Annotated in this window: 60 protein-coding genes; 45 read left to right on the top strand and 15 right to left on the bottom strand. The window is 71.3% G+C overall.

The window, feature by feature from the left end; genetic code table 11:
* Window positions 1-102: 102 nt before the first annotated feature.
* Window positions 103-1,632, bottom strand: a complete 1,530-nt coding sequence (locus AB0F70_RS22620) for a DivIVA domain-containing protein (protein ID WP_357453654.1) — start codon at window positions 1,630-1,632, stop codon at window positions 103-105.
* A 361-nt stretch (window positions 1,633-1,993) separates the two neighbouring features.
* Here AB0F70_RS22620 and AB0F70_RS22615 point away from each other — a divergent pair, with 361 nt between their 5' ends.
* From AB0F70_RS22615 to AB0F70_RS22600, 4 genes are all read left to right on the top strand, one after another.
* The gene (locus tag AB0F70_RS22615; RefSeq protein ID WP_357453651.1) at window positions 1,994-3,415 is read left to right on the top strand and encodes a hypothetical protein; all 1,422 of its coding nucleotides are present in this window, start codon (window positions 1,994-1,996) and stop codon (window positions 3,413-3,415) included.
* Window positions 3,412-4,419: a hypothetical protein gene (locus AB0F70_RS22610; RefSeq protein ID WP_357453648.1), complete on the top strand. Its 1,008-nt coding sequence runs from the start codon at window positions 3,412-3,414 to the stop codon at window positions 4,417-4,419. The genes AB0F70_RS22615 and AB0F70_RS22610 overlap by 4 nt, the downstream gene beginning before the upstream one ends.
* A 137-nt stretch (window positions 4,420-4,556) precedes the next feature.
* Window positions 4,557-5,525, top strand: coding sequence for a hypothetical protein (locus AB0F70_RS22605; RefSeq protein WP_357453646.1), 969 nt, complete (start codon window positions 4,557-4,559; stop codon window positions 5,523-5,525).
* An 88-nt stretch (window positions 5,526-5,613) separates the two neighbouring features.
* The gene (locus AB0F70_RS22600; protein ID WP_357453643.1) at window positions 5,614-6,576 is read left to right on the top strand and encodes a tetratricopeptide repeat protein; all 963 of its coding nucleotides are present in this window, start codon (window positions 5,614-5,616) and stop codon (window positions 6,574-6,576) included.
* Between the two features lie 100 nt (window positions 6,577-6,676).
* Here the strand turns inward: AB0F70_RS22600 and glgB are convergent, their stop codons facing one another.
* The 4 genes from glgB to AB0F70_RS22580 form a co-directional block, all read right to left on the bottom strand.
* Complete coding sequence (glgB, locus tag AB0F70_RS22595; protein WP_357453640.1) at window positions 6,677-9,004, bottom strand: 1,4-alpha-glucan branching protein GlgB; 2,328 nt, start codon at window positions 9,002-9,004, stop codon at window positions 6,677-6,679.
* A 56-nt stretch (window positions 9,005-9,060) separates the two neighbouring features.
* Window positions 9,061-10,485, bottom strand: coding sequence for an aminoglycoside phosphotransferase (locus AB0F70_RS22590; RefSeq protein ID WP_357453637.1), 1,425 nt, complete (start codon window positions 10,483-10,485; stop codon window positions 9,061-9,063).
* On the bottom strand, window positions 10,482-12,236 hold the full coding sequence (treS, locus tag AB0F70_RS22585; protein WP_357453669.1) for a maltose alpha-D-glucosyltransferase: 1,755 nt from the start codon (window positions 12,234-12,236) through the stop codon (window positions 10,482-10,484). The genes AB0F70_RS22590 and treS overlap by 4 nt, the downstream gene beginning before the upstream one ends.
* Window positions 12,237-12,337: 101 nt before the next feature.
* Window positions 12,338-14,443: an alpha-1,4-glucan--maltose-1-phosphate maltosyltransferase gene (locus AB0F70_RS22580; RefSeq protein ID WP_357453635.1), complete on the bottom strand. Its 2,106-nt coding sequence runs from the start codon at window positions 14,441-14,443 to the stop codon at window positions 12,338-12,340.
* Window positions 14,444-14,624: 181 nt separating this feature from the next.
* Between AB0F70_RS22580 and glgP the strand changes: the two genes are divergently transcribed.
* The gene (gene glgP / locus AB0F70_RS22575; protein WP_357453632.1) at window positions 14,625-17,207 is read left to right on the top strand and encodes an alpha-glucan family phosphorylase; all 2,583 of its coding nucleotides are present in this window, start codon (window positions 14,625-14,627) and stop codon (window positions 17,205-17,207) included.
* A gap of 80 nt (window positions 17,208-17,287) precedes the next feature.
* Window positions 17,288-17,485, top strand: a complete 198-nt coding sequence (locus tag AB0F70_RS22570; RefSeq protein WP_357453629.1) for a ferredoxin — start codon at window positions 17,288-17,290, stop codon at window positions 17,483-17,485.
* Here AB0F70_RS22570 and AB0F70_RS22565 read toward each other — a convergent pair.
* Window positions 17,460-17,762: a DUF6725 family protein gene (locus AB0F70_RS22565; RefSeq protein WP_357453625.1), complete on the bottom strand. Its 303-nt coding sequence runs from the start codon at window positions 17,760-17,762 to the stop codon at window positions 17,460-17,462. The two genes, AB0F70_RS22570 and AB0F70_RS22565, sit on opposite strands and share 26 nt — an antisense overlap.
* 139 nt (window positions 17,763-17,901) lie before the next feature.
* Between AB0F70_RS22565 and fdxA the strand changes: the two genes are divergently transcribed.
* The 13 genes from fdxA to AB0F70_RS22500 all read left to right on the top strand — a co-directional run bounded on the left by fdxA (window position 17,902) and on the right by AB0F70_RS22500 (window position 37,832).
* Window positions 17,902-18,219: a ferredoxin gene (gene fdxA, locus AB0F70_RS22560; RefSeq protein ID WP_357453622.1), complete on the top strand. Its 318-nt coding sequence runs from the start codon at window positions 17,902-17,904 to the stop codon at window positions 18,217-18,219.
* An 8-nt stretch (window positions 18,220-18,227) separates the two neighbouring features.
* Complete coding sequence (dapC, locus tag AB0F70_RS22555; RefSeq protein ID WP_357453619.1) at window positions 18,228-19,346, top strand: succinyldiaminopimelate transaminase; 1,119 nt, start codon at window positions 18,228-18,230, stop codon at window positions 19,344-19,346.
* Between the two features lie 124 nt (window positions 19,347-19,470).
* Entirely contained in the window at window positions 19,471-20,778 is a 1,308-nt protein-coding gene (locus AB0F70_RS22550; RefSeq protein WP_357453616.1) for a citrate synthase, read from the top strand.
* A 165-nt stretch (window positions 20,779-20,943) separates the two neighbouring features.
* Complete coding sequence (locus AB0F70_RS22545) at window positions 20,944-24,213, top strand: FtsX-like permease family protein (protein ID WP_357453613.1); 3,270 nt, start codon at window positions 20,944-20,946, stop codon at window positions 24,211-24,213.
* A complete protein-coding gene (locus AB0F70_RS22540) occupies window positions 24,213-27,017 on the top strand; it encodes an FtsX-like permease family protein (protein WP_357453610.1) in 2,805 nt (934 codons plus the stop codon). Before AB0F70_RS22545 ends, AB0F70_RS22540 begins: the two co-directional genes overlap by 1 nt.
* Before the next feature lie 55 nt (window positions 27,018-27,072).
* Window positions 27,073-28,044 (top strand): ABC transporter ATP-binding protein, encoded by a 972-nt coding sequence (locus AB0F70_RS22535; protein ID WP_357453607.1) that lies wholly within the window; start codon window positions 27,073-27,075, stop codon window positions 28,042-28,044.
* The gene (locus tag AB0F70_RS22530; protein WP_357453604.1) at window positions 28,041-28,745 is read left to right on the top strand and encodes an ABC transporter ATP-binding protein; all 705 of its coding nucleotides are present in this window, start codon (window positions 28,041-28,043) and stop codon (window positions 28,743-28,745) included. The genes AB0F70_RS22535 and AB0F70_RS22530 overlap by 4 nt, the downstream gene beginning before the upstream one ends.
* Before the next feature lie 247 nt (window positions 28,746-28,992).
* Window positions 28,993-30,687: an ABC transporter substrate-binding protein gene (locus AB0F70_RS22525; protein ID WP_357453601.1), complete on the top strand. Its 1,695-nt coding sequence runs from the start codon at window positions 28,993-28,995 to the stop codon at window positions 30,685-30,687.
* A gap of 152 nt (window positions 30,688-30,839) precedes the next feature.
* Window positions 30,840-31,766 (top strand): ABC transporter permease, encoded by a 927-nt coding sequence (locus AB0F70_RS22520; protein WP_357453598.1) that lies wholly within the window; start codon window positions 30,840-30,842, stop codon window positions 31,764-31,766.
* Window positions 31,759-32,715 (top strand): ABC transporter permease, encoded by a 957-nt coding sequence (locus AB0F70_RS22515; RefSeq protein ID WP_357453595.1) that lies wholly within the window; start codon window positions 31,759-31,761, stop codon window positions 32,713-32,715. Before AB0F70_RS22520 ends, AB0F70_RS22515 begins: the two co-directional genes overlap by 8 nt.
* The gene (locus AB0F70_RS22510; protein WP_357453592.1) at window positions 32,712-34,457 is read left to right on the top strand and encodes an ABC transporter ATP-binding protein; all 1,746 of its coding nucleotides are present in this window, start codon (window positions 32,712-32,714) and stop codon (window positions 34,455-34,457) included. Before AB0F70_RS22515 ends, AB0F70_RS22510 begins: the two co-directional genes overlap by 4 nt.
* A gap of 236 nt (window positions 34,458-34,693) precedes the next feature.
* A complete protein-coding gene (gene typA / locus AB0F70_RS22505) occupies window positions 34,694-36,631 on the top strand; it encodes a translational GTPase TypA (protein ID WP_357453666.1) in 1,938 nt (645 codons plus the stop codon).
* 34 nt (window positions 36,632-36,665) lie between these two features.
* The gene (locus tag AB0F70_RS22500) at window positions 36,666-37,832 is read left to right on the top strand and encodes a PIG-L family deacetylase (RefSeq protein WP_357453589.1); all 1,167 of its coding nucleotides are present in this window, start codon (window positions 36,666-36,668) and stop codon (window positions 37,830-37,832) included.
* Between the two features lie 11 nt (window positions 37,833-37,843).
* Here AB0F70_RS22500 and AB0F70_RS22495 read toward each other — a convergent pair whose 3' ends face one another.
* Window positions 37,844-38,413: a hypothetical protein gene (locus tag AB0F70_RS22495; protein WP_357453586.1), complete on the bottom strand. Its 570-nt coding sequence runs from the start codon at window positions 38,411-38,413 to the stop codon at window positions 37,844-37,846.
* Window positions 38,414-38,471: 58 nt separating this feature from the next.
* Between AB0F70_RS22495 and AB0F70_RS22490 the strand changes: the two genes are divergently transcribed.
* The 5 genes from AB0F70_RS22490 (at window position 38,472) to AB0F70_RS22470 (ending at window position 45,795) form a co-directional block, all read left to right on the top strand.
* Entirely contained in the window at window positions 38,472-38,870 is a 399-nt protein-coding gene (locus AB0F70_RS22490; protein WP_357453583.1) for a hypothetical protein, read from the top strand.
* A gap of 449 nt (window positions 38,871-39,319) precedes the next feature.
* Window positions 39,320-42,832 carry a VanW family protein gene (locus tag AB0F70_RS22485; RefSeq protein ID WP_357453580.1) on the top strand — a complete coding sequence of 1,171 codons (3,513 nt, stop codon included), beginning with the start codon at window positions 39,320-39,322 and terminating at the stop codon, window positions 42,830-42,832.
* A 67-nt stretch (window positions 42,833-42,899) separates the two neighbouring features.
* Window positions 42,900-43,739 carry a hypothetical protein gene (locus tag AB0F70_RS22480; protein ID WP_357453576.1) on the top strand — a complete coding sequence of 280 codons (840 nt, stop codon included), beginning with the start codon at window positions 42,900-42,902 and terminating at the stop codon, window positions 43,737-43,739.
* Window positions 43,730-44,737: a prephenate dehydratase domain-containing protein gene (locus AB0F70_RS22475; RefSeq protein WP_357453573.1), complete on the top strand. Its 1,008-nt coding sequence runs from the start codon at window positions 43,730-43,732 to the stop codon at window positions 44,735-44,737. The genes AB0F70_RS22480 and AB0F70_RS22475 overlap by 10 nt, the downstream gene beginning before the upstream one ends.
* Window positions 44,734-45,795, top strand: a complete 1,062-nt coding sequence (locus AB0F70_RS22470; protein ID WP_357453570.1) for a prephenate dehydrogenase/arogenate dehydrogenase family protein — start codon at window positions 44,734-44,736, stop codon at window positions 45,793-45,795. The genes AB0F70_RS22475 and AB0F70_RS22470 overlap by 4 nt, the downstream gene beginning before the upstream one ends.
* A 78-nt stretch (window positions 45,796-45,873) precedes the next feature.
* On the opposite strand, the gene AB0F70_RS22465 is transcribed toward AB0F70_RS22470, so the two are convergent.
* The 4 genes from AB0F70_RS22465 to AB0F70_RS22450 all read right to left on the bottom strand — a co-directional run bounded on the left by AB0F70_RS22465 (window position 45,874) and on the right by AB0F70_RS22450 (window position 50,689).
* On the bottom strand, window positions 45,874-47,589 hold the full coding sequence (locus AB0F70_RS22465; RefSeq protein WP_357453568.1) for an FAD-binding dehydrogenase: 1,716 nt from the start codon (window positions 47,587-47,589) through the stop codon (window positions 45,874-45,876).
* Window positions 47,590-47,599: 10 nt separating this feature from the next.
* Window positions 47,600-49,912: a glycogen debranching protein GlgX gene (glgX, locus tag AB0F70_RS22460; RefSeq protein WP_357453565.1), complete on the bottom strand. Its 2,313-nt coding sequence runs from the start codon at window positions 49,910-49,912 to the stop codon at window positions 47,600-47,602.
* A 246-nt stretch (window positions 49,913-50,158) separates the two neighbouring features.
* On the bottom strand, window positions 50,159-50,563 hold the full coding sequence (locus tag AB0F70_RS22455) for an Abi family protein (RefSeq protein WP_357453663.1): 405 nt from the start codon (window positions 50,561-50,563) through the stop codon (window positions 50,159-50,161).
* A gap of 3 nt (window positions 50,564-50,566) precedes the next feature.
* Complete coding sequence (locus tag AB0F70_RS22450) at window positions 50,567-50,689, bottom strand: hypothetical protein (protein ID WP_357453562.1); 123 nt, start codon at window positions 50,687-50,689, stop codon at window positions 50,567-50,569.
* A 142-nt stretch (window positions 50,690-50,831) separates the two neighbouring features.
* Between AB0F70_RS22450 and AB0F70_RS22445 the strand changes: the two genes are divergently transcribed.
* The 5 genes from AB0F70_RS22445 (at window position 50,832) to AB0F70_RS22425 (ending at window position 58,001) form a co-directional block, all read left to right on the top strand.
* Window positions 50,832-51,926 carry a HesA/MoeB/ThiF family protein gene (locus AB0F70_RS22445; protein ID WP_357453559.1) on the top strand — a complete coding sequence of 365 codons (1,095 nt, stop codon included), beginning with the start codon at window positions 50,832-50,834 and terminating at the stop codon, window positions 51,924-51,926.
* A 127-nt stretch (window positions 51,927-52,053) separates the two neighbouring features.
* Window positions 52,054-54,219, top strand: coding sequence for a PhoX family phosphatase (locus AB0F70_RS22440; protein WP_357453556.1), 2,166 nt, complete (start codon window positions 52,054-52,056; stop codon window positions 54,217-54,219).
* Between the two features lie 157 nt (window positions 54,220-54,376).
* Entirely contained in the window at window positions 54,377-55,660 is a 1,284-nt protein-coding gene (locus AB0F70_RS22435; protein ID WP_357453553.1) for a cysteine desulfurase family protein, read from the top strand.
* On the top strand, window positions 55,660-56,922 hold the full coding sequence (gene mnmA / locus AB0F70_RS22430; RefSeq protein WP_357453550.1) for a tRNA 2-thiouridine(34) synthase MnmA: 1,263 nt from the start codon (window positions 55,660-55,662) through the stop codon (window positions 56,920-56,922). The genes AB0F70_RS22435 and mnmA overlap by 1 nt, the downstream gene beginning before the upstream one ends.
* 41 nt (window positions 56,923-56,963) lie before the next feature.
* Entirely contained in the window at window positions 56,964-58,001 is a 1,038-nt protein-coding gene (locus AB0F70_RS22425) for a hypothetical protein (protein WP_357453547.1), read from the top strand.
* A gap of 110 nt (window positions 58,002-58,111) precedes the next feature.
* On the opposite strand, the gene AB0F70_RS22420 is transcribed toward AB0F70_RS22425, so the two are convergent.
* Window positions 58,112-60,277, bottom strand: coding sequence for a prolyl oligopeptidase family serine peptidase (locus AB0F70_RS22420; RefSeq protein ID WP_357453544.1), 2,166 nt, complete (start codon window positions 60,275-60,277; stop codon window positions 58,112-58,114).
* Between the two features lie 322 nt (window positions 60,278-60,599).
* On the opposite strand from AB0F70_RS22420, the gene AB0F70_RS22415 reads away from it, so the two are divergent.
* From AB0F70_RS22415 to AB0F70_RS22395, 5 genes are all read left to right on the top strand, one after another.
* A complete protein-coding gene (locus tag AB0F70_RS22415; RefSeq protein ID WP_357453541.1) occupies window positions 60,600-62,273 on the top strand; it encodes an ATP-binding protein in 1,674 nt (557 codons plus the stop codon).
* A 17-nt stretch (window positions 62,274-62,290) separates the two neighbouring features.
* Entirely contained in the window at window positions 62,291-62,683 is a 393-nt protein-coding gene (locus AB0F70_RS22410) for a roadblock/LC7 domain-containing protein (RefSeq protein WP_116677953.1), read from the top strand.
* A 110-nt stretch (window positions 62,684-62,793) separates the two neighbouring features.
* Entirely contained in the window at window positions 62,794-63,147 is a 354-nt protein-coding gene (locus AB0F70_RS22405) for a DUF742 domain-containing protein (RefSeq protein ID WP_275005546.1), read from the top strand.
* Window positions 63,128-63,739, top strand: coding sequence for an ATP/GTP-binding protein (locus tag AB0F70_RS22400; protein WP_357453537.1), 612 nt, complete (start codon window positions 63,128-63,130; stop codon window positions 63,737-63,739). Before AB0F70_RS22405 ends, AB0F70_RS22400 begins: the two co-directional genes overlap by 20 nt.
* Window positions 63,736-64,998 (top strand): cytochrome P450, encoded by a 1,263-nt coding sequence (locus tag AB0F70_RS22395; RefSeq protein WP_357453535.1) that lies wholly within the window; start codon window positions 63,736-63,738, stop codon window positions 64,996-64,998. The genes AB0F70_RS22400 and AB0F70_RS22395 overlap by 4 nt, the downstream gene beginning before the upstream one ends.
* Window positions 64,999-65,061: 63 nt before the next feature.
* On the opposite strand, the gene AB0F70_RS22390 is transcribed toward AB0F70_RS22395, so the two are convergent.
* The gene (locus AB0F70_RS22390) at window positions 65,062-66,567 is read right to left on the bottom strand and encodes an NAD(P)/FAD-dependent oxidoreductase (protein WP_357453532.1); all 1,506 of its coding nucleotides are present in this window, start codon (window positions 66,565-66,567) and stop codon (window positions 65,062-65,064) included.
* 156 nt (window positions 66,568-66,723) lie between these two features.
* Here AB0F70_RS22390 and ligA point away from each other — a divergent pair, with 156 nt between their 5' ends.
* Complete coding sequence (gene ligA, locus AB0F70_RS22385; protein WP_357453530.1) at window positions 66,724-69,135, top strand: NAD-dependent DNA ligase LigA; 2,412 nt, start codon at window positions 66,724-66,726, stop codon at window positions 69,133-69,135.
* 129 nt (window positions 69,136-69,264) lie between these two features.
* A complete protein-coding gene (locus AB0F70_RS22380; protein WP_357453528.1) occupies window positions 69,265-72,312 on the top strand; it encodes a family 16 glycoside hydrolase in 3,048 nt (1,015 codons plus the stop codon).
* Window positions 72,313-72,404: 92 nt separating this feature from the next.
* Here the strand turns inward: AB0F70_RS22380 and AB0F70_RS22375 are convergent, their stop codons facing one another.
* Window positions 72,405-73,526, bottom strand: a complete 1,122-nt coding sequence (locus AB0F70_RS22375; protein WP_357453525.1) for an ROK family protein — start codon at window positions 73,524-73,526, stop codon at window positions 72,405-72,407.
* A 207-nt stretch (window positions 73,527-73,733) separates the two neighbouring features.
* Here AB0F70_RS22375 and AB0F70_RS22370 point away from each other — a divergent pair, with 207 nt between their 5' ends.
* The 9 genes from AB0F70_RS22370 (at window position 73,734) to AB0F70_RS22330 (ending at window position 89,880) form a co-directional block, all read left to right on the top strand.
* Window positions 73,734-75,206 carry a sugar ABC transporter ATP-binding protein gene (locus tag AB0F70_RS22370; RefSeq protein ID WP_357453660.1) on the top strand — a complete coding sequence of 491 codons (1,473 nt, stop codon included), beginning with the start codon at window positions 73,734-73,736 and terminating at the stop codon, window positions 75,204-75,206.
* Window positions 75,207-75,223: 17 nt separating this feature from the next.
* Window positions 75,224-76,183, top strand: coding sequence for an ABC transporter permease (locus AB0F70_RS22365; RefSeq protein ID WP_357453657.1), 960 nt, complete (start codon window positions 75,224-75,226; stop codon window positions 76,181-76,183).
* Between the two features lie 98 nt (window positions 76,184-76,281).
* The gene (locus AB0F70_RS22360; protein WP_357453522.1) at window positions 76,282-77,337 is read left to right on the top strand and encodes a substrate-binding domain-containing protein; all 1,056 of its coding nucleotides are present in this window, start codon (window positions 76,282-76,284) and stop codon (window positions 77,335-77,337) included.
* 75 nt (window positions 77,338-77,412) lie between these two features.
* Window positions 77,413-78,591 (top strand): Gfo/Idh/MocA family oxidoreductase, encoded by a 1,179-nt coding sequence (locus tag AB0F70_RS22355; RefSeq protein ID WP_357453519.1) that lies wholly within the window; start codon window positions 77,413-77,415, stop codon window positions 78,589-78,591.
* Window positions 78,592-78,727: 136 nt separating this feature from the next.
* Window positions 78,728-84,322 (top strand): ThuA domain-containing protein, encoded by a 5,595-nt coding sequence (locus AB0F70_RS22350; RefSeq protein ID WP_357453516.1) that lies wholly within the window; start codon window positions 78,728-78,730, stop codon window positions 84,320-84,322.
* A gap of 110 nt (window positions 84,323-84,432) precedes the next feature.
* The gene (locus AB0F70_RS22345) at window positions 84,433-85,038 is read left to right on the top strand and encodes a hypothetical protein (RefSeq protein WP_357453513.1); all 606 of its coding nucleotides are present in this window, start codon (window positions 84,433-84,435) and stop codon (window positions 85,036-85,038) included.
* 56 nt (window positions 85,039-85,094) lie between these two features.
* Complete coding sequence (locus tag AB0F70_RS22340) at window positions 85,095-86,096, top strand: sugar phosphate isomerase/epimerase family protein (protein ID WP_357453510.1); 1,002 nt, start codon at window positions 85,095-85,097, stop codon at window positions 86,094-86,096.
* A gap of 149 nt (window positions 86,097-86,245) precedes the next feature.
* Complete coding sequence (locus AB0F70_RS22335; RefSeq protein WP_357453507.1) at window positions 86,246-88,861, top strand: PQQ-dependent sugar dehydrogenase; 2,616 nt, start codon at window positions 86,246-86,248, stop codon at window positions 88,859-88,861.
* Complete coding sequence (locus tag AB0F70_RS22330) at window positions 88,861-89,880, top strand: sugar phosphate isomerase/epimerase (protein ID WP_357453504.1); 1,020 nt, start codon at window positions 88,861-88,863, stop codon at window positions 89,878-89,880. The genes AB0F70_RS22335 and AB0F70_RS22330 overlap by 1 nt, the downstream gene beginning before the upstream one ends.
* 101 nt (window positions 89,881-89,981) lie before the next feature.
* On the opposite strand, the gene AB0F70_RS22325 is transcribed toward AB0F70_RS22330, so the two are convergent.
* A complete protein-coding gene (locus AB0F70_RS22325; RefSeq protein ID WP_357453502.1) occupies window positions 89,982-90,611 on the bottom strand; it encodes a GNAT family N-acetyltransferase in 630 nt (209 codons plus the stop codon).
* Window positions 90,612-91,211: the final 600 nt, after the last annotated feature.

Raw genomic sequence — 91,211 nt, 5'->3', positions numbered from 1 at the left:
ACCTCCACCCCGTGTTCCGCTATGTTGAGCGCCTGTCCGGGTCTCCCTGGTGTTGCCAGGGACCCGGACAGGCGCTCTACTTCGCGGAACTAGCCCAGCAGGTTACTTCGAGGCGCCGGCCTTCTCGCCGACCGGCTCCTCGGCGTCCTCGCTCTCGGCGGGCTGGCCGGCCTTCGTGCTCGCCTTGGTGCCCTTGACCGACGGGATGACCACGGTCGCCGTGCCGACGGGCACGGGCGTCGGGTTGCTCGGCGGGATCGACGCGGGCATCGAGCCCGTGTCGGTGGACTCGGGGACGTCGGGCTCGGCCTCGGTGCCGTCGCCGACGACGGCGAAGCGGGCCTGCTGCGCCGGGGTCGCCCCGGACATGCCCTTCGGCTTCGACGGCAGGGCGGGCTTGGCCGGAGCGGCCTCGGTCGGCGTACCGAGCATGCCCCGCAGCTCGTCCAGGTACGAGTTGATCGAGTCGTGCTGACGGGTCAGGTCCTCGAGCTGGTGCTGCGCGGCCGACCTGCTCGACTCCGCCTCGGCGCGAGCGTCGTCGATCGTCTGCTCGGCGAACTCCCTGGCCTCGGCCACGATGCGGTCCGCGGACTTGCGGGCATCTGCCACGAGGTCCTTGACGTAGACGTCGGACTCCGAGCGGATCTTCTCCGACTGCTCGAGAGCCACTGCCACGCGCTTCTCGGCCTCTGCTGCGTGCTCCTCTGCGGTGCTGACCAGCTTGGCCATCTCGGACTTCGCCGTCTCGTGCCGCTCGGCGAGCTCCTTCTCGACGCTCTCCTTGCGGTTGGCGATGTCGAGCTCGGCCTGGGCGAGTGCCGCACGGGCCTGCTCGCGCAGCTCCTCCATCTCGGTGGTGACGGCGTTGGCCGCCTCGGCCGCCTGGCGGCGTGCCTCCGAGAGGATCTGCTCGGACTCGGCCCGGGCGCTGGACAGCATCGCGGAGGAGTCGCGCTCGGCGGACTCACGCTGCTCGCTCGTCTGGGCGGCGACCTCGGAGCGGAGCTTGGCGGCGTCCGCCTCGGTCTTGACACGCAGCTCGGTGGTCTCGCGCTCGACGGTCGAGCGCAGGGTGCCGAGCTCGCGCTCGAGGCTGGCCCGGCGCTCGCTCTCCTCGGCGTTGATGGCGCTGGCGATCTGCGCGGACTCGCGCTCGGCGGAACCCACGAGCTCCTCGGCGCGGCGCTGCGCGGCCAGCAGGTGGCCCTCGGCCTCCGCCGCCATGGTGGTGCGGATCTCCTCGGCCTCGCGGCGGGCGCTGGCAAGCATCTCGGCGACCTCGGACTCGGCGCGCGAGCGCACCTGCCCTGCGGACAGCTTCGCCCGCGCCATGATGTCCGCGGCCTGCTGGTTGGCCTGGTTGATGATGTCGGTCGACTGGTCCTCGGCCGAACGCAGCAGCAGCTCGATGCGGGAGCCGAGGCCGGCGTACGAAGGCTTCTCGGTCTCGCGCAGATTGCGCTTGGCGTCGGTGAGGTCCTGCGTGAGCTGCATGGCGCGGCCGTCAGAGGCTTCGACCTGGCGCCGTGCCTCTTCGAGGGCGTGATTCAACCGGTCCAGATGCGCATGCACCTGATCGCGGTCGTATCCGCGCATTGCAGTCGGAAAGAGCGAGCGCTCGTCGGACACGGTGCAGACCTCCAGTGTCGGAACTTGGTGAGGCGCGGGTCAGGCTCCCCCCTGGGACGCGGCTTATACCGGCCGTCCGGCGCCCAGGATACGTGCCTTGTGCGGATGTGGATACTCCCGCTAGCGGATGCAATGTACGTATTGCATGGAATACTCTCGCTGGCCCGCGCGACCTGGCCTGCGCGATCCAGCCCGCGCGACGCCGGTGGCGGTTCAGGCGCGCTCAGTGAAGGAAGGGTGAGAATCCCGACCGAACCGCACAAGCACGCCCGTCATTGGACAGGGCTCCTCGTTCGGTCCCTATGCTGGAACATCCACCTGATCGACGGGCCGCGCGCCCAAAATTCGAAGGGAATCGGTGGTGCAACGCTTTCTGGCAATCCTCCTGATCCTTGCCGGACTCGGCGGGGTCGGTTACGGGGTTGCGACGGCAACCGTCCTGCGCGAGTCCGACACAGTTGTCGCGACGGCGACCCCCAGCGGCGACGGAACCATGGTCGTGACCGAGCCCGGTGTACTCGGCCTGGTCGACGACCAGGTGACCGTGCGGGCCACTGTCCCGGAGGGGCAGAAGGTCACGCTCGCGCTCGGGTCCGACGTCGACGTGCTCGGCTGGGTCGGCCAGGATCCCTACGACTCGGTGACCGGCCTGTCCTCCTGGGAGACGCTGAGCGTCGTCCCGGGTGCCGGTGCGGCCCCCGAGGGTGAAGCGGCAGAGGGCGAAGCGGCGGAGGAACCGGCCGGGAAGCCGGGCACCGGTCCTGATCCCGCTGGATCCGACATGTGGATCTCCGAGGTGACCGGCGAGACCACCGTCCAGATGCGCTGGACCGAGCAGCCCGGCCGCACTGTCCTGCTGGCCGCGGGCGTCGGCGAGGGCGCGGCTGCGCCCACGCTGGAGTTCACCTGGCCTCGTCCCGTGAACACCCCGTTCCTGTGGCCCGGCGTGCTGGGCGGTGGCTTCCTCCTGATCCTCGGTGTCTTCCTGGCCATCGGCGCACGTCGTAAGAACCGCGGCTCCGGCAAGGGGCGCTCGTCGTCCGCCGGCCGTACCCGGAAGACGGATTCCGACCTGTCGCGCCGGGACACGGTCTTCGAGGTGGACGGCGACCGGTCGAGCCCGGCCGCGCACGAGCCGCCCGCAGGTTTCCCGCCCGCGCTGGGCGACCCCGCCGACGGCGGTACGGCGGTCTACCCGCCGGCCGGCCGGGAGCTGCCGGGCCGCGACAGGCCGGGCCGCGACAGGCCCGAGCGCGGCAGGCCCGAGCACGAACCCGTGCGGCCGCCGGAACGTGGTCTGCCCGAACCCGAACAGGACCACACCCGCACCTGGGGTGCGCCGGCCCCGTTCGGCGGAGCGGCTCCCATCACTCCGCCCCCGGTTCCTGAGCAGGTTCCCGAACCGGTCTCCCCTGCGGCGTCCGTCCGCGGCATCCGGCGGCGCCGGGGCCAGGCACCCGGAGCCGCACCCGTGCCTACCGGGCAGCCGTCGGCAGAGCGGACGCCGTTCGGCGGCGTCGCACCCGAACAGGCACCGGCGTCGCCCCAGGCGCCGGCTGCCGCACGGGCCGAGCCGGCCGCGCCCGCGGCGTCGGGCAAGCCACTGACCCGACGCGAGATGCGCTTGCGCGAGCAGGCGCAGCTCAGGGCCGCGACGGGCGCCATGCCCACCGTGCCCGCGTCCGAACCCGAACCAGAGCCCGAGCCGGAGACACCGAGCAGCCGGGCTGCCGCGTGGCGCCAGACCTGGGGCGTCACCGGGAACGACGGAGGTAACTCATGAGACGCTCCACGACCCGCATCACGGCCGTGGTAGCAACCGTGCTCGCCACGGGTCTGCTCACCGGTTGTGCCGAGGAGCTGCCGACCCCGACGCCGGAAGCGCCTGTCGCCGAGGCGGTCGTCACGGAGTCCCAGGAGCGCAAGATCCTGGACGACGTGGCGAGCGTCGTCGGCAAGGTGACCAAGTCCAGCGAGGCGAAGTCGCTCGGTTCGCGCCTGACCGGGCCCGCGCTCGACATCCGCGAGACGCAGCTCAAGGTCGCCGCCGCCCGCCGCGACACCGAGCCGCTGACCGACCTGAGCATGACGATGCAGCAGGTCATCCTGCCGTCGGACCAGGAGTGGCCGCGCAGCAGCTTCGCCATCACGGTGCAGCCGAAGGACCTCACGACGCCCGTGCTGATGGCCTTCGACCAGGCCACCGCGCGCGACCAGTACAAGCTGTGGGGCTGGGTGCGCCTGCTTCCGGGCGTGACCATGCCACGGTTCGCGGAGCCACTGCTGGGCAGCCCGGCCGTCCTGCCGGACGACAAGAGCCTCAAGGTGACACCGGCCGACGCGATCAAGCAGTACGCGTCGGTGCTCACCGTCGACAAGAGCTCGAAGTACGCCGACACCTTCACCGACGACGACCTGCGCCAGTTCTTCCGGGACTACGGCAAGCTCCAGGTCGACGCGATCAACAAGGAGGACTGCGGCGGCGCCTTCAAGGTGGAGTACGAGCCCACGAAGGATCCGGTGAAGGCGGTCCGCACGGCAGACGGCGGTGCACTCGTGATGGCCGCGATGATCAGCCAGGAGACGATCACCGCCAAGGAGGAGGGCTGCGAGATCGGCCCGCCGACCGAGACGACCCAGGCGCTCTGGGGCAACACCACGGTGACCAACGTGGTCGAGGTCAACTACCAGGACATCGTGGCGATGTACGTGCCGCCCAAGGAGTCGGACGACCAGGTCAGCCTCGTCGGCTACGAGCACGTGCCGAGCTCGGTCGGTAACGGCTGATCAAGCCGGCGAACCGGTCAGCAGCCGCCGCTAGGGTGGCCTCCGTGAACCTACGGAGGCCACCCTTGCCGCTTTTCGAAGCTCTTTCCACGGCCTGTCGGCAGATCGTCCGACGGCGGGTCACCACACGCCTGGCCGTGACCGGCGTCGTAGCGGTGCTGGTCGCGGGCTGCACGGCAGAGCCGCCAGTCCCCGAGGCCGACGCACCGGTGGTCGCGGCGGTGGTCAGCGAGGCGCAGGAGCTGAAGATCCTGGACCGGGTCTCGACCGTCGTCGCGCAGGCGGACCAGGCCGAGGAGGCCAGCTCGCTGGCCGCGCGCCTGTCCGGGCCGGCGCTCGCCATGCGCGAGGCCGAGCTGAAGCTCGCCGCGGCCCGTGGCGACGGCGAGCAGCTGACCGACCTGTCGCTGGAGATGCAGCAGGTGGTACTGCCGTCCGAGCAGGGGTGGCCGCGCAGCAGCTACGGCATCGGTTTCGCGCCGAAGGACAAGGGCACGCCGGTCCTCGCGGCCTTCGAGCAGGCATCCGCACGGGAGCAGTACAAGCTCTGGGGCTACGTTCAGCTCCTGCCGGATGTCACCATGCCGCCCTTCGCGGAGGCTGCCCTGGGCAGCCCGGCGGTCACGGTGGACGACACGACGCTCAAGGTGGCACCCGAGGCCGCCGTCGAGCAGTACGCGTCGGTGCTGACGGACGACGAGCGCTCGCGGTACGCCGAGAGCTTCACCGACGACTACGTCCGCCGGCTGATCCGCTCGTACGGCGAGCTCCAGGTCGGCGCCATCGAGGCGAAGGACGGCCGGGGCGTCTTCGAGATCGAGTACGCGCCCACGAACGACCCGGTCAAGGCGGTCCGTACGGTCGACGGCGGCGCACTGGCCCTCGGGGCGCTGACCAGCCAGGAGACGGTCCGGGCCGAGGAGAACTGGAAGCTCGGCCCGCCCACGCCGTCGGCCAGGGCACTGTGGGGCTCCGCCGAACAGACCAACGTGGTGCGGATCGCCTACCGGGACGTCGTGGCCCTGTACGTGCCGCCCAAGGACTCGGACGCCCCGATCAGCGCGGTCGGCCACCACCGGGTGCCCTACGCCGTCTCGAACGACTGACCGCGGGGCGGCCGGGGTGACCGTCGGCCGATTCTCGCTGAGAGCGGAGTCGGCGGGTGAGCGCCCGCACGGTCATTAAGATTGCCCCATGAGCAGTCCGTCCCCTCAGCCCGGGCCCGCCCGGAGCGCACAGCCCGAGTTCGCGGTGCGCGGCGCCGTCGACCTGTCCGCCCTCAACCGACCCCAGGCTCCGCCGCCCGGCGAACCCGGCGGCGCCCCCGAAGCCGGTGGCTTCGTCGTGGACGTCAGCGAGGCGAACTTCGAGCAGCTGGTTCGTGACTCGTCCACCTATCCGGTGGTGATGCTGATCTGGATCCCGACCGACCAGGCGAACGCCGAGCTCGGCGTCACGCTGGGCCGCCTCGCCGACGAGTACGGCGGGCGGTTCCTCCTCGGCCGCGTCGACGCGCAGGCCTACCCGCAGGTCGCCGCCGCGTTCCAGGTGCAGGGTGTGCCAACGGTGGTAGCGGTGCTACAGGGCCAGCCCCTGCCGCTGTTCCAGGGCGCGGCGGAGGAGCAGCAGATCCGCGGTGTGCTGGACCAGGTACTGGCGGCCGCCGAGCAGAACGGCGTCAAGGGCCGCGTCCCGGGCGCCGCGCCCGTGGCGGACGAGGTCGAGGCCGAGGAGCTGCCACCGCTGTCGCCGCTCCACCAGGAGGCGTACGACGCGATCGAGCGCGACGACCTGGACGCCGCCGTGGCCGCCTACGAGAAGGCCCTGCGGCAGGACCCCAAGGACTCGGACGCGACGGCCGGCCTCGCGCAGGTGCGCCTCATGCAGCGCACGCGGGACGCCGACCTCGCCGCGGCGCGCAAGGCCGCGGCGGACGCGCCGTCCGACGTCGACGCCGCGCTCGCCGTCGCCGACCTGGACATGCTGGGCGGCAAGGTGGACGACGCGTTCGCGCGGCTGCTCGACCTGCTGCCCGGCGCGGACGCCGACGACAAGGAGAAGCTCCGCGTACGGCTGCTGGAGCTGTTCGAGCTCGCCGGCACGGGGGACCCGCGGGTGAGCAAGGCGCGCAAGCGCCTGGCGATCAGCCTCTACTGACCTCCGGCCCGGAGCACTCCTTCGAGGCCTAAGTTTCTTCGCTCTCAGGCGGCTGAGGAGCGAGAAACTTAGGCCTCGAAGGGGATGCGGGCCGGGGGAGTCAGCGGGCCGCCGGGGTCTCCGGGACGAGGACAAGGGCGCCCAGCGGGGGCACCCGGACCACTGCCGACCATGCGCGGCCGTGGTGGGGCACCGGTTCGGCCTGGACGCGGCCCATGTTCCCCACACCTGAACCGCCGTAGACGGTCGCGTCGGTGTTCAGCGCCTCGCGCCACGCGGAGGCGGCGGTCGGCTCGACGGAGGTGGTGCGGGTCCCGACAGTCTCGACCAGCGAGGATTCGACTGACGGCGAGGCAGAGTCGGCAGACCGCGACGAAGCCTCGGCCAGCGGCAGCGTCGGCAGCGGCAGCCGGTAACCCTCGTGGGGCACGCCCGCGAAGTTCACGACCACCACCACGGGGTCGCCCGAGCGCGACCGGCGCACGTAGGCCAGCACGTTGTGGTCGGCGTCGTCACCCTCGATCCACTCGAACCCGGTGTGGTCGAAGTCCAGCTCCCACAGCGCGGGCGTCGCGCGGTAGAGCGCGTTCAGGTCCCGGACCAGGTGCTGCACGCCCGCGTGCCCGGCATCGCCGAGCAGGTGCCACGGCAGCCCGTCCGACTCGGACCACTCGGACTCCTGCGCGAACTCGCACCCCATGAACAGCAGCTGCTTGCCCGGATGGGTCCACTGGTAGGCGAGGAAGGACCGTACGCCAGCGAGCTGCTGCCACCGGTCGCCCGGCATCTTCCCCAGCAGCGACCCCTTGCCGTGCACCACCTCGTCGTGGCTGATCGGGAGCACGAACTGCTCGGTGAACGCGTACACCAGCGAGAACGTGAGCTCGCCGTGGTGGTAACGCCGGTTGTACGGGTCCTCGGCCAGGTAGCGGAGGGTGTCGTTCATCCAGCCCATGTTCCACTTCAGGCCGAAGCCCAGCCCTCCGCTCGAGGTCGGGCCGGTGACCTGGGGGAACGCCGTCGACTCCTCGGCGATCATCATGACGCCGGGCGTGCGCCGGTAGGCCGTCGCATTGGTCTCCTGCAGGAACGCGATGGCCTCCAGGTTCTCCCGCCCGCCGTGCACGTTGGGGGCCCACTCGCCCTCCTTGCGGGAGTAGTCGAGGTAGAGCATGGAGGCGACGGCGTCCACGCGCAGCGCGTCGACGTGGAACTCCTCGAACCAGTAGGTCGCGTTCGCCACCAGGAAGTTGCGCACCTCCCGCCGGCCGAAGTCGAAGATCAGCGTGCCCCAGTCCTGCTGCTCGCCGCGCCGGGGGTCGGGGTGCTCGTACAGGGGCGCGCCGTCGAAGCGGGCGAGGGCGAACTCGTCGCGCGGGAAGTGCGCGGGCACCCAGTCGAGGATGATGCCGATCCCCGCCTGGTGGAGCCGGTCCACGAGGTGGCGGAAGTCGTCGGGCGAGCCGAACCGAGAGGTCGGCGCGTAGTAGCTGGTGACCTGGTAGCCCCACGAGCCCCCGTACGGGTGCTCCGCGACGGGCAGCAGCTCGACGTGCGTGAACCCCTGCTCGCTGACGTAGGCGGTCAGCTGCTCCGCGAGCTCGCGGTAGCCGAGGCCGGGCCGCCACGAGCCCAGGTGCACCTCGTACACGCTCAGCGGCGCGGAGTGCGGATCGGTCGCGGTCCGCGCGGCGATCCACGCGTCGTCGTGCCACTCGTGGCTCGAGGCGGTCACGACGCTCGCCGTCGCGGGCGGCAGCTCCGTCGCCTTGGCGAGCGGGTCCGCCTTGGCGCGCCAGACGCCGTCGGCCCCGAGGATCTCGTACTTGTAGCGCAGGCCCGGGCCGACGTCGGGCACGAAGAGCTCCCAGACGCCTGTGGAACCGAGCGACCGCATGGGGTGGGTGCCGCCCCAGCCGTTGTGGTCGCCCACGAGCCGTACGCCGCGGGCGTTCGGCGCCCACACGGCGAAGGCGACCCCGGCGATGTCGCCCGTCGCGCTCGGGTAGCGGTGCGGGTTGGCGCCGAGCACCTGCCAGAGCTGCTCGTGCCGGCCCTCGCCGATCAGGTGCAGGTCCACCTCGCCGAGGGTGGGCAGGAACCGGTACGGGTCGTCGGACGTCCAGGTGTCCGTGCCCGACCGGGTGCGGATGCGGTAGTCGGGAGCGTTTCTGATCCCGTCCGCGCCCTCCGTCGTGGGCACGACGGCGGCCCACACCCCCGCACCCTGGTGGGTCGCGGCCACCTCCGTGTCGCCGTCCGGGCCGGAGGTGGTCACGACCACCTCGTCGGCAAGCGGCCGTAGGGCGCGTACCACCGCCCGGGGCCCATCGAGAAGATGGGGGCCGAGCACGGTGTGCGGATCGTGGTGGGTTCCGGACGCGATAGCGGTCAGGACCTCGAGGTCGACGTCGGGCAGATCTGCCATGGGTTCACCTTTCCATGAGGAGGAGGTGACGTGCGACACGTCTGGGCTGGTAGGGGTCACGAAGCGAGGACGCGTTCCACAGCGGTCAGCGGGATGTGCATCCACGCGGGCCGGTGCCGGAACTCGTAGACCACCTCGTACAGCGCCTTGTCCAGGACGAGCGCGCGCAGCAGCAGCTCGGTTGTGGCGACGGAGAGCTCGCCGCCCGACGTCGCGGGCACCGCTCCCGCGTGCGCTTCGCGGTACCCCTCGAGAAAGCTGATCTGGGCGTGCCCGGCCCAGTGCGGGTCGGTCGCCTGTCCGACGGCGGCCGCGTAGTCGAGCGAGCGGAGCAGCCCGGCGACGTCGCGCAGCGGCAGGTCGGGCGCCACGCGTTCGGACACGGGGCGCTGCGGCTCGCCCTCGAAGTCGAGCACCTTCCAGCCGTCCGGCGAGTAGAGCGCCTGGCCGAGGTGCAGGTCCCCGTGGATGGACTGCAGGGGCACGAGCCCGCCGGTGCGCTCGACGACGGCGGACAGCTGCTCGCTCACGGCGTCGAACAACGCGGAGACACCGGCGCGGTGCGGGGCCAGGTCCGGTACGTCGGCGAACGCCTCGGCGGCGCGCCGTCGCAGCACACCCATGAAGCTCGCGGGCTCGAGGCCGGGGCCCGGGCCGAGCGCCTCGAGCAGCACGGCGTGCAGGTGCGCGACGACGGCCCCGAGCTCGGCCGCACGCTCCCCGAAGTCCTCGTCGCGCGCCGCGTACGCGCAGGCGAGCTCGAACCCGTCGGTGGCGTCGGTGACCAGCTCGGAGAGCACGGCGAGGTGGGCGAGCGGCGACGCGTCGAGATCGTCAGGCACCGGCAGGACGACCGCGCCGAGGAACCCGGGCACTCCGTCCCAGCCGGCCCGGGTCAGGGCCTCCGGGATCACGACGTCGGGGTGCGGGCCCAGCGCGACGGTCCGCAGGATCTTGAGCATGCCGCCATGGCCACCGTGCGCGGACAGGGCGGGAAGCATCACCGACGTGTTCGACTGCTCGCCGGAGATCCGTCGCGCGCCGGCCAGCTCGGCGCAGTCCTCCGGCTCGCACGCCCCCGGCAGGGCCGCGGTGAGGTAGGCGTGCCAGGCGGCGGGGTGGACCCCGCCGTCGTGCACCGTCGCGGTGCCCGACGCCGTCGTCACCGTGCCGATCAGGCCCGCCGCCTCGGTCTCGACGGTGTCGGCCTCCGGCTCCGCGGTGGGGGTCAGCACCAGCGGGACCTGGATCACCAGCGAATCGGAGCCCGCGGCGAGGCCGGGGCCGGCCAGCCGCAGGAGGGCGACGACGACGTCGGCGACCCCCGGGAAGGTGACGGTGAGCCAGGGCTCGTGCGTCACCCCCTCGGCGGGCACCGGGTACCAGCGCTGCTGGGGCAGCCACGTGTCGAGCAGCCGCAGCACCTCAGGGGGGAGGTGCGCGGCCCCGGGGGAGACGTGGACCAGTCGCGCGGGGCTCACACCTCTCGCGCCTTCCCGGCCGTGGCGTCGGTCCCCGTCCTTGTCGGCGGGGCCAGCACCAGCCAGTAGAAGTCGCGCGCCCCCCACGTCATGGTCAGGATCCCGTCGTCGCCGACGCTCGGGAACCCGGCCCCGCCGAACACGTCGGTGAGCGTCCAGCCGGCGTATCCGGGCAGCTTGATGGTGGACGAGCGCGCCGTCGCGGACAGGTTGGCGGCCACCAGGATGGTCTCCTCGGCGGAGGACCTGGTGAACGCGATGACCGACTCGTCGTTGCAGTCGAGCGCCGTGAAGTCGCCGGTCCCGAACGTCGGGTGCAGCCGCCGGAACGCCAGCATGTTGTGCATCCAGTGCAGCAGCGACGTCGGCTGCGCGAGCTGCGCCTCGACGTTCGTGTGCTGGTAGTGGTGCACGAGCGACTGGACGAGCGGCAGGTAGAGCTTGCCCGGGTCTGCGGTGGAGAAGCCCGCGTTGCGGTCCGGTGTCCACTGCATGGGGGTGCGCACCGCGTCGCGGTCGGGCAGCCAGATGTTGTCGCCCATGCCGATCTCGTCGCCGTAGTACAGGCACGGGGTGCCGGGCATCGACAGCAGCAGCGCGTTCGCCAGCTCGATCTCCTTGCGGGCGTTGTCCAGCAGCGGCGCGAGCCGCCGCCGGATCCCCACGTTGGCCCGCATCCGCGGGTCGGGGGCGTACCAGCCGTACATGCTCGCGCGCTCCTCCGTGGACACCATCTCCAGGGTGAGCTCGTCATGGTTGCGCAGGAACGTGCTCCACTGGCCGGACGCCGGGATGGCCGGCGTGTCCGCGAGGATCTCCAGCAGCTGACGGGCCCGCTGGTCGCGGATCGCGTAGAAGATGCGGGGCATCACGGGGAAGTGGAAGCACATGTGGCACTCGGGCTCGTCGTCCGTGCCGAAGTACTCGACCACGTCCGACGGCCACTGGTTGGCCTCGGCCAGCAGGATGCGGCCAGGGAACTCCGTGTCCACCATGCGCCGCACCGTGCGCAGGAAGCCGTGCGTCTCGGGCAGGTTCTCGCAGTTGGTGCCCTCCGACTCGAACAGGTACGGCACGGCGTCCAGCCGGAAACCGTCCACGCCGAGCTGCAGCCAGAACCGCGCGACGTCGAGCATCGCCTCGACCACGCGCGGGTTCTCGAAGTTCAGGTCGGGCTGGTGGCTGAAGAACCGGTGCCAGAAGTACTGCCGCCGCACCGGGTCGAACGTCCAGTTCGACGTCTCGGTGTCCACGAAGATGATCCGCGCGCCCTCGTAGCGCGTGGGGTCGTCGCTCCACACGTAGAAGTCGCCGTACGGGCCCTCCGGGTCGGCGCGCGAGGCCTGGAACCACGGGTGTGCGTCGCTGGTGTGGTTCATGACCAGGTCGATCACCACCCGGATGCCCCGCTCGTGCGCGGCGGCCACCAGGTCGCTGAAGTCCGAGATGGTGCCGAACTGCGGCGAGACCGCCGTGAAGTCCGCGACGTCGTACCCGCCGTCGCGCAGCGGCGACGGGAAGAACGGCGGCAGCCACAGGCAGTCGATGCCCAGCCACTCCAGGTAGTCGAGCCGCTCCACGAGGCCGCGCAGGTCGCCCGCGCCGTTGTCACCCGAGTCGGAGAACGACCGGATCATCACCTCGTAGAAGACTGCCTTCTTGTACCACTCGGGGTCGTGTGCCAGGCCCTTGCGCCGGGCGTCGAGCCGCGGCTGCCGCCGCGGCGGCAGCGCCTGGACGGGCACGGGCATCAACGGCGGGTTCGGCATGCTGGGCCGTTCGGGCTGTGTGCCCTCGGTCTGGGGATAGTCCTCCGGCGGCCCGACGGCGGGGCCACCTGGTCCGTACGTCGTCATGCCGGACCCACCTGGAGGACGTGTGCCACGCGGACCTGCGGGTCGAGCCGGACCCAGGGATGGGCTCCCCAGCCGTAGGTCTCGCCGGACAACAGGTCGTGTGCCACGAAGAACGGGGCGGTGTCGTCGCCCTCGGGCGCACTGAGGCCGAGGGCGGAAAGGTTCAGGTCCACTACAGACTCCTGTGCGTTCCGGGGGTCCAGGTTCAGCACGACCACGACCACGTCGTCGTGCCGCGGGGCACGCCGATCGTTGCCCCCTGCACTCATGGTGCGGCCCTGCGGCTTCGCTGTCGCGCGCGGGAGACGATCGGCCGGGATCCGGCGCGAGAACGCGACGACGTTGCTGTTCGTCGTGGGGTGGATAGTCAGGTTTCGGAGCTGCTGGAGCGCGGGGTGCGCCCGGCGAATCTCGTTGAGCCTGCCCAGCAGCAGCGCGATCCCGTACTCGTCGGCGCGCTCCCAGTCCCTGGGCCGGTACTCGTACTTCTCGTTGTCTATCTGCTCCTCGGCGCCGGGCCGCGGGGTGTTCTCCACGAGCTCGTAGCCCGAGTAGACGCCCCACGTGGGCGAGCCCGTCGCGGCCAGCACCGCACGCACGGCGAAGGCCGCGACGCCGCCCTCGCTCAGGTAGGGCGGCAGGATGTCGTGGGTGGTGGGCCAGAAGGACGGGCGCAGCACCGAGCCCTGCGGCCCGCTGACCTCGGCCAGGTACTCCTCGACCTCCTCCTTCGTGTTGCGCCAGGTGAAGTAGGAGTACGACTGGTGGAAGCCGACCCGCGCCAGCGTCTGCATCATCGCGGGCTTGGTGAACGCCTCCGACAGGAAGATGACCTCGGGGTTCGTCGCGTGCACCTCCGCGAGGAGCCACTCCCAGAAGTTGACCGGCTTGGTGTGCGGGTTGTCGATCCGGAACAGGGTGACGCCCCGGTCGATCCACGTGCGGAACACGTCCAGCATCGCCGCGTACAGACCCTCGGGATCGGTGTCGAAGCTGAGCGGGTAGATGTCCTGGTACTTCTTGGGCGGGTTCTCCGCGTAGGCGATGGAGCCGTCGGCGCGGATGACGAACCACTCGGGGTGCTCGGTGATCCAGGGGTGCTCGGGCGACGCGTTGAGGGCGATGTCGAGCGCCACCTCCATGCCCTGGTCGCGGGCCGCCGAGACGAAGGCCTTGAAGTCCCTCTCCGTACCCAGGTCCGGGTGGATGGCGTCGTGCCCGCCGTCCGCCGACCCGATCGCGTACGGGCTGCCGGGGTCGCCCGGCAGGGCCTCCAGCGAGTTGTTGCGGCCCTTGCGGAACGTGGTGCCGATGGGAGAGACGGGCGTCAGGTAGACGACGTCGAACCCCATCGCCGCGATCGCGGGCAGCCGCTTGGCGGCGGTCCTGAAGGTGCCCGACACCCACGTGCCGTCCTTCTTCTGGTACGCCCCCTCCGACCGGGGGAACATCTCGTACCAGGCCCCGGCCAGCGCCAGCTGCCGGGACACCCGCAGCGGGTAGGTGTCCGACGCCGAGACCAGCTCACGCAGGGGCGCGCGCCGCAGGGTCTCGATGACCTCGGGCGACGTCGCCACGGCGAACCGGGCCTCCGCCGGACGGGAGGCGTCACCCAGCGCACGCCGCGCCGCGGTCAGGGCCCGCGCGGCACGGGTGGTGCGGCCCCGGGCGACCAGTGCGTCGTCCGGCACCAGGCGGCAGATCTTGTCGAACAGCCGCACGCCCTCCGCGAGCATCAGCTCGGTGTCGATTCCGGCTGCGATCTTGATCCCCGCGTCGTGCACCCAGGTCGCGTACGGGTCCGACCATCCCTCCACCCGGAACGACCAGTCGCCCTCGGCGTCGGGCTGCAGGAAACCGCGGAAGCGGTCCAGGCCGGGAGAGACGTCGACCATCGGGGCCCACGAGTGGTCGGACCCGTCCGGGGCGACGAGCACCGCGGTCGCGGCGACGGCGTCGTGGCCCTCACGGAAGACCGTCGCCTCGATCGGGACCACCTCCCCGACCACGGCTTTCGCCGGCCACCGTCCGGCCTCGACGACGGGGGAGACCTCGAGGACGGGGATTCGGCCGATCCGGCCGGGAGTCGTGTACGGGCTCACCGGAACACGCTATCGACCGATACGGGGGACTCGCCTTCCGGGCGCGCCGGGTTTCGAAACTGTCCTCAGGAGGTTCACGGCGATGCCGTGATAACGACACCGTGACGACGCCGTGCGGACCGGATTCCATATCCCACCAGGCGAGGTGTGCTCACTCGGACATGTGCGTAGTCTTCGTCCAGTGAGAGCGATCCGCAGATTCACCGTCCGCACGGTCCTCCCCGAGCAGCTCGCTGCGCTCGACGAGCTGGCCCAGAACCTTCGCTGGTCCTGGCACGCGCCGACACGCGAGCTTTTCGCGAGCATCGACCCGGAGCTCTGGTCCGACGTCCGGGGCGATCCCGTGGCGCTGCTCGCCGCGCTCGGCTCCGAACGCCTGGCGGCGCTCGCCGCCGACGATGCGTTCACCGGCCGGGTGCGCGCGGCGTCGGACGACCTCCACCGCTACCTGCGGGACCCGCAGTGGTACCAGGGGCAGACGACGACGTCGGGCGGCGAGCTGCCGCGCGCCATCGCCTACTTCTCGCCGGAGTTCGGCATCACCTCGGTGCTGCCGCAGTACTCGGGCGGCCTCGGCATCCTGGCGGGCGACCACCTGAAGAGCGCCTCCGACATGGGCGTGCCCATCGTGGGTGTTGGCCTGCTGTACGGGGCCGGCTACTTCCGGCAGTCGCTGACCCGTGACGCGTGGCAGGTGGAGACGTACCCGCTGCTCGACCCGGACGGCCTGCCGCTCGCTGTCCTCCGGGAGGAGGACGGTACGCCCGCGCTCATCTCGCTCGACCTGCCCGGCGGCCGCAAGCTGCACGCGCACGTCTGGGTCGCCGCCGTCGGCCGGGTGCCGCTGCTGCTGCTCGACTCGAACGTGCCCGAGAACGACGACGCGTCCCGCAAGGTCACCGACCGCCTCTACGGCGGCGGCGGCGAGCACCGTCTGCAGCAGGAGCTGCTGCTCGGCGTGGGCGGCGTGCGCGCGCTGCGTGCCTGGTCGCGCCTGACCGGAGCGCCGGATCCGGAGGTCTACCACACCAACGAGGGCCACGCCGGCTTCCTCGGCGTGGAGCGCATCCGCGAGCTCGTCGGATCCGGTCTCAGCGTCGGCGAGGCGCACGAGGCAGTACGTGCCGCGACGGTGTTCACCACGCACACGCCCGTCCCCGCCGGTATCGACCGGTTCCCGAAGGACCTGGTCAGCACCTACTTCGGCGGCGACAACGCGATGGACGGCGTGCCGCTGGACAGCGTGCTGGCGCTCGGCTCCGAGGACTACGACGGCGGCGACCCGACGGTGTTCAACATGGCCGTGATGGGCCTGCGGCTCGGCGGCCGGGCGAACGGCGTCTCGCTGCTGCACGGCCAGGTCTCGCGGGAGATGTTCGAGGGGCTGTGGCCAGGGTTCGACGCGCGGGAGGTGCCGATCAGGTCGGTCACCAACGGCGTGCACTCGCCCACCTGGGTCGCGCCGCGGCTCGCCGCCGTTGAGGCGGAGCGGATGGGGCTGGACCAGCTCACGGCGCCCGAGGCGTCGTCGGGCTGGCTCGACCCGAGCAGGGTGTCCGACGCCGAGCTGTGGGCCCTGCGCGGGGAGATGCGCGGGGAGCTCGTGGCCGAGGCCCGGCGTCGGGTGCGCAAGTCCTGGCGCGAGCGTGGGGCGTCTCCCGCCGAGCTCGGCTGGGTCGACGACATCCTGTCGCCCGACGTTCTCACCATCGGCTTCGCCCGCCGCGTGCCCACCTACAAGCGGCTCACGCTCATGCTGCGCGACCAGGACCGGCTCAAGGCGCTCCTGCTGCACCCCGAGCGGCCCGTGCAGCTCGTGGTGGCCGGCAAGTCGCACCCTGCCGACGACTCGGGCAAGCGGCTGATCCAGCAGCTCGTCCGGTTCGCCGACGACCCAGAGGTGCGGCACCGGATCGTGTTCCTGCCGAACTACGACATCGGCATGGCGCAGTCGCTGTACCCGGGCTGCGACGTCTGGCTGAACAACCCGCTGCGGCCGCTGGAGGCCTCAGGGACCTCCGGCATGAAGAGCGCGCTCAACGGCGGGCTGAACCTCTCGATCGAGGACGGCTGGTGGGCCGAGTGGTACGACGGCGAGAACGGCTGGGGCATCCCGACGGCCGACGGCGTCGAGGACGCCGACCGCCGGGACGACCTGGAGGCCGCCGCGCTGTACGACCTGGTGGAGTCCCAGGTGGCGCCCGCGTTCTACGACCGGACCGACGGCGTGCCTGGCCGCTGGCTCGAGATGGTGCGGCACACGCTGGCCACGCTCGGCCCGAAGGTGCAGGCCACGCGCATGGTCTCCGAGTACGTGCACGGCCTGTACGCCCCGGCCGCCGAGGCCGGCCGGGTGCTCGCGGGCGACAGCTTCGCCGCCGCGAAGGACCTGGCGGGCTGGAAGGCCCACGTGCGGAGCTCGTGGTCGCAGGTGCGCGTGGACCACGTCGAGTCGGCGGGCATCGGCGAGGCGGTGCAGGTGGGCGACCGGCTCACCGTGCGCGCCTACGTCTCGCTCGGCCCGCTCTCGCCCGGGGACGTGGACGTCCAGGTGGTGCACGGCCGGGTCACGGAGGCCGACGTCATCGAGGAGTTCGCTGCCGAGCCGCTCGCGCTCACCGAGTCCTACGAGGCCGGCCGGCACGCGTTCGGCGGCGAGGTCGACCTGGACACGTCCGGCCCGTTCGGGTACACGGTGCGGATAGTGCCCAAGCACTCGCACCTGGCAAGCGTCGCCGAGCTCGGCCTGGTAGCAAACGCCTGATCCGGCTGGTTCGCCTGGTCCGAGCCGCACGCCGCGGCTCGGATTAGGCGAACTGCCCCTCCGGTAGGGAGCATGGACCCATGAAGATCAATGTGGACCGCGACGCCTGCTGCGGCGCCGGCCAGTGTGTACTGCTCGCCCCCGAGGTGTTCGCGCAGGACGACGACGACCGGGTAATCCTGCTCGACGAGCGCCCTGCCCCGGAGCTCGACTTCGCCGTGCAGGAAGCAGTGAGCATGTGCCCGACCGGCGTCATCTGGGTGGACCAGAACGCCTGACCGGCCTCGGCGGGATCGGCTTGGCGGTCTCGATGTCGGCGGCCGCGACGGAGACCTCTTCCGGCTCCCCGCGGCCGGGCACCGGATCGGTGCGGAGGCGCAGCCCGGCGTCGGTCACCTCGACGACGAAGCCGATGAGATCGGTCCAGCGGTGCGCCGTCCCGCCGTCGGACACCACGGGGCCCGCGGGCGTGAGCCGGCGCCGCACGACCACCCGCGTGCCGGGTCGGAGCGCGCGCCAGCCGCCCGTCGGAGCCGGTGGTGTAGCGAATGTCACTCAGGTTCCCTTTCCGCTGCGTGAGACCGGTGGGGATCTGAGGGTCTCCCGGGAGATACTAGGATCGCGCCGGCGGGCTCGTCCCGCGGTCCGCATCGTGCATGATCCTTAAGTCCGGAAGTGGAAGGACACCCTCGAAGTGACCTACGTGATCGCTCAGCCATGCGTCGACGTCAAGGACCGGGCATGCATCGAGGAGTGTCCCGTGGACTGCATCTACGAGGGCAGCCGCTCCCTGTACATCCACCCCGACGAGTGCGTGGACTGTGGCGCCTGCGAGCCGGTCTGCCCGGTGGAGGCCATCTACTACGAGGACGACGTCCCCGATGAGTGGAAGGACTACTACCGCGCGAACGTCGAGTTCTTCGACGACCTCGGCTCGCCCGGTGGTGCCGCGAAGATGGGCGTCATCAACAAGGACGACCCGATGATCGCGGCCCTCCCGCCCCAGGCCTGACGGCCGACATGGGTCTGCACGACCTCTCCGACCTGCCGTACCCCTGGGACTCGATCGCCGGCATCACGGCGACCGCCAAGGCCCACCCGGGCGGTCTGGTCGACCTCTCCATGGGCACGCCCGTTGACCCGACGCCCGAGGTCGTGCGGCACGCGCTCGAGGCGGCGTCCAACGCGCCGGGCTACCCGATGACGGCGGGCACGCCCGCGCTGCGCCAGGCCGTCACCGACTGGTTCGCCAGACGCCGGGGTGTGCCCGGCCTCGACCCCGCCGCCGTCGTGCCGACCATCGGTTCCAAGGAGCTCGTGGGCCTGCTGCCCTCGCTGCTCCACCTCGGACCGGGCGACGTCGTCGTGCACCCGGCAGTCGCCTATCCGACGTACGTGGCGGGCATCCGGGCGGCGGGCGCCACACCGCTGGCGACCGACGACGTCGCCGACTGGGCCGGCCGGGACGACGTGCGCATGGTGTGGGTCAACTCGCCCGGGAACCCGACGGGCCGCGTGCTGGACGTCGACGCCCTGCGTGCCGTGGTGGAGGCGGCGCGCGCCATCGGCGCAGTCGTCGTCTCCGACGAGTGCTACGCCGAGCTGGCGTGGGAGGCTCCGTGGGTCGACGAGGGGGTGCCGTCGATCCTCGACCCGCGCGTGTGTGATGGTTCCCACGACGGGCTCCTCGCGGCGTACTCGCTGTCCAAACAGTCCAGCATCGCGGGCTACCGGGCGGCGTTCCTCGCGGGCGACGCCGCGCTGATCGCCGACCTCACGCAGACCCGCAAGCATCTCGGCCTCATCGTGCCCGCTCCGGTGCAGGCGGCGATGACGGCAGCGCTGTCCGACGACGAGCACGTCGCCGCGCAGCGCGAGGTCTACGGCGCCCGGCGCCGGGCGCTGACCGCCGCGGTCGTCGCGGCAGGGCTCGTCGTGGAGGAATCGGGAGCAGGTCTGTACCTCTGGGTGGCGGCGCCGGACGGGCGTTCCGGCCTGCAGATCGCCGAATGGTTCGCGGATCGCGGCATCCTTACCGCGCCCGGCCACCTGTACGGCGACAACGAGCACACGCGAGTGGCGCTGACCTCCACTGACGCGCAGATAACCGACGCTGTGGCACGCCTCACAGAGGCTTGACCGACGGATTGGAAAAAAAAGAGCAGGGCGCGATACTGTCGTGCCCCAGGTCGACGCTGCCCGTGAATTTCCTTCACCGCAGTTTCACAGCAGCGTCCCTCGTGCGCCATTCAGGAAGGAAGACATGACCTCCACACCGGTGGACGGCTCGAGCCGCGTCGAGCTCGCCGTCAACGGAACCTCTCACACCCTGCCTGTCGTCGCCGCGAGCGAGGGGAACGACGGCATAGTCGTGTCGTCGCTGCTCAAGGACACGGGTCTGGTCACGGTCGATCCGGGCTTCATGAACACGGCGTCGTGCGAGTCGTCGATCACCTACATCGACGGTGACGCGGGCATCCTGCGCTACCGCGGGTACCCGATCGACCAGCTTGCCTCGGGCTCGGGCTTCCTCGAGGTGGCCTACCTGCTCATCTACGGTGAGCTGCCGAGCGCCACGGAGCTGGACTCGTTCACCGAGCGGGTCAACCGCCACACGCTGGTGCACGAGGACTTCCGCACGTTCATGGGCACCTTCCCCCGGAACGCGCACCCGATGGCGGTGCTCGCGTCCGCGGTGAACGCGCTGGGCACGTTCTACCCGGAGTCGCTGGACCCGGCGGACGACGACCAGGTCGACCTGGCCACTGTGCTGCTGCTCGCCAAGACGCGCACCATCACGTCCTACCTGCACCGTCGCCGGGTGGGCGAGCCGCTGCTGTACCCGGACTATTCGCGCGGGTACGTCGAGGACTTCCTGCGCATGACGTTCGCGACGCCGTACGAGGCCTACGAGGCCGACCCGATGATCGTGGACGCCCTGGAGAAGCTGCTCGTGCTGCACGCGGACCACGAGCAGAACTGCTCGACGTCCACGGTGCGCGTCGTCGGCTCGTCCAACGCGACCCTCTACGCCTCGGTGGCGGCGGGCGTGAACGCCCTGTCCGGTCCGGCGCACGGCGGCGCCAACGAGGCAGTGCTGACCATGCTGGAGAAGATCCGCTCGGGTGGCGAGACCGTCGAGACCTTCATGGAGAAGGTCAAGAACAAGCAGGACGGCGTGCGCCTGATGGGCTTCGGCCACCGGGTCTACAAGTCCTACGACCCGCGTGCCGCGATCGTGAAGAAGTCGGCCGACGAGGTGCTCGACAAGCTCGGCGCCAAGGACGAGCTGCTCGACATCGCACGCGGCCTCGAGGAGATCGCCCTCTCGGACGACTACTTCGTGGAGCGCAAGCTCTACCCGAACGTCGACTTCTACACGGGCCTCATCTACAAGGCGATGGGCTTCGAGCCCGCCATGTTCACGCCGCTGTTCGCGCTGGGCCGCATGCCCGGCTGGATCGCGCAGTGGCGCGAGATGATCAAGGACCCGCAGACGAAGATCGGGCGCCCGCGCCAGGTGTACACCGGCGCGACGGAGCGCCCGTACGTCCCGGCCGGGATGCGGTAGCCGGCAGGCCGCGCCTACCCAGTGATCTGGCCCAGAGCTCAGCTGAGCTCTGGGCCAGATCACTGAGTAGGCGCACCCGTTCCCGGAGGCAGCGTGACCGGATCGTTGCCCGGGGCGGCGGTAGTTTCGTAGTCCGTGTCACAGGGCGCGGCTAGTTTTGGCTCCGTGAGTCGAGCCACCCTCCTTGCCCGCCGGTCTACGGCGCACCGTGGCCTGCTTGCGCTCGTCTGGCTGCTGGTGGCGGTGCTCACCGGTGCCCTCGGCGTGACCGTCGGCTGGACGCAGGCCGCCGGCACCGCCGGCGCCCGCGACGGGCTCGCGGCCGCTGAGCCGTCCGGTCGCGCGCTGCAGCTCGCCACCCGGATGGCGGACGGCGACGCTGCCGACGCGCAGGACGCCAAGGTCCGGCAGGTGCTCGCGGGCCTGCTGGACGGCGTACCGCACCAGGTCACCTACGACGTGCGGACCGAGCCGCAGTACACGCGGGGCAGCGCGGGACAGGACCTGGGCCGCTGGTCGGTGGCGCTGCTCCCGGCCTCGTCGCGTGCGGAGGCGCTGGCCGGCGCGGGCGCCTCGGGTGTCACCCTGGCGGACGGCGCCTGGCCCACCGCCCCCGACGAGGCGGCCGTACAGGCCGACGCCGCGAAGGCTGCGGGCCTGAGCGTCGGGGACACCGTCCGCCTCGGCGTCGACCCCGACAGCCCTACCGCTACCGGTACGCCGGTCACCATCGCGGCGACCTGGCGGGTCACCGACCCCGACGCCGCGGTCTGGCTCGGCGACCCCGCGACGCTGACCGGTTCGGACGGCGCCTACCCCGGCCCGGTGGTGGTGAGCCAGGAGACCTTGGCCGACCTGGACACCGACCCGTTCGCCCGGTGGACGGTGGTGCCCGACGGCGCCACGCTCACCCCCGCGCACCTGCCCGCCCTCGCGGCGCTCGGCGCCGAGATCGAGAGCGGTCTGGGGCAGGACACCTCCGTCGCGCCGCGCGGCCTGACCGTCGCGGGAACGCTCGACACGACGGCCGCCGATCTCGCGGCCGCGCTGGACGCGGCGGACGCCGTCGCCCTGGTGCCGCTCTGCCTGCTCGCGCTGGTGGGCCTGGTCGCGCTGGTGCAGGTGGCGCGGCTGCTGGCGGCTACCCGGGAGGGAGAGGTGGCGCTGCTCGTCTCACGCGGTGCCGCACCCGGGACGGTAACGGCGGCGGCTGTCGTGGAGGGCGTGCTGCTGGCGCTGACCGCCGCGGCGGCGGGCGGGACCGCTGCGTGGGCCGCGCTGGGGATCGTCGCAGCGGAGGGCACAGGGGCTGCGGCCCCCGCGGCGACGCCGGTGGCGGTAGCGCTCGCGGTGGCCGCGGTGGCGGCGGTGACGCTCACGCTGGTGGCGGCGCTGCAGGCGCAGGCGGCGGTGCGGCGACAGGTGACCGATCGCTCGGGACGCGTACGCCAGGTGGCCGCGCTGGGCACGGTGGTGCTGACGGTGGCGGCCGCCGCGGTGAGCGTCACCCAGCTGCTGCGCTACGGCTCCCCGCTCCTGACCACCCCCGACGGCGCGCGCACCGACCTCACGGCGGCCGCGGCGCCGGCCCTCGTGCTGGCCGCGCTCGCCGTGGCGGCGATGGCCGTGCTCGGCCCGGCCACCCGGCTGTGGGCGGCGCTCGCCGGCCGGTCGCGTGGCGTCGTCGGGCCGCTGGCAGCCCGGCAGGTGGCCCGGCGGCTCGTCGTCTACGTGGTACCGGTGGTCCTGCTCGTGCTCGCGGGCGGCGCCGCGACCCTGGCCGGGGGGTACACCGGTACCGCCGAGCGGCTGCGGGCCGACGTCGACGTGCTCGCCAACGGCGCCGACGTGCGAGTCACGGCGCCGGAGAACGGGCGCCTCGACCCGGCCCCGTACCTGCTGGGCGGGCCGGGTACTGACGCCACCGGCCCGGACGCCGTCGCCGCGGCGCCCGCGATGGCCACCACCGGCTACTCCGACGGGCGCCCGGTCACGATGCTCGCGCTGCCTGCGGCCGCGCTGCCCGCGGTGATGCGCGCGCCGACCGAGGTGCTCGACATCGACCGGATAGCCGGCGACCTGGCCGGCGACGCGTTCGCGACGGCGCCCGCCCTGCCCGGCGACGCCCGCGACGTCAGCCTCACCGTGAGCGGCTGGATCCGCCCGGTCATGGGCACGACCACGCCGGCGGGTGCACCTCCGCACGAGCTGGAGATGTCGATGGTGCTCGCCGCGCCCGACGGGACGCTCACCACGCTCGAGCTCGGACAGCTCGCGGAGGGTGACGGAACCGGCAGCACCCTCGGCCCGGACCCGACGACCCATGAGCTGTCCGCCGAGGTGCCCCCGCCCCCCGCGGGCCAGGCATGGCGCGTCGCCGCCCTCGACCTGGACATCCGGCCCGGCTGGTCGCTCGCCGACGCGAGCCTGGCCGTCCTCGGGCTCACGGCGGGCGGGGAACCCCTGGAAACCTCCGAGTGGACACCGTCCGAGACGCTCGACGGCGCGGATGGCCTGGAGCTGAGCCTCGACGCGCCGCCCGGCGAGGTCGAGCTCAGCATGCCGCTCGGCGACGGCGCGGGGGCGACCAGCAGACTGCGGCTCCTCACCACACCCGAACCGGCCCCGATTCCCCTGCTGGTCTCGTCCTCGCTGACGGAGGCCCTGAGCATCGAGCCGGAGGACCCCTTCGAGCTGACCCTCGGCGGGGCGCGTCTGACGGTGGTGTCCGTCGCGTCGTCGGGCACCGTGCCCGGCGCGCTCGAGCCGTACGCCGCCCTGCTCGACCGGGGTGCGCTCGCCGCCGCGCTGATCCGTGACGTCTACCAACCGGTGCTGACGAGCGAGGTCTGGCTGGCCGCGGGCCCGCCCGGCGCCACCGCACCCGCCGACGCCGTGAACCGCCTCGCCCAGGAGGTGGTCGCCGAGGCCGAAGCCGCCAGTGTGACCGTCCGCGACCGGCCGGACGTCACGACGCCCGGCCACGGCACCACTGCCACGGCCGTACCGGTCCGGGTCTCGTTCTGGCTCGCCGCCGCGGGAGCGACAGTGCTCGCCCTCGCGGGAGTGCTCGCCGTCGCGGTGGCGACGCTGCGCCAGCGACGCGGCGAGGTGATCGTGCTGCGCGCCGTCGGGCTCGGCCCGGTAGCGCAGGCCCGGGCGCGGTCCGCCGAGCTGATCTCCGTCGGACTGGTGGCGCTCGCGGTGGGCGCCGTCGCCGGCTGGTGGGTCGCCCGGTTCGTGGTCGGTGGCCTCGCGGCCGCGACGCTGACCGGCATCGACGCGGCACCGCCGGCCCAGTTCGTCCTGGAGACCGCGGGAACCGGCCTGGTGCTGGCCGCCGCGGTGGCCGGCCTCGTCCTGGTGGCGGCCGGGGTGGGCGGGCGTGTCGCCGGGCAGGCCCGCGACACCACTTACCGGGAGGAGGTCCGCTGATGGGCGCACTGTCCGGACTAGGTCTGCTCGCGCGGCGGCAGCTGCGCACGTCCTGGGGCGCCACCGCGACGCTCGGCGTCGTCGCGTTCCTCGCGGCCGGGGTGCTGTCGACCGCGCCGCGCGCCGTCGCCACCATGCACGGGGACCAGGTGGCCTACGAGACGGCGGCGGCCTCCGGCCTCTCCCGGGACGTGATCTCCGTGGTCGGGGCGGTTCCGGGAGAGCCGCCGGGCGGGATGTACTACGTCCCGGGCGAGGAGCCCGTCGAAGGCACCCCCGCCGAACCCGACTGGTCACCGTTCCTCGCCAACCTCGACGCCGTGCGCGGCGAGATACCGGAGCCGCTGCGCTCGGCGATGGGCGTGCCCGACTTCCACGTGAGCGCTACCGACCTCGCCTACACCGAGCCGGTACCGGCCTCGGAGCTGGCCGAGGCCAAGATCCTGCTCCGCGCGGCACCCGACCTGGCGGACCGGGCCGAGCTCATCGAGGGGAGCTGGCCCGCGGCGACACCGGCCGGCGGCAACCGCCCGTTCCAGGTGGCGGTCTCGCGCGCCGTGGCGGACACGTACGGCTGGGAGCTCGGCGGGCAGTACAGCACGCTCGGCGGCTCGGGCGTGGTCGCCCTGGCGGACCGGTACCCGAGCCTGGTCGTGACCGGCATCTTCGAGACCGGTGACCCCGACGCCGACTACTGGTTGCACAACAGCCTCGGCGCACGGGCCTCCGTGATCAACGACCCCAACCGCGGTCTGCTCGGCACGGCCTCCGTCTACGTCAGCCCGGCGATGATCGTGCCCCTGACCCTGGGGTACGCCGAGACCCGAGTCTGGTACCCGGTCAGCACCGACGACGTGACGGCGGACGCTGTGCCGACACTCCTGTCCCAGGTCAACGGGCTCTCGACCAAGGTGATCCCCGTCCCGGCCGGGCCTGACGACCCCACGCCGATCCAGCTGCGGCCCGACAGCCGGCTCAGCGAGATCCTGGAACGCCTGCTCGCACAACGGACCGGTGTCGACGCGATAGTCGCGGTCCTCGCCGTCGGACCGCTCGGTGCGACCGTCGCCGTGCTCGCCCTGGGCGCTCGGCTCGTCGTGGACCGGCGCCGTTCGGCCCTCGCGCTGCTGCGCGCCCGCGGAGCGTCGGGGGGCCAGCTCCGCCTGCTCATGGGGGGCGAAGGACTCGTCGTCGGGCTCGGCTCGGCGGCCGTCGGGTTCGGCGCGGGTCTCGCCCTCTCGACCGGGCTCGACATGGACGCACCGGTGACCGTGAGCCAGGTAGGGCTCGCCCTCGCGGCGGGGCTCGCCCCGGCGGCCGCACTCGCGCTCGCCACGTCGCCCGCCGGGCTCCGGACCACCCGGGCGGACCTCGCGCCCCGCTCGCGCAGCCGCGTGCGCTGGGTGCTCGAGGTGCTCGTCGTCGCGGGCGCGGCACTCGCGACCTGGCTGCTGCTCTCCCGTGGCGTGGTGGCCGGCTCGGGTGCGGGCTCCGGCGTCGACCCGCTGGTGGCCGCCGCGCCGCTCCTGGTCTCCCTCGCCCTCACCCTGCTCGCCGTGCGCGCCTACCCCTGGATCGCGCTGGCGGTGGAGCGCGCGCTCGCGCCGCGCCGCGACCTGGTGCCGTTCCTCGGGGCTGCCCGCGCCACGCGCGACCCGGCGGGCGGACCCGTGCCCGCGGTAGCGCTGGTGCTCGCCGTGGCCGTCGCCGCGACGTCCGCGGTGCTGTACTCGACGGTCTCCGGCGGCGTGGTCCGCGAGGCCTGGCGCGCGACCGGGGCCGACCTCCGGATCTCCGGCCCGATAGTCGACGAGCCGGCGGCCGAGCAGATCGCAGCGCTCGACGGCGTCGAGGTGGTGGTCCCGGTCGGCGAGGTGGGCGACGGGGTGCTGCAGGGCGAGGGTGAATCCCCCCGTGCCGAGGTCTACACCGTGGACGCGGCCGCGCTCGCGACAGCCCAGGCGGACGTGGCGGGGGCGCCGGAGACGCTCGGCGAGCTGGCCCGGGCGACCGGTTCCGGCGCGGTGGACGACGCGGTGCCGGTGATCCTCACCCGGGCCGCCGCCGGTCCCGGCGTCAGCCCGGGAAGCTCGGGGATCACGCTCGTGACGCGGGAGGGCAGCGTCCCCGTCTACGTCGTCGACGTGGTCGACGAGCTGCCCGGGCTGCCCTCCGGCCGCTCCCTCGTCCTCACCGACGCCGACCGGCTGGCCGCTGGCACCGGCGACACCAGCTACCCGCGGCTCGCGCTGGTCGGCCTGGCCGACGACGCCGACCGTTCGGCGGTGAGCGCCGGGATCGTTCGGCTGTTCCCGTCGGCGGTGGTGGAGGACCCGGACCAGGAGGCCGAAGAGATGCTGGCGGCGCCGGTCTCCGGCGGGCTGGTGGCCGCGTTCGTGCTGGCCGTGCTGCTCGCGGGCCTGCTCTGCGCGGCGGCGGTGGTGATGACGCTGATGCTCGCGGCGCCGGCGCGCGCCCGGCTGCTCGCCGTGCTGCAGACGCTCGGTCTGTCGCCACGCCAGGGGCGCGGACTCGTCGGCTGGGAGATCGGCCCGTGGGCGGTGGTGGCGCTAGCGGTGGGCGCGGTGCTCGGCGTCGCGGTGCCGTCGCTCGTGCTGGCCGCGGTGGACGTCACGGCCCTGACCGGCGGTATCACTCAACCCGGTCCGCAGTACGACCCCCTGCTCCTCGGCGCGGCCGCCGCAGGGTTCGTCGTGGTGGTGCTGGCCGCGGTGGGTGTCGCGGCGGCGCTGAGCCGGCGCGGCGAGGTAGCGGCTCAGCTGCGGATGGGCAGCAATGACTGACACGACGGCCAATGACTGACACGACGATGGACCCAGGCGTTCGAGAGGAGACCCGATGAGCACGACCATCGAGCTGACGGACGGCGGCGCTCCGGTGGCGGCCGTGCCGGCGGACGGCGGGGAGATCCGGTGCGGCGACCTGGTCCGGATCTTCGCCACGGACGGCGTGGAGGTGCAGGCGCTGCAGGGCCTGACGCTGAGCGTCGACCCGGGGGAGATCGTCGCCGTCGTCGGCGCGTCCGGATCCGGGAAGTCCACGCTGCTGACGATCCTCTCCGGCCTGGACACACCGACCGGCGGGTCGGCGGTGGTGGCGGGCACCGACCTGCTGACCATGGGGCACGCGGAGCGGGTGCGCTACCAGCGCTCGACCGTCGGCTTCGTGTGGCAGCAGACCTCGCGCAACCTCCTGCCGTACCTCACGGCGAGCGAGAACGTCCGGCTCCCGCTGGAGCTCGCGTCCCGGGGGTCGAGCCTGTCGAGACGGGACCGCGCGCGCCGCGTCGAGGCACTGCTCGAGCTGCTGGAGGTCGGTCATGTGGCCGGGCGGCGGCCGGGCGAGATGTCCGGCGGGGAGCAGCAGCGGACGGCGATCGCGGTCGCCGTGGCCAACAGCCCCCGCGTGCTGCTGGCCGACGAGCCCACCGGCGAGCTCGACGAGGCCACCTCCGTCGAGGTGCTGGAGGCCCTGCGCGGCGTGAACCGGGAGACGGGCGTGACCACCCTGATCGTGACGCACGACCCGACGGTGTCCGAGCACGTCGCGCGCACCATCCAGATCCGCGACGGCCGTACCTCCACGGAGACGCTCCGGCGTACGGAGACCGACGAGCACGGACAGGCACGGCACGTCTCGGAGGAGTTCGCGGTGCTCGACCGGGTGGGCCGCCTGCAGCTGCCGCAGGACTTCGTGCAGGCGCTCGACCTGCGCGACCGCGTGCGGCTGGCCCTGGAGCCGGACCACGTCGGCGTCTGGCCGGCGGCGCCGGCCCCGGCGGCGGACCGGAAGACCGAGGAGGACCGATGACGACGACTACCGAGGCGCGCACCGTGCTGCGCGCCCAGGACCTCACCAGGGTGTTCGGTACCGGGGCAGGCGAGGTGCACGCGCTCACCAGCGCGTCGCTGGAGGTCGCGGCGGGCGAGCTGCTCGTGGTGCGGGGACCGTCCGGTTCGGGGAAGACCACGTTGCTGAACCTGCTGGGCGGCCTGGACCGTCCGACGTCGGGCAGCGTGTGGCTGGGCGACTCCGAGCTGACGGCGCTGGGGGAGAAGGCGGTGCTCACCGCCCGGCGTGAGCGGATCGGTTACGTGTTCCAGTCGTTCGGGCTGGTGCCCGTGCTGTCAGCGGCGGAGAACGTGGAGGTGCCGCTGCGCCTGCGGCGCACGGCCCCGGCCGAGCGCGCGGAACGGGTGGCGGCTGCGTTGGACGCCGTCGGGCTGGCCGGGCACGCGAAGCAGCGGCCCTACGAGCTGTCGGGTGGTCAGCAGCAGCGGGTGGGCATCGCCCGCGCGCTCGTGGCCGATCCGGAGCTGCTGCTCGCGGACGAGCCCACCGGACAGCTCGACTCAGGGACCGCCGCCGTGGTGATGGACCTCCTCGCCCGGGTGGTGCACGAGAGGGGCGTCGCCGCCGTCGTCTCGACGCACGACCCGGAGCTGATGGCACGCGCGGACCGGGTGGTGGAACTCCACGACGGGCGGGTGATAGACCGAGACAACGGGTGAATTTCCTGGTGAGCGGCCTGACGGCACCTTTGTTACGGGTGTGAGAACCACCTGGTCAGAACTGTTACCGAGTGTTACCCGCGCATACCGAGATGGTCACAACTCGGTGGCTTTTCCTGTGAGGTGGTCATCGCCATCTGCATGTAGCGGCTACGTTAGGTCTGTTATCACTGGGCGCAAAGAAGCGTCCGCATCGCTCCGGACGGCAACCCGTCGGACCGGGGTGAACTGCTACCCAGGAGGACACGTGACACCTCGAAAGCGACTTGTGGGGCTGAGTGCGTTTGCGCTCGCGTCCGCGCTCGTGCTGACGGCTTGCGGCGGCGGTGGCGAAGAGCCCCCCGCCGAGGGCACGAGCACCGGCATCGTGACGATCAGCAACGGTGAGCCCCAGAACCCGCTCGTCGGGTCGAAGACCAACGAGACCGAGGGCGGACTCGTTGTCCAGCAGCTCTACTCGGGCCTCGTCTACTACGACGCCGAGGGTGTCGTGCACAACGAGATCGCCGAGTCGATCGAGTCCGACGACAACCAGACTTGGACCATCACGATCCAGGACGGGTGGGAGTGGTCCGACGGTACCGAGATCACGGCGGACAGCTTCGTCGACGCGTGGAACTGGGCAGGCTATGGCCCGAACGGCGCCAAGGGCGCCGGCTTCTTCTCGTCGGTCGAGGGTTTTGCCGAAGCGCAGGGCGTGCCCGAGTTCGACGACGAGGGCAACGTGTCCGGTATGGCCGAGGAGCCGACGGCGGAGACGCTGTCCGGCCTCAAGGTCGTGAGCCCCACCGAGTTCACGGTCAAGCTGACCCAGCCGGAGTCCGACTTCCCGATCCGCCTGGGCTACTCGGCGTTCTACCCGCTGCCCGAGGCATTCTTCGCGGACTCCGACGCGTTCGGCACCGAGGCGGAGAACACCGTCGTCAACGGGCCCTACAAGGTGGACAGCTGGGAGCACGCGAACACGCTCAGCCTGGTGCCGAACGACGCGTACGACGGTCCGCGCAAGGCCCAGAACGGTGGGATCGACTTCATCGTCTACACGGACGAGAACACCGCGTACGCGGACCTGCAGGGCGGCAACATCGACATCCTCGAAGAAGTGCCGACCTCGGCCATGAGCACCTTCGAGGACGACCTGGGTGAGAACGCCGTCAGTGAGCCGTCCGCCAACTTCGCCGCGATGACCGTGCCCGAATGGCTCCCCGAGTTCCAGGGCGAGGCCGGTCTCAAGCGCCGCCAGGCCCTGTCCATGGCGATCGACCGCGAGCAGATCACCGAGACGATCTTCGCGGGGACCCGCACCCCGGCGACCGACTTCACGTCGCCCGTCATCGACGGCTGGACCGGCGAGATCCCGGGCAACGAGGTCACCACGTACAACGCCGAGGAGGCCAAGACCCTCTGGGACGAGGCCAACGAGGAAGACCCGCTGCCGGACGACTACGTCCTGACCATCAGCACCAACACGGACCGCGACCACCAGACGTGGGTCGAGGCCGTCTGCAACGGGTACATCAACGATCTCGACATCAAGTGCGAGATGACCGGTTACCCCACGTTCGACGAGGTCCTCGACGAGCGTGACAAGGGCCCGAAGGGCAAGGTCGACGGCCTGTTCCGCGCCGGCTGGTCCGCGGACTACCCGTCGCTGCAGAACTACCTGGGCCCGCTCTACAGCAAGGCGGCGCTCGCGGGCTCGAACGACGGCCGGTACGAGAGCGACGAGTTCGACGCCGCTCTGGCCGCGGCGGCTGGTGCCCCCTCGCTCGACGAGGCCAACGTGCTCTACAACAAGGCGCAGGAGATCCTCTTCAAGGACCTCCCGGGCATCCCGCTGTGGTACTACTCCACGACGGCCGGGCACTCCGAGCACGTCGAGAACGTGGAGTTCGGCTGGGACAGCATGCCGCTGCTGTACGAGGTGACCAAGACGGAGTGACAGTGATCACTTCCGGTACGCCGGAGTGACCTATCACCCCAGGTGGCGGGCGGGGCGCGTGAACAACGCACCCCGCCCTCCCCTGTGCGGAGCCTGAGTACCGGATGTGATCCGGAAGAATCTTCCGCAGCTATCAACAAGGAGACCAACCAATGCTCTGGTACATCGGACGCCGGCTGTTGCAGGTGATCCCTGTGTTCCTCGGCGCCACGCTGCTGCTGTACGGACTCGTGTTCCTGCGTCCGGGCGATCCTGTGGCTGCGCTCGGCGGCGAACGCGGGCTGTCGCCGGCCGCCGAGCTCGCGATCCGCGAGGCGTACCACCTGGATCAGCCGTTCTTCATGCAGTACCTGTACTTCCTCAAGGGCGTCTTCACGTTCGACATGGGCGTCACGTTCACCGGACGCCCCGTCGTCGAGGTCATCGCCCAGGCGTTCCCGGTGACGTTCCAGCTCGCGCTCATGGCCCTGGTCATCGAGACGGTGTTCGGCATCGCCTTCGGCCTCTGGGCCGGTGTGCGCAAGGGCAAGCTCTTCGACTCCACGGTGCTGCTCTGGAGCCTGCTGCTCATCTCGGTGCCCACGTTCGTGATCGGCTTCGTGCTGCAGGCCGTCGTCGGCGTGCAGCTCGGCTGGCTCCCGATCACAGCCGGACGAGATCCCGACTTCATCAGCCTGCTGATGCCCGCGATCGTGCTGGCTACCACGTCCTTCGCCTACATCTTGCGCCTGACACGGACGTCAGTCGCCGAGAACATCACGGCGGACTTCGTGCGGACGGCCCGCGCCAAGGGCCTGCCGCGGGGCAAGATCATGACGCGCCACGTGCTGCGCAACTCGCTGATCCCGGTGGTCACCTTCATCGGTATCGACCTGGGCAACCTCATGGCCGGCTCGATCGTGACCGAGGGCATCTTCAACATCAACGGCGTCGGTGGAACCCTCTTTCAGGCGATCACCCGCGGTGAGAACGTGACGGTGGTGTCGCTGTCTACGGTGCTCGTCGTCGTCTATATCTTCGCCAACCTGATCGTGGACGTGTTCTACGCCGTCCTGGACCCGAGGATCCGTTATGCCTGACAACCGCTACGAGAAGACTCCGCGCCCGGGGCAGGAACACTTCGTCGCGCCTCCTGAGGACGTGCAGGTCGGGGTGGTCGACGCCGTCGACGTCTCCGAGGCGCCGTCCAGCCTCTGGCAAGAGGCATGGCGTGACATGCGCCACCGGCCTCTGTTCTGGGTCTCCGCCGCGCTCATCGTGTTCGTCATCCTGATGGCGGTGGTCCCGGGGCTGTTCACCTCCGCGAGCCCCAAGTGCGTCCTCACGGACTCGCTGGGTGGGCCTACCCAGGGCCACATCTTCGGGTTCGACAAGCAGGGTTGCGACCTCTACTACCGGGCGATCCACGGTGCCCGCGCCTCGGTGACAGTCGGCGTCCTGTCGACGATCTTCGTCGTCGTGCTCGGCACCCTCATCGGCTCGGTCGCCGGCTACTTCGGCGGCTGGTTCGACACGATCCTGTCCCGGTTCACCGACATCTTCTTCGCCGTGCCGTTCGTGCTCGCGGCGATCGTCATCATGAGCCTGCTGCAGGACCGGAACGAGGTGGTCGTCGCCGTCGTGCTCGCCACCTTCGGCTGGACCTCCATCGCGCGCATCACACGCGGCGCCGTGCTCGGGGTCAAGAACAACGAGTTCGTGACCGCGGCCAAGGCGCTCGGTATGGGCCGGCTGGCGATCCTGGGGAAGCACGTGCTGCCCAACGCCGCCGCGCCGATCATCGTCTACGCGACGGTGGCGCTCGGTACGTTCATCGTGGCGGAGGCGACGCTGAGCTTCCTCGGTATCGGTCTGCCGAGCACCACGATCTCGTGGGGCGGTGACCTCGCCAAGGCGCAGGAGGCCATCCGGGTCGCCCCGGAGATCATGATCTACCCGGCCACCGCGCTCGCAATAACCGTGCTGAGCTTCATCATGATGGGCGACGTCGTGCGCGACGCCCTCGACCCGAAGGCGAGGAAGCGATGACCACCACGATCACCCTCACCGACGGAACCACCGAGGACGCCCCGGTGCCCGCCGAGAAGCGTGACGACCGCACCCCGCTGCTGGAGATCCGCGACCTGCAGATCTCCTTCACCACGGCCACCGGAACGGTCAATGCCGTGCGCGGCGTGGACCTCACGGTCTATCCGGGCCAGTCCGTGGCGATCGTCGGCGAGTCGGGCTCGGGCAAGTCGACCACGGCGCACGCGATCATCGACCTGCTGCCGGGCACCGGCAAGGTGACCGGCGGGTCCATCTCGTTCGGCGGGCGCGAGCTCGTCGGCCTGCATCGCAAGCAGGTCGAGGACCTGCGCGGCCGGGAGATCGGTCTGGTGCCGCAGGATCCGATGTCGAACCTGAACCCGGTGTGGCGCATCGGCACGCAGATCGACGAGGCGCTGGTGGCCAACGGCTTCCAGGGCTCCAGGGTGGAGCGGAGGGCGCGCGTCGTCGAGCTGCTCGGCGAGGCCGGCCTGCCCGACGCGGCGCGTCGGGCCCGCCAGTTCCCGCACGAGTTCTCCGGCGGTATGCGCCAGCGCGCGCTCATCGCGATCGGCCTGGCCTCGCGGCCCAAGCTGCTCATCGCGGACGAGCCGACGTCGGCCCTCGACGTCACGGTGCAGAAGAAGATCCTGGACCACCTGGAGGGCCTCACCGACGAGCTCGGCACCGCCGTCCTGTTCATCACGCACGACCTGGGTCTCGCTGCGGAGCGAGCCGAGCACCTCGTGGTCATGTACAAGGGCAAGGTCGTCGAGTCCGGTCCCGCGGCTCAGATCCTCAAGGACCCGCAGCACGAGTACACCAAGCGGCTCGTGGCCTCGGCCCCGTCGCTGGCCTCGCGCCGCATCCAGTCCGCGCACGAGCGTGGCGCGGAGGCGGAGGACCTGCTCGCCGAGCACGCGGACGAGGTGGAGGCCTCGGCCCCCGACGTCGTCGTGGCGAAGGACCTGACCAAGGTGTTCCGTATCCGCGGTTCCCGGCCAGGTGGGCACAGCGACTTCACGGCGGTCGACAGCGTCAACTTCGCGCTGCCCAAGGGGCACACGCTCGCGCTGGTGGGCGAGTCGGGCTCCGGTAAGTCCACGGCGGCCAACATGGTGCTGGGACTGCTCGAACCGACGTCGGGCACGGTCGCGTTCGACGGCAAGGACGTCGCCAAGATGTCCGCGAAGGAGCAGTTCGCGCTGCGCCGTCGGGTGCAGCCGGTGTTCCAGAACCCGTACGGGTCGCTGGACCCGACGTACTCGGTGTTCCGCTCGATCGAGGAGCCGCTCGCCCTGCACCGGGTGGGTGACCGCAAGTCCCGCGAGGCCCGCGTCCGCGAGCTGCTGGACATGGTCTCGCTGCCGCAGGCGACCCTGCGCCGGTTCCCGAACGAGCTCTCGGGCGGCCAGCGGCAGCGCATCGCCATCGCGCGTGCGCTGGCGCTCAAGCCAGAGGTGCTCGTGCTCGACGAGGCCGTCTCGGCGCTCGACGTGCTGGTCCAGGCGCAGATCCTGACGCTGCTCAACGACCTGCAGGCCGAGCTGGGGCTGTCGTACCTGTTCATCACGCACGACCTCGCGGTCGTGCGGCAGATCGCGGACCTCGTCGCCGTGATGAAGGACGGCAGCATCGTGGAGCACGCGACCACCGACGAGGTGTTCGACAACCCGCAGCAGGAGTACACGCGGGACCTGCTGGCGGCGATCCCGGGCGCGAGCCTGGAGATCGGCGGCTGACCGACGGGTTCCCACTCGCCGAGGTAGTCGTGCAGCGAGGTAGTCACCCAGTTCGCGCTGAGTGACTACCTCGCCGCACGACTACCTCGGCACGGGTTGTTCTCGGAACAGTGACACGGTCGACACCTGGTGATTTCGATTCGCGGGTAGGATGGGTGGTGCTGCGAGACCGGTCCACCTTCGGATCAGAGTCCGCGCCCCTGACCTCCCTTCTGGAAATGAGTGCTTCCGTGACCGTGCCTGCAACCGCGCCGACCTCGGTCCGTGCGACCCGTTCCGACCTTCGAAACGTCGCGATCGTGGCCCACGTCGACCATGGCAAGACCACGCTCGTGGACGCCATGCTGCGGCAGTCCGGATCCTTTGGCGCCCGCCAGCACCTCGAGGACCGTGTGATGGACTCGGGTGACCTGGAGCGCGAGAAGGGCATCACGATCCTCGCCAAGAACACCGCCATCCGGTACTCCGGACCGGCGGCCGCGGCGAACGGTGAGCCCGACGGCATCACCATCAACGTGATCGACACCCCGGGCCACGCCGACTTCGGCGGTGAGGTCGAGCGCGGCCTGTCGATGGTCGACGGCGTCGTGCTGCTCGTCGACGCGTCCGAGGGCCCGCTGCCCCAGACCCGGTTCGTCCTGCGCAAGGCGCTGGCCGCGAAGCTGCCCGTCATCGTCGTGGTGAACAAGGTCGACCGCCCGGACGCACGCATCACCGAGGTCGTCGCCGAGACCACCGACCTGCTGCTCGGCCTGGCCAGCGACCTGTCCGACGAGGTCGAGGACCTCGACCTGGACGCCATCCTCGACGTCCCCGTCGTGTACGCGTCGGCGAAGGCCGGCCGCGCCTCCACCGAGCAGCCCGCCGACGGCGGCCTGCCCGCCAGCGAGGACCTCGAGCCGCTGTTCGCGACCATCCTCGAGAAGACCCCGGCCCCGACGTACGAGGAGGACATGCCGCTGCAGGCGCACGTCACCAACCTCGACGCGTCGCCGTTCCTCGGTCGCCTCGCCCTGCTGCGCATCCACAACGGCACCCTGGTCAAGGGTCAGACCGTCGCGTGGGCCCGCCACGACGGCTCGCTGCAGAGCGTGAAGATCACCGAGCTGCTGGAGACCAAGGCGCTCGACCGCGTGCCCACGGACAAGGCTGGCCCCGGCGAGATCGTCGCCGTCGCCGGTATCGCGGACATCATGATCGGCGAGACCCTGACGGACATCAACGACCCGCGTCCGCTGCCGCTCATCACGGTCGACGACCCGGCGATCTCGATGACCATCGGTATCAACACCGGCCCGCTCGCGGGCAAGGGCGGCAAGGGCCACAAGGTCACCGCCCGCCAGGTCAAGGACCGTCTCGACTCCGAGCTCGTCGGCAACGTCTCGCTCAAGGTGCTCCCGACCGAGCGTCCCGACGCCTGGGAGGTGCAGGGCCGTGGCGAGCTGGCCCTGGCCATCCTCGTCGAGCAGATGCGTCGCGAGGGCTTCGAGCTCACGGTCGGCAAGCCGCAGGTCGTCACCAAGCAGATCGACGGCAAGCTCCACGAGCCCATGGAGCACATGACCATCGACGTGCCCGAGGAGTACCTCGGCGCCGTCACGCAGCTCCTCGCGCAGCGCAAGGGCCGCATGGAGACCATGACGAACCACGGCACCGGCTGGGTCCGTATGGAGTTCATGGTCCCGGCGCGTGGCCTCATCGGCTTCCGCACCCAGTTCCTCACGGACACCCGCGGCACCGGCATCGCGGCGTCGATCGGCGAGGGCTACGAGCCCTGGCACGGCCCGATCGAGTCGCGCATGACCGGCTCGCTCGTCTCCGACCGCGCCGGCAAGGTCACGCCGTTCGCCATGATCAACCTGCAGGAGCGCGGCTCCTTCTTCGTGGAGCCCACGCAGGAGGTGTACGAGGGCATGATCGTCGGCGAGAACTCGCGCAACGAGGACATGGACGTCAACATCACCAAGGAAAAGAAGCTGACGAACATGCGCTCCGCCAGCGCCGACAACTTCGAGAACCTCATCCCGCCGCGCAGGCTCACGCTCGAGGAGTCCCTCGAGTTCGCGCAGGAGGACGAGTGCGTCGAGGTGACCCCTGAGGTCGTCCGTATCCGCAAGGTCCTGCTCAACGCGACGGACCGTGCCCGCGCGACGGCCCGGGCCAAGCGCAACTGATCAACCCCTCTCGCTGAGTGCTGGATATTCGCCCATGAACGTTCGTTCTGAGGGCAGATATCCAGCACTCAGTGCTTTCTCCGGCGGGGTGCTGGCCGTTCATGCGCATCCCGACGACGAGACGCTGTCGACCGGCGGCCTGCTGGCTACCTTCGCGGACGCCGGGCTGCCCGTGTGCGTGGTGACCTGCACGCGCGGGGAACGCGGCGAGGTGCTCGCCCTCCCGGGTACGACGTCGGAGGGTCGCGCCGGCCTCGAGGGCGACGGACCCGCGCTCGGCGCCTACCGCGAGACCGAGCTGGCCGCCGCGCTGTGGCGGCTGGGCGGGGGAGTCGACGGCGCCGTCGAGCACGCCTTCCTGGACGATCTGCCGCCCTCCGGCCTATCCGCCACCGGGGGCGCCTGCGCGACCGAGCCTCCGGCTGAGGTGCTGTACGAGGACTCCGGCATGACCTGGGTCGCGCCAGGCGTCGCCGGGCCGGCACCGGACTCCCCGCCGACGGCGTTCGCGCGGGTCCCGCTCGACGAGTCCGCCGGCCGGCTCGCGGCCCTCGTCCGCGCACGGCGCCCCGCCGTCGTCGCCACCTACGAGCCAGGAGGCGGGTACGGGCACCCCGACCACGTGCGCGCGCACCAGGTGACGGTCCGCGCGCTCGAGCTCGCGGCGGACCCGGCCTGGCGGCCTGGCGGCGGAGGCGCGTCGGCGGGGGAGGGCGCGCCGGACCTCGGCGTCGGACAGTGGGACGAGCCCTGGGCGGGCGCCGAGCTGTGGCAGGCCGTCGTGCCCGCGGCCGAGCTGCGCGAGGCGCGCGCGACGCTCGCCGCGCTGCCGGAGGCGGTGTCGCTCGCCGCGGCCGAGGACCTCACCTTCGCGAACCCGGACGAGGACCTGCCGCCGTACGCCAAGCAGGGCCTGGACACGCGGTCGGCAGAACGTCAGGTGTTCGGTACCCCGGGGTACCGAACACCTGACGTTCTACCGATCACTCGCGCGGGCCGGATCGCGCGGCTGGACGTCCGGCCGGTGGTCGGACGGGTGGTCGAGGGCATGCACGCGCATGCCTCGCAGGTGCAGCATGCGACCGCACTGGCGCCGTCCGAAGGGCCGATCGCCGGGTGGTACGCCCTGTCCAACAATGTGCTCGCGCCGATCCTGACCACGGAGACCTATCTGGTCAGCAGCTTCTCGTCACCCGAGTGACCGCCGGGGGATCAGCGCTCCTGGAGGGCGTCCAGGCCGATCGCCATGGCGGTCACGAGCCGACGGTCGATGTTCGGGTCCTGGATGTTGACGACGTAGCGGTCACGCAGGCCCCACTTCTTCTCCACGGTGAACGCGGGCTGGCCGTTGACCAGGAAGTCGAAGTGGTACGGCAGCCAGGCCGCCTCGACGAGCCGGCGGATGATGGCGACCGCCATGCTGCGCTCTGACCCGGTTGCCGTGCCGAACCCGGGCTGCTCGACGTGCCAGGTGGTGCGCAGCAGCGACTTGGCGAAGTCCTTGCGGAACGAGCCGACCGGGTTGCCGCTACCGTCGACGACGTCGTAGGTGGCACCGAGGTCCATCATCTGGCGCGCCTTGAAGCCGAGCACCGGCTCCCGCTTGGTGTCGTCGGTGTAGAGCGTCACCTGTTCGCGGAAGGCCATGCGCTTCTGCTGCGCGAACGCGTAGAGCTCGCCCTCGGAGCCGTCGGGACGTGCGCCGTGCACCTCGTACTGGTTGACCATCAGCCGGATGCGCTGTCGAACGATGAGCTGAGTCTGTGCCTGAAGCGTATTCACCCGCCGGAGTGTCGCACATTCGCAGTGTCCTCCCAGGTGAATGCTGGACAATGGCTGGGTGAACTCACCCCGACGTCACCTCGGACGAACGATCGTGCGCACCCTGCTCGCCGTGCTGCTCGGCGTGGTCATGGGCGGCCTCGGGACCGTGGTGCACAGATTCGGTGACGAGTCCTGGTACCTCGGACTGGCTCTCGCGCTGGCTCTGACCGCCGCGGCAGGCGTGCTCGCGCGCGCCTGGGCCGGCTACGGCACACTGCTTGGATTCGGCGTGGGCTGGGTCGCCATGGTGCAGGCCCTGTCCCTTCCGGGGTCCGGGGGCGACGTGGTGGTCCCGGCAGGCGTGCTCGGCATGGTCTGGTCGTACTCGGGGGTGGCGGTCCTCGCGGTCGTCGCGTTCCTTCCGTCGTCATGGTTCGCTGAGGTTCCGGCACGCCGGGATCGGCCTGCTGCCTGACGTCTGCGGTCTTTCGCAGGCTGGTTCAGGGTGTTGGTCAGGATTGATACACAACCTCCACCTCGGGGTGTCCAGTACGCGGCCTCGGGCGGGATTCCCGCTGGATAGGATGCCCGGCAGGGCGGCCCCGTCCAGCGGATTCGCCGCAGGCCAGGTGCGCCCTTGAGGGACGCGGAGAGCCCGCGTCTCGGGTAGTTGCACGGAGCGTGCCGATGGGCCAGCCGACCGAGCGTGACGAACCGCTCGAGCCGACGTCAGACGAGAACACCGGGACGCAACCCGCCCCGGTGACGCCTCCCCGCTTGTCCCGAACGCGCCCTGGCAGCGTGCCGAGGCAGGCTGCGAAGCCCCCGGTACGGTCGAGCGACCCCGGGGCAGCGCAAACCTCAGTACCGGCCGGTCAATCGACCGCGCAGCCGGACCCCAGATCCCCAGAGAAGGCCCAGCCCGTGACCCGTCCGGAGCAGTCCGAGGCCCCCGAGGCCCCGCGCACGCCCGTCGTGCCGCCCGCAGCATCGCCTGCGGCACCCGAGAGCGCCCCCAGGGCCCTCGGAGCGGACGCCGAGGTGCCGGCCGGCACACCGAGCGAACCCGAGCTGTCCGCCCCGCCTGTGACGCCGAGCGGGCCTGAGGTTGCTGGCACGTCCGAGGTGCCGGTCCCGCCCGTGTCCTCGGACGCGGCGGAGATCCCTGGTGAGCCAGCGTCCGGACCGGAGAGCGAGCCTGCGGGCGCGGCTCCGAGCGTGCCTGACGCTCCGAGCAAGCCCGAGGTTCCGAGCAAGCCGGCGGCTCCGAGCAAGCCTGAGGTGGCGGGCCCGAGCGAGCCGGCGGCTCCGAGCAAGCCCGAGGTTCCGAGCAAGCCCGAGGTCGCTGTGCCGAGCGAGCCGGCGGCTCCGAGCAAGCCTGAGGTGGCGGGTCCGAGCGAGCCCGCAGCTCCGAGCGAGCCAAAGGTTCCGAGCAAGCCTGAGGCCGCTGTGCCGAGCGAGCCCGCAGCTCCGAGCGAGTCCAAGGCCCCGACCGAGCCCGCCGCTGCGGCACCGATCGAGCCCAAGGCTTCGAGCAAGCCCGACGCTCCGAGCAAGCCCGAGCCGGTGAGCGGACCCGCTTCGAACACGTCCTCGACCGAGAGCGCACCGGTCACGCCGGCCGTCGTCGACTCCGTGCCGGTAGCGGTGCTGCAGACGGTCGTGGAGAAGCTGGAGACGCCGCCGACGAAGGCTGCTGCCACGCCGCGGAGCGGCTACACGCCACGGGTCTTCGCGTTCGACCGTCCGCCCAAGACGGCGCCCGGGGCGAACAGCGCCGACGGCGCGGCCACCCCGCCGCAGACCCCTGCCAAGCCGGCCGAACCCGCCGCGCCCGTGGGCCAGGCTCCCGGCGAGACAGACGGGGGCAGGACCTCCGACGAGACGAAGACCGGAACCGCCGCCGGACCGGTCCCTGCTGCACCGGCCGCCGACGCCCCGCGGCCCGCGGCCGCGGCATTCGGCGCCGCAGCAGGCGCAGCAGGAGCGACGGCGGCCGCGGCCGGCGCCGCGGCGGCCAGGCAGGCTCCCGCCGGCGCGGCTGCCGCAACACCTGCGGCCCCTGCCCCTGCCGTCCCTGCCCCGGTGGCCGCCCCCAGGGCGGACGCGCCGGCCGGCGCGCCACGCTCGGCCGACCGGGGCGCTACATCTGACCCGGCGACGGCTGACGAGGTGGCGCCCAAGACGGCGGCACCTAAGACGGCGGCGCCCAAGACTGGTGCGCCCGACAAGGCAGCGCCCGCCGATCCAGCTCCGCGCGCCACGACGCCCGGCGCGGCGTCCGCCGGAGCAGCAGCAGGCGCTGCTGCCGCCGCGGGAGCCGCCGCCGCCGGAGCCGCTGCCGGCGCAGCGGCGAGTGCCGCCGCTCCGACCGTGCCCGCACCCGCCCCGGCGACACCCGCGCCCGCCGCTCCGGCCACGCCCGCCGCTCCGGCCATGCCCGCGGCTCCGCCGTCGCTCCCGCCGCGTGCGCCCAACCCGCAGCCGGGGACGGTCGCACCGCCTCCTGGTGCGGTTCCGCCGGCGGCATCCGACCAGAACTCCTTCCTGAAGCCGCTGACCGGCGCGATCCAGCGGGTGTCCCGTCCGCTGGCCGGTACCCGTTGGGCGCCGGTGCGTCCGGACGCGGCATCATCGGAAGCCTCCGCACAGGAGCCAGGTGGGCCGCAAGGCCCCGCCGGACCGGGTGGCCCCGGCGGACCGTTCGGCCCCGTCGGGCCCAACGGTCCGGGCGCGTCCGGTCAGGGTGAGTTCTTCGGGCTCGCCGGAGACGGCGCCCCGAGCCGCGGCCCGAAGATCGCGCTGATCTCCGTGCTGGTCGTCGTCCTGCTGTTCGCGGTCTACGCCTTCGTGGCGTGGGGTCTGAGCGACAAGGCGCCGCGCGAGACCACGGTGGCCGGTGTCGACGTCGGCGGTATGACGCAGACCCAGGCCGCCGCCGCGATCACCGAGCAGCTCGCGCCGCGGGCCAAGGAGCCGATCGAGCTCACCGCGGGCGATGGCAAGGCCCAGCTCTCCCCGGAGCCGAGCGGTCTCGCCATCGACGCGGAGGCGACGGCGGCGGAGCTCACCGAGTTCTCGCTGAGCCCGGTGCGGATGTGGGAGCACATGTTCGGCGGCCCGGCCGAGGTGCTCGTCCTGGCCATCGACCAGAAGAAGTTCGACGCCGCGGTGGCCGGTCTCGAGGAGTCGCTCGCCGTCGAGCCCGTGGACGGCACCGTCTCGTTCGTCGACGGACAGGCGGTCAAGACGGACCCGAAGGAGGGCTCGCGGATCGTCGCGAGCGAGACCTCGCGCATCATCCAGGAGCGATGGATCCTCCAGCAGGGCCCGTACGACCTGCCGGTCGAACCGGTCGAGCCGACGATCACGCAGCAGGAGACCGACGAGAGCCTCACCATCGCGCAGAAGGTCGTCTCCGCGCCGGTCACGGTGTCCGTCGGCGGGCAGTCGCCGGTCCTGGCGCCAGGCGTGCTGGCGGGGCTGTTCCGGTTCGAGCAGCGCGACGGCAAGCTCGTCACCATCATCGACCAGGAGGCGACCGTCGCCGCAGTCGTTGACGGTACCGACGACCTGCTGGAGGTCCCGTCCGACGCCCACTTCGAGTTCGCCGGCGGCAGGCCGACGGTCGTCGGGGGAAAGACGGGTACCACCCTCGATCCCGCCCACGCGGGCAAGGCCGTTCGGGTCGCCGCGACGAGCGACGACCGCGAGACGTCCGTCGAGCTGGTCGAGCAGGACCCGAAGGAGACCGTCGACTCCCTGAACGCCCTCGGGGTCAAGGAAGTGGTCGCGCAGTTCGACACGCCGCTGACGAACGAAGCCGTACGCACGCAGAACCTGGTGCGCGGCGCCGAGATGATCACCGGCAACCTCGTGAAGCCGGGGGAGACGTTCTCCCTGCTCGACGCCCTGGCGCCGATCACGCTGGAGAACGGCTACTTCGACGCGGGCGTCATCGAGAACGGCGAGCACGTCGAGGCAGTGGGCGGCGGGCTCTCGCAGATGGCGACGACGACCTTCAACGCAGGGTTCTTCGCCGGCTACGAGGACGTGGAGCATCACGCGCACTCCTTCTGGTTCCCGCGCTACCCACCGGGTCGCGAGGCCACGATCTACGTGGGCGCCAAGGACATGAAGTTCACCAACGACACGCCCTACGGCGCGGTGCTCCAGTCCTATGTGGCGGACGGTCGGCTCTGGGTGAAGATCTGGAGCACGAAGCACTACCGGGTCGAGCCGGGCAGCACCGGCAAGACGAACATCGTGCCGACGTCGGTGATCCACGACTCGTCGGCGGACTGCAAGCCGTACCCGGGCGGCGAGGCCGGCTTCTCGATCGGCATCAGCCGCAAGGTCTACCTGGGCGACAAGCTGGCCAAGGAGAACTCCTTCAACCACACGTACAACCCGGACAACCCGGTGGTCTGTGACTAGCACCTGTGACTAGCCGCCAGTGCTTTCCGGTGAGGCTCGGACGGCTCACCGGCGGTAGGTTTCGCACATGCTTGGACGTAGCGAGCGGGAGTCTCCCGCGCACGCGGTGCTTGCCGCGCAGATGGCGGGCTGGAACGACCCGGTCGAACTGCTGGACCTCGGCACCACGGCGGACACGCTCGCCACGGTGGCCGGCATCGAGGCACTGGCGGCGGTGGTGCACCTGGGACACCCGGAGCACCCCGCGCCAGGCCTCGAGCGTGCCCTCCTTGAGGGTGCGTCGTCGCTCATCGTGACGGGTGCGGTAGCCGTGCCCGGCCAGTGGGTGTGGGTCGGTGCGGGCTCGACCGTGGGCCAGGTGGTGGTCGACGAGGCAGGGATGCGGGACTGCGCGAGCGTCCTGCGGAGCCTCGGCGCCAGCCCGCGCCTCGTGCCGACGCGCACGACGGTCGAGGAGCGGATAGCCCTCGCGGGTGAGGGCGGGTCGCTGGTGATCGAGCGGTCCCGGGTCCCGGCGGGTTTCGCCGAGCTGCCCGACAGTGCCGCGCTCGCCGAGGGCGGACCCGTCTGGTACGGGCTCCTGGAGTCCCGCGGCGACTGGCCGCCCTTCGCCGAGCCCGCGCAGGTATGGCTCGCGTTCGGGCCGGCGGACGACCACCTCGGTTCCCTGCAGCCGACGCTCGCGCTCGTCGCCGACGCCGGCCTCGACCTTGACCACCTGCGCAGCCAGCCGTCATCGGCCGGGCCGCACGTGTTCTTCACGTCCTTCTCCTGCCCGACGTCGGACGTGCTGAACGACCTGGTCGCCGCGCTCACCGAGCGGGGCGTGGCACACCGCACCCTTGCCGTCCTGCCCGGCGAGTCGTTCGTGCCCGGGCCGGACGCGCTGACGCCCCGATGGGCATGACGGTGGCGGGCATCACGGAGGCGGGCACAGAGCGCGGCACCCGGGCCGCTTACCTGGGCCCGGAGGGTACGTTCACGCACCAGGCGGCGCTGGAGTGGGCGCGCCTGCACGCCGCGGCAGGTGGCTTCACGGGCGACGTGACCGTCGACCCGCTGGCCACCGTCAAGAACGTGCACGACGCCGTGGCCGACGGGACGGCCGACGTCGGCGTCGTCGCCATCGAGTCGTCGGTCGAGGGCTACGTGGTGCCCTCGCTGGACGCGCTGCTGTCCAGCCCGGACGTCGTGGCGGTGGACGAGGTGGCGCTCGACGTGTCGTTCGACGCGTTCGTGCGCCCTGGTCACGGCGAGCTGACCGAGGTCTCCGCGCACCCGCACGGCCTGGCGCAGTGCGCCGGCTTCGTCACGACCACCGGCCTGGCGACCGCTCCGGCGTCGTCCAACGCGGCGGCGTGCCGCGACGCCGGACCGGGCACCATCGCGCTCGGGCCCACGATCTGCGGCGAGCTCTACGGGCTGGAGACGTACGCGAAGGCGGTCGAGGACTTCCGCGGCGGCCGCACCCGCTTCCTCGTCCTGACCCGGCGGAGCGCGGCCGACGCGCACCTGGCGCGATCTCGCGCCGCGGGGGCGACGGCCTGGAAGACGATGCTGGCCATCACCCCGGCGGTGACCGGCCCGGGCGTGCTCGCGCGGATCACCGCCGCGTTCGGGGACCGGGGCGTGAACATGTCGAGCCTGATCACGCGGCCGCTCAAGGCGCAGGAGAGCAAGTACGTCTTCGTCGTGACGTTCGACGAGGCGCCGTGGGACCAGGGCGCCCGCGAGGTGGTGAGCGACCTGCTCGCCGCAGGCGACTCCCTCAAGACGCTCGGCCTGTTCCCGGCGGGCGCCGGCTTCCGGGCGCTCGACGGCGTGCTCGACCCCGACCATGTCCCGGTCGGCTCGATCTCGGCAAAGGACTCCGACCAGGCACGTGAACGTGGGCTGCTGTGGTGAGCGGCAACGGCCCGGTGGGGATCGTCGGCCTGGGCCTGATCGGCGGCTCCCTGGCCAAGGCGCTGCAGGCGGCGGGTGTGCCGGTCGTCGCGACCGACCCGGCGTCGAACGAGGAGGCCCGTGCGGCGGGCCTCTCGGTGGTGGACGACGTCGCGGGGCTCGCGCTGCACCGCCCGGAGATAGTGGTGCTCGCCGCGCCGCTGCGCGCCATGCGCGCGGTCGCGGGGGAGCTCGCCGAGGCGCTGGCGGGCGAGCCGGGCTGGGACCCGACCGTGACCGACGTCGGCTCGGTGAAGGCGCCGGTGCGGGAGGCGGTGGCGGACGCCGGTCTGGCCGGCCGGTACGTCGGGGCGCACCCGATGTCGGGGACGGAACGGAGCGGGTTCGATGCCTCCTCGGCGGAGCTGATGCAGGGCATCCCGTGGGCGGTGACCTGTGCGGCGACTGGGGTTGGCGTGGCCGGTGTGGCGGGGACCGACGCCGTCCGGCTGGAACGGGTGCTGCGGCTGGTGACCGGCCCGCTCGGCGGGACCGCCGCCGTGCTCACCGACGACCTGCACGACGAGGCGGCCGCCCTCGTGTCGCACGTTCCGCACGTGCTGGCCAACCAGCTGCTCGGGGCGGTGTCCGGCGCCCCGGTGCGGGACCTGGCCCTGGGACTCGCGGCCGGCTCGTTCCGGGACGGGACCCGGGTCGGGCTCACCGATCCGCGCCGCACCGAGGCGATGGTCACCGAGAACGCCGCCTGGGTGGCCCCGGCGCTGCGGCTCGCGGCCCGGGACCTCGAACGGCTCGCGGACGAGCTCGAGTCCAACGCGCCGACGCACTGGTTCTTCGACCGCCCGGACCCCGTACGCGAGCTGATCGGCCGCCCGGGCGGGCCGCGTGTGACCGGCCTGCGTCCGGGTGACGGGGTCCCCCGGGCCGGCGTCGGCCCGGACACCGAGGTGGTGCCGCTGACGGGCGACTGGCCCGCGGAGCTGGTGAGCCGGTGTGCTCAGGGCGCCGTGGTCATCCGGCTCGATGACCGAGGTGCGGAGCTCCGGGCGACGCGTTGAGACAGCAGATATGATCTAGGCGAAGGCGGCAGGCAGTGTTCGTACACAGCCCAGCCGCCTTCGTCGTGCTCCGACGGCTTACAGCGCCGCTGCCAGGGCCCGGCCCGTCGTCCGGCCCGTGAAGAGGCAGCCGCCCAGGAACGTGCCCTCCAGCGCGCGGTGCCCGTGCGAGCCACCGCCGCCGAAGCCCGCGGCCTCGCCGACCGCCCACAGGCCCTCCAGCACATCCCCGGACGAGGTCAGGGCGCGGCCGGTCTCGTCGCACCAGATGCCGCCGAGCGTCTTGCGGGTCAGCACCGTCAGGCGGACGGCGAGCAGCGGCCCGTCCTGGGGGTCGGTGAGGGCCCGCGGCGGGGACACCCGGATGGCCTTGTCCACGATGAAGTGCCGCGCTGCCGATGTCGCCACGACCTGCGGGTCCTTGCCGAGGCCAGAGGCCACCTGCGCGTCCCGGGCGGTGATGAGGGCGGCCAGTGCTTCGGCGTCGATGTGCCCGGCCGAGCCTTCGGTGGCCTCGGTGAGGGCGTTCATCTTCGCGGCGAGCTCAGCGGGCGTGCTCGCCCAGAGGAACTCCTCCGACTGCTCCGCGAACGTCCGCACCGGCACCGACTTCCCGCGGACGCGCTCCAGCAGCAGCGGTACCGACTTGCCGGTCAGGTCAGGGTTCTGCTCGGAGCCCGACAGCGCGAACTCCTTCTCCATGATCGTCTTGTTCAGCACGAACCAGGAGTGGTCGTCCCCGCGGGTGGTCACGTGCTGCAGCGCGCCCAGCGCGTCGAAGCCGGGGAACAGCGGGCTGGGCAGGCGGCCGCCGTCGGCGTCGAGCCACAGCGGGGACGGGCCGGCCAGGATCCGGATGCCGTGCTTCGACCAGACCGGTGAGTGGTTCGCGATGCCCTCGGGGTAGTGCCACATCCGGTCCTCGTGCACCAGCGCGGCGCCCGACGCTCCGGCGACGCCGAGCATGAGCCCGTCGGTGGAGTCCGGCACACCCGAAAGCATCCGGGTGGGGAGGCGGCCGGCGTCCGCCGACCAGTGGGCGCGCGCCAGATCATGGTTCGCACCGATACCGCCGCTCGCGACGACCACGGCCCGCGCGGACAGCTCCACCTCGCCGGTCACCGTGCGGTTGGAGGGCTCGCCGCGGCCCGCGCCGTCGTCGGCAAGGATCTCGGCGCGTACCCCCGTGACCCGGCCGTCGGTGGTGACCAGCGACGTGACCCGGTGCCGGAAGCGCAGGTCCAGCAGCCCGGCCCGGTTCGCCTCGCGCGCGGCGACGACGAACGGCGCGACGACCGCGGGGCCCGTGCCCCACGTGACGTGGAAGCGCGGCACCGAGTTGCCGTGGCCGCCCGCCGGGTATCCGCCCCGCTCCGCCCACTGCACCGCCGGGAACCAGCGCACGCCCTTGGCGTGCAGCCACGACCGCATGTCACCGGCGGCGAACTCGACGAACCCCTTGCCCCACTTGTAGCCGAAGCGGTCGGGACCCTCGCCGCGCTCGGCGCCCGGCGCGAACTGGGCGGAGCCGAGCCAGTCGGCGAAGGCGAGGTCGAACGAGTCCTTCACCTTGAGGCGGCGCTGCTCGGGGGAGTCCACGAGGAACAGCCCGCCGAACGACCACCACGCCTGGCCGCCCAGCGACGCGGCGGGCTCCTGGTCGAGCAGGACCACCCGCTTGCCCGCCGCCGTCAGCTCGGTCGCTGTGACCAGCCCGGACAGCCCGGCGCCGATGACTATGACGTCGGTCTCGACCGTGGCGGCAACATCGTTGTTGTGGACGGAGTCAGTCATGAGCTGAACCTTAGCGGCCCTGCGAGAGCAGCACCTGGAGGCTGAGCGCGTCCAGCGTCACCGACGTCCGCGGGCCCGCCTCGTCCTCGGGGACGAAGGGGAAGTCCCACGAGGAGTCCCAGACGAGCTGCCAGGGCGCGCTGTTCGTGTCGGCCCGCGGGGGCAGCGTCACGTGGGCGTCGTCCAGGTTGCCGTTGATGACCAGGAGCACGTCGGCGTCGCCGGCCGCCGGTCCGGGACGCAGCATCTGCAGCACGCGCCGGCCCGGCTCGTTCCAGGTCGCGGGCTCCATCGGCGTCCCGGCCTCGGCGAACCAGAGCAGGTCCGGGTCGGACTCGTTCGGCCGCGGCGAGCCCAGGAAGAACGAGTCGGCGCGCAGCGCAGGGTGTTCCCGCCGCAGCCGCAGCAGGTACCGGGTGGTCTCGAGCAGGTCCGTCGCAGCGGAGTCCATCGCCCAGCGGAGCCACGAGACCTCGTTGTCCTGCACGTACGCGTTGTTGTTGCCGCCCTGGCTGCGGCCGAACTCGTCACCGGCCGTGAGCATGGGGGTGCCGGCGGAGAGCAGCAGCGTGCCCAGCAGGTTCCGCTGCGACCTGCGGCGCGGCGGCACGATGGCCTGCCACGGTTCGGTGGTGGCGTCGTCGCCGGTGGACGTGTGCCCCTCGATCCCGTGGTTCCACGACAGGTTGTTGTCCGTGCCGTCGCGGTTGTCCTCGCGGTTGTCCTCGTTGTGCTTGTAGTTGTAGGCCACCAGGTCGGCGAGCGTGAAGCCGTCGTGCGCCGTCACGTAGTTCACGGACGCAACGGGTCCGCGGACCAGAGGCGGGTCGCTCGGCCCGAACAGGTCGGCGCTCCCGGCCAGCCGCGTCGCCAGGTCGCGCAGGCCGAGCATCTCCTGCCCCCGCACGCCCTGCTTGGGCGCGTCCAGCCAGAAGCCGCGCGCGGCGTCGCGGAACCGGTCGTTCCACTCCGCCATGGGCGGCGGGAACGAGCCGGTCTGCCAGCCGCCCGGGCCGATGTCCCAGGGCTCCGCGACGAGCTTGAGGCCGGACAGCACGGGGTCGGTCTGCAGGGCGACCAGGAACGGGTGGTCCGGGTCGAAACCCACGGTTCCCCGGCCGAGCGTCACCGCCAGGTCGAACCGGTACCCGTCCACGCCGACGGTCTCGGCCCAGTAGCGCAGCGAGTCGAGGGCCATCTGGATCACGCGCGGACGCCGGAAGTCCAGCGAGTTGCCGGTGCCCGTGACGTCCGCGAGAGCGGCGGGCGAGGCGCCGTCGTGCAGGTAGTAGAGGGGGTTGTCGAGGCCGCGCCAGGCCACGTGCAGGTCGTCGTCGCCGCCCTCGCACGTGTGGTTGTAGACGACGTCGAGCAGCACCTCGATCCCCGCCTCGTGCAGCAGGTGCACCATGCCGCGCACCTCGTCGAGCACTGCCTCAGCGCCCTGGTCCTGCGCCGCCTGCGTGGCGTAGGCGGCGTTGGGCGCGAAGAAGCCGAGGGTGTTGTAGCCCCAGTAGTTCTGCTGGTCCTGGGCCGCCAGACGCGACTCCGCGGCGCTCTTGTGGATGGGCAGCAGCTCGAGCGTGGTCACGCCGAGACTCAGCAGGTGCTCGACGACGGCCGGGTGCGCCGCCCCCGCGTAGGTGCCGCGCAGCTCCGCCGGGATGTCCTCGCGGAGCATCGTCAGGCCACGCACGTGCGCCTCGTAGATCACCGTGTCGGCCCAGGGCACGCGCGGCCGCGACAGGGGAGCCGGCGGCGGCAGCGGTGCGACGACGACGGAGTGCGGCACGTACGCCAGCGAGTCCCGTCCGTCCGCCGCGCCATAGCGGTCGCCGAGCCACCAGCCCGGCTCGCGCTCCGTGGACACGGAGCCCACCACCTCGGGACCGTAGCGCAGGCGGCCGGCGAAGCCGCGGGCGTACGGGTCGATGAGCAGCTTGGCCGGGTTGTGCCGCATCCCCGCCTCGGGTTCCCACGGCCCGTACACGCGGAAGCCGTAGCGCTGGCCAGGAGCGATGTCGGGTACGTGCGTGTGCCAGACGCCGTACACCGGGCCCACCATCTCGACCCGGCGCTCGGTGTACCGCTCGGGGTCGTGCTCGTCCAGGTCCGGGTCGGTCACGTCGATGAGGCACAGGTCGACGGCGGTGGCGTGGGACGCGAGGACAGCCGCATCGATCCCGCCGTCGGGCGTGACGTAGACGCCCAGCGGCGGGACGTGGCTGCGCCTGGCCGTCGGCCGGATCAAGGGCCGGACGACCGGACGGGGCGCCGGGTCGCCCGGCGCCCGCTGTGGTTCTGCTCGTCGTGACTGCACCATGTGGCTCATCGTTGCAGGCGGGCAACCGTCCGCCCAACCTCGATCGTTGTTGGAGACGGGCGGTCGGGAGCGGGCGGACAGCTAGGTCTGGTCACGTAGCAGGCGGGATCCGCCCCGCCCGACGTCGTACCGCGACCTCATGCGTGTAGCCGGCACCGCCGACGACGCGGTCGAGGTGGTGCCGTCCCCGGTGACGCTGCTGTCGCGCGAGGTGAAGACCGACACGAGCGGCAGGCCGCCGCGCCGTCAGAAGTCGGCACGGGCGGCATCGGACATCGGCAGCCGCCACAGCTCGAGCGATGCCCACTCGTCCGGAACTCCGAGTGCCGCGATGGTCAGGTCTGGCGACGACGGAAACGTGTCGAGCAGGGCGACGAGATGGCGGCGCCACTCGGTGTCGTCGTCGATCGATCTCAAGAGGTAGGCGATCACGGCCAGCGCGTTGTAGACGCCGAAGACTCCCTTGGGAGTGATTTCGTCACGCAAGTGGTCGAGCACCGGTACGAGTCCCGCCCTCGGTCTGCTCGGTGCGTTCTGGAGTTTCCGGTTGAAGAGCCGCGCGTGGTGAGCGGCGACGTTGCGCACGTAGTTGACGCTTGCGAGCCAGCTCGCCATCAGCCTCTTTGTCGGTACGCCGAATGCTCTCGCGATCTCCTAGTAGCCGACGGCGGCCAGCAACACGGTCGTACTTTCCCGCGGGCTGACGTCGACTCCGCGGCCATCGAGCTTCTCGACCTGCTGATCGAGCGAGAGCCACTTCTTCGTGTACTCGCCCATGTTCCCCCAGTGAAAAGAAAATCAGCCCGCCGCCTTTCGGCGACGGGCTGATCATGATGCTCCAACTCTATCTGCTCCTCGTGCTCTCGTCCACGTGATGGCGGCACGGCTGACAGCTGGCCGGACATGGTGGAATGACAGGATGGAGCAGCTCGAGTCCGGCCGGGGATCGCTCGCACCCGCGGAGCGGCGCCGGGTTGCGCGGCACCTCCTGCTCGACGGGTTCGGTCTGGCCGCGCAGGAACGCCTCGCCGCCTCGCGGGTCGTGGTGGTGGGTGCGGGCGGGCTCGGGTCCCCGGTGCTGCAGTACCTCGCCGCGGCCGGCGTCGGCACCCTCGGCATCATCGACGACGACGTCGTCGAGGCCTCCAACCTGCAGCGGCAGGTCCTGCACTCGGTGGCTGACGTCGGGCGCGCCAAGACGGCGTCGGCCACCGACGCGCTGCGTGGGCTGGCTCCCGAGGTCGAGGTCATAGCGCACGGTGAGCGGCTGACCCGCGACAACGCCGCGGCGATCCTCGGCGGATACCACCTGGTCGTCGACGGTTCGGACACTTATCAGACGCGTTACGCCGTGTCCGAGGCGGCGGCCGCGCTCGGCCTGCCCGTCGTCTGGGGCACCGTGCTGGGCTGGGACGGGCAGGTGAGCGTCTTCTGGTCGGCGGCCCCCGAGGGGCGGGCGATCACCTACCCCGACGTGTTCGGCCCGCAGCCGCCCGAGGGGGAGTCGTGCGCGACGGTGGGCGTGCTGAGCCCGGCGTGCGGCGTCGTGGGCTCGACGATGGCGGTCGAGGCCGTCAAGGTCCTGACCGGTACCGGAGATCCGGCGCTGGGCCGGCTGCTGGCCTACGACGCGCGCACCTCGGCGTGGGACACGATCGAGCTGGCCGCGCCACCGTCGGACCCGGGCGGCGTCGCGCCCGCGGAGCCGATGTCGCCAGCGGAGCCGACGTCGGCCGCCGGGGCGCCGGAGCCCGCCGGACCGCTGTCCGCCCGGGCGGAGCTGCCCGGGGTGCTGCTGCTCGACGTCGGGCTGCACCCGGGTGCCGTGCCCGGTGCGGTGTTCGCCCGGCTGGAGGACCTGGCGGCCGGCAAGCTGCCGCCGGAGCTGCTCGACCATCCCCTCGACGGGCCGGTGGTCGTGGTGTGCGAGCGCGGTCTGCGGTCGCGCGGAGCGGTGCAGCTGCTGCGCGCCGAGGGGTGGCGCGACGTCACGAGCCGCGCCATTCTGGGGTGAAGCGGACTCGACCCACCTTCTGGACACGTCCCGTTCATCTGGACGTACCGGACCTTTGGTGGGCGAGACACCGCCTGCTCCTAGGTTGACGACGACCTACCCCCCAGCTCTGACCGGAGAACCTCCGATGACGATCGCTCCTGAACACCGCACACTGCTGACGGTGCAGACGCACGCGCGCGGCAAGCGCAGCCCTGTCACGTGCCGTCTCAAGTGCAACGACGCGTGCCTTCACCCCGCTCCCAACGAGAGCGCCAACGAATACTTCAAGGACGTCGTGAGCTCGGTGCTGTCGCGCCGCGCGATGCTCGGCACGCTGGCGGTCGCCGCGGGTGCCGTGGTGATCGGTGCGCAGGGCGTCGGCGCGCCGTCCGCGGCAGCCGCGACCCTGCCCGAGGGGCGTTTCCCCGGCCACGGTGGCCGCGGCCTGGCCTTCGGAGCGATCGACCCGCAGCCCGTCGACGTCGACGCGCTGGTCGTCCCCGAGGGCTACACCTGGGACCCGATCATCCGCTGGGGTGACCCGATCCTCCCGGGCGGGCGCACGTTCGACCCGAACAACCAGTCGCCGGAGCAGCAGGCCAAGCAGTTCGGCTACAACTGCGACTACCTCGACATCCTGCCGTTCGACGTCGGCGACGAGCGCCGCGGCACCCGCGGCCTGCTCGTGTCGAACCAGGAGTACACCAACGCGGCGATCATGTTCCCGCCGACCGAGAAGTACTGGGAGAAGGACGCCGCAGGCAACGTCACCACGACGAAGAACGCCTACGCCCGCGCCATCGAGCGCGCCGCGCACGGCATGGCCGTCGTCGAGGTCCGCCGCAAGGCCCCGGGCAAGCCCTGGACCTACCAGCGGATCAGCCCGTTCAACCGCCGCATCCACCTGGACACGGAGTTCGTCGTCGACGGGCCGGCCGCCGGCTCCGCCCTGCTCAAGACGTCCGCGGACCCGACGGGCACGCGCGTGTTCGGCACGATGAACAACTGCGCCGGCGGCACCACGCCGTGGGGCACCGTCCTGTCGGGCGAGGAGAACTTCAACGGCTACTTCAAGGCCGCCGGAGTCAACCCGGCCGCCGACGCCCGCTACGGCATCGGCTCGACCACCAGCTACGGCTGGGAGGCCGACGACCCGCGCTTCGGTGGCGGCGCCGGGTTCGAGAACGAGGCCAACCGTTTCGGCTGGATCGTCGAGCTCGACCCGCACGACCCGTCCGCTGCGCCCGTGAAGCACACCGCCATGGGCCGGTTCAAGCACGAGGGCGCCAACGTCACCCTGTCCTACCGCGGCCACGCCGTCGCGTACATGGGCGACGACCAGGCGTTCGACTACGTCTACAAGTTCGTCTCCAAGGACCGCGTGGCCAAGGGCGACTCCCGCTGGGCCCGCAAGCACAACAAGACGCTGCTCTCGGAGGGCGACCTGTTCGTCGCCAAGTTCACCGGTGACTCGCCGGCCGCCGAGATCGACGGCTCGGGCGCGGTCCCGTCCGACGGCGCCTTCGACGGCACCGGCGAGTGGCTGCCCCTCGTGCAGAACGGCCGGAGCAAGGTGCCCGGCATGTCCGTCGAGGAGGTGCTGATCTACACGCGCATGGCCGCCGACAAGGTCGGCGCCACCAAGATGGACCGCCCGGAGGACGTCGAGATCAGCCCGGTCACGGGCCGCATCTACGTGGCGTGCACGAACAACTCCGGCCGTACCCCGACCAACACGGTAGAGGGCGCCACGGAGGCAAACCCGCGCACCCACAAGGTCGTGAACGGCGTCACCAACAACGGCAACCGCGACGGCCACGTGGTCGAGATCATCCCCTCGGGCGACCAGACCTCCACCCGCTTCACGTGGAACCTGCTGCTCGTCGCGGGCGACCCCGCCGTCGAGGGCACGTACTTCTCGGGCTACCCGAAGGACCGCGTCTCGCCGATCTCCTGCCCGGACAACCTCGCGTTCGACGCAGAGGGCAACCTCTGGATCTCGACCGACGGCGCGCCGAGCTCCAACGCCATCGCCAAGTGCGACGGCCTGTTCAAGGTGCCGGTCTCGGGCCGCGAGCGCGGGCACGTGCAGCAGTTCCTCTCGGTGCCCGCGGGTGCCGAGACCTGCGGACCGCTCGTCGACTCCCGCGACGGCATGGTCTACGTCAACGTGCAGCACCCGGGCGAGGACGGGACGTTCGCCGCGCCGCAGTCGTTCTTCCCCGACTACATCGCAGAGGGCGCACCGGTCGAGGCCGGCGACTTCCGGGGCCCGCGCCCGACCGTGGTGCAGGTCTACCGCAAGCGCTGACCTGCACGGCGACCCGCCGAGGTAGAACCAGGGTGAGGTAGAACCGCAGCGAAGCAGAACCAGAGCGTGAGCCAGGGTTCTGCTTCGCTGCGGTTCTACCTCGGCACAGCGTCACACCTCGGGATGCGATCGGGGCCTCGCAGCGTTCGTAGACTTGATGACCGTGACCACTCCGCCTCCCGATCCCGCACGCAAGCCGCTCACGGCAAGCGGTGCGCACGGCGAACCGCCCCGTGAGCCGGACGGCGCATACCTCGACCACGCCGCGACCACGCCCATGTCGGCCGCGGCGCTCGCGGCGTTCGTGGCCGAGGCGCAGCGCACCGGCAACGCGTCGTCGCTGCACTCCGCGGGGCGCACGGCACGGCGCGCCGTCGAGGAGGCGCGCGAGACGCTCGCGAAGTCCCTGGGCGCACGGCCGAGCGAGGTCATCTTCACGTCGGGCGGCACCGAGGCGGACAACCTGGCGATCAAGGGCATCTTCTGGGGACGCCGCGCGCAGGACACGCGCCGCTGCCGCATCCTCGTCTCCGCCGTCGAGCACCACGCCGTGCTCGATCCGGCGTTCTGGCTGGCCGGCCACGCGGGCGCCGAGATAGTGCTCCTGCCCGTCGACGGCGAGGGCCGGCTCGACCTCGACGCCCTGCGCGCCGAGCTCGCCGCCCACGCCGACGAGACGGCACTGATCAGCGTCATGTGGGCGAACAACGAGGTGGGTACGCTGCAGCCGATCCGCGACGTCGTGCGCGCCGCGCGCCCGTACGGCATCCCCGTGCACACCGACGCCGTACAGGCGGTGGGCCAGGCGGAGGTGTCCTTCACCGACTCCGGCGTGGACGCCATGACCGTCAGCGGTCACAAGCTGGGCGGCCCCGTGGGCGTCGGCGCGCTGCTCGCGAAGCGCGACCTGGCCCTCGACGCGGTGCTGCACGGCGGTGGCCAGGAGCGCGGCGTGCGCTCCGGGACGCTCGACACCGCTTCGATAGCGGCCTTCGGCGTCGCCGCACGCCATGCCGTCGAGTGCCTGCCGGAGCGTGCCGCCCGACTGTCCGCCCTGCGCGACGACCTCGTCGCCCGCGTCCGCGTCGCGGCACCCTCCGCGGTGCTGCGCGGCCCCGAGCCGACGTCGGGCGACCGGCTGCCCGGCAACGCGCACTTCACCTTCCCCGGCGCCGAGGGCGACTCCCTGCTGTACCTGCTGGACTCGGCGGGGGTGCAGGCGTCCACCGGATCGGCCTGCCAGGCGGGGGTGCCGCAGCCGTCGCACGTGCTGCTCGCCATGGGCGTCCCCGAGGCGGAGGCCCGCGGCGCCCTGCGGTTCACGCTCGGCGCCACGTCCACCGAGTCCGACGTCGACCGGCTCGCCACCGCGCTGCCCCACGTGGTCGCCCGGGCACAGGCCGCCGGCCTGGTGTCCGGACGTTCGATCGGAGGCATGTGATGAGGGTGCTCGCGGCCATGTCGGGCGGCGTGGACTCCGCGGTCGCCGCTGCGCTCGCGGTCGAGGCGGGGCACGACGTCGTGGGCGTGCACATGGCGCTGTCCCGGAACCGGGACCAGTTCCGTACGGGGTCGCGCGGGTGCTGCTCCATCGAGGACGCCGGCGACGCCCGCCGCGCGGCCGACATGCTCGGCATCCCGTACTACGTGTGGGACCTGTCCGAGCGGTTCGAGGACACCGTCGTGGCCGACTTCCTGTCGGAGTACGAGGCCGGCCGCACCCCCAACCCGTGCGTGCGCTGCAACGAGCACATCAAGTTCGAGGCGCTGCTCGACAAGGCGACGGCCCTCGGGTTCGACGCCGTCGCCACCGGCCACTACGCCCGGATAGAGACCCGCGAGGTCACGCTGCCCGACGGCGGGCTGGGCACCGTGCGCGAGCTGCACCGCTCGCCGAACGACGCCAAGGACCAGTCGTACGTGCTGGCCGTCGCCGGTCCGGAGCGGCTGGCGCGCGCGATGTTCCCGCTGGGCGGGTTCGCGTCCAAGGACGAGGTGCGGGCCGAGGCCGCGAAGCGCGGCCTGTCGGTCTCCGCCAAGCCGGACTCCTACGACATCTGCTTCGTTGCCGACGGCGACACCCGTGGCTTCCTGCAGTCCCGCCTGGGCTCGCGCCCGGGCTCCGTCGTCGACACCGACGGCGAGGTCGTGGGCGAGCACGACGGCGCCTACTCGTTCACCGTCGGGCAGCGCAAGGGGCTCGGGCTCGGACGGCCCGCCGCCGACGGCAAGGCGCGGTACGTCGTCGACGTGCAGCCCGCGACGAACACCGTGGTGGTGGGACCTGCCGAGCTGCTGAGCGTGGACCGGATCGCGGGGGAGAAGGCGCTGTGGTTCGAGGGCGTGCTGGCCCCGGTACCCGCCCCGTTGGTCGAGCCCGTCGAGGCCCCCACCGGCGTCGTCCCGGACGCGGACGGCTGGTTCACCGCCGAGGTCCAGGTCCGCGCGCACGGCGCGCCCGTCCCGGCGCGGGTGCGGTCAATCGCCTCTGCCGGTGGCGCTTATGGTGACGAGGTGCCGGACGACGAGCGACCGGCGTCGGCGGACGGATCGCGTCCGGCCGCCCTCGCCATGGAGATCGAGCTGACCGGGGCGCCCCTGCGGGGTGTCGCGCCGGGCCAGTCGGTGGTCGTGTATCGCGGCACGCGAGTGCTGGGCCAGGCGACGGTCTCCCGCGCCTGGCGGGCCCCCGCGCCGCGCTAGGCAGCGCCGCGCGAGCGCACACATCTGAACAAGGAGAGCTGATGACCGCTGTGACCGGACACGGGCCGTGGCCCGGAGGCGAGCGCGATGTGCTCGAGGCGCAGCAGACGGCGCTGGGCGAGCTCGCCGAGCTACCGACCGGCGTCGACGCGCTGCCGTTCCTGACGCAGCTGGAGCAGCGTGGCCCGGGCGCCGACGCCCTCGGGCGGACGGCGGTGCGCCTCGCCGAGATGCCCGTCGAGCTGGGCCCGCACGGCTGGAAGCTCACCGACCGGCCGGGGATCGACGCGCGTCGGGCCGATACGTTCTGGCGCGAGGACCTCGGGGCCCTCGCCATCGCGGCGTACGGCCACACGGGTCCGATCACCGTGGAGATGCTGGGGCCGTGGACGCTGGCGGCTCAGCTCTGGTCGGCCCGCGGGGACCGTGTCCTGGCGGACAAGGGGGCCCGCGCGGACCTGGGCCTCGTGCTCGCCGGGAGCCTGCGCACGCTCGTTGCCGACATCGTCGCCCAGGTCCCCGGCGCGGAGGTGACCGTGCAGCTCGCGGAGCCGCTGCTCGGCCAGGTGCACGCGGGCGTGCTGCCGACGTTCTCCGGGTTCTCGCGGCTGCGGGCGGTGGCAGGGCCCGAGATCGTCGAGGGCCTCGAGCCCGTGCTCGCGGCCGTGCGGGACGCCGGGGCGCGCTCCGTCGTCCACCTCGGCAGCACCTGGGTCGGTGTGCCGGCGGTGGTCCTCGCCGGTGCGGACGCGCTGGGCCTTGACCTGGCCGACGTCGGGCCGGGCGGCTGGAACGAGCGGGCCTGGGAGCTGCTGGCCCGCGCGATGGAGCGCGGGACCGGGCTCTGGGCGGGGCTGCCTCCGGCGCAGGTCTCGCAGTGCGCTGGACCGGCGCTCGGCACGCTCGCCGACCTGGTCGCCGTCCCGTGGCGGCGGATCGGCCTGCCCTCCGCGCAGCTCGCCGAGGTGACGCTCCTGGCCGCGCACCGGAGGTCGCTCGGCTCGACGGACGCCCACCGCGCGGAGCTGGCCAACCTGGGCCGGGTAGCGGAGACCCTGTCGGAGAAGGCCGAGGCCTGACCCGGACACCCTTTTGAGGTCTAAGTTACTCCGCTCTGAACCGATTCAAGAGGGAGAAACCTAGACCTCGAAGGGGAGCGGGCCCGTGCCGCGGACCCGCTCCCTTGGGGTCAGCTGGTCAGGCGGGTCCAGAGGAACGTCCAGTGGGTCGCCGCCATGTATGCCGCCTGGGCGTTGTTGGCCGCCCCGCCGTGGCCGCCCTCGATGTTCTCGTAGTACGTCACGTCCTTGCCCGCGGCCAGCATGAGCGCCGCCATCTTGCGGGCGTGGCCCGGGTGCACGCGGTCGTCCTTGGTCGACGTCGTGAACAGGACCGGCGGGTAGTCCCGCGCCGCGTCGAACAGGTGGTACGGCGAGAAGCCCCGCACGAACTCCCAGTCAGAGGTGTCCGGGTCGCCGTACTCGGCCATCCAGGACGCGCCCGCCAGCAGGTGCGAGTACCGCTTCATGTCCAGCAGCGGGACGCCGACGATGATCGCCCCGAAGAGCTCCGGGTACTGCGTCAGCATGTTGCCGGCGAGCAGCCCGCCGTTCGACCGGCCCTCCATCCCGAGCTGTGCCGGGACCGTGATGCCGCGCGTGACGAGGTCACGCGCCACTGCCGCGAAGTCCTCGTACGCGCGGTGCCGGTTCTCCTTCAGTGCGGCCTGATGCCAGGCCGGTCCGTACTCGCCGCCGCCGCGGATGTTCGCCACGGCGTACACCCCGCCCCGCTCCAGCCACGCGCGGCCGACGGTGCCCGAGTATCCGGGCAGGATCGCGTGCTCGAACCCGCCGTAACCCCACAGCAGGGTGGGCGCCGGCCCGGCCTCGCCCGAGACGAGGTCCGCCCGGCCGACGACGAAGTACGGCACGCGCGTGCCGTCGTCCGACTCCGTGAACTGCTGGCGCACCGCCATGCCGGCCGCCTCGAAGTAGGACGGCGCGGACTTGAGCACCTCGGGCGCCGCCGCCGTCTCGCCGGGTCCGGCGACGGTGGTGCGGCCGAGGGTCGACGGCGTCAGGTAGCCGGTGGTGACCACCCAGACGTCGTCCGAGTCGACGACGTCCACCGCGCCGACCCCGACCGTGAGCAGCTCGCCGCCCACGGGGAGCTCGGAGCGCGCCCACTCGCCGCCCGGGGTGGCCAGCGTGGGCGGCGTCAGCACGTGGAGCAGGTTCTTCACGTCGTCGAGCACGTTGACGACCAGGTGGTTCCGCGTCCAGGTGATCCCGGCGAGCGACGTCGTCGGCGTCGGCTCGAAGAGGACCGTCAGGTCGTGCGACCCGGCCATGAAGTCGTCGAAGCGGGCGGCGAGCAGCGAGCCCGCACCGTAGGTCGTGCGGCGGAGCGTCCAGTCGTCGCGCAGCCGCACCAGCATCCACTCGCGGTGCAGGCCGACGTTCGCCGAGTCCGGCACGTCGATCTTGGCGAGGGTCTGCTCCGGCGTGCCCACGTTCGTCGCCAGGTACGTCTCGTTGGCGTAGAACCGCAGGGCACGGTGCACCAGGTCCCGCTCGAAGCCCGGGGTGTGCGAGCGGGACGCGCTGATGTACATGTCCTGGTCGGTGCCCTCGTAGACGACTGTCGCCTCGGCCAGGGGAGTGCCGCGCTGCCACCGCTTCACCTGCCGCGGGTAGCCCGACGGCGTCATGGTGCCCTCGCCGAAGTCCGTGTACACGTAGACCGTGTCGGAGTCGATCCAGGACAGCCCGCCCTTGGCCTGGGCACGCACGAAGCCGCCGTCGCTCTCGGGCACGAACTGCTTGGTGACGAGGTCGAACTCGCGCGTCACGTCGGAGTCGGAGCCGCCGGGCGACAGGTCGACCAGCGCGTGCCTGCGCGGTTCGCCCGCCGCGAGCTGCTCCGCCGTCGGGCGCAGGACGCTCGCGCCGTGCCAGACCCAGCTCTCGCCCTCCTGGGCCGCGAGGGCGTCGAGGTCGAGGACCGTCACCCACTCGGGGTCGTCGGTGCGGTAGGAGTCGAGCGTCGTGCGGCGCCACAGGCCGCGCTCGTGCTCGGCGTCCTGCCAGAAGTTGTAGTAGTGCTCGCCGACCTTCGAGACGTGCGGGATCTTGTCGTCCGAGTCGAGGACCTCGCGCACGGCACGCTCGGTCTCGGTGAAGGCGGGACCGCCGAGGACCTGGGCGCCGTGCGCGTTGCGCTCGCGGACCCAGCTCAGGGCGGTGTCTCCGTCGACGTCCTCGAGCCATGCGAACGGGTCCGGGGCGGCGGGGTCGAGGGGCGTGCCCGGGAGAGCGGCTCGGGGGGCGGTCTGGGTGTGCTCGACGCTCATGGAGAGCACCCTACGCGGCCGGTCACGGCTCCGGCCGTCGTAAGGCAGTATGCCTCAGACCGAGGGAGTCGTGCCCGGTTTGTACAGTATTGTGCGGCTATTGCGCTGCGGGGCTGTCATATTCCTCAGTGGCACATATTTTCGCTGGTCGCACCACGGTCGTGCCCTTCCACGCGTGGGACGCCCTGTGGTAGAAACTGCAGTCCAGGGGGTTGTTCGCCCCCTCCAGCCGAGTTCGTGGAGCAAGCCGCGGTATTTGCCGTGTCCCGCCTTCCCAAACTCTGACGAGACAACTATTAGGGGGATCGGCTCGGTGAGCTCGATGTCTTCTTCTCCTCCGCCGAGCAGGCTGCGCCAGGTCGCACCTTGGGTGTGTGTCGCCGGCGTGCTTGCCTATGTACTCGTAGCACCAGTCCTGTTCACCGCCACCGGGGCCTCGTCCACGTGGCCCGCATGGCTCGTCGGCATCGCCGCCGTCGGGCTCGCGGTGGCGGCCGCGCTGATCGCCGCGCGGTCCTCACGTGACGACCTCGCCGCCCACGAGGACCTGGTCCTGGCACACCGCCGGGCCGAGGAGCGTGCGGATGCGGCGTCCCGGGCGCTCGACGCCCTGGCCAACGAGCAGCTGCCCGCGTTCCTCGACAGCGAGCCCGCCCCGCCGCTCCCGCACCTTCCGGGTGACGCGGGTGCCCAGGCACGTCTGGACGAGGCAGCCGCCATGCTCGCCCGGGTGCAGGAGGAGCGTGTCGCTCGCCGCGACGCCGTCCAGGTCGCCGTGGTCGCCCTGAGCCGCAAGGTCCAGGCCGCCGCGCACCGCATCCAGGAGGAGGCGGCGCGGATGGTCCAGCGCCACCCCACCGACCCGGACATCCTGCAGACGTCGATGCGCGTCGACCACGCCGCCGCTCAGCAGGCCCGTCAGGCGCAGAGCCTCGCGGCGCTGTGCGGCGAGTGGCCGGGCCAGCAGTGGAGCGAGCCGCTCCCGCTGCCCGACGTCGTCAAGGGCGCCGCCAGCCGGATCACGGCGTTCCACCGGGTCGAGGTGTCGGGTGACCCCGGCGTCGCCGTCTCGGCGCGCATCGTCGAGCCGCTCATCCACCTCGTGGCCGAGCTGCTGTCCAACGCCACGCAGTCCTCCCCACCCACCACGCAGGTGCTCGTCTCGCTGCGCCAGGTGCAGCGCGGCGCGGTCGTCGAGATCGACGACTGCGGTGTGGGCCTCGACCTCAAGCAGCTCGAGCAGGCGCGCGACATCGCCTCCGGCAAGCGCGAGATCAGCATCACCGAGCTGGGCGAGATCCCGCAGACCGGCCTGGCCGTCGTCGGTACCTACGCGCGCCGCCACGGCTTCCGCGTGGACGTCACCGAGTCGGTGTACGGCGGCCTGCGCGCCATCGTCATGATTCCGGCAGAGCTCACCGAGGCAGTGGTGCCGTCGGGGATGCTCACGCCGGCAGCGACGCTGCCGAGCGCCAGCTCCCGCACCAGCGGGGCGTCCGCACTGGGGTCCCGGCGCAGCGCCACCGCAGTCGCCGAGGCACCGCTCGTGACCGAGCTGCCCAGCGCAAAGCCCGCGGACGACGACGAGTGGCCCGCACCCGCGGCGCCCGACCCGGCGACCGTGGTTCCCGTCGAGCCGCTGAGCGCGACCGGCGTCGTGGTCGACGAAGAGGAGGAGACGCCCGTGGCCGGTGCCCCGGTGCAGGCCCCTGGCGAGCTGCCCCTGCGTCCTGGGCGAGCCCGCCCCGAGGACGACGAGTTCCCCGAGCCGTCTGCGCTCCCGCAGCGGCGATCGCGCCGTGGAGAGGCGGAAGCGACCGACGACCGGACCAAGGCCACGGAGCCCCGTACCGAAGCTCCTGGTCCCGCTCAGACGGCCGAGGAGGCCGGTGAGTGGATGGGTGCCTTCTTCAGCTCGAGCGAGGCACGGTTCGGGGACTCACCAGACAGCAGCGAACCGCCGGCTGGAGCCGGTGGACCTTCGGAGGACCGATGACTACGCACGCCGACGGCATGACCAGCACCGACGGTAATAGCTGGATGCTCGAGCTCATCAGTGGTGTACGGGGGGTCAAGCATGTTGTCGTGCTCACCTCCGACGGACTGATGAAAGTTCGGACGGACCAGACCCCGCTGGACGTGGCCGACAAGGTAGCCGCGGCATGTGCCGGACTTGTGGCACTGGGGATGGGAATGAGCAGGGAGTTCGGGAACAGCGAGACGATCCGCCAGGTGATGGTTGAGTTCGACGGCGGATTCCTCTTCGTCCGGGGAGCCGGTGACGGCTCGCGTCTCGCGGTCGTCACGGAGACGGTGATCGACCCGGCGCTGATTGCCCAGCAGATGCAGGCCCAGGTCCTCATGATCGGGGAGCGCACCCTGGGCACGGAGCGGATCTCCAGCTGATCCCGCCCCTGGCACCGTTTCGGAAAGCACCACCCGAGCCTCGTGAGGCTTGGCCGTACCAGGCACCACCAGCTCGACCGATACCTGACCGACCGACAGGGGGCGAGGGGATGGACACCGAGGAGTACCGCGATCACCCGGTGCGCTCGTACGTGCTCACCTCGGGCCGGGCGCACCCGTCGCGCAACACGTTGCGCCCGGAGACACTTGTACGTGCGGTCGAGAGCCGGCCTGTGCTCTCGACGGCGAGCCGTCTGGAGCGCGAGCTGGTCGAGCTGTGCCGCGGCACGCTCGCGCTGGCCGAGGTGGCTGCGTATCTGCAGCTACCCGTGAGCCTCGTGGCGGTCATGGTCTCGGACCTGGTCGACACGGGGAACCTGACGATTCGTTCCAACCACCAAGCGCACGTCCTGCCCGGCAAGGACATCCTGGAGAAGATTCTCGATGGACTCCGCAAGCTCTGACCGCCCGGCGACCGGGCAGCACCTGGCACCGACCGTCGCGCGGTCGGTCAAGGTGCTGGTGGTGGGCGCCTTCGGCGTGGGCAAGACGACGCTGATCGGCGCGGTGAGCGAGATCGACCCGCTGCGCACCGAGGAGCGCATCACCACGGCGAGCGTCGGCATCGACCCGGGGCAGCCGAACAAGGAGACGACGACGGTCGCGATGGACTTCGGTCGCATCACCGTGACCGACGACATCGCCCTGTACCTGTTCGGCACCCCGGGTCAGCGCCGCTTCTGGGACCTGTGGGCGGGCCTGGCCGACGGCGCCGTCGGTGCGCTGGTCATGATCGACACGCGGCACCTCGAGGACAGCTTCGAGGTGCTGGACCAGCTGGAGCTGCGGACCAAGATCCCGTTCGCCGTGGTCGTCAACCAGTTCCCCGACTCGCCGAACTATCCCCTGGAGCGGGTCCGCGCCGCGCTGGACCTGCTGCCCGAGACGCCGATCGTCGAGTGCGACGCACGCGACCGGCAGTCCGCCGTACTCACCCTGATCACCCTCGTCGAGCACGCGATGACGTTCCCGGTGTTCCAGAAGGTCAACGCGTGACGCTCGCCAACAGACTGCACCTCCGGCTGGAAGACATCTCGGACCGGATGCAGCTGTCGGAGATCACGTCGGCCCGGGATCCGCACAAGCTGTACGAGCAGCTCCGTGACGAGTGGGGTCCTGTCGCGCCGATGGACCTCGAACCTGGCGTCCCCGCCTGGCTCGTCCTGGGGTACGACGAGGCGAGCAGCGTGATGCGCAACGAGCTGCTGTTCTCTCGTAACTCCCGCAACTGGCGCTACGTCCAGGAGCGGTCCCTGCCCGCCGACTCGGGGGTGCTCGCCGCGCTGGCGCCGCGCGAGAGCGCGTACTACCTCGACGGGATGCAGCAGCGCCGGCTGCGTGCGCCCATCGACGACGCCCTTGGCGCCATCGACGAGAAGCGCCTGGCCCGTACGGTGGCCGTGATGTGCGAGGCGATCATCGACCGGCTCATGCCCCGCGGCGAGGCGGACCTGGTGAAGGACTACGCCGTCGCGGTCCCCGTGATGGTCATGACCGAGATGTTCGGCATGAGCCTGTCCGACGGGAACAAGATGCACGAGCTCACCGAGGCGGTCTACGCGGGCAGGGAGCGGGCGCGTGCGGCGGCGATCGAGCAGGAGGCCCTGGTGGCCGTGCTCGTGGCGACGCACCGGGCCGAGCCCGGTGAGGACCTGACCACTGCTCTGGTCAACCATCCGAACCACGAGAACGACGTCGAGGTGATGGCCGCGATCGGCGTGATGTTCAGCCTGGGGCACGACGCCGAGATCGCGTGGATCGCGAGCACGCTGCACATGATCCTGACCGACCCGGCCTTCGCCGCCCGGGTGCGTCGCGGCCGGCTCGACCTGGACGACGCCCTGGACGAGGTGTCGCGGCGCAACCCGCCCGCCCCGCACGTGCTGCCCCGGTTCGCCCGGCAGGACTGCGAGCTGGGCGGACGCCGCATCGCGTACGGCGACGCACTCGTGCCCGCCGTCGCCGCCGCGAACGCAGACCGGGCGATCCGGACGGACGACCCGTGGGAGGAGCTGGGCAGCCGGTTCCACCTGACCTGGGGCGCCGGCGCGCACGCGTGCCCTGCCCACCGGATCGGGCCGCTCATCGGCCGTATCGCCGTGGACACCCTGCTGCGCCGGATCCTCGACATGGAGCTGTCGGTCTCGGCGGACTCGCTCAAGATGTCGGCCTCGCCGTGGTCGCGCTACCCGCGCAAGCTGCCCGTCCGGTTCACCGCACCGCTGACCGAGGGTGGCCCGCGCCCCGAGCGCTGACCGCCTGCGCCACCGTGGGTCGAGCCTGTCGAGATCCCTCGACAGGCTCGACCCACACAGGTCTCAGGACTCGGCGCCGGCCCGCTCCTTGACCCGCTCCTTGAGCCGCGGCACGACGTTCTTGTAAACCGACGGATCGATCGGCAGCAGCCACTGGATGGTCTGGGCGGCGGAGCTGATGTTCACGCCGGCCTCGTCGAGCGTCTCGTCGATCTGGTGCATCGAGAACGGGATGACGTTGGTGCCGCGGGCGTGCTTGCCGCCCGTGCGCTTCTCCATCCACGCCACGCGTTCGGCCACGTGCTTGCGCCGCTCCTCGATCGGCGGCAGCTCGACGACCCCGGCCAGGTATGCGGCGATCCAGATCGCGCCGGCCTCGGCGGACAGCGGCGAGAACAGCGACGAGTTGTAGCCCGCGAACGTCAGGTTCGGTACGCCCTCGGGCAGGATCTGGCGGTAGAGCTGGTAGTTGCCCTGCTCGTCCACCAGGCGGGCGGCGATGGTGTCGTCGAGGAACGGCACGCGCTGGTGGAACCCGGTACCGCAGACCACGAGCTCGGCCGGGATCCGGGCGCCGTCGCTGAGTACGGCCACCGGCTGGTCGCCCTCGACCTCGAAGCGTTCGATCTCCGTGTCGCGGTGGACCTTGATGGTCCCGTCGGCCACCTGCTCGTAGAACCCGTCGGTGGACAGCGACACCGTGCTGTTGGCGATGTCGGCGAACTCGCCGTGCGGGACCAGACCGAGCTTCTTGAGCTTGAACTGCCAGGTCGCGACGGATCCGATGCTCGAGAGCATGCCCGCACGTACCTTGTCCCCCGGGCCGTGCAGGAAGCGCTCCATGCCGTTGGGCAGCTCCTGGTAGCGGAACAGCGCCTCGCCGAGGCGGGACAGCAGCAGGTACTTCATGTTCAGCGCGCTGGCGATGCGCTTGGGCATCTTCCACAGCAGGCGACGAGCCACGACGGTGGTGGACTTGGCCACCTGGCCGATCTCGCCGGCGACGTCGCACGCCGACTTGCCGTACCCGACGACCACGACGTGCTTGTCGCGGGCGTCGTCCAGCGTGTTGAGCTGGCTGGAGGCGACGAGCTTGCCGCCGGCGCGGACGAGGTCGGCGTACCCCTCGTACTGCGGGAAGACCGGGTCGGAGAAGATCCCGTTCGCGACCACCAGGTGGTCGAACCGCTCGGGCGCGGAGACCGGAGCGCCGATGCGCCGTGCGGTGACCATCCAGCCGTCCTCGGCGTCGGTCAGCTCGGCGCGGACGACCTCGGTGGCGAGCCGCAGGAGAGGACGCAGCTCGAACTTCGCGACGTAGCGCTCGAGGTAGGCCTGGACCTGCTCGCCGGTGGGCCACTCCGGATAGTCCCGGGGCATCGGCAGGTCCGAGAAGGCGTACGAGTCCTTGTTGTTCTGCGTCCGGAGGCCCGAGTACCGGCGGGTCGCGCTCCACACCCCACCGACGTCCGGCGCCTTCTCGAAGACTGTGACGTCGTGCTCGAACTCGCGGAGGATCTTCGCGGTGGCCAGTCCTGCGAAACCGGCACCGACGACGGCGATCTTCAAGGGGCCCCTGCTCTCAGTAGATTTCCGGCATTTTTCTCGAATGGTAGCGGTGCCGGACCCTGTGCGATAGGGGCTGATCGAGGCGAATGCCCAGGTCGGCTGACCTTTCGGGACAGGCTCCGGCGCCTTGCCACTCGGATGTCAGTGGTTCAGTCCATGATTGTGTCTGTGAGCGAGACGACAGGCATCCCGGAACGTGATGAAGCCACGAGCGACGAGGCCACCGCACAGCGGCGGTGGGCCGAGCTCGTGGCCCGGATCGAGGAGGATCGGCGCGCCTACTTCGAGGCGGACGCACCCGTCTCGTCGGACGCCGAGTACGACGCGCGGATGCGCGAGCTCCAGGCGCTCGAGGCCGCGCACCCCGCGCTGGTGACGCCGGAGTCGCCCACGCAGAGCGTCGGCGGTGCGGCGGCGTCGGGGTTCGTCACGGTCGAGCACATCGAACGCATGCTGTCGCTCGACAACGCGTTCAGCACCGACGAGCTGGCCGTGTGGGCGGAGAAGGTCAACCGCGACCTCGGTACGGACCGCCCGGGGCTGCTGTGCGAGGTCAAGATCGACGGCCTGGCGATCTCCCTGGTGTACGAGAAGGGCCGGCTGGTGCGCGGCGTCACGCGCGGTGACGGACGCGTGGGCGAGGACGTCACCCGGAACGTGCTGCGCATCGCCGAGATCCCCCAGACACTCACCGGCGAGGGCCACCCCGACGTGGTCGAGGTACGCGGCGAGGTGTTCATCCCGGTCGCCACCTTCGCGCGGCTCAACGAGCTGCAGGGCGAGCTGCGCGAGCGGGCGATCGAGGACGCACGCGAACGTTCCGGGCGGAGCGCCGGCGGCAAGGAGTTCGACGTCGAACGAGCACGCATCGCCGCGCTCCGCCGGTTCCCGCAGTTCGCCAACCCCCGCAACGCCGCAGCGGGCGGCCTGCGGCAGCTGCTGGAGAACAAGGACGGGCTCGAGCTGGAGGCGGGTCTCGCCCGCGTGGAGGGCCTGCGCATGTACGCGCACGGCGTGGGCGCGCTGCAGTGGCAGGAGGGCGAGCACACGGAGCTGGAGCGGCAGTCCGACGCGTACACCCTGTTCGAGCAGTGGGGCATCCCGGTCTCCCCGCACAACCGGGTCGTCGACGGCCTCGACGGGGCGCTCGAGATGATCGAGCACTTCCGCGAGCACCGGCACGACATCGAGCACGAGCTCGACGGGATAGTCCTCAAGGTCGACGCGCTGGCGCGGCAGCGCCGGCTGGGCTCCACCAGCCGCGCGCCGCGCTGGGCCATCGCGTTCAAGTACCCGCCGGAGGAGGTCAACACGCGCCTGCTGGCCATCCAGGTCGGTGTGGGCCGTACCGGCCGGGCGACTCCATACGCCGTCATGGAGCCGGTCAAGGTCGCGGGCTCCACGGTGCGCCAGGCGACCCTGCACAACCAGGACGTGGTGCGGGCCAAGGGCGTGCGTATCGGCGACGTCGTGGTGCTGCGCAAGGCGGGTGACGTCATCCCGGAGATCGTCGGGCCGGTGTCCGCCCTTGCCGACGACGGCTACCCGCGCGAGGACTTCGTCATGCCCGCGGAGTGCCCGGAGTGCGGTACGCCGCTACGCGCCATGAAGGAGGCCGACGTCGACCTGCGCTGCCCGAACGCGGAGTCGTGCCCGGCCCAGGTACGCGGGCGGGTCGAGCACATCGGCTCGCGCGGCGGCCTCGACATCGAGGCCCTCGGCGAGGTCACCGCCGCGGCGCTCACGCAGCCCGACGTGCCGGAGACCCCGCCCCTGGTCACCGAGGCCCAGCTGTTCTCGCTCACGCTCGACCAGCTCCTGCCCATCGAGGCGGTGGTCCGCGACGCGGAGACCGGCCTGCCCAAGATGGACGACGACGGCGTCGTGCGCCGGCGTACCCCGTTCCGGCGCAAGCTGTCGCACGGCAAGGCGCAGCGACTCGCGGCCGAGGAGGCGGGCGAGACCCTGGACGAGTGGGCGCCGTCGGCGAACGCGACAAAACTCCTCGACGAGCTGGAGCGGGCCAAGACGAAGGACCTCTGGCGCATGCTCGTCTCGCTGAACATCCGGCACGTCGGGCCGGTGGCGGCGCGGGCACTCGCGGGCTGGTTCGGTTCGGTGGACGCCATCGAGGCGGCGTCCGAGGCGGAGCTGGCCGCCGTCGACGGCGTCGGCCCGGTGATCGCTGCCGAGATCAAGGAATGGCTCACGGTGGACTGGCACCAGGAGATCCTCGCGGCGTGGCGCGAGGCAGGGGTCCAGCTCGCCACCCCCGGCCATCCCGGCCCTGCCGCGATGGCCGAGGCCGACACCGGGCCCACCGGGCCGCTCGCCGGCCTGACCGTGGTGGTGACCGGATCGCTCGAGGACTTCACGCGCGACGGCGCCAAGGAGGCCATCATCGCCGCGGGCGGCAAGGCCTCCGGTTCGGTCTCGAAGAAGACCGACTACGTGGTGCTGGGGGAGAACGCCGGCACCAAGGCCGCGAAGGCGGAGGCCCTGGAGATCCCCACCCTGGACGAGGACGGCTTCAAGAAGCTGCTCGAGGGCGGCCCCGAGGCGTTGTGAGTCGGAGGGTGCGGCTACAGGCGCCGACCTGGGCGATTAAGGTGACCAGTTGACAACTTCTGCTTGACTATCGCCAGAAGTCCCTCGTAGGTTCTAGCCCGCAGGGTCAATGCCGACCGAGGAGAACTGATGAGACAACGTGGAACCAGCATCCGCGCGAGACAGGCAGCCGCAGGCGCGACTGCCGTAGCACTGACAGCGGTGATGCTGTCGGGAACTGTCCCCGTCGCGTCGGCAGCGGATGATCTGCCGCCGCAGGAACCCGGCGTCACGCTGAGGACCTACGACCTGGCGCGTGATCTGAGCGAGCTCTGCACGCTCCGCTCCGGCCAGACGCCGAACGTCGACCAGCTCAAGCCGACCATCGACTACTCGACGGAAGCCGACTTCGGCATGGGCGAGCGCTTCATCGCGCACGCGCTCGCGAACCTGTCGGTGCCGTCCGCCGGGAACTACGAGTTCCGGCTCACCAGCGACGACGGCTCGCGCCTCGTGATCGACGACGCCGAGGTGATCAACAACGACGGCCTGCACGGCGCGGAGTCGAAGGAGGGCACCGTCGCCCTGGAGGCAGGGGTCCACGACCTGCGCGTCGAGTACTTCGACAACACGAACGACAACATCCTGCGGCTCGAGTGGCGCCCGCCGGGCACGGCGGACTTCGTCGTCGTCCCCGAGAGCGTCCTGAGCACCGAGGCCGGCGTCGTGCGCGTGACCGCCCCGGGCACCAAGTACTGCGAGGGCCAGGACGACTCGGCGGGCGACGGCATGCGCCTCGACTCCGTGCACCCGGGCTACACGCTCACCGACCTGCGCCCGGAGGGCTTCGAGCCCATGGTCGCCGGGCTCGACTGGACCGACGACGACCGCCTCGCCGTGGTCACGACCGGCTCGGTGAGCCCCGGTGGCTGGGTCGAGAACCCTGAGCCGGGCGAGGTGTTCCTGCTCGACAACGTGACCGGTGAGACCTCGAAGGACCAGGTCACCTACGAGAAGGTGGCCACGGACCTGTTCAACCCGCTGGGCATCGCCGTCATCGAGGACTCGATCTTCGTCTCCGAGCGCGACAAGCTCACCGAGCTCACGGACCCGGACGGTGACGGCTTCTACGACGACCACCGCACGGTGGCCGAGTGGCCCTTCGGTGGCAACTTCCACGAGTTCGCCTTCGGCCTGCTGCACGACGACGACTACTTCTACGTGAACCTGTCGGTCGCCATCAACAACGGCGGCGCCACCACGGACCCGCAGCCCGCCGCGAACCGCGGCACGGCCATCAAGGTCGACCGCGAGACCGGTGAGGTCAGCTACGTGGCAGGCGGCCTGCGCACGCCGAACGGCATGGTCAAGGGCCCGGACGGCGAGCTCTTCGTCATGGACAACCAGGGCGCCTGGCTGCCCAGCTCGAAGCTCGTGCACATCGAGCAGGGCAAGTTCTTCAACCACTTCACCAACCCTGCCGGACCGTTCGACGACCAGCCTGTCTCCGCCCCGGCCCTCTGGGTGCCGCAGAACGAGATCGGTAACTCGCCGAGCGCCCCGGTGCAGGTCGAGGAGGGCCCGTACGCGGGCCAGCTGGTGTTCGGCGACGTCACCTACGGCGGTCTGCAGCGCGGCTTCCTCGAGAAGATCGAGGGCGAGTACCAGGGCGCGGTGTTCCGGCACTCGGCCGGCCTGGAGGCCGGCGTGAACCGCACGGTCGTCGGGCCTGACGGCGCCCTGTACGTGGGCGGCGTCGGCGAGGGCGGCAACTGGAGCGAGCCGGGCAAGCTGCGCTACGGCCTGCAGAAGCTCACGCCCAACGGTGAGGGCGCCTTCGACATGACCGAGATGCGGGTCACCAAGAAGGGCTTCGACGTCGAGTACACGCAGCCGCTCTCCGCGGAGACGGTGGCGAAGATCGCCGAGAACCCCAACGCGGCGTTCCGGATGGATCACTGGCGCTACGTGCCGACCCGCAACTACGGCGGGCCGAAGATCGACGAGCGGCCGCTGTTCGTCACGGGCGCCAAGGTCTCGAGGGACCGCACGAAGGTGACGCTCACCGTGGACGGCCTCGAGCCGGGACGCGTCGTGCACCTGCGCAGCCCGCGTCCGTTCTCGGACGCCGAGGGCCGCGAGCTGTGGAACACCGAGGCCTGGTACACGCTCAACGCGATCCCCGGCTACAAGGCTCCGTCCGAGCAGGGGTACCTGGAGGCGGAGGAGGCCTCGCTGCGCGGCAGCGCGAACGTGGCCACCGAGCACAGCGGCTACTCCGGCTCCGGCTTCGCCGCCGGGTTCGGCCAGGTGGGCGCCTCGGCGACCTTCACGGCCGACGTCCGCCGCGCCGGCACCCAGCCGGTGAGCCTGCGGTACTCGAACGGACCCAACCCTTCTCCGGGCACCAAGGAGATGTCGGTGCTCGTCAACGGGCAGGAGGTCGAGCCGTGGGCGCTGGAGTCGACAGGTGACTGGAAGACCTGGGCGACGGCGACGCGGGACCTGCCGCTCCGCAAGGGCGTCAACACCATCACGCTGCGCTACGACGCCGAGGACGACGGCAACGTCAACCTCGACGTCCTCACGGTCGGCGGCATCCAGGACATCTGCCGGCCCGGGAAGTACGAGCGCGGCTACCGCGCCCTGTTCGACGGCACCACGGCGTCCCTCGACGGATGGCGTCTGGCGGGCGCGGGCTCGTTCGGCCGCCAGGCCGACTGCTCGATCCGGAGCACGGGCGGCATGGGGCTGCTCTGGCACACGGGCGAGGAGCTGGGGACGTACAGCCTCAAGCTCGACTGGAAGCTCGTGAAGGACGACAACGGCGGCATCTTCGTCGGCTTCCCGAACCCGGGGAACGACCCGTGGGTCGCCGTCAACCAGGGTTACGAGATCCAGGTCGACGCGAGCGACGACGCCGACCGCACGACCGGGGCGATCTACACCTTCCAGGGTGCGGACCCGGACGCGGTGGAGCAGGCGCTGAAGCCCGTGGGCTCGTGGAACTCGTACGAGATCCGCGTGGTGGGGCAGAACATCAAGGTCCTGCTCAACGGGGTGCTGGTGAACGACTTCGACAGCACCGACCCGGCGCGTGACCTCGCCACGGGGTACGTGGGCCTTCAGAACCACGGGGGCGGGGAGACGATCTACTACCGCGACGTCCGGGTGAAGAACCTGGGCAACGCCAGCTGACGCCTGGCCGGTCGAGCTGACATCTCGCTGGTCGAGCTTGTCGAGACCCAGGTCCCGACAAGCTCGACCGGCGGTGTCGGCTCTGCCCGGTCCTACGCGACCAGGCGGTCGACAGCCTCCGAGGACAGCGCCTGGTCCACGGCCATCGCGCTCGCGCCGAGGACGCCGGCCTGCGGCCCCGTCCGGGCGGTGACTATGCGCAGGTGCTGCGTCGCCAGGGGCAGGGACCGCTGGTAGACGACCTCGCGGATGCCGGCCACTATGTGCTCCCCGGCGTCGGCCAGGATGCCGCCGATGACGATCATCGACGGGTTGAGCAGGCTGACGCTCGTGGCGAGCACGGCGCCGATGTCCCGGCCGGCCTGGCGCACGGCCTGGCTCGCGGCGACGTCGCCGGCCCGCACCATGGCGACGACGTCGGCGGGCTTCTCTGCGCCCTCCAGTGCGTTCGCGACGGCGAGCCCGCTGGCGATCGCCTCGAGGCAGCCGATGTTGCCGCAGCGGCAGACGACGTCGGTCACGCCAGGCACCGCGACGTGCCCGATGTCGCCGGCCGAACCCTGGGCGCCGCGCCGGAGCGCGCCGTCGGCGATGATGCCCGCGCCGATACCCGTGGCGACCTTCACGAACAGCAGGTCCGCGACGTCGGGCCAGGCGGCGCGATGCTCACCGAGCGCCATGATGTTGACGTCGTTGTCCACGAGCACCGGGGCGTGGAACCGCGCGCCGAGGATGCCGGGGACGTCGGCGTTGTCCCAGCCGGGCATGATCGGCGGGTTGTTCGGCTTGCCGGTGGCGTGCTCCACGGGCCCGGGCAGGCCGACGCCGACCCCGGCGAGCTCGCTGGGGGACCGGCCGGCCTCGCGCAGCAGCTCGGCGCCCGTCCGCGCGACCTGGTCGAGCACCAGCTCGGGCCCGTCGGTGATCAGCAGCGGCAGGTCGCGGTGCGCGAGCACCGTGGAGGCGAGGTCCGTCAGGGCGAGCCGTGCGTGCGTCGCGCCGAGGTCCACCCCGAGCACCACCCGGGCGGACGGCGCGAACGCGAAGGTCGCCGGCGGGCGGCCGCCGGTAGAGGACGCCTCGCCCGCGGGAGCGATGAGCCCCGCCGTCATGAGCAGGTCGATGCGTGCCGCGACGGTCGAGCGGGCCTGGCCCGTCACCGCCGCAAGGTCGGCTCGCGTGCGAGGCCGTCCGTCGCGTAAGAGCTGGAACATGTCCCCCGCTCCAGAAACCTTGGGCGCCTGCTGAATCACTTCCCGTGCCACTTCCACCATGCCTCTAGTCAATCATGGCGGGCGAAGTCACGACTTTTGCTTGACGGTCGGCAAAAGTCCCTCTACGTTCGATACATGGTCGACGTGGACCCCCAGCGGGCAGAGCAACGGGATGAGCAGCCCCTCCCTTTGCTGCGTATGCGTGGCATCGTGAAGCAATTTCCCGGCGCGCGGGCGCTCGACGGCGTGGACCTCGAGGTCCGCCCCGGCGAGGTGCACTGCCTGCTGGGTCAGAACGGGGCGGGCAAGTCCACCCTGATCAAGGTCCTGGCCGGGGCGCACCAGCCCACCGAGGGCGAGATCCTGCTCGACGAGGAACCCGTGACGATCGCGGATCCGGTCGCGGCGCTCAACCTCGGCATCGCGACCATCTACCAGGAGCTGGACGTCGTCGACGGGCTCACCGTCGCCGAGAACATCTACCTGGGGCACGAGCTCGCACGGGGCGGCGTCACCCGCCGGTCCGACGCGGCCCGGAACACCCGGGAGATCCTGAAGCGGCTCGGCCACCCCGAGATCTCGCCGCACCGCGAGGTGGGCAGCCTGCCGGCGGCGGGCAAGCAGATCGTCTCGCTGGCCCGCGCGCTGTCCCGGGACGCACGCGTGGTCATCATGGACGAGCCGTCCGCCGTGCTGGACTCCGAGGAGGTCGAGAACCTCCACCGCATCGTGCGCGAGCTCACGGCCGACGGTGTCGCCGTCGTCTACATCTCGCACCGGCTGGAGGAGATCCGCCAGCTCGGCGACCGGATCACCGTCATCAAGGACGGCCGGACCGTGGCGACGAGCCTGCTGGTCGCGGACACCCCGACGGACGAGCTGATCCGTCTCATGACCGGCCGCTCGGTCGAGTACGCCTTCCCCGAGCGCCCAGGGGTCCCGGAGGACGCCGCACCCGTCCTGGAGGTCGAGGGCCTCGGGCTCGGCGACGTCTTCAAGGACGTCTCGCTCACGGTCCGGGCCGGCGAGATCGTCGGGCTGGCGGGCCTGGTGGGCTCGGGCCGCTCCGAGATCCTGGAGACGATCTACGGGGCCCGGCGCTCGACGTCAGGCACCGTTCGCCTGAACGGCAAGCGTCTGGGGTCGGGCGTGCACGCGGCGGTCGCCGCGGGAATCGGCCTGTGCCCCGAGGAGCGCAAGAGCCAGGGCCTGCTCCTCGACGAGCCCGTGTACCGGAACATCACGCTGTCCACCTTCGCGCGCTTCGCGCGTGGGGGACTCCTCGACGAGGGCGCCGAGCGTGCAGCGGCGCGCGAGCAGATCGAGGCCCTCGACCTGCGGCCCGCTTCCGCGGACCGCGACGCCCGCACCCTGTCCGGCGGCAACCAGCAGAAGGCGCTGCTGGCGCGCTGGCTCGTGCACGGCTGCCGCGTGCTCCTGCTCGACGAGCCCACCCGGGGTGTCGACGTCGGTGCCCGCGCAGAGATCTACAACCTCATCCGGCGCCTGGCCGACGACGGCGCCGCCGTGCTCGTCGTCTCCAGCGAGATCCCCGAGGTGCTGGGGCTCGCGGACCGCGTGCTGGTCATCTCCGACGGTCGGGCGGTCCACGACGGCCCGGCCGACGACATCGACGAGCACGCCGTGCTCGACCTGGTCATGGAAGGAAGTGCCGCGTGAGCGGACGATCGGCCCTCATGGGCCCAGCCCTGCGAATGGGTGGACTCGTGTTCGCCCTCATCCTGCTCGTCGTCGTCGGCGTGGTGACCGGTGGCGACCGGTTCGTGAGCTTCGGCAACGTCACCACGATCCTCAGCCTCGCGGCGGTGACCGGCGTGGTGAGCATCGGCATGACGTTCGTCATCACGTCCGGTGGTATCGACCTGTCGGTCGGCGCCGTGGTCGCACTGGCGTCGATCTGGGCCTCGACCCTGTCCACCCAGTACCTGGCGCAGGACTACGGCTGGTGGGTCATCGTGGTGACCGCGCTGGCCGTCGGGCTCGTCGCGGGGCTCATCAACGGCGTGATCATCGCGTACGGCAAGGTGCCGGCGTTCATGGCGACCCTCGCGATGCTGGCCGCCGCTCGCGGCCTCGCCGAGCTCATCGCCGGGCGTCGTACGCAGATCCTCGAGGATGTGGACCCGTTCTTCGACGTGTTCCAGGCCCGGCCGCTGGGCGTGCCCGTGATCGTGTGGATCTTCGTGGTGGTCGCGGCCGCCGGCTGGTTCCTGCTGAACCGCACGACGTTCGGGCGGCGCACCGTCGCCATCGGCGGCAATCCCGAGGCATCCCGCCTTGCGGGCATCAAGATCAAGCGGCACACCCTGTACCTGTACGGGCTCTCCGGCCTGACGGCAGGTATCGGCGCCGTGATCCTGCTGGCCAGGACCACCTCCGGCTCCTCGACGCACGGGACGCTCCTCGAGCTGGACACCATCGCGGCGGTCGTCGTGGGCGGCACCCTGCTGGCGGGCGGGCGCGGCACCATCACCGGAACCGTGCTGGGCGTCCTGATCTTCTCGACGCTCACCAACGTGTTCGTCATCAACAACCTCGACAGCTCGGTCCAGGCGATCGCCAAGGGCGCGATCATCGTGGGCGCCGTGCTGCTGCAGCAGTGGTTCGCCTCGCGTGAGAAGGCGACGAGCACGTGAGCCCGGCGCCATCCGGCGGCGCGCACTCGTGCCCTCGTTCCAGTCAAGCCGTCCCGGTTCAGCCAGACAAGCTCCACCCCAGATCAAGGGAGATCACCATGACCTCATCCACAGCAGTGCGCACGCGCAGGGTTTCCGGCGCCTTCATCGCGGCGGCCTGTGCCGCGCTCGTCGTCAGCGGTTGCGTCAGCAACGAGCCGCGTGACGAGGAGACGACCGCCACCGGGCCGGTCACGACCACCGAGAACGACGAGCCCGGCGACAAGGTCGTCATCGGCTTCTCCGCCCCGGCCGCCGACCACGGCTGGATGGGCGCCATCACCTCGGCGGCCGAGGTCGAGGCCGAGAAGTACGAGGACGTGGAGCTTCGCGTCGCCGAGGGCACCAACGAAGTGAACGTGCAGATCAGCCAGATCGAGGGCTTCATCAACGACGGCGTCGACGCCATCGTGCTCCTGCCGTTCGACGGTGCCGCCCTCACCGACGTGGCGCTCGATGCCATGGAGGCCGGTATCCCGGTCATCAACGTGGACCGCGAGTTCAGCAGCCCGTTCGCCGCGCGCACCACCGTGCTGGGCGACAACTACGGCATGGGCGTGAGCGCAGGCACCTACATCTGCGAGCAGCTGGGTGACAACAAGGATGCGGTGGTCGCCGAGATCGCGGGCATCGACGCCCTGCCGCTGACGACGGACCGCAGCAACGGCTTCAAGGACGCGCTCGAGGACTGCGGTCTCGACGTCGACGCCCGCGTCGCCGCCGACTTCACGGTCCAGGGCGGCGAGGAGGCGACTGCCAACCTGCTGTCCGCCGAGCCGAAGATCGACGCCATCTGGAACCACGACGACGACCAGGGTGTCGGCGTCATGGCGGCCATCGACAACGCCGGCCGCGACGAGTTCTTCCTGGTGGGCGGCGCAGGGTCGCGCAACATGATGGAGGAGATCCAGTCCGGCGACAGCGTCGTCCAGGCCACGGTCATCTACCCGTCCACGCAGGCGGCCGACGGCGTCAAGCTCGCCCGCCTGATCGCGCAGAACAAGACGGTGGGCGACCTCGCCTCGATCGGCGTGCCCCGCACGGTCCAGCTCTTCGCGCCCGTCGTCACGGCGGACAACGTCGAGGAGTACCTGCCCATCGGCTTCGACTCCTGACGCGGTGACGTATCGGGACGACGTCCGCCGGGGCATGCGACACGGCAGTGAGACGACAGTGGGGGGAGGCGCGGTATGAGCAGTGTTGAGAACGAGCTCGGGGTCGGCATGGTCGGCTACGCGTTCATGGGGGCGGCACACTCGCAGGCCTGGCGCACGGCGCCGCGGTTCTTCGACCTGGCCCTGGCACCGCGCATGCGCGCGGTGGCGGGGCGGGACGAGGCCGCGGTCCGTGCGGCGGCCGACAAGCTGGGCTGGGACGAGGCGGTCGTCGGGTGGCGCGAGCTGCTGAAGCGGGACGACATCGGCCTGATCGACGTCTGCACGCCCGGTGACACGCACGCCGAGATCGCGATAGCGGCGCTCGAGGCGGGCAAGCACGTCCTGTGCGAGAAGCCGCTGGCCAACAGCGTGGCCGAGGCGGAGACGATGGTCGCGGCGGCCGAGGCCGCCGCGGAGCGTGGCGTGCACGCGATGGTGGGCTTCACCTACCGCCGCGTGCCAGCCATCGCCCTGGCCAGGCAGCTCGTCGAGCAGGGGCGGATCGGCCAGGTGCGGCACGTGCGCGCGCAGTACCTGCAGGACTGGATAGCCGACCCGCAGGCGCCGATGTCGTGGCGGCTCGACAAGCAGAAGGCGGGTTCCGGTGCGCTGGGCGACATCGGAGCCCACGTGGTCGACCTCGCGCAGTACGTCACGGGTGAGCTGCTCACGGGGGTGAGCGGCCTGCTCGAGACCTTCGTGCACGAGCGCCCGGAGGCGGCCTCGTCCTCGGGCCTGTCCGGGGTCGCCGACGGCACCCGCATGGGCAAGGTCACGGTGGACGACGCCGCGATCTTCCTCGGGCGGATGTCCGGCGGCGGGCTGGCGACCTTCGAGGCGACCAGGTTCGCCTGGGGCCGCAAGAACGCGATCCGGCTGGAGATCAACGGCTCGAAGGGTTCGCTCGCGTTCGACTTCGAGGACATGAACATCCTGCACTTCTTCGACGTGGCCGACGACGCGGCGACCGCCGGCTTCCGCCGGATCGTCGTCACGGAGCCGGAGCACCCGTACGGCGGCGCCTGGTGGCCGCCGGGGCACGGGCTCGGTTACGAGCACGCGTTCACGCACCAGGTGGTCGACCTCGTCGGCGACCTGGCCGCAGGGCGGCAGCCGACGCCGTCGTTCAGCGACGGCCTGGTGGTCCAGCGGGTGCTGGACGCCGTCGAGCGCAGCGCGGACGGCGGCGGGGGGTGGGTGTCGCTGGTCTGAGCTCCCGGCCCGGGGCGGTGCATCGCACCGCTCCGGGCCGGCGCCCGCACCACAGCAGTACCGCAGTCGCACCCCCAGTAGCACTTGCACCGCACTAGTACTGACCCGACTCGATGAGGAGCTCCAGGTGAGAAACGTGCAACGAACCCGCCGCATTCTGCGGCCGGTGGTCGTGGCAGCAGCCACGATCGGTCTTGTTGTTCCCGCCGCACTGACGTCCGCGGCACAGCCGGCAACGGCGCCGGCCCAGCTCGCGCAGGTGGCCGCCGCACCGGGCGACGCCGCGGCCGAGCCCTTCGACACCCTCGTCTTCTCCAAGACGGCGGGCTTCCGGCACGGTTCGATCCCCGCAGGCATCCAGGCGATCACGCAGCTGGGTGCGGCCAACGACTTCACCGTCACCGCGACCGAGGACGCAGGCGTCTTCACCGACGATGGCCTCGCCGACTACGAGGTGGTCGTCTTCCTGTCCACCACGGGCGACGTGCTCAGCGAGGAGCAGCAGGCGGCGTTCGAGCGGTACATCCAGGGTGGCGGCGGCTACGCCGGTATCCATGCGGCCTCGGACACGGAGTACGAGTGGCCCTGGTACGGCGAGCTGGTGGGGGCCTACTTCAACTCCCACCCGCAGAACCAGGACGCCACGATCAAGGTCGAGGACCATGACCACGCGTCGACGGCGCACCTGCCGGACCGCTGGGACCGCCACGACGAGTGGTACAACTTCCGCACGAACCCGCGCGACGAGGTGCACGTCCTCGCGTCCCTGGACGAGTCCTCCTACTCCGCGGGCACGGGCGCGATGGGTGCGGAGCACCCGATCGCCTGGTGCCAGGAGTACGACGGGGGCCGGTCGTGGTACACGGGTGGCGGGCACACCGACGCCTCGTACACGGAGCCGGAGTTCGTCGAGCACCTGCTGGGCGGGCTGCAGACGGCCGCGGGCGTCGTCGACTCCGACTGCGCCGCGACGCAGAGCGACAGCTACGAGATGGTGCCTCTCGACGAGGACACCGCCAACCCGATGATGCTGGACGTGGCCCCCGACGGCACCGTCTTCTACGTCGAGCGCGACGGCCGCGTCCGGACGATCGACCCCGAGTCGAACACCACGACCACTGCGATGACGTTGCCGGTCACCCAGTCCAACGAGGACGGGCTGACCGGTGTCGTGCTCGACCCGGACTTCGCGGACAACGGGTGGGTCTACCTGTTCTGGTCCCCGCAGGACGTCGGCGACGACGGCCCGCACAACCGGGTCTCGCGCTTCGACTACGACGCGGCCGCCGGGACGATCGACCGGGCTACCGAGGAGACCGTGCTGGTCATCCCGACGCAGCGTCAGACGTGCTGCCACGCGGGCGGTGACATGGTCTTCGACGCCGACGGCAACCTCTACGTGGCGACCGGCGACAACACGAACCCGTTCGAGTCCGCTGGCTACGCGCCGCTGGACGAGCGGGCCGGCCGGGCCAACTACGACTCCCAGCGCACGTCGGCCAACAGCAACGACCTGCGCGGCAAGGTACTGCGGATCACGCCGCAGGACGACGGCTCGTACACGATCCCCGAGGGGAACATGTTCGCGCCGGGTACGGCGGACACCGTGCCCGAGATCTTCGCGATGGGCTTCCGCAACCCGTTCCGGATCGGCGTCGACCCCGCGAACGGAAACGTTCTCGTAGCCGACTACGGCCCGGACGCCGGAGCGGCCAGCGCGACGCGCGGCCCCGCCGGCACGGTCGAGTGGAACGTCGTGAGCGAGCCCGGGTTCTACGGCTGGCCGTACTGCACGGGCGCGAACACCGACTACCGCGACTACGACTTCGCCACGGGGCAGTCCGGGGCGGCGTTCGACTGTGCGGGTGGTCCGGTGAACGACTCGCCGAACAACACCGGCATCACCCAGCTGCCGCCCGCCGTGGAGGCGGAGGTCTGGTACGGGTACGGGACCAACCCGCTCTTCCCGGAGATCGGCGGCGGTGGCGCCCCGATGGGCGGCCCGGTCTACTCCTACGACCCGGAGCTGGAGTCCGACGTCAAGTGGCCGGCCTACTGGGACGGCAAGGCGCTGTTCGGGGAGTGGAACCAGGGGCGGATGTACTCGTTCCAGCTCGCCGGCGAGCAGCGTGACGACCTCGTGGACATCAACCGGGTCCTGCCGCAGATCTTCGACCCGGCGGCCGGGTTCGACCGGCCGATGGACTTCGACTTCGGGCCCGACGGCGCGCTGTACGTCGTCGACTGGGGTTCCGGCTTCGGCGGCAACAACGACAGCTCGGGCGTGTACAAGGTCAACTACGTCAAGGGCGACCCCGCGCCGATCGCCCAGGCCGGCGCCGACGTTACCGACGGCCTGGCGCCGCTGGCCGTGCAGTTCTCGTCCGAGGGCACCCGGCACCCGGCCGGGGAACCGCTCACGCTGCAGTGGACGTTCGGCGACGGTTCGGCGCCGAGCACCGAGGCGAACCCGACCCACACGTACACCGAGAACGGCCGCTACACGGCCCAGCTCGTCGCCACCGACCCAGCAGGGCAGACCGGCGTGGCGAACGTGACGATCGTCGTGGGCAACATCGCCCCGGAGGTGACGATCACCTTCCCGGACGACGGAGGCTTCTTCGAGTGGGGCGACCAGGTGCGCTACGAGGTCGCGATCGACGATCCCGACGGCGAGGTGAACTGCGAGAACGTCACGCTGTTCACCCGGCTCGGGCACGCGGGGCACTCCCACCCGTTCGGCGAGCTGACCGGCTGTTCGGGGGTCTTCGACACCGCCCGCGACGAGGGCCACGGCATCGACGCGAACATCTTCTGGGTGATCGAGGCGTTCTACACCGACGACGGCGGCGCGGCCGGCGAACCCCTGACCAGGAACGACCTGCAGGTGCTGCAGCCCAAGCTGATCCAGTCGGAGTTCTTCACCGGCACGGGCCGCGCCGAGGGCGTCGGCGACGGCACCGGTGACCCCGGCGTCCAGATCGAGCAGACGGGCGACACCGCCGGTGGCGGTCAGAACATCGGGTTCATCGAACCCGGTGACTACTGGGCCCACGAGCCGCTGAGCCTGGACGGCGTCGACGCGATCTCGTTGCGCGCCGCCTCTGGCGTCACCGGCGGGGAGGTCTCGGTGCGCTGGGACGCCCCGGACGGCCCGGAGATCGGCCGGATCACGGTGCCGAGCACCGGCGGCTGGCAGCAGTACGTCGACGCTCGTACCGAGCTGACCAACGTGCCCTCCGACTCGGGCTCGCTGCACTTCGTCCTGCTCTCCGGCGGGATCAACGTCAACTGGATGGAGATCGACGGCCGCGGGGTCGCCGACAACGAACGGCCGGAGGTCGAGCTGACGGTCGATCCGGTCTCGGGCGAGGCCCCACTGACGGTGACCGCTACCGCTGAGGCCACCGACCCCGACGGGACGGGCGACCTGACCTACGCCTGGGACGCCGGGCTCGGTGACGGGTTCGTCGACGGCACGTCGTCTTATCTGCACACCTACGACGAGCCGGGCAACTACCGGCTCCAGGTGCGGGTCACCGACGAGCGCGGCGCGTACGCCGTCGAGTACGTCATGGTCGAGGTCACCGGGATCGCCCCGGAGCCGGAGCTCTGCCTGTCGGGCCGGTCGGACGACTTCCTCGGTGAGGAGCTCGACCCGGACCGCTGGACGGTGCTCGACCGCAACCAGGACCTGCGGGTCGCCGACGGTCTCCTCACCATCCCGGCGACCGCCACGGACTTCTACGGGACGAACAACACGGCCGTGCCGAACGTCGTCCTGCAGGACCTGCCGGACGGTCCGTTCACCGCGACGGCCAAGGTGACCATCCCGGCCCACGCCCAGTACCAGCAGGCCGGTCTGGTGATCTACGGCGACGCCGACAACTACGCGAAGATGGTGCTCCAGGGTCGCTCGGCACCCGCTGACCCGGCCACGCGCATCTTCCAGTACATCCGCGAGGAGGCCGGCGCGCCGAACGAGGTCGGGGACTCCAACACCGCGGCTCTCGGCGCGGCGTACCCCGACACGGTGTACGTGCGGCTGGCGAGCAGCGACGGCGAGGACCTGACGGCGTCGTACTCGGCGGACGGCGTGGAGTTCACGGCCATGCCGCAGACCAAGGCGCTCGCCGGTATCGATGACCCGCAGATCGGGCTGTTCGCGCTCGCCGGCGCCGGTTCGGCCGCGGACGTCGTGGACGCTCGGTTCGACTGGTTCCACATCACACCGGACGACACGGCCGCGGCCCCCGGGCCCGCGGACGAGTTCGACGGGGACGCCCTCGACGCCTGCCGCTGGGACATCGTGCGCGAGGACCCGACGGGCTACCGGGTGACCGGTGGCGCGCTGGAGATCGACACGACGGCCACTGACATCTACACCGGCAGCAACACCGGCACCCCGAACATCGTCGTGCAGGACCTGCCGGAAGATGACTGGACGGTCGAGACCCTGGTGGACGGGTCGGCCTTCGACCAGCAGTACCAGCAGGGCGGTCTCATCGTGTACGGGGACGACGACAACTACGTCAAGCTCGACCTCGTGACCGACAACGCTCCGGGCAGCGCCGTCACACAGCGCATCGAGCTGCGTAGCGAGGTCGATGCGGTGGTGCAGAACCCGCAGCCGGGCGCGAACAACCTCACGTCGCGCGTGTGGCACCTGCGGCTGTCGAAGGAAGGGTCCACGTTCACCGCTGAGTACAGCGCGGACGGTGAGGCATGGACCGCCCTCGCCGAGCCGGTGACGCACGAGGGACTGCAGGACGCCCGGGTGGGTCTGTTCGCGCTCGGCGGCCCTCAGCAGTCGGTCGCCACGGCGTCGTTCGACTACTTCCGGGTGGCCGGCGCGGCCGAGCCGCTCGAGGTGACCGGCACGCTGTCGCCTGCTGAACCGGACGGCCCGGACGGGCAGTGGCTCGGGCCGGTCACGGTCACCGTGGAGACCACTGGCGGCCCGGAGGGCGCCACGGTGTACCGGGAGGTGAACGTCGACGACGACGGCTGGACCGAGTACACCGCGCCGGTGGAGATCTCGACGTTCGGCGTCCACGCCGTCCAGGTGCGGGCCTCGGCGGACGGCGAGACCGTGGTCGGCGAGACCGTCGAATTCACCATCTTCGAACCGCAGCTCACCGAGGCGACGCCGGCGGTCGACGTCGTGCAGCCCACGTGCTCGTACGGCCCGTCCGGGGCCGAGGTGGTCACGGGCGGCGCGATCGTCCCGGCCGAGGTGGAGGGCGTGCGGTCCTACGTCGTGCGGGAGTGGGTCGACGGCGCCGCCGGTGACGTCGTGGACGACCTGGACGACCTGGCTCCCGGGAGGTACCGGATCGCGGCCCGGCCGGCCGAAGGGTACGTCCTCGTCGGCGAGGACGGCTGGAAGGTCCGGGACAACGGGAACGCCGTCCTGTTCGTGACGCTCGAGCAGCCGGAGTGCCCCGACCCGAACACCCCTGACGTCGTGGTGAAGGCGACGACGTGCGACGCCGGTGGCTCGATCGACCCGGTCGAGCTGCCGGGGGTGCGCGGCTACGTCGTGCACAACTGGGTCGACGGCGAGGCGGACGGCAAGCCGCGTAACCTGCGCGACCTCGCCCCGGGCGACTACCGGGTGATCGCCACGCCGGCCAAGGGCGCCGAGCTGACGCCGGTCGGGGACTGGGTGCTCAGCCCGTCCGGCAAGGCCTACGTCATCGTGACCGTCGAGGAGGGGTGCGACAGCTGAGCGACCTGGGGCGTGCACCGGTCGCCGGTGCACGCCCCGTCGCACCATGGCCCGAGGTCAGCGGCAGGACTGGTGACCCCGGACCCCCTGTGAGTCGGAGAGGAACGAACATGGAACGGTTCACCCGCCTCGGCGCGGCGCTCCTGCTGGCGCTCGGGCTCGGCGTCGCGCCCGCCGCCATGGCTCCGGCCGCCGCGCACGGCGGCAAGATCGATATCGAGCTCGGCACGGACGGCGCCGGCGGCGTCTCGGCGGCTTTGGCCTGGGCGGGCGACGGCCACCCGGTCGAGGAGTCGGCAGTCGTCGTCGTGCGGGCGGTGTCCGACGACGGTGAGGAGATCGGCCCCGTCACGCTCGTCTCCGCGTCCGAGGGGGTCGGCTGGTACCAGTCCGAGCCGGAGCTGCTCGGCGAGGGGCACTGGACGGTGACAGCGCAGGTGAAGGAGCCGAAGAAGGCGGAGGTCGAGGTGGAGGTCGACGTCGTCGCCCCGGCAGCCCCGCCGTCCGAGTCCGCAGCGCCAGAGTCCGAGTCCGAGTCCCAGCCGGCCGGTTCGGACGCCGCAGGGGTCAACCCTGAGGCGGACGCGGCCGGCGCGGCGGACGACGGGTCGCCGGCATCCGGCGGTCTGCCGGCCTGGACGGGTTGGGCGCTGGTGGCGCTAGTGGTCGCGGGAGTGGCGACGGTCGTCGTCCTCCTCCGCAGGCGGGCGACCTGACAAGACCGATGGGTACGACCGGCGACGCCGGACCGTCACGCACAGGAGGAAAGAAAATGGCACGACCGATCACCCTGTTCACCGGCCAGTGGGCCGACCTGCCGCTGGAGGAGGTGGCGAGCCTCGCCTCGAAGTGGGGTTACGACGGCCTCGAGCTGGCCTGCTGGGGCGACCATCTCGACCCCTGGCGCTGGGACGACGACGAGTACGTCGCCGGGCGCCTGGAGCTCTTGGAGCGGCACGGCCTGAAGGTGTGGGCGATCTCGAACCACCTCAAGGGCCAGGCCGTCTGCGACGACCCCATCGACCAGCGGCACCGCGACATCGTCTCCGACCGGGTGTGGGGCGACGGCGACCCCGAGGGCGTGCGGCAGCGTGCAGCGGAGGAGATGAAGAACACCGCGCGGCTGGCGGCCAAGCTCGGGGTGAAGACCGTCGTCGGCTTCACGGGCTCCGCCATCTGGAAGTACGTGGCGATGTTCCCGCCGGTCTCCGACGCCACGATCGAGGCCGGCTACCAGGACTTCGCCGACCGCTGGAACCCGATCCTCGACGTGTTCGACGAGGTAGGCGTGAAGTTCGCGCACGAGGTGCACCCCAGCGAGATCGCGTACGACTACTGGACCACCGTGCGCACCCTTGAGGCGATAGGCCACCGCGAGGCGTTCGGCCTGAACTGGGACCCGAGCCACATGGTGTGGCAGGACCTGGACCCGGTCAGCTTCCTCTGGGACTTCAAGGACCGGATCTACCACGTGGACTGCAAGGACACGAAGAAGCGCATGACGAACGGCCGCAACGGCCGCATGGGCTCGCACCTGCCGTGGGCGGACCCGCGCCGCGGCTGGGACTTCGTGTCGACCGGGCACGGAGACGTCCCGTGGGAGGACGCGTTCCGCATGCTCAACACGATCGGCTACGACGGCCCGATCTCCGTGGAGTGGGAGGACGCCGGCATGGACCGCCTCGTCGGCGCTCCGGAGGCACTCGAGTTCGTGCGCACCCACGCGTACGACGCGCCGGACTCAGCGTTCGACGCGGCCTTCTCGACGCGCTGACCCACCCGATGCACTGAGCAGGACCGGGCCCCGGACGAATGGGAATGCGGACGAGGCCCGGCCTGCGTGACGAAACTCGACGAGGAGCTGCATCACGCATGAAGACTAGTCAGGCACGCGCGCGAGCGCGTCAAAAGAAGACATTCGCGGTGGCAGCGGCCGCCGCGCTGGTCGGATCGACCCTCCTGGCCACGCCGACGGCGTCCGCCCACCCGGGCCACCCGGGCCACGACACCCAGGACGTCGAGGCAGCGGCCGACACCGACTGGGGCAACTACGAGAAGATCCTGCTCACCAAGGACGTCGGTGAGCCGATCGACATGGCGGTCCTGCCGGACTCGCGGGTGCTGCACACTGCCCGCAACGGCCAGGTGCGCCTGACGGACCCGGCCACCGGGGTGACCAAGCTGGTCAACACCCTCGACGTGTACGCGAACTCCGAGGACGGCCTGCAGGGCATCGCCCTGGCGCCGGACTTCGCGGAGAGCAACGAGGTCTACCTCGTGTACGCACCGCGGGACGCCGACGGCGACGGTGCGGCGGACACGCCGTCGGGCAACGCGCCAAACACGCTGCCCGCGGGTGAGGACGAGAGCTACTGGGACCGGTGGGTGGGCGTCAACCGCCTGTCGAAGTTCACGTTCACCGGTGACGCGCTGGACCCGGCCTCGGAGCAGCCGATCCTCGACGTCGAGGTGCAGCGCGGCCAGTGCTGCCACGTCGGCGCGGACATCGACTTCGACGGCGCGGGCAACCTCTACCTGTCGACAGGTGACAACACCCCGGCCGGCACGCCCGGCGCCAACGGGTACGCCCCGAACAACGACGCCCCGAACATGAACCCGGGCTTCGACGCCCGTCGCGGTGCGGGAAGCACCAACGACCTGCGGGGCAAGATCCTGCGGATCGACGTGAAGGACGAGATCCCGGCCGACGCCCCGCCGGGGGCAGGCAGCACCTACGACATCCCCGAGGGCAACCTGTTCGCCCCGGGCACGGAGGGCACCCGCCCCGAGATCTTCGTGATGGGTGTGCGTAACCCGTTCCGCATCGAGGTGGACCCGGAGACGAGCTCGCTCACCTGGGCGGACTACGGCCCCGACGCCGGCGCGGCGAACCCGGACCGCGGACCGATGGGCTACGTGGAGTGGAACGCCGTCGGGCTCGACGACCCGCACAACTCCGGGTGGCCGTACTGCCACGGACCGAACGCGGCCTACAACGAGTGGAACTTCGAGACCGCGACGCCGCGGGAGTTCTTCGACTGCGCGGCACCCGTCAACAACTCCCGCTGGAACACCGGCCTGACCGAGCTTCCGCCGGCCCGGACCGCGACCCTGTACTACGGCGACCAGCCGGGGCAGCAGCCGCGCGACGAGCTCGTGAACTTCGGCTCCGGCACGGGGCAGGGCCCCATGGGCGGCCCGGTCTACCACTACGACGCGGACGAGACCGCGCCGGGCAAGTTCCCTTCGGTCTGGGACGGCAAGGCGTTCTTCGGGGAGTTCTCGCAGGACTACCTCGCGGCGTTCAGCGTGGACTGGTCCACGTTCGAGGTCGGCGAGATCGAGGACTTCTTCCCGAACACCGCGCTGGAAGCGGCGGGCATGTTCCGCAACGACAACCCGATCGACCTCGAGTTCGGTGCGGACGGCTCCCTGTACGTGCTGGAGTACGGCGACGGCTTCTTCCGCCAGAACCCCGACTCCGGGCTGTACCGGATCGACTACGCGGAGGGCAACAAGGCGCCCCAGGCGCGGTTCACGGCCACGCCCTCGTCGTCGTCGTCCGCACCCGTTGAGGTCTCGTTCGACGCATCCGCCTCGACCGACCCCGACGGAGACGCGCTGACGTACGAGTGGGACTTCGACGGTGATGGCACGTTCGACGCCAGCGGTGCGCAGGCCACCCACACCTACACCGAGCTCGACGTGTACACGGCCCGCCTGAGGGTCACCGACGCGCGAGCCAAGTTCTCGCTGACCTCGCGGGAGATCAGTGTCGGCAACCAGGCACCCGAGGTCACCGTCGAGTTCCCGGCCGACGGCGGGTTCTTCAACTGGGGCGACGCGGTGCCGTTCCAGATCAGCACACAGGACGCCGAGGACGGCAGCGAGACGGTCTGCAGCCGCGTCGCGTGGTCCTACGGGCTCGGGCACGACGAGCACGCCCACCCCGAGGTATCGGGCACTGGCTGCACGGGTGTCTTCCCGACCGACCCCAACTCCCCGGAGCACGGCGCCGGCTCGCACCTGTACGGCGCCGTCGTCGTCACCTACACCGACAACGGGGCCAACGGCCTGCCGCCCGCCAAGGGCGAGGCCACGCTGCGCCTGAACCCGAAGCTGCAGGAGGCGGAGCACGCGACCCTCAAGGGCGTCGAGGTCGTCCAGGACGAGGCGGCCTCGTCCGGCGCGTACGTCGACGGCCTGGCGAAGCGCGACTCGATCGCCCTGGAGCGAGTGAACCTGTCAGGTATCGACAGCGCCACCGCGAAGATCCGCGGCAAGGGCACTGTCGAGCTGCGCTGGGGCTCGCCCAAGGCCAAGCCGTTCGCCAGCGCCAAGGTCAACGCCCGTACCTGGCGGGACATCGACCTGCAGTTCCGGGACCGCAGCACCACCGGGACGCTCTACATCACCGCCGCCGGCGGCCTCGACGTGGACGCGATCACGATGGTCGGCGAGGGCGTCGGCACGCCCCCTTCGGCCGCACAGAGCTCGACCGGCCCGACCGGGGCCGCTCAGACCGAAGGAGAGCAGTGATGGAATCACGCACTGACGTCAACCGCAGGAACTTCCTGAGGCTGGCCGGCGGCACCGTGGCCGTGGGTGCGGCCACGCTGGCCGGCGCCGGGCTCGCGGGCAGCGCAGCCGCCTCGGTCCTCGCACCCGCGGCGGCGACCGGAGCGGCGACCGCCGGCCGGGGTCGTGGCCGGGTGCTCGTGCCCGCAGGCCACATCGGCATCCAGCTGTACTCGATCCGGGACAAGGTCTCCTCGCTCGGTTTCCGCACCGTGTTCGAGCGGCTCGCCGACATGGGCTACGCGGAGGTCGAGTTCGCCGGATACACCCAGGGCCAGCTCGGCGCGATCACCCCCGAGGAGATCCGGCAGCTGCTGGACGACAACGGGCTGCGCGCCGTCGGCTCGCACCGCGGCATCGCCGACTTCGCGAACAACATGGAGCGCGAGCTCGACATCGCCGAGATCCTCGGCATGGAGCACATCGGGACCGCCCAGGCGCCCACGAACAACCGCACGGTCGCGGGCTACCTCGCCGCCGCCGAGCAGTTCAACGGCTTCGGGGCGGCGGCGTCCGCCCGCGGCCTGAAGTTCTACCAGCACAACCACGACGGCGAGTTCAGCTTCGCCACCGACAACCCCGACGTCCGCCTCTACGACGTCTTCTACGACAACACCGACCCGAGGAAGGTCTTCCTCGAGATGGACGTCTACTGGGCGTTCGTGGGCAAGCACCGCTACCCGGGCTTCGAGCCGGTGGACTACGTCAAGCGCAACCCGCACCGCTACCCGCTCCTGCACCTCAAGGACGGCGACGCGAACCCCGCGAACACCGGGGGCTACGACATCGTGGAGTTCGGGGCCGGCGACCTGCCGTACACCGAGTTCCTGTCGGCGCTCGCGGGCTCGGGCCGCCGGCACGGCATCTGGGAGCAGGACAACGCCGGCTCGGTGGCCGCACCGGGCTTCCCGGTCGACTCGTTCGGCAACGCCGAGCGGTCGTACGACGAGATCCGGTCGCTGCGCGCCGAGCGCTGCTGAGCGCACGAGCAGCTGAGTGAGGGGTGTGGCCGACGCCGTCCGGCGTCGGCCACACCCCTTGCTGTCGGACGGCGCTGCGGCGCCGCCGGGCTACCAGTCTTCTAGCGGGTCGTCCGGAGGAGGACCACGTCGTCGTGCTCCAGCCCGCCCACCACGTAGGTGCGCTTGCCGATCACCTCGAAGCCGTGCTTCCGGTAGAACGCCTGGGCGCGCAGGTTCTGCGCGTTCGTGGCCAGCCAGTAGGGCAGGCCGGGGCCGAGCTCGTCCGCCGTCTCGGCGGCCGCTCGCATGAGCGCCCCGGAGACGACGCCGCCCTGGACGTCGGGCTGTACGTAGATCTTGGACAGCTCGACGTAGGGAGCCGGCCGCCCGCTCGCTTCTTGAACGGTCGCGGCTTCGGCCGCGCCCTCGGGGGTGCCGAGGATGAGGAGCGCGTAGCCGAGCAGACGCACGCCGTCGTCGTACACGAACAGCGCGTGCCGGTCACTGGCCGCCCACTCACGGAACCGCGCGGGGGTCAGCTTCTGCGCGATGTGCGTCGCCATCTCGGTGCGCGAGGCCTCGGGCGGGCATGCGAGGGGGAAGGTCAGGGCGGCAAGCCACGCGACCTCGGCCGCGTCGTCGGCGGTAGCCCTGCGTACGACGCCGGATGTAGTGGTGCGCAGTGCCTCGGCGGTCTCGGTGGGCTTCTCGACGGGGGCGGGGGACGTGGCCCGGGGCTCGGATGTCACTGTCCGAACGTAGTACGAGGCTCGTAGCGGCGATCACGAGGCTCGAACAGGAAAATACCGGTGCTGGACAGGCCAACGGCGGGTCGGTCCGGTGCCGTGGCGGGGCGTGGAGAGCTGTCCGACGTGTCTCCCGTCACAAGCGTCGTACCAGGGGGTGCCATGACTTGTTCAAAATAGGTCCTGACCTGCGGAAACATAGTGTGCCGCAGGCCACTCCGAGCGAAGTGGCGTCCACGGGGGATCGTGTGTAATGTTCTCCAGGTCAGCCCGACGGGCAGACGGACACCAGCCGGAAACGGACGGGTGGCCGTGCCGGGGCTGAAACCCACATCGAAGGACCGGGAAGCTTTGTGTTCCCCGGAACAGGATGTGGCGCCGTATTCGGCAGGCAGGTGCAATTCCCTCCGGTTCTGAGAAACGGAAGCGAATTGATCGGCCGAAAGAATGTGGTAGGTTACGGAAATCAGAAATGATTCGGATGGTTGAAGAATTCTCCCGGCTGACCGGCTGACGAGGATTTGGAAAAGTCCGAAAGAGCCTGGTAAGTTACAGGCACTGCCCCGGACAGGGAAGCGATCGGAAAGATTGCAGCTCTGACGG

The sequence above is a fragment of the Promicromonospora sp. NPDC023805 genome, assembly GCF_040639635.1.
Lineage (GTDB): Bacteria > Actinomycetota > Actinomycetes > Actinomycetales > Cellulomonadaceae > Promicromonospora.
The sequence above is the reverse complement of the archived record's forward strand: the minus strand, read 5'-3'. Positions and strand labels throughout refer to the sequence as shown.

Coding starts and splice junctions, on each gene's coding strand:
- AB0F70_RS22375 (WP_357453525.1), bottom strand. CDS start 73,526: ATGTTCCAGCTCTTACGCGACGGACGGCCTCGCACGCGAGCCGACCTT.
- AB0F70_RS22445 (WP_357453559.1), top strand. CDS start 50,832: ATGGAGCAGCTCGAGTCCGGCCGGGGATCGCTCGCACCCGCGGAGCGG.
- AB0F70_RS22405 (WP_275005546.1), top strand. CDS start 62,794: ATGGACACCGAGGAGTACCGCGATCACCCGGTGCGCTCGTACGTGCTC.
- AB0F70_RS22415 (WP_357453541.1), top strand. CDS start 60,600: ATGTCTTCTTCTCCTCCGCCGAGCAGGCTGCGCCAGGTCGCACCTTGG.
- AB0F70_RS22610 (WP_357453648.1), top strand. CDS start 3,412: ATGAGACGCTCCACGACCCGCATCACGGCCGTGGTAGCAACCGTGCTC.
- AB0F70_RS22465 (WP_357453568.1), bottom strand. CDS start 47,589: ATGACTGACTCCGTCCACAACAACGATGTTGCCGCCACGGTCGAGACC.
- treS (WP_357453669.1), bottom strand. CDS start 12,236: ATGCCCGTGCCCGTCCAGGCGCTGCCGCCGCGGCGGCAGCCGCGGCTC.
- AB0F70_RS22410 (WP_116677953.1), top strand. CDS start 62,291: ATGACCAGCACCGACGGTAATAGCTGGATGCTCGAGCTCATCAGTGGT.
- AB0F70_RS22450 (WP_357453562.1), bottom strand. CDS start 50,689: ATGGGCGAGTACACGAAGAAGTGGCTCTCGCTCGATCAGCAGGTCGAG.
- AB0F70_RS22355 (WP_357453519.1), top strand. CDS start 77,413: ATGAGCAGTGTTGAGAACGAGCTCGGGGTCGGCATGGTCGGCTACGCG.
- AB0F70_RS22345 (WP_357453513.1), top strand. CDS start 84,433: ATGGAACGGTTCACCCGCCTCGGCGCGGCGCTCCTGCTGGCGCTCGGG.
- AB0F70_RS22550 (WP_357453616.1), top strand. CDS start 19,471: ATGACCTCCACACCGGTGGACGGCTCGAGCCGCGTCGAGCTCGCCGTC.
- AB0F70_RS22360 (WP_357453522.1), top strand. CDS start 76,282: ATGACCTCATCCACAGCAGTGCGCACGCGCAGGGTTTCCGGCGCCTTC.
- AB0F70_RS22475 (WP_357453573.1), top strand. CDS start 43,730: ATGGGCATGACGGTGGCGGGCATCACGGAGGCGGGCACAGAGCGCGGC.
- AB0F70_RS22380 (WP_357453528.1), top strand. CDS start 69,265: ATGAGACAACGTGGAACCAGCATCCGCGCGAGACAGGCAGCCGCAGGC.
- glgX (WP_357453565.1), bottom strand. CDS start 49,912: ATGGTGCAGTCACGACGAGCAGAACCACAGCGGGCGCCGGGCGACCCG.
- AB0F70_RS22520 (WP_357453598.1), top strand. CDS start 30,840: ATGCTCTGGTACATCGGACGCCGGCTGTTGCAGGTGATCCCTGTGTTC.
- AB0F70_RS22510 (WP_357453592.1), top strand. CDS start 32,712: ATGACCACCACGATCACCCTCACCGACGGAACCACCGAGGACGCCCCG.
- AB0F70_RS22480 (WP_357453576.1), top strand. CDS start 42,900: ATGCTTGGACGTAGCGAGCGGGAGTCTCCCGCGCACGCGGTGCTTGCC.
- AB0F70_RS22400 (WP_357453537.1), top strand. CDS start 63,128: ATGGACTCCGCAAGCTCTGACCGCCCGGCGACCGGGCAGCACCTGGCA.
- dapC (WP_357453619.1), top strand. CDS start 18,228: ATGGGTCTGCACGACCTCTCCGACCTGCCGTACCCCTGGGACTCGATC.
- AB0F70_RS22600 (WP_357453643.1), top strand. CDS start 5,614: ATGAGCAGTCCGTCCCCTCAGCCCGGGCCCGCCCGGAGCGCACAGCCC.
- AB0F70_RS22420 (WP_357453544.1), bottom strand. CDS start 60,277: ATGAGCGTCGAGCACACCCAGACCGCCCCCCGAGCCGCTCTCCCGGGC.
- AB0F70_RS22500 (WP_357453589.1), top strand. CDS start 36,666: ATGAACGTTCGTTCTGAGGGCAGATATCCAGCACTCAGTGCTTTCTCC.
- AB0F70_RS22440 (WP_357453556.1), top strand. CDS start 52,054: ATGACGATCGCTCCTGAACACCGCACACTGCTGACGGTGCAGACGCAC.
- mnmA (WP_357453550.1), top strand. CDS start 55,660: ATGAGGGTGCTCGCGGCCATGTCGGGCGGCGTGGACTCCGCGGTCGCC.
- glgB (WP_357453640.1), bottom strand. CDS start 9,004: ATGGCAGATCTGCCCGACGTCGACCTCGAGGTCCTGACCGCTATCGCG.
- AB0F70_RS22435 (WP_357453553.1), top strand. CDS start 54,377: ATGACCGTGACCACTCCGCCTCCCGATCCCGCACGCAAGCCGCTCACG.
- AB0F70_RS22365 (WP_357453657.1), top strand. CDS start 75,224: ATGGGCCCAGCCCTGCGAATGGGTGGACTCGTGTTCGCCCTCATCCTG.
- AB0F70_RS22425 (WP_357453547.1), top strand. CDS start 56,964: ATGACCGCTGTGACCGGACACGGGCCGTGGCCCGGAGGCGAGCGCGAT.
- AB0F70_RS22530 (WP_357453604.1), top strand. CDS start 28,041: ATGACGACGACTACCGAGGCGCGCACCGTGCTGCGCGCCCAGGACCTC.
- AB0F70_RS22570 (WP_357453629.1), top strand. CDS start 17,288: ATGAAGATCAATGTGGACCGCGACGCCTGCTGCGGCGCCGGCCAGTGT.
- AB0F70_RS22340 (WP_357453510.1), top strand. CDS start 85,095: ATGGCACGACCGATCACCCTGTTCACCGGCCAGTGGGCCGACCTGCCG.
- AB0F70_RS22535 (WP_357453607.1), top strand. CDS start 27,073: ATGAGCACGACCATCGAGCTGACGGACGGCGGCGCTCCGGTGGCGGCC.
- AB0F70_RS22540 (WP_357453610.1), top strand. CDS start 24,213: ATGGGCGCACTGTCCGGACTAGGTCTGCTCGCGCGGCGGCAGCTGCGC.
- ligA (WP_357453530.1), top strand. CDS start 66,724: ATGATTGTGTCTGTGAGCGAGACGACAGGCATCCCGGAACGTGATGAA.
- AB0F70_RS22515 (WP_357453595.1), top strand. CDS start 31,759: ATGCCTGACAACCGCTACGAGAAGACTCCGCGCCCGGGGCAGGAACAC.
- AB0F70_RS22330 (WP_357453504.1), top strand. CDS start 88,861: ATGGAATCACGCACTGACGTCAACCGCAGGAACTTCCTGAGGCTGGCC.